Annotated in this window: 74 protein-coding genes, 6 pseudogenes and 1 riboswitch (2 of these 81 cut by a window edge); of the genes and pseudogenes, 50 read left to right on the forward strand and 30 right to left on the reverse strand. The window is 69.6% G+C overall.

Annotated features, from left to right (window positions below; all coding sequences use genetic code 11):
• A protein-coding gene (gene phnA, locus OG322_RS01175) for a phosphonoacetate hydrolase (protein ID WP_241200327.1) crosses the window boundary here: on the reverse strand, positions 1 to 27 show its 5' end (the start). It extends 1,326 nt beyond the left edge of the window; 27 of the gene's 1,353 nt are visible here — the first part of the coding sequence; its start codon is at positions 25 to 27; its stop codon lies off the left edge, out of view.
• A 334-nt stretch (positions 28 to 361) separates the two neighbouring features.
• On the opposite strand from phnA, the gene OG322_RS01180 reads away from it, so the two are divergent.
• Positions 362 to 574, forward strand: coding sequence for an FCD domain-containing protein (locus OG322_RS01180; protein ID WP_260147243.1), 213 nt, complete (start codon positions 362 to 364; stop codon positions 572 to 574).
• A gap of 70 nt (positions 575 to 644) precedes the next feature.
• Here OG322_RS01180 and phnE read toward each other — a convergent pair whose 3' ends face one another.
• The 5 genes from phnE to OG322_RS01205 form a co-directional block, all read right to left on the reverse strand.
• Positions 645 to 1,463 carry a phosphonate ABC transporter, permease protein PhnE gene (phnE, locus tag OG322_RS01185; RefSeq protein ID WP_329305904.1) on the reverse strand — a complete coding sequence of 273 codons (819 nt, stop codon included), beginning with the start codon at positions 1,461 to 1,463 and terminating at the stop codon, positions 645 to 647.
• Positions 1,460 to 2,173 carry a phosphonate ABC transporter ATP-binding protein gene (locus tag OG322_RS01190; protein WP_329305905.1) on the reverse strand — a complete coding sequence of 238 codons (714 nt, stop codon included), beginning with the start codon at positions 2,171 to 2,173 and terminating at the stop codon, positions 1,460 to 1,462. Before OG322_RS01190 ends, phnE begins: the two co-directional genes overlap by 4 nt.
• Positions 2,173 to 3,081 (reverse strand): phosphate/phosphite/phosphonate ABC transporter substrate-binding protein, encoded by a 909-nt coding sequence (locus OG322_RS01195; protein WP_123465069.1) that lies wholly within the window; start codon positions 3,079 to 3,081, stop codon positions 2,173 to 2,175. Before OG322_RS01195 ends, OG322_RS01190 begins: the two co-directional genes overlap by 1 nt.
• Positions 3,082 to 3,287: 206 nt before the next feature.
• Positions 3,288 to 5,462 carry an alkaline phosphatase D family protein gene (locus OG322_RS01200; protein WP_329305906.1) on the reverse strand — a complete coding sequence of 725 codons (2,175 nt, stop codon included), beginning with the start codon at positions 5,460 to 5,462 and terminating at the stop codon, positions 3,288 to 3,290.
• Between the two features lie 234 nt (positions 5,463 to 5,696).
• A complete protein-coding gene (locus tag OG322_RS01205) occupies positions 5,697 to 6,776 on the reverse strand; it encodes a zinc-binding dehydrogenase (protein ID WP_123465065.1) in 1,080 nt (359 codons plus the stop codon).
• Between the two features lie 301 nt (positions 6,777 to 7,077).
• On the opposite strand from OG322_RS01205, the gene OG322_RS01210 reads away from it, so the two are divergent.
• Complete coding sequence (locus OG322_RS01210; protein WP_185095517.1) at positions 7,078 to 7,806, forward strand: GntR family transcriptional regulator; 729 nt, start codon at positions 7,078 to 7,080, stop codon at positions 7,804 to 7,806.
• A gap of 400 nt (positions 7,807 to 8,206) precedes the next feature.
• Here the strand turns inward: OG322_RS01210 and OG322_RS01215 are convergent.
• Positions 8,207 to 8,371, reverse strand: a pseudogene (locus OG322_RS01215) (hypothetical protein); the annotation flags it as partial.
• Between the two features lie 91 nt (positions 8,372 to 8,462).
• Between OG322_RS01215 and OG322_RS01220 the strand changes: the two are divergent.
• Positions 8,463 to 8,876 carry a hypothetical protein gene (locus tag OG322_RS01220; RefSeq protein WP_311316979.1) on the forward strand — a complete coding sequence of 138 codons (414 nt, stop codon included), beginning with the start codon at positions 8,463 to 8,465 and terminating at the stop codon, positions 8,874 to 8,876.
• A gap of 201 nt (positions 8,877 to 9,077) precedes the next feature.
• Here OG322_RS01220 and OG322_RS01225 read toward each other — a convergent pair.
• Positions 9,078 to 9,350, reverse strand: a pseudogene (locus OG322_RS01225) (transposase); the annotation flags it as partial.
• Between the two features lie 64 nt (positions 9,351 to 9,414).
• Here OG322_RS01225 and OG322_RS01230 point away from each other — a divergent pair.
• From OG322_RS01230 to OG322_RS01255, 6 genes are all read left to right on the forward strand, one after another.
• Positions 9,415 to 9,774, forward strand: a complete 360-nt coding sequence (locus tag OG322_RS01230; protein WP_329305907.1) for a hypothetical protein — start codon at positions 9,415 to 9,417, stop codon at positions 9,772 to 9,774.
• Between the two features lie 705 nt (positions 9,775 to 10,479).
• Positions 10,480 to 13,707, forward strand: a complete 3,228-nt coding sequence (locus tag OG322_RS01235) for a glycosyl hydrolase family 95 catalytic domain-containing protein (RefSeq protein ID WP_329305908.1) — start codon at positions 10,480 to 10,482, stop codon at positions 13,705 to 13,707.
• Between the two features lie 571 nt (positions 13,708 to 14,278).
• On the forward strand, positions 14,279 to 16,237 hold the full coding sequence (locus tag OG322_RS01240; protein ID WP_329305909.1) for a hypothetical protein: 1,959 nt from the start codon (positions 14,279 to 14,281) through the stop codon (positions 16,235 to 16,237).
• Between the two features lie 293 nt (positions 16,238 to 16,530).
• Positions 16,531 to 18,501, forward strand: a complete 1,971-nt coding sequence (locus tag OG322_RS01245; protein ID WP_329305910.1) for a right-handed parallel beta-helix repeat-containing protein — start codon at positions 16,531 to 16,533, stop codon at positions 18,499 to 18,501.
• Positions 18,502 to 18,850: 349 nt separating this feature from the next.
• The gene (locus tag OG322_RS01250) at positions 18,851 to 19,009 is read left to right on the forward strand and encodes a hypothetical protein (RefSeq protein WP_185095515.1); all 159 of its coding nucleotides are present in this window, start codon (positions 18,851 to 18,853) and stop codon (positions 19,007 to 19,009) included.
• 177 nt (positions 19,010 to 19,186) lie between these two features.
• Positions 19,187 to 20,215: a hypothetical protein gene (locus OG322_RS01255; protein WP_329305911.1), complete on the forward strand. Its 1,029-nt coding sequence runs from the start codon at positions 19,187 to 19,189 to the stop codon at positions 20,213 to 20,215.
• Between the two features lie 206 nt (positions 20,216 to 20,421).
• On the opposite strand, the gene OG322_RS01260 is transcribed toward OG322_RS01255, so the two are convergent.
• Entirely contained in the window at positions 20,422 to 24,219 is a 3,798-nt protein-coding gene (locus tag OG322_RS01260; RefSeq protein ID WP_329305912.1) for an endo-alpha-N-acetylgalactosaminidase family protein, read from the reverse strand.
• 119 nt (positions 24,220 to 24,338) lie between these two features.
• A pseudogene (locus OG322_RS41460) lies at positions 24,339 to 24,503 on the reverse strand (hypothetical protein); the annotation flags it as partial.
• A gap of 833 nt (positions 24,504 to 25,336) precedes the next feature.
• Between OG322_RS41460 and OG322_RS01265 the strand changes: the two are divergent.
• The 5 genes and pseudogenes from OG322_RS01265 to OG322_RS01285 all read left to right on the forward strand — a co-directional run bounded on the left by OG322_RS01265 (position 25,337) and on the right by OG322_RS01285 (position 29,328).
• Positions 25,337 to 26,038, forward strand: a complete 702-nt coding sequence (locus OG322_RS01265) for a FadR/GntR family transcriptional regulator (RefSeq protein WP_124285832.1) — start codon at positions 25,337 to 25,339, stop codon at positions 26,036 to 26,038.
• A gap of 178 nt (positions 26,039 to 26,216) precedes the next feature.
• Positions 26,217 to 26,489: a hypothetical protein gene (locus tag OG322_RS01270; RefSeq protein ID WP_124285831.1), complete on the forward strand. Its 273-nt coding sequence runs from the start codon at positions 26,217 to 26,219 to the stop codon at positions 26,487 to 26,489.
• A 12-nt stretch (positions 26,490 to 26,501) separates the two neighbouring features.
• Positions 26,502 to 27,536, forward strand: a pseudogene (locus tag OG322_RS01275) (extracellular solute-binding protein); the annotation flags it as partial.
• Between the two features lie 59 nt (positions 27,537 to 27,595).
• The gene (locus tag OG322_RS01280) at positions 27,596 to 28,495 is read left to right on the forward strand and encodes a carbohydrate ABC transporter permease (protein ID WP_124285829.1); all 900 of its coding nucleotides are present in this window, start codon (positions 27,596 to 27,598) and stop codon (positions 28,493 to 28,495) included.
• A complete protein-coding gene (locus OG322_RS01285) occupies positions 28,492 to 29,328 on the forward strand; it encodes a carbohydrate ABC transporter permease (protein WP_329305913.1) in 837 nt (278 codons plus the stop codon). The genes OG322_RS01280 and OG322_RS01285 overlap by 4 nt, the downstream gene beginning before the upstream one ends.
• Positions 29,329 to 29,492: 164 nt before the next feature.
• On the opposite strand, the pseudogene OG322_RS41465 reads toward OG322_RS01285, so the two are convergent.
• From OG322_RS41465 to OG322_RS01295, 3 genes and pseudogenes are all read right to left on the reverse strand, one after another.
• Positions 29,493 to 29,939 (reverse strand): annotated as a pseudogene (locus tag OG322_RS41465) (hypothetical protein); the annotation flags it as partial.
• Positions 29,940 to 30,337: 398 nt separating this feature from the next.
• Positions 30,338 to 31,009, reverse strand: coding sequence for an SGNH/GDSL hydrolase family protein (locus tag OG322_RS01290; RefSeq protein ID WP_260146944.1), 672 nt, complete (start codon positions 31,007 to 31,009; stop codon positions 30,338 to 30,340).
• A gap of 284 nt (positions 31,010 to 31,293) precedes the next feature.
• On the reverse strand, positions 31,294 to 31,902 hold the full coding sequence (locus OG322_RS01295; protein WP_241200421.1) for a GntR family transcriptional regulator: 609 nt from the start codon (positions 31,900 to 31,902) through the stop codon (positions 31,294 to 31,296).
• A 356-nt stretch (positions 31,903 to 32,258) separates the two neighbouring features.
• Here OG322_RS01295 and OG322_RS01300 point away from each other — a divergent pair, with 356 nt between their 5' ends.
• The 11 genes from OG322_RS01300 (at position 32,259) to OG322_RS01350 (ending at position 43,445) form a co-directional block, all read left to right on the forward strand.
• Positions 32,259 to 33,347 (forward strand): sugar ABC transporter substrate-binding protein, encoded by a 1,089-nt coding sequence (locus tag OG322_RS01300; protein WP_123466402.1) that lies wholly within the window; start codon positions 32,259 to 32,261, stop codon positions 33,345 to 33,347.
• 37 nt (positions 33,348 to 33,384) lie between these two features.
• Positions 33,385 to 34,473: a mandelate racemase/muconate lactonizing enzyme family protein gene (locus OG322_RS01305; protein ID WP_123465041.1), complete on the forward strand. Its 1,089-nt coding sequence runs from the start codon at positions 33,385 to 33,387 to the stop codon at positions 34,471 to 34,473.
• Positions 34,470 to 35,546, forward strand: a complete 1,077-nt coding sequence (locus tag OG322_RS01310) for an ABC transporter permease (protein ID WP_123465039.1) — start codon at positions 34,470 to 34,472, stop codon at positions 35,544 to 35,546. The genes OG322_RS01305 and OG322_RS01310 overlap by 4 nt, the downstream gene beginning before the upstream one ends.
• Positions 35,543 to 36,622 carry an ABC transporter permease gene (locus OG322_RS01315; protein ID WP_123465037.1) on the forward strand — a complete coding sequence of 360 codons (1,080 nt, stop codon included), beginning with the start codon at positions 35,543 to 35,545 and terminating at the stop codon, positions 36,620 to 36,622. Before OG322_RS01310 ends, OG322_RS01315 begins: the two co-directional genes overlap by 4 nt.
• Complete coding sequence (locus OG322_RS01320; protein WP_123465035.1) at positions 36,619 to 38,163, forward strand: sugar ABC transporter ATP-binding protein; 1,545 nt, start codon at positions 36,619 to 36,621, stop codon at positions 38,161 to 38,163. Before OG322_RS01315 ends, OG322_RS01320 begins: the two co-directional genes overlap by 4 nt.
• The gene (locus OG322_RS01325) at positions 38,160 to 38,483 is read left to right on the forward strand and encodes an L-rhamnose mutarotase (protein WP_123465033.1); all 324 of its coding nucleotides are present in this window, start codon (positions 38,160 to 38,162) and stop codon (positions 38,481 to 38,483) included. Before OG322_RS01320 ends, OG322_RS01325 begins: the two co-directional genes overlap by 4 nt.
• Before the next feature lie 74 nt (positions 38,484 to 38,557).
• Positions 38,558 to 39,409, forward strand: a complete 852-nt coding sequence (locus OG322_RS01330; RefSeq protein ID WP_123465031.1) for a fumarylacetoacetate hydrolase family protein — start codon at positions 38,558 to 38,560, stop codon at positions 39,407 to 39,409.
• 7 nt (positions 39,410 to 39,416) lie between these two features.
• Positions 39,417 to 40,778, forward strand: a complete 1,362-nt coding sequence (locus OG322_RS01335; protein ID WP_123465029.1) for an enolase C-terminal domain-like protein — start codon at positions 39,417 to 39,419, stop codon at positions 40,776 to 40,778.
• Complete coding sequence (locus OG322_RS01340) at positions 40,775 to 41,530, forward strand: SDR family NAD(P)-dependent oxidoreductase (protein ID WP_306085678.1); 756 nt, start codon at positions 40,775 to 40,777, stop codon at positions 41,528 to 41,530. The genes OG322_RS01335 and OG322_RS01340 overlap by 4 nt, the downstream gene beginning before the upstream one ends.
• A gap of 35 nt (positions 41,531 to 41,565) precedes the next feature.
• Positions 41,566 to 42,558, forward strand: coding sequence for an aldo/keto reductase (locus OG322_RS01345; protein WP_123465025.1), 993 nt, complete (start codon positions 41,566 to 41,568; stop codon positions 42,556 to 42,558).
• Positions 42,555 to 43,445 (forward strand): amidohydrolase family protein, encoded by an 891-nt coding sequence (locus tag OG322_RS01350; RefSeq protein WP_123465023.1) that lies wholly within the window; start codon positions 42,555 to 42,557, stop codon positions 43,443 to 43,445. Before OG322_RS01345 ends, OG322_RS01350 begins: the two co-directional genes overlap by 4 nt.
• On the opposite strand, the gene OG322_RS01355 is transcribed toward OG322_RS01350, so the two are convergent.
• Positions 43,423 to 44,139: a GntR family transcriptional regulator gene (locus OG322_RS01355; RefSeq protein ID WP_123465021.1), complete on the reverse strand. Its 717-nt coding sequence runs from the start codon at positions 44,137 to 44,139 to the stop codon at positions 43,423 to 43,425. The genes OG322_RS01350 and OG322_RS01355 overlap by 23 nt on opposite strands.
• Before the next feature lie 327 nt (positions 44,140 to 44,466).
• Here OG322_RS01355 and OG322_RS01360 point away from each other — a divergent pair, with 327 nt between their 5' ends.
• Entirely contained in the window at positions 44,467 to 47,298 is a 2,832-nt protein-coding gene (locus OG322_RS01360; protein WP_329305914.1) for a glycosyl hydrolase family 95 catalytic domain-containing protein, read from the forward strand.
• Positions 47,299 to 47,381: 83 nt separating this feature from the next.
• Positions 47,382 to 47,837, forward strand: coding sequence for an alpha-L-rhamnosidase C-terminal domain-containing protein (locus OG322_RS41470; RefSeq protein ID WP_443066586.1), 456 nt, complete (start codon positions 47,382 to 47,384; stop codon positions 47,835 to 47,837).
• On the opposite strand, the gene OG322_RS01365 is transcribed toward OG322_RS41470, so the two are convergent.
• A complete protein-coding gene (locus OG322_RS01365) occupies positions 47,769 to 48,749 on the reverse strand; it encodes a glycoside hydrolase family 3 C-terminal domain-containing protein (RefSeq protein WP_329305915.1) in 981 nt (326 codons plus the stop codon). The genes OG322_RS41470 and OG322_RS01365 overlap by 69 nt on opposite strands.
• A 204-nt stretch (positions 48,750 to 48,953) precedes the next feature.
• Between OG322_RS01365 and OG322_RS01370 the strand changes: the two genes are divergently transcribed.
• The 3 genes from OG322_RS01370 to OG322_RS01380 all read left to right on the forward strand — a co-directional run bounded on the left by OG322_RS01370 (position 48,954) and on the right by OG322_RS01380 (position 52,017).
• A complete protein-coding gene (locus OG322_RS01370; RefSeq protein WP_124285820.1) occupies positions 48,954 to 49,607 on the forward strand; it encodes a TetR/AcrR family transcriptional regulator in 654 nt (217 codons plus the stop codon).
• 126 nt (positions 49,608 to 49,733) lie between these two features.
• A complete protein-coding gene (locus tag OG322_RS01375; RefSeq protein WP_123466400.1) occupies positions 49,734 to 50,207 on the forward strand; it encodes a MarR family winged helix-turn-helix transcriptional regulator in 474 nt (157 codons plus the stop codon).
• 217 nt (positions 50,208 to 50,424) lie between these two features.
• Positions 50,425 to 52,017, forward strand: a complete 1,593-nt coding sequence (locus OG322_RS01380; RefSeq protein WP_329305916.1) for an MFS transporter — start codon at positions 50,425 to 50,427, stop codon at positions 52,015 to 52,017.
• 184 nt (positions 52,018 to 52,201) lie between these two features.
• Here OG322_RS01380 and OG322_RS01385 read toward each other — a convergent pair whose 3' ends face one another.
• From OG322_RS01385 to OG322_RS01405, 5 genes are read right to left on the reverse strand one after another with little or no spacing between them, the layout of a single operon-like run.
• Positions 52,202 to 52,969, reverse strand: coding sequence for a FadR/GntR family transcriptional regulator (locus tag OG322_RS01385; protein ID WP_206432434.1), 768 nt, complete (start codon positions 52,967 to 52,969; stop codon positions 52,202 to 52,204).
• Positions 52,970 to 53,028: 59 nt separating this feature from the next.
• Complete coding sequence (locus tag OG322_RS01390) at positions 53,029 to 53,649, reverse strand: bifunctional 4-hydroxy-2-oxoglutarate aldolase/2-dehydro-3-deoxy-phosphogluconate aldolase (RefSeq protein ID WP_123466396.1); 621 nt, start codon at positions 53,647 to 53,649, stop codon at positions 53,029 to 53,031.
• A 49-nt stretch (positions 53,650 to 53,698) separates the two neighbouring features.
• The gene (locus OG322_RS01395; protein ID WP_123465013.1) at positions 53,699 to 54,652 is read right to left on the reverse strand and encodes a sugar kinase; all 954 of its coding nucleotides are present in this window, start codon (positions 54,650 to 54,652) and stop codon (positions 53,699 to 53,701) included.
• Positions 54,649 to 55,593 (reverse strand): dihydrodipicolinate synthase family protein, encoded by a 945-nt coding sequence (locus OG322_RS01400; protein ID WP_329305917.1) that lies wholly within the window; start codon positions 55,591 to 55,593, stop codon positions 54,649 to 54,651. Before OG322_RS01400 ends, OG322_RS01395 begins: the two co-directional genes overlap by 4 nt.
• Before the next feature lie 9 nt (positions 55,594 to 55,602).
• On the reverse strand, positions 55,603 to 57,363 hold the full coding sequence (locus OG322_RS01405; protein WP_329305918.1) for an IlvD/Edd family dehydratase: 1,761 nt from the start codon (positions 57,361 to 57,363) through the stop codon (positions 55,603 to 55,605).
• 415 nt (positions 57,364 to 57,778) lie between these two features.
• Here OG322_RS01405 and OG322_RS01410 point away from each other — a divergent pair, with 415 nt between their 5' ends.
• From OG322_RS01410 to OG322_RS01435, 7 genes are all read left to right on the forward strand, one after another.
• Positions 57,779 to 58,822 carry a substrate-binding domain-containing protein gene (locus OG322_RS01410; RefSeq protein WP_124285815.1) on the forward strand — a complete coding sequence of 348 codons (1,044 nt, stop codon included), beginning with the start codon at positions 57,779 to 57,781 and terminating at the stop codon, positions 58,820 to 58,822.
• A gap of 204 nt (positions 58,823 to 59,026) precedes the next feature.
• The gene (locus OG322_RS01415) at positions 59,027 to 60,535 is read left to right on the forward strand and encodes a sugar ABC transporter ATP-binding protein (protein ID WP_329305919.1); all 1,509 of its coding nucleotides are present in this window, start codon (positions 59,027 to 59,029) and stop codon (positions 60,533 to 60,535) included.
• Positions 60,532 to 61,566 carry an ABC transporter permease gene (locus OG322_RS01420; protein WP_123465002.1) on the forward strand — a complete coding sequence of 345 codons (1,035 nt, stop codon included), beginning with the start codon at positions 60,532 to 60,534 and terminating at the stop codon, positions 61,564 to 61,566. The genes OG322_RS01415 and OG322_RS01420 overlap by 4 nt, the downstream gene beginning before the upstream one ends.
• 112 nt (positions 61,567 to 61,678) lie before the next feature.
• Positions 61,679 to 65,404 (forward strand): glycoside hydrolase family 2 TIM barrel-domain containing protein, encoded by a 3,726-nt coding sequence (locus OG322_RS01425; protein ID WP_123465000.1) that lies wholly within the window; start codon positions 61,679 to 61,681, stop codon positions 65,402 to 65,404.
• Between the two features lie 304 nt (positions 65,405 to 65,708).
• On the forward strand, positions 65,709 to 66,464 hold the full coding sequence (locus OG322_RS01430) for an SDR family NAD(P)-dependent oxidoreductase (RefSeq protein WP_124285814.1): 756 nt from the start codon (positions 65,709 to 65,711) through the stop codon (positions 66,462 to 66,464).
• A gap of 1,152 nt (positions 66,465 to 67,616) precedes the next feature.
• Positions 67,617 to 68,132, forward strand: a complete 516-nt coding sequence (locus tag OG322_RS41475; protein ID WP_443066516.1) for a hypothetical protein — start codon at positions 67,617 to 67,619, stop codon at positions 68,130 to 68,132.
• Entirely contained in the window at positions 68,101 to 69,693 is a 1,593-nt protein-coding gene (locus OG322_RS01435) for an ATP-binding SpoIIE family protein phosphatase (protein WP_443066517.1), read from the forward strand. Before OG322_RS41475 ends, OG322_RS01435 begins: the two co-directional genes overlap by 32 nt.
• A gap of 39 nt (positions 69,694 to 69,732) precedes the next feature.
• Here OG322_RS01435 and OG322_RS01440 read toward each other — a convergent pair whose 3' ends face one another.
• The 4 genes from OG322_RS01440 to OG322_RS01455 all read right to left on the reverse strand — a co-directional run bounded on the left by OG322_RS01440 (position 69,733) and on the right by OG322_RS01455 (position 78,219).
• The gene (locus OG322_RS01440; RefSeq protein ID WP_329305920.1) at positions 69,733 to 70,512 is read right to left on the reverse strand and encodes an ABC transporter permease; all 780 of its coding nucleotides are present in this window, start codon (positions 70,510 to 70,512) and stop codon (positions 69,733 to 69,735) included.
• A gap of 1,089 nt (positions 70,513 to 71,601) precedes the next feature.
• Positions 71,602 to 75,579, reverse strand: coding sequence for a tetratricopeptide repeat protein (locus OG322_RS01445; protein WP_329305921.1), 3,978 nt, complete (start codon positions 75,577 to 75,579; stop codon positions 71,602 to 71,604).
• A complete protein-coding gene (locus OG322_RS01450) occupies positions 75,576 to 76,028 on the reverse strand; it encodes a hypothetical protein (RefSeq protein ID WP_124285811.1) in 453 nt (150 codons plus the stop codon). Before OG322_RS01450 ends, OG322_RS01445 begins: the two co-directional genes overlap by 4 nt.
• A 1,225-nt stretch (positions 76,029 to 77,253) precedes the next feature.
• On the reverse strand, positions 77,254 to 78,219 hold the full coding sequence (locus OG322_RS01455; protein WP_123464990.1) for a pirin family protein: 966 nt from the start codon (positions 78,217 to 78,219) through the stop codon (positions 77,254 to 77,256).
• Positions 78,220 to 78,362: 143 nt separating this feature from the next.
• Between OG322_RS01455 and OG322_RS01460 the strand changes: the two genes are divergently transcribed.
• Together OG322_RS01460 and OG322_RS01465 are read left to right on the forward strand one after the other, a co-directional pair.
• Positions 78,363 to 78,719 (forward strand): tetratricopeptide repeat protein, encoded by a 357-nt coding sequence (locus tag OG322_RS01460; protein ID WP_123464988.1) that lies wholly within the window; start codon positions 78,363 to 78,365, stop codon positions 78,717 to 78,719.
• Between the two features lie 111 nt (positions 78,720 to 78,830).
• On the forward strand, positions 78,831 to 79,340 hold the full coding sequence (locus OG322_RS01465) for a GNAT family N-acetyltransferase (RefSeq protein WP_123464986.1): 510 nt from the start codon (positions 78,831 to 78,833) through the stop codon (positions 79,338 to 79,340).
• An 83-nt stretch (positions 79,341 to 79,423) separates the two neighbouring features.
• On the opposite strand, the gene OG322_RS01470 is transcribed toward OG322_RS01465, so the two are convergent.
• Positions 79,424 to 80,197 (reverse strand): CbtA family protein, encoded by a 774-nt coding sequence (locus tag OG322_RS01470; RefSeq protein ID WP_329305922.1) that lies wholly within the window; start codon positions 80,195 to 80,197, stop codon positions 79,424 to 79,426.
• 29 nt (positions 80,198 to 80,226) lie between these two features.
• The gene (locus OG322_RS01475; protein WP_123464982.1) at positions 80,227 to 80,442 is read right to left on the reverse strand and encodes a CbtB domain-containing protein; all 216 of its coding nucleotides are present in this window, start codon (positions 80,440 to 80,442) and stop codon (positions 80,227 to 80,229) included.
• A gap of 45 nt (positions 80,443 to 80,487) precedes the next feature.
• Positions 80,488 to 80,581: riboswitch (adenosylcobalamin (AdoCbl) riboswitch) on the reverse strand.
• A 123-nt stretch (positions 80,582 to 80,704) separates the two neighbouring features.
• Between OG322_RS01475 and OG322_RS01480 the strand changes: the two genes are divergently transcribed.
• The 5 genes and pseudogenes from OG322_RS01480 (at position 80,705) to OG322_RS01500 (ending at position 106,434) form a co-directional block, all read left to right on the forward strand.
• A complete protein-coding gene (locus OG322_RS01480; RefSeq protein WP_329305923.1) occupies positions 80,705 to 81,289 on the forward strand; it encodes a histidine phosphatase family protein in 585 nt (194 codons plus the stop codon).
• A 194-nt stretch (positions 81,290 to 81,483) separates the two neighbouring features.
• Positions 81,484 to 82,368 (forward strand): annotated as a pseudogene (locus OG322_RS01485) (glycoside hydrolase family 16 protein); the annotation flags it as partial.
• A 1,376-nt stretch (positions 82,369 to 83,744) separates the two neighbouring features.
• Positions 83,745 to 83,963: an MbtH family protein gene (locus OG322_RS01490; RefSeq protein ID WP_123464976.1), complete on the forward strand. Its 219-nt coding sequence runs from the start codon at positions 83,745 to 83,747 to the stop codon at positions 83,961 to 83,963.
• 395 nt (positions 83,964 to 84,358) lie between these two features.
• Positions 84,359 to 98,863, forward strand: a complete 14,505-nt coding sequence (locus OG322_RS01495; RefSeq protein WP_329305924.1) for a non-ribosomal peptide synthetase — start codon at positions 84,359 to 84,361, stop codon at positions 98,861 to 98,863.
• The gene (locus OG322_RS01500) at positions 98,860 to 106,434 is read left to right on the forward strand and encodes a non-ribosomal peptide synthetase (RefSeq protein ID WP_329305925.1); all 7,575 of its coding nucleotides are present in this window, start codon (positions 98,860 to 98,862) and stop codon (positions 106,432 to 106,434) included. The genes OG322_RS01495 and OG322_RS01500 overlap by 4 nt, the downstream gene beginning before the upstream one ends.
• A 190-nt stretch (positions 106,435 to 106,624) precedes the next feature.
• On the opposite strand, the gene OG322_RS01505 is transcribed toward OG322_RS01500, so the two are convergent.
• Complete coding sequence (locus OG322_RS01505; protein ID WP_329305926.1) at positions 106,625 to 108,064, reverse strand: dihydrolipoyl dehydrogenase family protein; 1,440 nt, start codon at positions 108,062 to 108,064, stop codon at positions 106,625 to 106,627.
• 117 nt (positions 108,065 to 108,181) lie between these two features.
• On the opposite strand from OG322_RS01505, the gene trxA reads away from it, so the two are divergent.
• A complete protein-coding gene (gene trxA, locus OG322_RS01510) occupies positions 108,182 to 108,553 on the forward strand; it encodes a thioredoxin (protein ID WP_123464970.1) in 372 nt (123 codons plus the stop codon).
• Positions 108,554 to 108,635: 82 nt separating this feature from the next.
• Here the strand turns inward: trxA and OG322_RS01515 are convergent, their stop codons facing one another.
• Both OG322_RS01515 and OG322_RS01520 read right to left on the reverse strand, forming a co-directional pair.
• Positions 108,636 to 108,977 (reverse strand): hypothetical protein, encoded by a 342-nt coding sequence (locus tag OG322_RS01515; RefSeq protein WP_405698861.1) that lies wholly within the window; start codon positions 108,975 to 108,977, stop codon positions 108,636 to 108,638.
• A gap of 52 nt (positions 108,978 to 109,029) precedes the next feature.
• Positions 109,030 to 110,049 (reverse strand): LacI family DNA-binding transcriptional regulator, encoded by a 1,020-nt coding sequence (locus OG322_RS01520; RefSeq protein ID WP_123464966.1) that lies wholly within the window; start codon positions 110,047 to 110,049, stop codon positions 109,030 to 109,032.
• Positions 110,050 to 110,251: 202 nt separating this feature from the next.
• On the opposite strand from OG322_RS01520, the gene OG322_RS01525 reads away from it, so the two are divergent.
• Positions 110,252 to 110,719, forward strand: coding sequence for a type II toxin-antitoxin system PemK/MazF family toxin (locus OG322_RS01525; RefSeq protein ID WP_123464964.1), 468 nt, complete (start codon positions 110,252 to 110,254; stop codon positions 110,717 to 110,719).
• 112 nt (positions 110,720 to 110,831) lie between these two features.
• Here OG322_RS01525 and OG322_RS01530 read toward each other — a convergent pair whose 3' ends face one another.
• Entirely contained in the window at positions 110,832 to 111,674 is an 843-nt protein-coding gene (locus tag OG322_RS01530; protein ID WP_329305928.1) for a TIGR02452 family protein, read from the reverse strand.
• Between the two features lie 148 nt (positions 111,675 to 111,822).
• Between OG322_RS01530 and egtA the strand changes: the two genes are divergently transcribed.
• The 4 genes in view from egtA to egtD are tightly spaced (each overlapping or abutting the next) and all read left to right on the forward strand, a layout consistent with a single transcriptional unit that may run on beyond the window.
• Complete coding sequence (gene egtA / locus OG322_RS01535; protein ID WP_123464960.1) at positions 111,823 to 113,139, forward strand: ergothioneine biosynthesis glutamate--cysteine ligase EgtA; 1,317 nt, start codon at positions 111,823 to 111,825, stop codon at positions 113,137 to 113,139.
• The gene (gene egtB / locus OG322_RS01540) at positions 113,136 to 114,485 is read left to right on the forward strand and encodes an ergothioneine biosynthesis protein EgtB (protein ID WP_329305929.1); all 1,350 of its coding nucleotides are present in this window, start codon (positions 113,136 to 113,138) and stop codon (positions 114,483 to 114,485) included. The genes egtA and egtB overlap by 4 nt, the downstream gene beginning before the upstream one ends.
• Positions 114,485 to 115,240 (forward strand): ergothioneine biosynthesis protein EgtC, encoded by a 756-nt coding sequence (gene egtC, locus OG322_RS01545; RefSeq protein WP_329305930.1) that lies wholly within the window; start codon positions 114,485 to 114,487, stop codon positions 115,238 to 115,240. The genes egtB and egtC overlap by 1 nt, the downstream gene beginning before the upstream one ends.
• Positions 115,237 to 115,343 carry the 5' end (the start) of an L-histidine N(alpha)-methyltransferase gene (gene egtD, locus OG322_RS01550; protein WP_123464953.1) on the forward strand. Its footprint extends 856 nt past the window's final position, so the window shows 107 of its 963 coding nt (coding positions 1-107); its start codon is at positions 115,237 to 115,239; its stop codon lies off the right edge, out of view. Before egtC ends, egtD begins: the two co-directional genes overlap by 4 nt.

Consider the following 115,343-nt stretch of genomic DNA (forward strand, 5'->3'; position numbering starts at 1 on the left):
GTTGACACTGAATGTCCCTGAGGTCACGAGGGGCTCCCTGCTGCATGTAACGTGGCCGAAATCCTGCTGCCCCATGAGCGTGCTGGCAGGAGGCGCCACGAGGAACTCGTCTTTCGGCTATCGCCCCCATAGCCCGAACCCACTGCCCGCCCGGCATCGTTGCCACACACAGGGTGACGTAGCCGTCGCCGCCGTCGGCGATCGTCCACTGGGTGGGCATCGTCGTCCGAGACGCCGCTCCAGACGGCCAGGATCAGGAGTGTGCCGCCGTGCGTGGTGTTGATCGCGTACTGCCCCGAAACCCACGGGCATCAACCGGAATTGCGACGCGCTCGCGGCCGCGTCAAACATCGGCTCCCTGCTGACCGATGGGGTCGAACCCTTCCGCTCACACCTGCGTGCCTTCCGGCTCAGCAGCGTGAGAGCCGCCGAGGATCCGACGCCGGCCGAGCACGAGCGGGTCGTGCGCCGCGTGCCGCGCAGGAAAGCCGACCGCGCCGCCGAGGCCATGACGGAGCATCTCACCCTCAGCCTCATCCTCCGGCGCCAGCTGGCCGGTGAGACCGAAGGCTGAGTCACGTCCCGCCGACTGAACGCTCCGCCCGGGCCGCAGGCTGTCGCCCGCGGCGTGTCGTGGCCGGCGGTCAGGCCAGGCGCTGCCGCACCCATGCCGACAGCCGGTCCACAGCGACGATCAGGACCAGCACGACCAGGATGTGAGTCAGCATCTCGTCGAACTGGAACAGCCTGATCGACTGGTTGATCAGGAAGCCGATGCCTCCCGCGCCGACGAGTCCCAGCACCAGCGAAGCACGCACGTTGACGTCCAGCCGGTACAGCAGCAGTCCGATCAGCTGGGGTGCCACGGTCGGCAGCAGGGCGTGCGCCGCGATCTGGATCCTGCCTGCCCCCGCCGAGCGCAGGGCCTGCACCGGACCGGGGTCGGCGTCCTCCAGCGCCTCCGCCCACAGCTTGCCCATCACACCGACGTTGTGGAGAAGCAACGCAAGTACGCCCGGGAAGGGACCGAGTCCGACAGCGGTGACGAAGATCAGGGCGAAGACGACGTCAGGTACGGCGCGCAGGAACGACAGCAGGGAGCGCGCCACCTGGTAGACCGTCGTCGAGGGGGCGGTCCCGCGCGCCGCGAGCAGTGCCAGGAGCAGCGAGAACGGCACGGACAGGGTCGTGCCGAGCAACCCGATCCACAGGGTGACCAGCGCACCGTTGAGACTGGGTTCCAGGACGTCCCAGCTCAGATCGGGCGGGATCGCGTCACCCAGAAAGTCCACGATGCCTCCCCAGCCCTCGGCCAGCGCTCCGAAGGACATGTCGGTGGTGTTCCACGCGACGACATGAGCGGTGACCACCGCGGCGGTGACCACGGCTCCCACAGCCGTGGCCCGTGGCCGGGCGGGCTTCGGGGGGACGGGAAGCGTTCGTACCTCATTGAGGTCGATCATGAAACGGCCTCCACAACCGCGGCCCGGTAGAGGGCGTCGACGTTCTGGCCGGGTGGCCCGTTCAGGATCACCCGGCCGCTTCGCAGGCCGACCATGCGGTCGGCGTGGCGGGCGGCGAGCGAGGGCTGGTGCAGGACAGCGAGGACGGCCAGGCCCGCGTCGTGGGCGAGCTCGGCCAGCAGCGCGAGTACCTGCTCGGACGCGGCCGGGTCCAGTGCCGACACCGGTTCGTCGGCCAGCAGGACGCGGGGGCGCTGGCACAGGGCACGAGCCACGGCGACGCGCTGCTGCTGGCCGCCGGAGAGGCGGCCCGCGCGGTCGTGCGCCCGGTCGGCGAGACCCACCCGGTCCAGGCAGGCCATCGCCTCCTCCCGCAGTGCGCGTGGGAACAGTGCGGGAACCAGCGAGTGCCTCAGCCACAGCCGGCCGAGGGCGCCGGCGCACACGTTCTCCAGGACGGTGCGCCGGCGCACGAGGTGGATGTGCTGGAAGACCACGGCGGTGTCCAGCGGCGCGGACGGCTTCCCGTCGATGGTCACGCTGCCCGCCGCCATCGGTTCCAGGCCGGCGGCGGCTCGTAGCAGGGTCGACTTGCCGGAGCCGTTGGCCCCGAGTACGGCGAGCAGCTCGCCCCGGGCGACGTCGACGTCCGCCCCGTGCAGCACCTGCCGCTCTCCGTACCGCACGGTGATCCCTGACAGGGCGAGCATCAGACGTCCTTCTCAGTCAGGTTCAGGGCGGCGGCCAGGTCGAACAGCGGCTGGTACGTGGACTTGTCCACGGCGATCAGCGGCGCCGGCGGGTCCACGTCGAGGAGGGCGCCGATCTTGCCGACCTTGTCCGACGGCAGCTTCAGCAGCGCGTCGGTGACGGCCTTCTTGAATTCGGCGTCCAGGCTGCCGCGGACGGTGATCGGGTCGTTCGGGATCGGATCGGAGCCCCACACCTTCCGGAACCCGGACGGGTCGAAAGTACCGGCGGCGGTGGCACTCGCCAGCTGCTGGGAGTTGACCTCGGCCGCGTCGACCGTGCCCTTGGCGAGGGCCAGCAGCGCCTCCGGGTGACCTCCGGCGTAGTTGACCTTGACGTCGTCCTTCTTCAGGCCTGCGTCGAGCATCGCCTGGCGCGGCAGGGCGTCACCCGACGTCGACCCGACGGAAGCCAGCGCGAGGGAGTGGCCCTTGAGATCCCCGACCGACTTGACGGCGGACTCCTTCGGCACCCAGATGCCGGCGGTGTAGCTGGACACCTTTCCCTTGCCGTCACCGAACGAGGCGACTGCCTCGGCCTTGGCCCGCCCACTGGCGAAGACGTAGCCGAGAGGGCCGAACATGGCGATGTCGAGCTTGCCGTTCTCCATGGCGAGGACCTCGGCGGAGTAGTCCTCGGTGACGGTCAGCTCCACCTCGCAGTCCAGGCTTTCGCCGAGGGCGTCGGCGAGGACCTCGGCGGCCGGGGTGAGCTTGGCGGGGTCCTCGAAGGGCTCCACACCGAAGCGGATCCTTCCGCCGGGGCAGGTGGCGGACTCGGCCGCGTCCGAACTGCCGCCGCAGGCGGTCAGGGACAGCGCGGCGACTACGGCGAGCGAGGTGGCAAGGACGACAGGGCGGACGGACACGGTGAACTCCGGGTTCGAGGACAGTACGGGGGAGGGACGCGGTAGGTGCACGGGGGGAGTCGCTCGCCGGGGCGGCTGTGGCCAACGTTTCAGGCACAGCCACCCCGGTCAACACTTGTATCGACAGGTTGCCAACTGTTCATCTGTGAGTCGGCAGTGAGTTGCCCGGCCTCGCGGCCGAGGGCCGGCAGGGACGCAGGCGCGGCTCAGCGGTGGCTGTGTCCGCGCCCCCCGCCGGGGTGCTCCTCGTCCCGGCCGTGGTGGGCGTGTGCAGGACGCCTCGGATAGGAGGTGTGACCGAGTTCGGCCGCGGTACGGGTCACCTCGAAGAGGCGCTCGGCGTCGCGGTTGATCCAGGTCGCCGTGAGGGTCGGCATGTCGAGCGTCGTATCGGCGACCAGCTTGAGGAAGACGTGTGGCTCGACGGCACTGTGCACCAGGTAGGGGCTGGGCACGTTGAGGCTCGGGATGGTGCTGTCGTGCATGGGGCTGACGATGAACTGCCACAGGTCGTAGCCGACACGCGGGCCGTAGCTCAGGGCACGGGAGACGTGGATGTCTCCGCCGATCAGGAAGCAGCCCGGGATCTTCTCCGCGGCGATGAAGTCGTAGATCGCCTCCCGCTCGTAGGAGTAGGTGGCCCAGTCGTCCTTCTCGGCGTTCTGCTTGTCGTCCCAGATCATGCCGGTGGCGATGGCCTTGAACGGTGCCGTGCTCCTGCGGAGCTGCTTGCGGAGCCAGTCCCACTGCACCGTGCCCAGACAGGTCACCTGGGTGCTGTCGGCCCAGCTCGGTGCGGTGCGGCTGAACCAGCGCGGATCCAGCAGGAAGACCTCGATCGGACCCCGGCGGAAGGATGTATAGATACCCTCGCCGTCCGTTCGCTGCTTGAGGATCTTCCCGTCCGCGGTCTGCCCGAAGGAGGGGTTGGCGCGGTAGTTGACGAAGGCGGTGCGGTTCTGGCGTTTGCTCTTGTAGTCGCCGTGGAAGTCGTTGCCCCCGAAGTCGTGGTCGTCCCAGGTGGCCCAGACAGGCATGGAACTGATCATCCGGGAGATCTCCGGCTGCACCAGGAACGTACGGTGCTTCCGGCGGGCCACCTCGAGGTCGGGGCTGTCGACGTACGGGGTGTCGCCTAGCATGACGAAGCTGTCGCAGCCCTCGTCCATGATCGCCGTCCATACGTGGTCGGGGACCGACGGGCCGCACGAGCCCATCCCCATGGTGACCACGGAGGGCTTGTCCGGGTCGGGCGAGGTGGTGAAGGAGCCGGTCATCGGCGCCAACCCGGCCACTTCCTTGACCGGGGTGAGGGCGAACTCGTACGCCGTGTCGGGAGCCAGGCCGCGTAGTTGGGCGATCAGTGTGTTGTCGTTGCCGGGATCGACAGCGGTGGTGACGGTGCGCCAGACCTTGCTCCCTTTCCCTCCCAGCTCCCGGTAGGCACACTTCCAGCGGGAGTAGAGGGAGGGGTCGAGGCCGGGGCGGGCCCAGATCCGGGCGTTGCCGGGTTCGGTGTGTCCCACCATCGGCCCGACCGGCTGCTCGGGCGGCATCGGCGTCGGCACCACGGCGGGCGCCGTCCCGGTGCGCACCGACGCGACGTAGCCGGCCAGCGCGGTGAAGAACGCCTCGCTGTCCGTCACCGCATCGGCCGGCTGCACCACCGCGCCCGCACTGTTGCGGATCTTGTCCACGGTCAGGCTGGTGACGAGGAACCGGCCGGAGCCGAACTGGCCCTCCAGCAGCGCGGGCGGGAACCCGGAGGCGGAGCAGGCCATCAGCACCCGCATCGAACTCCACCACTGAACCGTCTCGTAGCTCACCCGCGGACTGGCGTTCCGGCCGGTGAACAGCCGGCCGTTGCTGACGCGCAGCCCCTTGACGAGCGGGTGACCGGGATCGACCGGGTGGATCGTGTCGTAGTCGGCGTCGCTGCGTACGGCGGACAGGCCGCTCGGCAGATAGGCCACTGCCGCGCCGTACTGGTCGGACTGCGCAAGGTCCAGCACGACGCGGCGGTCGGCAACGAACCTGCGCAGGGAGTCGGCCTGGTCGGCGACGTAGTCGAGATAGTCATCGCTGTTGTTCGTGAACGTACCGAAGGCGATCAGGTCGGCCGGCTGCGGCTGCTCGTCAGCAGGCAGCGTCAGGTCGAGCGGCACGACCTCGAAGCCTGCCTGGCGCAGCAGTTCGGCCAGCCCCAGGGCCTTGGTCCACGGGTCTTCGTACTCCAGGACGGCGGCGCGCAGCGGGGTGGTGTCGTCCGCGGCGCGCGGCGCGCCGCCTGCGGCGAACGCCGGTGCGGCAGCACCGACCGTGAGAGCGGCGGCGACCCCGCCCGTCAGTATCTTCCGTCTGTCCAGACCGTTGTCCGGCATGTGTCTCTCCTTCGGAACGCGGCCCCCGGTCCGCCTTGTGCGGATACGGAGACCGGGCAATGGGGTGCCCCTCTCGGGGCCTGTGCCGCAGACGCTGGCAGAGCGAGCAACCGACGGCAATAGCTTGTATCGACAAGTCATTCGGAGTTCACGCACACCTCGGACGCGCTGCACGATGTTCACCCGCACCGGGGATCACGCGTTCCTCCCCGACGGCCGCAGGTGGGGGCCGGTTCAGCCCAGGCTCGGCAGAACGGCCTGGCGTGGGGCATCCGCTCCCTGGGCGGCCCGCACGGCCGCGCCGAGATCACCCAGCGAATAGGCCCCTTCCACGAGGTCGGCGAAGGGGTGGGCGGCATGACGGGCGGCGAGGAAGGCCACAGCCGTCCGGAGGTCGGCGGGCCGGTAGTTGTGCACACCCGTGACCGTGCGCAGGCCCCGCACCAGCCACTCGGGATCGACGGGGACGGTGTCCGCCGGGGAGACCGAGCCGGCCAGCACGGCGGTCCCGCCGATGTCGAGGGCGGACAGACACGCCCGGACCGCGTCCGTCCGGCCCGACAGCTCCAGGGCGATGTCGACCCGGCCCGGCGGTTCGCTCACGCCCCGCACCCGGGCGGCCCCGAACTGCCCGGCGCGCGCCCGCCGGGCCGGGGACGGATCGACAGCGGTCACACGGGCGCCCCCCAGGGCCGCCATAGCCACCGCCGTCAGACCGAGCATGCCCGCGCCGGTGACCAGCACCTCGCGCCCCTCCAGGGGGCCGGCGGCGGCGATGACGGCGGCCACGGTGGCGGTCGCGCAGGACGCCGGAGCGGCGACCGCATCCGGCAGCCCCTCGGGTACGGCGACGACGGCGGTACCCGGCAGCAGCACGCAGTGCGTGGCGAACCCGCCCGTCAGCGGGGCCCGTTCATCCAGCGGCTCGTGCCCGTACTTGCGCAGCTCCCGGCACTTCTGCGGGTGGCCGCGCCGGCAGCGCGGGCAGGTCCCGCAGGAGGCGGTGACCGACCACACCACCCGCAGCCCCGGAACCACCGGAGTGCCGTCCACACACGACGGCGCCCCCGGCCCCACCGCCAGCACGGTGCCGACCTGTTCGTGCCCCAGCACCGCCGGAACCGGGGACGACCGCTTGCCGTTCACCGTGTGCAGGTCACTGCCGCACACCGTGGCCAGGTCGATGCGCACCAGCACCTCACCCTCGCCGGGCGACCGCGGAGTGGTGGTGGTCACCAGCGTGAACGGCCGGTCGACCCCGTCCCAGCGGGCATAGCGGACGGCGAGAAGTTCGTCGGAAATGGTCCCAGGCATGGCGTCAGCCCAATCCGTCGCGATGACATGAAAGCGAGTAAGTAACCTGTATAGACACCTTCTCGAGGTGGTGGCGAAATTCTGGGTGAACAGAAGATGCAAAGGCTGTTCACCGACGACACCCAGGCGGTCGCACCCGCGCTCCGCGACCGGGCGTACGACCGACCGAACCATGCGCGACAGGCGGGCAGTCCATCCCGATTCACCCAAAGGCGCCGCGAGGTGACAGCGTCGGGAGAGCCCGCACCACCGGCTGAGGCGGGACCGGAGGAACAGGAACGGAACCTGTAGGGTCAAGTGCATGGCCACCCCTCTGCACCGGACGATCGCAGCCGAACTCCGCCATCGGATTCGTTCCGGGAACCTCGCGGTCGGTGGGTCGCTGCCGTCCGAGTCCCAGCTCTGCGAGGAGTTCTCGGCGTCGCGAGGACCGGTCCGGCAGGCCCTCGCCACCCTGCGTGACGAGGGGGTCATCGGCGGCGGGCAGGGCAAACGGGCCGTGGTGCTGGACACCGTTCCCACCCAGCCGTTCGAGTCGTTCCTGTCCTTCACCCGCCGCGCGGAACTGACCGGCTACTCCCCCGGCCAGAAACTGCAGGAGATCGCGCTGCGCCGCCCCGAACCGGAGATCGCCGCGGCCCTCCAGATCAACCCGGACGACCTCGCGGTCCAGCTCGTCAGGCTGCGTCTGCTCGACGGGCGCCCGGCCATGCTGGAGCGCATGACGTACGTCGAGTCGGTGGGCCGTCCATTGATCTCCGCGGACCTGGACGCCGGTTCCATCTACGCCCTGCTCACCGAGCAGGGCGTGGATCTGCACTCGGCCCGCCACACGTTTGACGCCGTCCCCGCCAACACTCTGGACGCGAAACTGCTGGACGTCCCCGAGGGGTTTCCGTTGCTCAGGGAGCGGCGCCTGACGACGGACTCTCAAGGCACCCCCGTCGAATGGTCCGAGGACCGCTACCGCTCGGACACCGCGACCGTGACGGTCACCAACACCCGCAGCTCCCGCACCGCCATGCTCTGAACGAGGCCTCCGTCCCTTCTGCTTTCGCGCCTCGGGCCAACCTGGCAGAGACACCTCCGTCGACGGCCCAGTCGGCACCAGTGCCGAAGCCCGCGGCGTCGGACAGGAGGAACCCCCGACCCGCGCGACGCACGGCTGACAGCCCGGATGCGGGTCCCCGAACAGGACAGGGCCCGCTGGCGCGAAATCCTCGGACCGCCTGAACAGGACACCGACGAAGAAGACCAGCCAAGTGCAGGCGCACCTGTACCGCATCCCCCGCCAAGAACGCCACCTGGTCCTCGGACCCGTCGAACGGCAAAAGACAGTCCACCGCCGCTTCAGGCCTTTCCCGCCCACAGCACGACGCAGGCATGATCGGGCCCGCCCCGAAACCCAAGAACCCGTATGAACCCGCCGCTCAGCGCACACGTCCACGCGGCTTCAGGGGTATATCGGGCAGTGCGGGAGCCGGGAGGGGTGCGCCGTCATAGCCGCGTACGGTGCCGAACCGATCACCCTTCATCCAGTCCTCCCGGGCCTGTGCAATGTCCTCCTGGGTCCTGGCCACGAAGTTCCACCACATACCACGCTTCTGCCGTTTCATCCCAGCTCAGAGGCATGACGCACCATCCGTGGTCAGCAAAAGGTCAGCAAGCGACCCCGGAGACCGAACGATGGCGAACAAGACCCTGGCCCGCGGCATGGGCACCTTCTTCAAGGATTGCGAGCACAGCAGCACCAGGTGGTCCAAGTGCCCTCATGAGTACACGATCAGGTATCGGAACGCCGCCGGAAAGCAGACCGAGGAATCCGGGTTCGCTACCCAGGACAAGGCCATTGAGCGGCTGACCGAGGTCTACACGGCCAAGAAGGCGGCCCCGCGGAGCCAGAAAGCCGAGTTCGAGCAGTATGGTGGCGGGTACCTTGACCTGGAACGCGGACGCCGCCCGGGCCACAACGTCTCGCGGCGTTGCACTGTCCGGCAGGCGCTCAGAGACGCCTCGCGAGCCGGAGGAAGCGCTGAGGGGCCCTACCGCTCTTTTGGAGAGCTCCAAGTATGCCGTGGTGGCCGCTTAACGTTCGGGTGAATCGAGCTCAAGGGCCAACCACCCGCCAGCCGCGTCCCCAACCTCACGGGGCAGTACACCTAGCTCCTCGTGATACTGCCGCCGTTCAGCATTCGGCTCGCCCTCGTCTACGAGCTGCTCGTGATCGCCGGGCGGGCCGCCGCGCTGATGTCCACGGCAGCGTTTTTCGTCAAGCAGTTGTGACCTTGGGCGGTTCGTAGGGGTGCCGTCGCGGCACATGGCAAAGAGGGCGTTGATGCGGCGTTGGGCCAGACAGATGAGCGCTGCGACGTGGTGTTCCCTCGCGTCGCTTCTTGTCGTAGTAGGCGCGTGAAAATCCTAGGTCAGCGAGGCGAACGCTGAGAGGTAGAAGTCACGCTTAAACTGCCGGCCGCCTCGCCTGGAAGGGTGTTCACCACGGATGGACGAGCCGGATCTGGAGGTTGCGGGCGCGAGGCCTGCGTCGGCCGCCAGGTGCCCGGAGGTGGCGAAAGCACTGCCGTCACCGACGTCGCCGAAATAGAGGTCGGCGCACGCACCGGCCCTTCACAGCCTTCGCTTGGCGCAGGGCCTTCGCCACGACTGCGGCGCTGTCGTGCTTGCCTGTCGGGTCGACACCGAACGTCGTGACATCGACGACTGTCTCGGCGGACCGGGCCTGTGCGTGCAGCGGCGCGGCAAGCAGGACGCCTACGGTGGCGGCCAGGAGCGCCATCCACGCCCGGCCGCGAATGCCATCCTGGGCAAGAGTGGTCTGGCACAGACGGGTGCCGGTGGAACGTCGCTGTCCGGCGACATGAAATGGGTCTGCACGAAGATCCCCAATGAAGGCGACAGTCGTGATCATGAAGCGGGGCGTGCAGCGAGCCTGACCAGACTGCGCCTTCATGGAAGCGGCCGTTGGGAAACCGCGACGTGAAGCTGCTTCATCGGCACCCGTCCCGCCCTCCGCGCGGGCCGATGCGGTCCACGCGGAGGCGGATGGGCGTCACGCCACAGGACGCGGCTTGCGCGAGTGCGGGCGGGGCCTTGCCCGTCTGAGGCGAAAGCTGTGACTGCGTGTCAGTGGGGCAGCCCGACAAGGTCTTCGCCGTTGCGACGTTGCTGGATGACGACGGCGGCGGCGAGGAGGGCGCCCTGGGCTACGTTCCGCCAGAAGGTGTTGGCTCCTTCGACGGTGAGGCCGTTCAGGCCCTACGGCAAGCACCGTGCCCTCCACCGACCTTGCGGCCGACGAACCCACGACGGGAGATCAGCTCTGGTCCCGAGATACCTACCTCGACTCCAAAATCAAATAGGAAACCGATGAGGAGATAGTGGGCTACGAGCGGCACCTCGTCAAGCCCCGCAGAGCAGTCCGCCGCCGCGGCCCGTCGGCACGACAGGGGAACGAGGCTGAATCTCCATCGTTAGGCGCTTCGAACCACAGGAAGCGGGCTACACATTGAAGCGGTGACGGAATCGGCTGAGCCGCCAGGTCGACCGACCCCTGAAGGTTCACGTGCATGACTCCCAGAGGCGAGGATGAATCCTATAGGGAAATTGGTCAAAACCATTGACATGATCCGTCCGTGCCGGTGCACTTCTGCACAGTCCTCACCCTCAAAGAAGGAGCCGCACGGCCATGTCCTCTCGTTTCCCTGTCCAGCCTCCCTCCGAGGGCAAAGACGGCATGTCGCGCCGTGGCGTCCTGCGCGCCGCGGCGTGCGGTGGCGCATTGGCCCTGACCCCTCTGGTCACCAATCCGACCTCGGCGTCCGCGGCATCGGGCGGCTCCCGGCCGGTTGCGACGAAGGCGGTGCGGCCCCCCGAGCTCGCCCGCCACTCCCTCTGGTACCGGCTCCCCGCCACGGACTGGCAGTCCCAGGCGCTGCCAATCGGCAATGGCAGGCTCGGCGCCATGCTCTTCGGCCGGCCCGACCACGAACGGATCCAGTTCAACGAGCAGAGTCTGTGGGGCGGAGTCAACGACTACGACAACGCGCTCGCCGGCCAGGGGGACGGTGCCTTCGACACGAGCATGACCGGCTTCGGGTCCTATCGTGCCTTTGGTGACGTCCTGCTCTCCTTCGGTGCCCGGCCGGAGGTCACCTCTCCCGGTGGTCCCTACCGGACTGCCCCGAACCAGGGCTTGGGCAATGCAGTCGACGGCGACCCGCGGACGAAATGGTGCATCGAAGCCCCGCCAAAGGAGGTCATCTGGCAGGCCGCCCTCACCGCACCTGCCTCGGTGTCGGCCTACCGGCTCACGAGCGCCGAAGACGTCCCTGACCGGGACCCTCAGAACTGGACTTTCCAGGGCTCGGCGGACGGAACCGCATGGACCACACTCGACACCCGGTCGCTTCCAAGCCCCTTCGACAGCCGCAACCAGACCAGGGAGTTCACTTGCTCCAACAGTTCGGCCCATACGTTCTACCGCTTCGTCTTCACGCCCCGCCCAGGAGTGAGCCACTTCCAGGTGGCCGAGATCGCCCTTGCCGGGGTCGACCTCGGCGGCCGGCACCTCCTGTACGTCTCCTCACCCTCCGGCCACGCCGACGGCTCCGGACGCGGGCACGACATCTCGCGGAGCATGGACGGGAACGGCTCCACGGTGTGGAGAGCGGCCGACGCAACCGGCGGAGCAGTGTGGCAAGGCGACCTCGAATCAGTTGCGACGGTCACCGGCTACAGCGTGACGGCTGCGCCTGACACCCCGCAAGAGGATCCCGGTTCGCTGACCCTCGAGGGTTGCGCCAACGGTCTGGACTGGACCCCACTCGACGAGCGCGCCCTCCAGCCTGCACTCCAGCGCGGTGAGCGTCGGCAGTTCACCATCGGCAAGCCCGGGGCTTTCACCCGCTACCGTCTGACGCTACGCCCGAAGTCCGGGTCCAAAGCCGTGCGCGTCGCCGATGTCCGTCTCACCGGAACCGAGCTCGACACAGCGCAACTGGGCCCGGTCATCGAGTATCACCGTGCACTCGACCCCGAGTCCGGAATCCACACCACCCGGTTCGGGCCCCCCGGACAGAAGGTCCTGCGGGAGGCCTTCGCCAGCCGGTCCGCCGACCTGCTCGTCCTGCGCTACGAGGCCGAGCGCGCCGGCGCACTCGACTGCGACATCGCACTCACCTCCGCACAGGACGCGCCCGCATCAGTCGATGCCGCAGCGGGGACCGTCCGATTCGGCGGCACCATGGGCAACGGCCTCAAGCATGCCGCCGTCCTCCGGGTGACCGACACCGACGGTTCCGTGACTGCCGCGGGTTCCCAACTGCGGGTTCGGTCGGCGACACGCATGACCCTGCTCCTCGATGCACGCACCGACTACAGACTTGACGCCGCCGCGAAGTGGCGCGGGCCGGACCCCCAGCCCGCCATCACGGCAGCCCTCGCCACCGCCTCCCGACGGTCCTACAAGGCGCTGCGCAAAGCACAACTCGCCGAGGCCGGCGCGGTGGCCTCGCGTGTCTCCGTGAACTGGGGGCGCACCGATGACGGGACCGCCGCACTCCCGACAGACGCGCGGCTTGCCCGTTACGGAGCCGGCAAGTCCGACCCCGGACTCGAGCAGAGCATGTTCGTCCTCGGCCGCTACCTGCTCCACAGCTCATCGAGACCGGGCGGCCTGCCCGCGAACCTCCAAGGGCTCTGGAACGACAGCAACCAGCCGCCGTGGGCATCGGACTATCACACGAACATCAACGTCCAGATGAACTACTGGGGCGCGGAGACGACGAACCTCAGCGAGAGCCACGAGGCACTTGTCGAGTTCGTGCGCCAGGTAGCGGTGCCCAGCCGCGTGGCGACCCGGAACGCGTTCGGCGCCGAAACCCGCGGCTGGACGGCCCGCACGAGCCAGAGCATCTTCGGAGGAAACGCCTGGGAATGGAACACCGTTGCCAGCGCCTGGTACGCGCAGCACCTGTACGAGCACTGGGCCTTCACCCAGGACCTCACGTACCTGCGCGACGTCGCCTATCCGATGATCAAGGAGATCTGCCAATTCTGGGAGGACCGGCTCGTCGAGAACGCGGCCGGTCAGCTCGTGTCCCCCAACGGGTGGTCGCCCGAACACGGTCCACGCGAGGACGGGGTGATGTACGACCAGCAGATCATCTGGGACCTCTTCGGCAACTACCTCGACTCCGCGGCGGTGCTCGACGTCGACCCCGACTACCAGGCCACCGTCGCCACCATGCAGAAGCGGCTCGCACCCAACAAGATCGGCCGGTGGGGCCAGCTCCAGGAATGGCAGACCGACCGCGACGACCCGAATGACATCCACCGCCACACCTCTCACTTGTTCGGGGTGTATCCGGGCCGTCAGATCACGCCCGACACGTCGCCCGAACTCGCGGCAGCAGCGCTCGTCTCGCTCAAGGCGCGGTGCGGCGAGAAGGAAGGCGTCCCGTTCAGCGAGGCCACCGTCACCGGTGACAGCCGGGGATCATGGACCTGGCCCTGGCGGGCCGCGCTGTTCGCGCGTCTCGGAGACGGCGAGCGCGCGCGGTACATGGTCCGGGGTCTCCTGCGGTACAACACGGGGGCGAACCTGTTCTGCAAGATCCCTCCGTTCCAGATGGACGGCAACTTCGGCATCACCGGCGCGATCGCCGAAATGCTCCTGCAGAGCCACGAGAAGGTCATTCACCTCCTGCCGGCGCTCCCGAAGGACTGGGCCGACGGCTCGTTCTCGGGTCTGCGGGCCCGCGGCGGCTACGAGGTCAGCTGCACCTGGCGGAGCGGGCGTGTCACGGACTTCACCATCGTGGCCGACCGGGCGCACAACCGGGACAAGGTTGCCGTCCGCGTCAACAACAAGGTGGTCTGGGTCAAGCCGGTGAAAACCCGCCGCGGCAACTGACCCCGACGCCCTCATGTGCAGGCCCTGTGTCCGTGGACGCCGTCCGACATCCACGGACACAGGGCCTGCCATCCGATGAACGGAGTGGACCTGCCTGCCGGCGAGTGCCACTCACGGCCTCGACCTCTGGCGCACTCTCTCTCTTGAGTCCGTCGTGCGAAATCGACACCGGCCGGGTGCGGTTGCCTGGTGGGAAGGACGGTCGAGGAGGCGACCACGACGCCTCGACTGCGGTGCTGTCGGTGACGTCCACCAGGTGGAAGGTCACACGCGCGGTGCTCTGTTCCAGACCGCCGGAGCTCACGGTGCCTGCGCCCTGGTCCAGGTCGAACGAGGCGAATGCCCGCGCCTTCGCGTGAGTACCACTCGATCGGTCAACCGCCCCTGCCCACTCCTCTGCTATCGCACCCCCACTCGAAGCCGCGGCCTCGGTCGTGCGGCGCTACGGGCACAGCCGCCGCCCCGCCCGCGATGGGCACTTGACAGCCTAGCTGCTATATCGCCAGGCTCCATACTGCGTCACTCCATGCCCGCTTCACGGCCGGTGCCCGACGACCGAAAGTCCGAACAGGTGACCTCACGCTATGTCCTGCGCCTGCAGGTGGATCCCGCCGCCGACCCGGCCGGAGTCGGCGACCGGCTGCTTGCCATGGCGCGCAGTGCGCGCGCCGAGGAGATCTGCGTGTTCCTCTTCGGCATGGAATACAACGACGGTCACGACAGCCTCGACCGGATCGACCACTGGTTGACCGCCACGCGTCCCTGGCGCACCATGCTCCGTGCCGAGGGCATCGCGGTGAGCCTCAACCCCGGCCACACCGTCGGCCACAGCGACTGGGCCCGCTCGTTGGCCCCGGACCAGGCATGGCAACGGATGACCGACCAGTCCGGGAAGACCGCCGCCGCCCAGGTGTGCCCTCTGGACCCTGCATGGCGCGCGTACTACGCCGAGACGCTGTGCCGCTACGCAGCCGAGGACGTCGACGCGGTGTGGATCGAGGACGACATCCGGCTGCACAACCACCGGCCTCTGGACTGGGGGGGCTGCTTCTGCGAACTGCACCTGGCCGAGTTCACGCGCCGCACCGGTATCGCCACCACCCGGGAGGAGCTGGTCGCCGCCTGTACCGCACCGGGCGAACCCCACGCATGGCGTGGTCGGTGGCTGGACTTCTGGGATGCCACGCAGCGCGAGCTGCTCACGTCCTGGCGCGACATCCTGGGGGACCGGCTGGGCCTGATGTCCTCGCGCATCGATCAGCACGCCGCCGAAGGGCGCGACTGGTCGGCGTGGCTCGAACTGCCCGGTCTGCACCGCCCGCACTTCTGGGCCTACTCCGACACGGGAGGCACTGAACTGCCTTACGCCTCAATTCAGTTCGACATGCAGCGCTCGGTGCAGCCGGACGCGGTCCGCATCCTTCCGGAGATCGAGTGCTGGCCGTACGGGCAGTGGAACAAGTCGTTCCGGCAGACCGCCGCGCAGATGTCGCTGGCCCATGTGCTCGGCTGTGACGGGCTGGCGATCAGCCTGTACGACTTCCTCGGCAACCACCCGGACGACGAACCGCGCCGGGCGGGCTTCCTCGCCCAGTGGCGCGACACGTTCGACTGGCTCTCCAAGACGTTCCCCAAGTCCTTGCGGACCGTCGGTATCGGCCTTCCATGGTCACAGGCGACCGGCCGGCGGGTCCACACCGAGACGGCTCGCTGGCAGTCGCTCGTCGTGGAGCAGGCCGGATGGGCCGGCCTGCTCGGCGCCACCGGCCATGCGGTGACCGGTCGCGGCGGCGCTAGGGTCAACGCCCTGTCCGGGGACACCGCCTGGGCCTTCGACGACGCCGAACTGCGCGAGTGGCTGAGCGGCGGGCTCCTGCTGGATTCCGTGGCCGCGCGCATCCTCTTCGAACGGGGTTACGGCCCCTTGATCGGTGTGACCTCTGTCCGCTCCGCGCCCGAGGGGTACGTCCGCGAGGTGTGCACGGACCCCGAGTTCTCGTTGCGGCAGGGATGCCTGATCTCCCTCGACGTGGAGAGCTACGACCGCGCGGATCTCACACACGTGGAACACCTTCCGGAGGCACGCGTGGCGAGCGTCGTGCACGATCAACTCGGGCGTGTGACGGGCCCCGGCCTGATCCTCCACAACAACGACCTCGGCGGCCGCATCGCGGTCGTCCCGTGGCCCGCGCACACGGCGGACCACGTACGGATGAACCCGCAGCGAGCTGTCCAGCTCAGTGCCGTCCTCGACTGGATCTCCGACGCGTCCCATGCACGAGCCACGGGCCATCCCTGGTTGGTGACACAAGCACTCACAGATGAGCGCACTTGGTGCGTGGTCATCTGGAACGCGTCTCCGGATGAGGCGGACGACATCCGGGTCCGGCTTCCCGTCGGCATGCCGGAGCCGGCTACGGCCGTCCAGGTCACCGCGCGCGGCACTCGCATTCCCGTGGGCTGGAGAGATGGCCGTGTCATCCTCGAACAGCCCCTGGGCCAGTGGGAGTACGTGGTGCTGAGCACCTAGAACTGACTGATCTGCCCCACCACGGCATCGGCCGACTCAGCCGGTGTCACCATCGAGGCCTTGGCCGCTGCCGACGGATCTCGCTATTTCCTAGGCCCTCTCCATCAGATACCGGACCTCTACGGGACAGACCCATGTCACGGAGACACATACGTGGAGCCATCCCCGGCGTGGCGCCCAACGCCCTCGTCACGACGCCTCCGGCGGGCAGCGACGGGGAATCCCGCTGCGGCCGGGAATACGTCGCGAGCCCGTACGTACTGGCCACTTCACCGCGAGAGAATCGAGCGTTCATGAGACACCTTCTGAGGCATGGCCTGGCCTTCATGTGTTCCCTCATGCTGGTGGCCGGGGCCTCGTCGGCCGCCACCGCGGCGGGCGGTGAGGGCCGCAGGGTTCATCACGTCGACTGCCGGTCGACCGATGGGCCTGCGAACGGGGCACCCGCCCACCCGTGGCACACTCTGGATCAGGTCAACTCCCTCTCCCTCGGCGCCGGTGACCGGCTTCTGTTCGCTCGCGGCTCACGGTGTACGGGCACGCTGACTCCGCAGGGCGCCGGGCGGCCCGGCCATCCGCTCGTCATCGGCGCATACGGCGAGGGGGCCAAGCCGGTGATCGACGGTGCCGGAGCCCCGGACACCGTCCTGCTCCACAACACCGAGTGGGTGGAGGTCTCCGGCCTGGAGATCACCAACGCGGGGAACCCCGCCCACAACAAACGCGGTGTCCACGTTCTGCTCGACGACTACGGCACCGGCACGCACTACCGGTTGACGGATCTCGACATACACGACGTGCTCGGCGACGACACGAAGCACACCGGCGGCTCGGCGGGCATCCTCTTCTCCGTCACCGGCTCCAAGGTGGAGACGCGGTTCGACGACGTCCGCGTGGAGGGCAACACCCTGCGGACCGTGGACCGGGAGGGCATCTACTTCGCGTCCAGCTGGAACAACCGGCCCGCGATCACCGACTACGACCCGACCGGCCCCCGGTGGCTGGCCGCCACCCGTGTCGTCGTCCGCGGCAACACCCTGGAGGACCTGGGCGGCGACGGCATCGTCATGACCGCCACGGACGGCGCTCTGGTGGAGCGGAACACTGTCCGCGGCTTCCAGCGGCGCTCTGCCGGATACAACGCCGGGATCTGGCCGTGGAACGCCGACCACACCGTTTTCCAGTACAACGACGTTTCCGGCGGTGAGACGACTCGAGACGGTATGGCGTACGACGTGGACGAGGGTTCCTTCGGCACGGTGTTCCAGTACAACTACAGCCACGACAACGTCGGCGGCTTCTTCCTCGTCTGCACTGCAGGCGGCACTCTCGGCGACGCGGTGATCCGCTACAACATCAGCCAGAACGACCGGTTCCGGGGCATAGAAACCTGCTCCGGGTCCTTCGACGACGTGCGCTTCCTCAACAACACGATCTACATCGCCCCCGGCATCTCCCAGACCGTCGTGAACGAGAACACCGCCCAACGACACGACATCGCGTTCCGCAACAACGTGGTCGTGAAGGAAGGAGCAGGCACGGCGACATTCACCCTGCGCTCCGGCGGGGTGACTGTGTCGGACAACGTGCTGCACAACGTCACGGGCGCGCCCGCGAATCCGGGTGGAGGCACATCCGATCCGCTGCTGACAGGCCGGGGCACGGCCACGGGGATCGCAGACGCGGGCACGGCGTACGAACTGCACGTGGACTCCCCCGCACTGGGTGCCGGTGCCGCAATCCCCGACATCGGCGACCGCGACTTCTCCGGAAACCCAGTCCTTCCCGGCACGACCCCCAGTATCGGCGCCTACAACGGGCCAGGTGTCGAAGGCGCGCGTCCCACTCCGGTGGAGGCTCCACCGCTCCCCCCACTGCTCTCCAACGGCGGCTTCGAGAACGAACTCACGGGTTGGGCGACACGCAACGCGGCATCCGTCGCCGAGGCCCACGAAGGAACAGGGGCGGCCCGGCTCACCGCACCCGCCGACGGCTTCGCCACGGCGGAACAGTACGTGACGGGCCTACACCCCGCCACACGCTACGTCCTCTCGGCCTGGATCAGGAACGACGGCGGGTCCACGGCTCTGGGCGCCAAGGGCTTCGGAGGAGTCGCCACTTCCGTCTTGGTCTCGGGCATCAAATGGACGCTCGCCTCAGTGGAGTTCACCACCGGCCCATCCGGCAGTACGGCAACGGTCTTCTGCTACCGGGAGCAGCCCGGCACAGCGGTCTGCGACGGCATGGCCCTGCGCGCACTCTGACTGAGCGAAGCCATCGGCCACCGGCTCCCACCCGGCCGGCAGCGGCCTTCCGGCGTGGGGATACGGGATCCGGCGGATTTCCCGACCGGCGGGACCGGGAGTAGGGCCGTGTTCCAGCGGTGAGGCGGCCGCCCGTCGCCACCACCCATCTCCAGTTCAGAGGCAGCCTCCTACCGGGGTCCCCTGCGGTCATCTCCGGAGTTTCACCCCAAGCTGTGACACTTCGTCATCCATTCAGGAGTCGGGTAGGTTCCGACGCCACAAGTGCCTAATATGAGCTCGTGTGTCCAGAACTTCCCCCATACCCCCCGCACGTACTGGGGCTCGCCGTGCAACGCTGACGGCGCTCATGATTGCGTCGTCGGCCGGTCTCGCGATTACCTCTCTCGGCGCCTCCGGGGCGGTGGCGGCTGAGAAGAAGCATCCGATCACGATTGCGGTCACGACCGATCCGGCACTGCCACTGCCGAATGACAACGGCGCGGCGTATATCGCCGAGGTCAAATAGAGCGTGAGCGCTGCGGCGGAGTTGTGGAGCGACGAGTCCGACGGAAACGTCGAGTTCTCGATCGAGGCCACGCGTTGGGTGCCCGGTCTCGGGACGTGCGACGGCGATCGTGGGCACGCCCGTAGCGAGGTGTCAAAGGCCGTCGGCTTCACCGGCGGTCCTCGTAAGCACCTGATCGTGGCAGTCGGCAACTGCACCGGCGGCTCCGCCACGGGCTCGGTGACCAGCGGTCCCGACAGCGGCGGGGCCATCTACGTACCCGGTCTCGGGAGCGGTGGCACCTACGCCCACGAACTCGGGCACAACCTCGGCTTCGGTCACGCCGGCGTGCTCGTCTGCCCAGATGGCATCGTCGACGGCTCGCTGACGGCTGACTGGGGCGAGAAGGGCACATGCAAGGGCTCGGAGTACGGCGACGCGTGGGACGTCCAGGGGGCAACGCGCTCGTGGATGTTCAAACCGCTCTCCAGCCCGAACCGCATCCGGTTGGGCTGGCTCCCTGCGGATCGCTACGAGGTGGTCAAGGGTGCCGGCGTCAACCAGAAGGTGACGATCCGCTCGCGCGACAACGAGTCGGGCCTCGTCGCTGTACAGGCGACAGATCCGACCACTGGGCGCACGTTCTACGTCGAACTGAGCCAACCGGTCGACCGCGACAAGGGCATCGAAGACCCGGACGGACGCATCACCGAAGCAGAGGGAGCGAAGCTTCGACGCGGCTACGGCGTGCGCATCCTGCGCTACGTCGGCAAGGGGACCTCGGCCATGGTCGTGCCCACCGCTGCCGGCAGCGACGGCGTGCGCAACCTGTACTGGTCGGCCGGTGAGACGTTCGAGACCACCGAGGCCGGGCTGCGCATCGAGATCGTCAGTAACGATGGCGGGCAGGCGACGCTGCGGATCGGAACCACGGCCAACGGCGAAGAACCGCTCCGGGCGCCTGCACCGGCGGTCGCCGGTCTCGACGAGGACACCCCCGCCCACGGCGACGCGGGCGACCCGGCCGACACCGCCACCGCAGACCCCGCACCCGCCGCTGATGCGGCGGCCGAGAAGCCGACCGACACAACGACTGAAGCTTCGACGCCCAACCTCGCCTCGTCGGGTACCGATCTCTCGATCGGCGTCCTCGGGCTCGTGCTGGTCTGCGCCGGTGCCGGCGCCTTCATGATCGGCCGGTCACGCCTCGTGCGCACCCGGCGCTGAGCAAGCTACGCGTGAGGGAACGGCCGCAGAAGACGGTGGGCGGCAGCGTGGATCGCGGCTGCCGGCGGACTGTCTGCGGCCGGGGGTCATGAACGACGGCGTCACGGGTTCGCCACCGCCGCCCAATTGAACCCGGTTAGTTCGCCGAAGCGGGCACCCGGAAGGGCCTCCTCTTGACGTGCGGCTCTGCCGGCTGTGCGCAGTCTTCAGTCCTGGGTGAGGACGTTCAGTTCCGCCGCTCCCGCCCACGGCTGACCGTTGACGGAGCTGAGGGCGACGAGCTTGATGAAGCCGCCGGTGCGTCCGCCGAGCGGGACGATCTGCTCGTCGGCACTGTCGGGCCAGGTGCCCTTGGCGACCGGCGCGCCCCAGTTCTGGCCGTCGGCCGAGACGTAGACCTCGTATCCCTTGATCCGGTCGTTGGTGTGATTCTGGCGCGGCAGGTACCTGAAATCCTTCAGTCGGTGGGCGCCGCCGAGGTCGAGTGTGATGTGGTGCGGGTAGTCCGGGGACGAGGCCGACCAGCCGGTGCCCCACCAGGTGGCGGGGTCGCCGTCGAGGGCGTTGACGGCGGGAGTGTCCTCACCCTCGGTCTCCTGGCTGTCGACATCCACGATCTTGATGCGGTCTTGGGGCAGGTAGTCGGGCGGGACCGTACTGACCTCGACGGCGGCCGCGGTCGAGGTCTTCTTCTCACCCGCGGTGTATGACGCCCGGGCGTTCAGGGTGAATGTGCCGGCGGGGATGCCGGCCTTCGGGGTGACCTTCCAGGTCACCTTGGCAGTGGCGCCGGGGGCGACGGAGTCGAGCGTGGCGGAGGTCTCGGGCCGGGCGGTCCAGCCGTCGGGGACGGTCAGTCCGGTCTCGACGGCGGTGGCCGGCGTCGTCTCGCCGTTGGTGAAGGCCACGTCGACGCTGTTGGCGGCGCCGGGCACGAGCTTGCCGGACTTGGGGTGGACGGCGAGCGTTGCGCAGGAGGTGAGGTCGTCCGTCTCGCCCAGATCGGTCACGGTGAAGTCGTCCATCACAAAGTCGGCTTGGTCGGGGGCGCTTCCGACCTTGCGGATGCCGATGTAGTAGTCGCCGCAGTCTCCTGCGGTGAACTCGTGGTTGTAGCGGGCCGTGGTCCGCTGCTGCCCGAAGGGAATCTGTTGCGTCTCGGTCGTCCCGGCACCGGTCGCGTTGAGCCGGTCGTATCCGGTGGACAGGGCGTACTGGCCGGCGATGGCGTTCTGGTAGTCGAAGGTGACACGGTAGCGGTGGCCGGGCTCGAACCGCACGGTCTGCGGGATCGTCCGGTAGACGAGCTGGGCGCCCTCCTCGTGGGACTTCAGCGAGTGGTTCCCGTCGAGGGTCTGGTCAATGAGCTGTCCGTTCCAGCCCGCTTGGGTGTACGGGGCGTGCTTCTCGGAGCGCACGGTACGGATGTTTCCGGGCTCGGTCTGCACGAACGGGCCCCAGCCCTGTTCGTTGTCCTCGAAGTCCCAGTGGGCGACGGCGCCCGCCTGCTCGGACTTGGTGGTGTTGACCACGCGGACGTCGTCGAGCTTGACGGCAGCGTCGCCCGCCGCGGCGTCGACGGTCAGCTGCGCCGTCCGGGCCGTGGCCTTGAAGCGGACCGTCGTACGCTGGAAATAGGTGCCGCTCTTCTCATCGATTCCGACGGCGTCCTTCGCTGTCGACCGGTCGATCCAGTTCCGCGCACCACCGGCGGTCAGTGTCACCTTGCGGGACTTGCCAGGCTGTACCGCGGTCCAGGCGGATGCGGCGTAGCGCTTGCCCGGGACGAGGTCACGCAGGGTCGTGGTGAGTCGGGTGCCGGTGGCGGAGCCGGGGATGACGGCTTCGTACTGGCCGAGTGCGTTGCGCTGGACGGAGGCGGGTCCGTCGGTCTGCCAGCCCTTGAGGGTGCCCGAGTTGAAGCCGGGGTCGGTGACGTGGGAGCCCTGGCCGAAGTCCGGCCGCTGGGTGGTGTCGTGGTCATTGCGGTAGACGGCGTAAGGCTGGTTCTTGGCCGCGTCGATGGTGATCTTCCCGTTCTGGACGGGGAGCGTGGCGGCTTTGGCCCGGCCCTGGTCGGTCAGCTTGTAGAGGGTGACCGACTTCTCGTTCTTCCACTGCTTCGGGACCGGCCAGGTGCTGGTGCCGCCGGCCGGGTTCCAGTGGTAGGCCTTGGCGCCGCTCCAGGGGAGGAGGTAGGAGTTGCCGTCCTGCACCTTGTCGTCGCCGACGAACACCTGACGGCTGCCGGAAGCGTCGGTGACGCGGACGCCGCCGGTGAGTTGCACCTCGTGGTCGGTCCAGCGGGTGATCTGCTGTTGCTGCAGGAACTTGGCGGGAAGGTTCCGGTTCCAGATGTTGGCGTAGAACGCGTTCCAGTCATTCTGGTTGCCCCAGCCCTCCCACTCCTTGATGTTCGCGGAGCCGAGCAGCGGGTTGTCGATCCAGACGTCCTTCTCGCTGTTGCGGATGAACCGGATGACCTGGGAATTGATGCCGCGGTTGGCATCGCCGCCGTAGCTCGGTTCATTGGCCCAGTGTGACCAGAGGGAGGAGCGTTCCATCTTGTCGCCCCACTCGGTGCCGAGCTGCCAGCCCTGTTTGCGCAGTTCGGTCTGGAGGCGGTCGGACTTCCAGCCGTGGCTGTAGTAGACGTCCATGTAGAGGAACTTGAGGTTGGGGTCGGTCTCGTCCCTGAGCTGCTGGAAGCGCTTGGCTATGTCACCGCTGGTGAGATCGCGGCGCTGATCGATGTAGTACGACTGGCCGAGCCAGTCCCAGCCCTTGGCCTTGGCGTCGACCAGCGTGTCGCTGAAAGCCTTGGCCTCCGGGTACGCCTCGGTGGAATTCACGTGGACGCCGAACGAGGCGCCCCATGCCTTGCCCGCCTTCGCGAGGGCGTTGAGGTCCCCCAGCCCGCCGGCCCGGGTGTTGTAGTTGCCGCCGTAGTCGGGGTGGGCGGAGTCGTGGCCCTCCTGGGCGTAGCCCTTGAGGATGGCGAGCTGGCCGAGGCCGTCGGTGGCCAGCGAGATCCGCTTCACGTTGTCGAGTGTCTTGGTGAAGGGGTTGCTCGCGTAGCTCGCGAAGTTGAAGGGGATGTGGGTGACCACACGGCCGGGGGTGTCCTCGGATCCCTCGGCCCGCACTCCGATCGAGCGAAAGGCGATGGCGCCGTCCTGCCAGTCGACCTCGGCGTCGTCGTTGCGGTCGCCGGTGACGACGACCTTCGCCCAGGGAAGCTCCTCGGTGAACGGTGAGCCCGCGGCGCGGTAGGTCCACTGTCCGCTGGAGATTCCGACCTCGGTCGTCCCGTCGGTCTTGACGGCCTGACGCTTCACGCGGGTGTTCTCGCTGGTGGCCTCGTCCTGCACGGAGTTGGTCTCGATCGCGGCAGCGAGCCGGTCCGTGTTGACGACGGCGTACGCCGAGCCCTGCGGGGACGCGTCGGCGGGTGTGTCCTGGGTGACGGCGGTGAAGGTGTCGCCCTTGCCGTTCTTGTCGGGGTCGACGCGGGCGGCGGTGACGTGCGCGCCGGGCTGGTCCCCGCGTACGGAGAGGAGGTTGTGGCCCGGGATGTCGATGGTGTGGACGCGGAAGTCGGCGGTGTCGGTGATCTTGTCGATCCGGAAGGTGACCTGGGAACCCTCGACCGCGATCTCCGCGTCGATCCGGACGCCGTCGAGGTCGGGGAAGGCCAGCTGGTAGCGGACCGTGGCACCGTCGACGCTCGCGCGGCCCGTGGCCCGGTGCGGCATGCCGTTCAGTACCACAGTGTCCAGGTGCGTGGCCCGACCTCCGAGGACGGCGCCGTTCGTCCGGTCGGTGTAGTCGACGATGTAGGGGAACTGCGCTCCGGTGCGCACTCGTAGGCCTGCGGATTCGATGACCAGTGGGGTATCCGCCGAATCCGTTGCCTCGGTCGTCGCGTGCGCCTGCCCCATGACGGCGGGCGACACGGTCAGCACCGCCGCCAGAAGCAGGCCTGCTCGTGAGTATCGTTGCATGAGTACTACTTAGCAGTTAAGCAGCTATGTCCACTAGATCTCGCACACTTCAAGTTCGAGCGGCACTCGGTGACAACTGGCGGCTGAGCCAGTTGTCTTCGGCGTGCACGATCACCAATTCACAGCCAGGCCTTGTTGGTGGCAGCCGTCACCCGCCGGCGCACTGGGGCATCCGAGAGGTGGCGCCGAGCTGAGCAGTTCGGATCGCGGCCGACTTCGCGAAAGGCGATGTAGGTAGCGTTCTTGCGTGAGCCCGCGCGCAGGCGCCGCAGCCGGAGGGCGGAGGAGACGGCGCCTTACCGTACGGAGATGGCCACCCGCATCGGGTATGGCAACTGGGACTCGATCAGTTCTAAGCCGATGACGCTGCGGCCGCCCTCGCTGAAGAGGGTGTCAATGTGGACGTGTTCGGCCTGCTTGGTGGGCCGGTTGGCCCGCGCTGGTCTTCGACACCCTGCAGGAGTGCACGACACTGGCCGACGACCCGGACCTCGAGGCGCACCGCCGACACCGTCCTGGCCGTCCGTGGCATGGGGCCGTGCGCCTGTCGCGCCATGCCCGAAGCGGGCAATCTGCCACTCCCCCGCAAGGCCCTGGAAGTCGACGTCAACGAGACGTCGGCCTGGCTGCGCCCGCCGAAGCCCCTTCTGGGCCGCCCGTCTCCACAGCCGGTCGTGCTGGCCTGCGGCCGCTGGAACGGCTCGCCGCCGACGCCGGAAGCGCCACGGAGATCATGGCTGCGCTGGAGGCAGGGCCGGAACGCTGAAGCTGTTCCCCGCCCGCGTTCACGCCGGCCGTGCTGCGCGTTCCGCTGCAGGCGCCCCGGGCGCCAGTGGTTCCCACCGGCGGCATCAGCGTGGCTTCCGCACCCAAGCGGATCACCGCCGTTGCGGAGGAAAGGGGGAGGCGCCCTCACGTCGAACTCCGAAGGGGCACCCTGCGTGGCGTCCTCGCGTCGGTCGACGCCTCATGCCGGCACGACGGTGGGACGGCGAGGACGGCGGGCATCCGAGGTCGCTTCAGCGAGGGACCACGATCGAGGGCACTGCACCGGAGCAGGTCGAACGCCCGGCAGTAGGCTGATGCCGCCCAGCAGCATCCTCGAAGGAGTCCCGACGTGGCAGTGCGCCGCACCACGCTGTTCGATCAGGTCGCAAGCGAGATCATCACGCTGATCGAGGAGTCCGACCTGAAGCCCGGCGACGAGATCCCGCCGGAGGGCGAACTGGCTGCCCGGTTCGGGGTGAACAGGCTCGCGGTCCGTGAGGCGATCCGGGCCCTGGCCGCGCGGGAGATCCTCGTCTCCAGCCAGGGCCGGCGGGCTCGCGTGAATGTGCCGACCGCACGCGTTTTCGGTCAGATCCTGGGGTTCCGGCTGCGCCAGCAGTCGCTGCGCTTCGAGGATGTGCTGGACGCCCGTGGCGCGGTCGAAGGGGCCATGGCCTCGCGCGCGGCGGTGCGTGTGGGTGCGGGAGCGGCGTCCACGGACGCTGCCACCGCACTGCTGGAGAAGATGGAGGAGGCGGTCGACGACCGCGACCGCTTCGTGGCGCTCGACCTCGCGTTCCACCACGAGATCGCCAGGACGGCCGACAACGGCATCCTGGAGCTCGTTTTGGAGTCCCTCGGTGATGTCCTGACCGAACACCGGCTGGCCAGTTACGACGGCCGTTCCCTCCATGGCGAGAGCCAGCAGGACACGATCACTGCCCACCGCGCAATCCTGGACGCCATCACTGCGGGCGATCCCGAGGGGGCTGTCGCAGCCATGGCGGCACACCTGACGGAGACGGGTGAGGACTTGGAGATCACGCCGTAACGACGCCCTCGCAAGGGCCGGATTCACGGCTTCGCGCAGGCGGTTGGCACGCCCCCGCGAGGCCTCATCCATATCGAATGAACGAGTCATCCCACCCCACCCGAGCATGTTGACAGCTTAGCTGCTAAGCGGCCAATGTGCAGACCACTCGGAGCTGTCCTACTTCAGGGGATGTCGCATGACCAGACGCTTCACCCAGCACGCCGGAGTCGCCGTTGGACTCGTGCTCACTGCCATCGCCCTCACCTCCTGCGGCTCTGGCGGCAGCAGCGAGACCTCCAAGGACAAGGCAGACGGCTCGTCCGTGACGGTGGACTTCTGGGGCTGGGCCCACGGGTACGCCGAGGCGGTCGAGGCCTACAACGCTTCCCACCCCGACGCCAAGGTCACCTTCACCACCACGCCGCCCGGCTCCAAGGGCGGGTACACGAAGATGTTCTCCGCGGTGTAGGCCGGCAACGGACCGTGTCTCGCGCAGATCGGCTACGAGTCACTCCCGAGCTTCATGGTCGAAGGCGCACTGATGGACGTCGCCAAGTACACGGGCGACACCAAATCGCAGTTCGTCGACTGGTCCTGGAACCAAGTCAGGCTCGGCAACGCCGTGTACGGCGTCCCTCTCGACACCGGTCCGATGGCCATGTACTACCGCAAGGACATCTTCGACAAGCACAAGATCCCGGTACCGGCGACCTGGGAAGCGTTCCGCGGCGCCGCCGAGAAGCTCCACAAGGCCGACCCGACGGCGTATGTCGCCAACCTGGCGCCCGGCCCCGACTACAACCTTGCTGGTCTGTCCTGGCAGAACGGTGGGAAGTGGTTCTCGATCGAGGGCGATGCCTGGAAGGTCGACATCGACGGCCCGAAGACCCGGAAGGTCGTGTCGTACTGGCAGGACCTCGCCGACCGCGGGCTCGTCATCAAGGACGAGGCGTTCGGCCCCAAGTTCTTCAAGAACCTCCAGGACGGCAAGGTGGCGACGTGGGTCTCCGCCGTCTGGGCCTCCCCCATTATCCAGGAGAACGCCAAGGCCTCGGCCGGCAAGTGGGCGGTCGCACCCATGCCGCAGTGGACGCCGGGCGGCAAGTCCTACGGCAACGAGGGCGGTTCCAGCACGGCGGTCCTGAAGGGCTGCAAGAACCCGGAGAAGGCGCTGCAGTTCGCCACGTGGCTCGCCACCACGCCGGAGAGCCTGAAGATCCTCATCCCCAAGACCGGTATCTACCCGGCGTCCAAGGCGGGACTTGAAATGCCGGAGGTGAACAAGGCGGAGCCGTTCTTCGGCGGTCAGGAGATCTACGACGTGTTCCGTGAGTCCGCAGCCGGGACCGATACCTCGTGGCAGTGGGGTCCGACCACCACCCAGATGACGGCCGATCTGAACGACTCCTTCGGCAAGGCCCTCACCAGCGGCGGAAGCCTCGGTGACGCTCTGGGCCAGACCCAGAAGAAGACTGTCGCCGGGCTCGAGGCCAAGGGCCTCACCGTCACTGAATAGTCCCCCGCGGGCGGCGCGGATCCTCCCGCGCCGCCCCTCGTGCTGCCTCAAGGAGTGGTGTGAGCCCGGCTAAGGCCCCACACAGGAGAGGCGCGACAGCCGTACTGCTGCTGCCCTTCCTTGCGTTCTTCACCCTCGTCTACCTCGTGCCGATCGGGTACGCGGCCTATCAAAGTCTCTTCCGCACCCAGCGCTCCGGCCTCGGCCTCGCCCCACCGACGACCGTCTTCAGCGGAATCGACAACTACCTCAAGGTCCTGAGCGACAGCGCCTTCCTCACCGGAGTAGGCCGCGTCCTGCTCTCCGGTGCGGTGCAGGTACCGCTGATGCTCGGTTTCGCCCTGCTCCTCGCGCTGCTGCTGGACAGCGGAGCCGCGAGATTTGCCAAGTTCTTCCGTCTGGCCTACTTCCTGCCCTACGCCATCCCCGGAGTCATCGCGGCCATCCTCTGGTCGTTCCAGTACGTGAAGGGCATCAGCCCGCTCCTCGACGGCCTGGCTGCACTGGGCATCGACGCCCCGCTCCTCAAGCCCGGCTGGGTCCTCGCCTCGATCGGCAACATCGTGACCTGGTCCTGGACCGGCTACAACATGCTGGTTCTCTACACCGCGCTGCGGGCGATACCCAAGGAGCTCTACCAGGCCGCCCAGCTCGACGGCTGCGGTGACCTGCGCATCGCCTGGCACATCAAGATCCCGTTGGTGCGGCCCGCACTGATCATGACCGGCGTCTTCTCGATCATCGGCACTCTCCAGCTCTTCAACGAGCCGTCAGTGCTGAAGCCGGTCGCGGCCGGTTCGATCGACACCGGCTACACCCCGAGCATGCTGGCCTACCAGGCAGCCTTCGGCGCGAACGACTACAACATCGCGGCCACCATCGCGGTCGTCCTCGCCCTCACCACGGCAGTGCTCTCCTTCACCTTCCTCAAGCTTTCACAGCGAGGTACGACATCGTGATCCCTCGCCGCCATCAGGTCCTGACCACGGCCCTGCTGTCCGTGGTCGCCTGCTACTTCCTGCTGCCCGTGTGGTGGCTGATCGTCTCGGCCGGCAAGTCCAGCTCGGACCTCTTCGCCACCAACGGCCTGCTCCCGGCAGACGATTTTGCCCTCGCGGACAACGTGCGGGCCGTCTTCACCTGGGACCACGGCATCTTCGCCGACTGGATGGTCCATTCGCTGCTGTACGCGGTGCTCGGCGCCGCCGCCGCCACGCTGCTCTCCGGCGGGGCGGGATACGTCCTGGCGAAGTACGCCTTCCGGGGCCGCGAAGTCGTCTTCTCCGTGATCATCGCGGCGGTACTCGTCCCTATTCCGCTGCTCACGCTGCCGCTCTATCTGGTTTTCGCCGAGCTGCACCTCACCGACACCGTGTGGTCGGTGCTGATACCCAGCGCGGTCAGCCCGTTCGGCGTGTACCTCGCGCGGATCTATGCGGCGGACTCGGTACCCAACGAGATCCTGGAGGCCGCCCGCGTGGACGGCGCGGGCGAGCTGCGCATCTTCTTCCAGATCGTCACCCGGCTCATGTCCCCCGGCCTGGTGACCGTGTTCCTCTTCCAGTTCGTGGCGATCTGGAACAACTTCTTCTTGCCACTTGTGATGCTGTCCGACCACCACAAGTGGCCGGCCATCCTGGGCCTCTTCTACTGGAACAGCCAGCCACTGCAGCTCTACTACAACATCACCATCACCGGCGCGCTGATATCTGTGCTCCCGCTGGTCCTCGCGTTCCTGACCCTGCAGCGCTACTGGCGCTCGGGACTGAGCGCGGGCAGCGGCAAGCTGTAACCCCTCGGCACGGCCGAGGGAGCGGTGGGTCAGCGACGGCGGCGGGCGCCACGTAGTGGCTGCGGGTTCCCCGAGCGGAACCGTGGCCACAGCCTCGGGCAGCAGCGAACGTCGGATTCCGGGATCGCAACACGTGGTCTCGTTGATGAGGCAGGCGCTCGGCTGGGACTCCCAGTCGAGCGCGTTTTACTTGGTCGGCCGTTGAGTTGGGCGGCGACAGCATCGAGGTGCTCGCGCGCGTGGACGGACGGGTCGGTGCCCTTGCGGAAGTACTGGCGGAGCAGTCCTGGTGTCGACTAGACCGGGCCGTCCGTGGCGAGGGTGAAACTGCGGTGGGCGGCCAACTCTGCGCTTTGGCCCCAGGCCAGGGACCGCTTCCAGTGTTGCGAAAGCCTCTGCGGGGAACCGTCTGTGCAGAGCGTGACAGATCTGTTCCGCGCTCCACCGCTCCTCGAGGCCCGCCTGGACGGCGTCCGGCAGTTCGAGGTTCTGACTGATCTTCCGCGGTTTCGGTCGTGGCCTATGGCCAGCGGCCCGGGCCTGGGCGGCGAACGGCCATCATGCCACTGCTTGTGGGTGCGGCGCCGGATCTCCCGGACGTCGCTCTCCGGCAGATGACGCGAGCGCACTTCCACAGCGACGGCTGCGGGCACCCGGTTCCTGGAGAACGGGTGCCCGCTTGGTGCAGACGCGTTCCGGATCGGCGCTTGGCGTCGCCCGGGGGCCGCCAGCGGCCGTAGCAGGTGGGGCCCCACCTGCTAATTGCGCCACTCACGTCCAGTGCGCTCGTTCACACCGACCGCAGCGGATACTTCCTTGATGTATCCGCCTTCACCAGCCGGAAGTAGTCCACCCGCTCACCATGGAGCTTCCTGGGCCCTGTGCCGAACGAACCTTGCCGAGCTCGAAGCCCATCCCCCTTGAGTTGAGGTGATGCGACGATCTCTGGATCCACGAACTGCTCCCTGGGACTGCGGCTTGCCCGCGGAGCAGTGAGCCGATCCGTGCCTCAGTTCCTCAGCAGATGGAGGTCGACCGCGTCGGCCATCGCCTTCATGCCTGCGTCGTTGGGGTGCAGACGATCACCTGAGTCATAGGCCGGATTGAGTGCGGCCGGGCGAGCGGGGTCGCGCGTGGCCTGGTCGAAATCGACGACGCCGTCGAAAGCGCCTTCGGTACGGATCCACGTGTTGACGCTCTGTCGGATCGCCTCGGCCGCAGGCGTGTTGTAACCCCCGTACGCGTTGCCCTCGTTGGGCATCAGGGTCGCACCGATGATCCGGACGCCGACCGCGTGTGCCTCGTCGATCAGGGCAAGGTACCCATCGATGAGGTGCTGGGCCGTGAGTGGAGCACCGTTAGGGTCGGCCCCGCTGCCGATGTCGTTGATGCCTTCGAAAAGGATCACGTACTTGACGCCGGGCTGGTCGAGGGCGTCACTGCGAAAGCGCTTCAGGGCGCTGACGCCCTGCCAGAGGTTGGGAACATCGGTGAGGACACGGTTCCCGCCGATACCTGCGTCGACCACGCTCAGTTTCTGCCCACCCGGCTCGGCGCCCAGTCGGCGTCCGAGAAAGTCGGGCCACCGGCTGTACGTTCCCCTGGAGGAGGCGTAGCCGTCCGTGATCGAGTCACCGAAGGCAACGACAACACCCTCAGCCGTCGGCGACACGATGTCCATTCCCGCCCAGGTAGTACCACGACGTCCTGGTGGTAGCGAACGCGGCCGGGCCGGATGACAGCCTTTGGGGCCCGACCACTGCGGCTGTGGCCGTAGTGGCCTCCGCCGGCGTGGCGAGAGCTAAGAGCGCGCCGACGGACGTCCCGGCGCGGAGCACGCTGCGACGCGTCAACCCGCTGGCACCGACAGTCGGAGGCTGGGAATGGACCCGGGCACGGAGGCGCAGGCGAACACGTTCGGCCTCAACTAATCCGGTGGCGGGTGCCGCTCCGGCAGCGTGCGGTTCAGGCGCCGCCCTCGTACCGGTGGAGATGTCGCCCGAGGCTGAGCTCCAGATGCTCGCGCATGGCCTCTTCCGCCCTTTCGGGGTTGCGCCGGAGCACCGCTCGCAGGATCCGGCTGTGCTCTACGGCCGTGGCGGGGCTGCCGCCCGTGACCGGACTGAGCCGGAAGAGGTGGAGGTGCGTATGCAGCCGCTCCACCGCGGCAGCGAGCAGCGTGCGCCCCGAGGCGGAGGCGAGCGCGTCGTGGAAGCGTTGGTCCAGAACGGCGAAGCGGCCGTATACGGCGAAACTGTGGCCCTGGTCGGGCAGGCCCTGCATCTCCTCCACCAGACTCTCGATCCGGTCGAACACGGCGTCGTCGGCCTGCTCCGCGGCCAGAGCCGCGGCCCGCGGCTCCAGAAGGAGCCGCATTTCGAAGAGTTCCTCCACGTCCCGGCGGTCCAACAGCTCGGTGGCACGGTAGCCCGCCAGTGACCGCTTGAGGACCAGGCCGTCCGCCTCAAGGCGGGCCAGCGCCTCGCGCACAGGGGTAGGTGAGACGCCGAGCGATCGGGACAGCGCCTCAATGCCGACGCGGGCACCCGGCTGGATCACGTGGTCCATCACCATCGCCTTGACGGCCTCGTAGACGCTGTCGCCCAGCACCTCGCGCTTCACCGTAACGTCGGCGCGCCGCTCGGTGGCGGCGAGCGGGACGGACTCCGACCCTTCGATGTTGTTTACCGGCATAGCATCACTCTCTTCCCCCAGGCTCCAAGAATCCTATGCGATTCAACAGGACCCGATCCCGGAAGGCCACACGACACCAGGTCGGGATCCCGCTCGACGCAGGGTAGGCGGGCAGCTCACAACGGAATGAACCCACCTCGCCCGAAATAGCCGATGCGCAGGCCTTGACGCGGCGATCCCCTCTCCCGCACGATCTCGGCAACGGAATCCTATCTGATTCAACTGAGGCAATGATCATGATCCTTCGTAGATCCGCAGTGTCCGCCGTCGCCACCGTCGCCCTCCTGGCCCTCGCGTCGACGGCATGCACCGTGAAGTCCTCCGACGACACCGGGCCGGCCGACACCGCAACCGCCAAGACAGGCAAGGGAAGCGCCGAACTCGCCGACGGTTCCGGCACCAAGATCGCCCTCGTACCGGGTGGCGCCCACCCGTACTTCCAGCCGTGGAAGCAGGCGGGCGCGGATGCCAAGAAGACGCTGAAGCTGGGCGACGTCACGCTCGACGAGACCGCCGAGTGGGACCAGCAGAAGCAGAACAACCTGCTGTCGACCCTGGCCGCACGCGGTTACAACGCCTTCGGCGTCTTCGGGGTGTCCCCCACCGACATCAACACCACCTTCGCTGACCTCAAGTCCCAGGGTTTCGCGGTGGCCTCCCTGGGCTCATGCCCCGCCGGCGGCAAGAACGAGGCCGATTTCTGCCTCTCCACCGATGTGGAACTCGCCGCTTACAAGGCGGCCAAGGCCACCATCGAGGCGATGGGCGGCAAGGGCACGCTCGTTCACCTGACGGGCAACAACGTCGACGCCAACACGCAGCTGCGGATCAAGGGCGTGGAGAAGGCGGTGAAGGAGTCCGGCGGCAAGGTCGACCTGCTGCAGAACATCACCGATATCGACAAGGACCTCCAGACCGCACAGAAGGCCGTTTCCGACCTGCTCGCGACCAAGGGCTCGCGGATCCAGGGCATCGTCTCGACCGCGTACAACCCGGCGGTTGCCGCCGCTGAGGCGGTCCAGGAGACCGGCTCGAAGGCCAAGGTCGTGGCCATCGACGACGACGCCAAGATCCTCTCCTCGATCAAGAACGGATCGGTGAGCGCCACGGTCGTACAGAACCCGGTGGGTCAGGCCGAGATCGGATCCTGGGCGCTCGCGCTCCTGCAGACCAAGCAGTGCACGATGAAGCAGCCGGGCCAGATCGCCGACTCGGGTTCCTTCGTCGTCACGAAGGAGAACGTCGGCACCTACGACGAGGCACGCAAGGCCAAGACGGCGGAGCTGAAGAAGCAGTTCGCCGACGAGTACCTCTCCTGCGGCTGACCGGCCCGGCACAACGACAGAAAGTCAGCACACGCGCATGACCATGATCACGAAAGCGTCGGCCCTGCTGGCCGACATCGCGGTGGAGACCGACCGCACCGACGCCGTGCAGTCGTTCGTCAAACAGGAGACGATCCTTGTCACCCTGACGACGACGGACGGCATCGAGGGAACTGGCTACGCCTACACGATCGGCACCGGCGGTACATCCGTCCTGGCGCTACTGCGCGACCATTTGCTGCCCCTCCTCGCCGGGAAGGACGCGCGCAACGTGGAGGGGCTCTGGCAGGAGCTGTTCGGCCTGACCCGCGCCACCACCACGGGCGCCATCACTTCGCTCGCGCTCGCCGCGATCGACACCGCCCTGTGGGATCTGCGCTGCAAGCGCTCCGGCGAGCCGCTGTGGCGGCTGGCAGGCGGTCACCGCCGGGAGATCCCGGTGTACGACACCGAGGGTGGCTGGCTCCACCTCGGCACCGACGAGCTGGTCGAATCGGCCCTCGCCGCGAAGCAGGCGCAATTCGCGGGCGTCAAGATCAAGGTCGGCAAGCCACACCCGGCTGAGGACGCAGAGCGCCTGCGTGCCGTACGCGAGGCAGTGGGACCGTACCTGCACATCATGACCGACGCGAACCAGTCGCAGTCGCTGTCCTCCGCCGTGCAGCTGGCCGCCGCCCTCGAACCGTACGACCCTTACTGGCTCGAGGAACCCATGCCCGCGGACGACATCAGCGGCCACGCCCGGCTCGCTCGCTCGACGCGGATACCGATCGCGGTGGGCGAGTCGATGTACTCGCCCATGCAGTTCCGCACCTATCTGGAGACGGGCGCGGCCTCCGTCGTACAGGTCGACGTGGCCAGGGTCGGCGGGATCACACCCTGGCTGAAGGTGGCCCACCTGGCCGAGACATTCAACGTCAAGGTCTGCCCGCACTTCTTGATGGAGCTGCACGTCAGTCTCGTCGGCGCCGTCTCCAACGGCGCGTACGTGGAGTACATCCCGCAGCTGCGCGCGGTCACCCGCACCGAGATGACCGTGCGGGACGGTCTGGCCGTCGCTCCGGACGAGCCGGGCATCGGGATCGACTGGGACATGGACGCCATCGACCGGAGGAGGGTGTCATGAAGACTGTCGTCGCTCCGCCCGACAGCGAGACGGACCGCCCCACCGACGGTGCCCGGCCGGCGCACCGGCTGCCGTTCTGGGTCAACCAGCGGCTCGGACTCGTCGTCCTCATCATCGCGCTCGCCGCTCTGTTCGGTGTTCTGCGGCCGGCGTTCTTCGACGAGCGGCTGGTGCTCTTCCCGCTCATGAGGGACATCTCGACGCTGACAGTGGTGGCACTGGCGCAGATGGTCGTGCTGTCCATTGGGCACATGAACCTCGCCGTCGGGCGCATGGCCGCCTTCGGCGCGTTCTTCGCCGGCTTCGGCTATGACCGGCTCGGCCTGTCGCTGCCGCTCGGCCTGGTGGTGTGTCTGGTGGCGGGCTGTGCGATCGGCGCGCTGACCGGCTGGATCATCGCCCGCACGGGGGTGAACTCCTTCGTCGTGACCCTGGCCATGGACTTCGCCCTGCTGGGACTCGTCTCTCTGCTCTACTCGGCCTTCACGGAGAACGCCGCGTTCACCACCCGTCCCGACGGGCTCACGGAACTGCGTTCCTCCTCCCTTGCCGACGTCTGTCTCGGACAGGTATGCGGCTCCGCGGCCGTCCCGCAGATCATCCAGTTCACCCTCATCGCCCTCGTCGGCCTCGGCTTCCTCTACTCCCGTACCCGGATGGGACGCGAGCTGCTGCTCACCGGCGCCAACCCGAGTGCCGCCGAGCTGTCCGGCATCCCCACCGGCCGCAGGATCGTGCTCGCGCACGCACTGTCGGGCCTGCTCGCCGCACTGGCCGGCTTCATGGCCGCCGTCGGCACGGGAACGTTCCGCGCATCCATCGGCGAGGACTTCATGCTCCCTTCGTTCCTAGGCTCGGTCCTGGGCGGGACTCTGCTCACCGGCGGCGTCGTCTCCGTCGTCGGTGCTCTGCTCGGCACCTCGCTGGTCGGTGTGATCCGCAAGGGTCTGGACCTGCTCGGCGTCGGTCTCGAAAGCCTCAACATCTACCTCGGGTGCGTCCTGCTCCTGGCCCTGTCCGCCGACCGGGTACGCACCGTCGTGTCCTACCGCAAGGTGGTGCGTTCCACATGACCCCGCTCCAGGACCGGAAGGCGGCGGCCCGGTCCGCACTGCACCGCTTCTCGCGCTCCACGACGACGACCCTGCTGGGTGTGGTGATCGTCGGCTACGTCGCCCTCGGAGTCTCGTCGTCCGGCACCTTCTTCGAGGGGCCCTCCCTCCGTACGTTCCTGCAGTACCTCGCCACACCGGTCCTCATCGGGCTGGCCCAGATGGTTGCCCTGAGTGTGGGGCAGCTCAACCTCGCGGTCGGGGCGCTCGGCGGGTTCAGCGCCTGTCTGATGGGCGTCCTGATGGTCGACGCCGGTGTCCCGGCCGGGCTCGCCGTTCTGATCGGTGTCCTGGGCGCGACGCTGATCGGTCTGATCACCGGTTTGTTCATCGTCGCCACACGTATCAACGGCTTCATCGTGACGCTCGGCACCATGACCATCCTGCTGGGTGCGCAGTACCGGCTCTCCGGCACCCGCACCATCGACGGGTACTCCGCCACGCTGCGCGACTTCGGCCGTGCCGCCCCGCTGAACATCCCGCTCGTCTTCGTCACGGCCCTGGTCTCGGCCGGTCTCCTCGCTGCCTTCATGTACCGCACGGTGGCGGGGCGGCGGCTGCTGGCCGCCGGCGGGAACCCGCTCGCCGCCAAGTTGTCGGGCATCTCCACCGACCGGCAGATCGTGCTCGCGCACACCCTGTCCGGGCTGCTGATCGGCATCGCCGCCCTGACCGCCACGGCCTCGCTGCCCGGGGTCAACCGCAGTGTCGGCGGAGACTGGCTGCTGCCCAGTTTCGCGGCGCCCATCATCGGCGGCGTGGCGTTGACCGGCGGCTCCGTCGCCGTGCTCGGGACCGTGCTCGCCGCCTTCGTCATGCGTCTGATCGATACCGCGCGGGCTCAGTTCTCCCTCGACCCGAGCTGGGTCAACTTCCTCATCGGGGTCGTCGTTCTCGGCACCGTCGTCGGCGGTCGCATCCACCAGAGTCACCTCGCCAAGAAGGTCGTGTCACCGGGCGGCACACCCCCGCCGACACCTCCCGAGGAAACACCCCGGCCGACGGCCGTACCGACGCCGACGGGAGAGGCACGATGAGCGAAGTCCTGCTGGAATGCGATCAGATCGTCAAGGTTTTCCCTGGTGTCCGCGCCCTCGACGGCGTCGGTCTGCGGCTCGCCGCAGGCTCCGTGCACGCCCTGCTCGGCGAGAACGGGGCGGGGAAGTCCACCCTCATCAAAGTGATCACCGGCGTGCACGCGCCCGACGACGGCCGGCTGCTCCGGGCCGGCCAGGAGATCCACCTGCGCTCCCCCTTGGACGCCATGCGCGCCGGCATCGGCGTCGTCCACCAGGAACGCAATCTGATCCCCGGGTTCTCCGTGGCCGAGAACATCACCCTGCAGAACCCGCCCTCGCGCCGTGGCCTGGTCGACCGGGAAGCCATGACGGCGCCGGCCCGGCGCTGCCTGGCCGAACTCGGCCTCGATATCGATCCGGACCAATTGGTGTCCGAACTCTCGGTTGCACAACAGCAGTTGGTGGAGATCGCCAAGGCGCTCCACACCGACAGCAAGGTCCTCCTGCTCGACGAGCCGACCGCCTCCCTCTCCCCGCAGGAAGCCGAGAGTCTCTTCGACGTCGTCCGGCGGCTCACCGAGCGCGGCACGTGCGTGGTGTTCGTCAGCCACAAACTGGACGAAGTCTTCTCCGTCTGCGACACCGTCACCGTGCTGCGCGACGGCCTGTCCGTGCTCGAATCGGCGCCGCTCTCGGAGCACACCCAGGACGACATCGTGACTCTGATGGTCGGACGCGCCCACGCGGTGACGGCGATGTCGCCGCGCCCCGTGGACACATCCGCGGCTCCCGCCCTCTCCCTCACAGGCCTCTCGACGGCCTCGGGGCACCGTGACATCTCGCTCGACGTGCGACCCGGCGAGATCGTCGGGCTGTACGGTCTGGTCGGCGCGGGGCGCAGTGAACTGGTCAAGGCGGTGCTCGGTCTGGAGCGCGTCACGGGCGGTGAGATCCGCGTGCACGGAGAGCCCGCGAAGATCGGCTCCCCGCGGCAGGCACTGCACGAGTACGGCATCGGCTACCTCACCGAGAACCGCAAGGAGGAGGGCGTCTTCCTGGAGCAGCCCATCCTCCGCAACATCACCGTGACGGTGTGGCGGAAGCTGGCGAAAGCCCTCGGGTACGTCCCCGCCCGCCGGGAACGCGAGACCGCCGAGGAACTCGTCGAGCGCCTCGGCATCAAGATCTCCGGTCTCGCACAGAACGCCGGTGAGCTGTCGGGCGGCAACCAGCAGAAGGTCAGTCTGTCGAAGTGGCTGGCGGCCGACACCCGGCTGCTGGTCGTCGACGAGCCGACCGTCGGCGTGGACGTTCGGACCAAGCACGCCTTCCACGAGCTGATCTGGGAGCTTGCGCGCGGCGGACTGCCGATCCTGCTGATCAGCAGCGACCTGGCCGAGATGGTGACCCTGGCCGACCGGGTCGTCGTGATGGCCGACCACCGCATCCGCGGCGAGGTGGCCAACGACCACGACTACGGCCGGATGAGCGGTCGCATCATCCGCATCATCCACGACCGACCGGTCTCCGCCACCTCCCTGAAGGACCCGACCACGTGAGGCGTGTCACGCAGGTCATTGGCCTGCGCCCCGAGAAGGCCGAGGAGTACCGGGAGCTGCATCGTGCCGTCCCCGAGCCCGTGCTCGACCGGCTGCGGCGTTCCCACATCGCCAACTACTCGATCCACCTGCTCGGCGACCGGCTATTCAGTTACTTCGAGTACCACGGCGACGACCTGGACGCCGACCTCGCCCTGATGGCCGACGACCCCGCCACCCAGGAATGGTGGCGGCTCACCGCCCCCTGCCAGTCGCCCGTGGCGGAAGCCGCACCCGGCACGTGGTGGGCGTCGGCGGAGCAGGTCTTCCTCATGGAGTAGGCCGCCGGCCCTGGTCCCCCGCACACCCGAACCATCCAGCGGCGCCGGCGCGCCGCTCCCGCAAGGAGAACCACGTGAAACTGATGCGCCTCGGCGCGCCCGGCGCCGAGCGCCCGGCCGTCCTCACCGACGACGGACGCACCTACGACCTCACCGGCCGGACCGGCGACATCGACGGGTCGTTCCTCGCCTCCGACGGAGTCGAGCGAGTCGCAGCGGCCCTGCAGGCCGGCTCACTTCCCGTCCTGGACACCACGGGACTACGCATAGGCGCGCCGATCGCCCGTCCAGGAAAGGTCGTGTGCATCGGCCTCAACTACCGCGACCACGCCGAGGAGACCGGGGCCGCCATACCGCCGCGCCCGGTGGTGTTCATGAAGGACCCGGGCACCGTCGTCGGCCCGAACGACACCGTGCTCGTCCCCCGCGGGTCCGAGAAGACCGACTGGGAAGTCGAGCTCGCGGTCGTCATCGGCCGCCGCGCCCGCTACCTGGACGGGCCCACCGACGCCGCGGGCGTGATCGCGGGCTTCGCGATCAGCAATGACGTCTCCGAGCGCGCCTTCCAGCTCGAACAGTCCCCGCAGTGGGACCTCGGCAAGTCGTGCGAAACGTTCAACCCGCTCGGCCCCTGGCTGGTGACCGCCGACGAGATCCCCGACCCGCAGGCCCTCGGCCTGCGCCTGAACGTCAACGGCGTCCCCCGGCAGGACGGCACCACCAAGAACATGATCTTCCCGGTCGCCCACATCATCTGGTACCTGAGCCAGTACATGGTCCTGGAGCCGGGCGACGTCATCAACACCGGAACACCGGCCGGCGTGGCCCTCGGACTCCCGGGAACCCCGTATCTGCGGGCCGGCGACACGGTCGAGCTCGGTATCGACGGGCTCGGCAGCCAGCGACAGACCTTCCAGAACGCGTGAGGCCGGCATGAACACCCACGACAAGCACGACGGCGGCATTGCACGCGTCACCGATGTCGACGTGATCGACATCCGCTTTCCCACCTCGCGGGAGCTCGACGGCTCCGACGCGATGAACCCCGACCCCGACTACTCGGCTGCGTACGTGATCCTGCGGACCGACGCGCTCGACGGCCTGGAGGGCCACGCCTTCACCTTTACCATCGGCCGCGGCAACGAGGTGCAGGCAGCGGCCATCGCCGCGCTCCGCGACCACGTCGTCGGTCTGCCGGTCGACGCGTTGTGCGCCGACCCCGGTTCGGTCAGCCGCGCCCTGAACGGCGACAGCCAGCTCCGCTGGCTCGGGCCGGAGAAGGGCGTGATGCACATGGCGATCGGCGCTGTCGTCAACGCCGTGTGGGACCTGGCCGCCAAGCGGGCCGACAAGCCGTTGTGGAAGCTGCTCGCCGACGCCACACCGGAATGGCTCGCGGACCAGGTCGACTACCGCTACATCGAGGATGCCCTCAGCCGTGAGGAGGCCGTGACCCTCCTCACCCGCGGCAAGGAGGGAGCCTGGGCGCGCGAGGAGCATCTCGTGGCCCAGGGCTACCCGGCGTACACCACGTCCCCCGGCTGGCTGGGCTACTCCGACGAGAAGCTGGTCCGGCTCGCCCGCCAGGCGGTCGCCGACGGCTTCACCCAGATCAAGTTGAAGGTCGGCGCGGACCTGGCCGATGACGTGCGCCGGCTGCGTACGGCTCGCGAGGCGGTCGGCCCGGACATCCGCATCGCGGTCGACGCCAACCAGCGCTGGAACGTGACCGAGGCGATCGACTGGACCAACGCCCTCGCCGCCGACGCCCCGTACTGGATCGAGGAGCCCACCAGCCCGGACGACATTCTCGGGCACGCGGCGATACGCAAGGGCGTCACCCCTGTCAAGGTCGCCACCGGCGAGCACGTCCAGAACCGGATCGTGTTCAAGCAGTTGTTGCAGGCCGGTGCGATCGACATCCTCCAGATCGACGCGGCCCGGGTCGGCGGCGTCAACGAGAACCTGGCGATCCTGCTGCTGGCGATGCGGTACGGCGTCCCCGTCTGTCCGCACGCCGGCGGCGTCGGCCTGTGCGAACTGGTTCGCCATCTGTCCATGTTCGACTTCGTCGCGCTGTCCGGGACCACCGAGGACCGGGTGATCGAGTACGTGGACCACCTGCACGAGCACTTCAAGGACCCTGCGATCATCGCGAACGGCCACTACACGGCTCCCCTGACGCCTGGCTTCTCTTCGGAGATGCACGCCGGATCGCTCGCAACATACCGCTACCCGGACGGCGCCTTCTGGGCGGCCGACCTTGCCGCACAGGAGAAGGAGACGAACCGATGAGCGAACTGTCCGGCCTCAGGGCCCTGGTGACCGGCGGTGCCTCCGGCATCGGAAGGGCCACCGCAGACCTGCTGTCCGCCCGCGGTGCCGCCGTCGCCGTTGTGGACCTCGACCCGTCCGCGGTGGACAAGCCCCTGCTCGGGTACACCGCCGACGTGAGCGACGACGCGTCCGTGCGGGCCGCCGTTGCCGCCGCCGCCGACGACCTCGGAGGCATCGACATCCTGATCAACAACGCGGGCATCGGCGCGGCGGGCACCGTGGAGGACAACGACGACGCGCAGTGGCACCGGGTGTTCGACGTGAATGTCCTGGGCATCGTGCGCACGACCCGCGCGGCCCTCCCCCACCTGCGTGCTTCCGCGCACGGCTCCGTCGTCAACACCTGCTCCATCGCGGCCACGGCCGGGCTTCCGCAGCGCGCCCTCTACAGCGCCAGCAAGGGAGCGGTCCTGTCGCTGACGCTCGCCATGGCAGCGGACCACGTCCGCGAGGGAATCCGCGTCAACTGCGTGAACCCCGGCACGGCCGACACCCCGTGGGTGGGCCGCCTGCTCGACCGGGCCGCCGACCCGGACGCCGAGCGGGCGGCACTCAACGCCCGCCAGCCCATGGGCCGTCTGGTCACCGCCGAGGAAGTCGCCGCCGCCATCGTGTACCTGGCGAGCCCCACCGCCGCCTCCGTCACGGGCACCGCGCTCGCGGTGGACGGCGGGATGCAGGGCCTGCGACTGCGGCCGGAGGGTCAATGACGAGCGCATCGGGCGACAGCGGAGCAGGGCCGGTGATGAGCGCCCGCACCCTCGGCCGCAGCGGTGTCTCCGTCACGTCGCTCGGGTTCGGCGGCGCCGCTGTCGCCGGTCTCTTCGAGGACGTGGGCGAGGAGGCGGCGGCAGCGGCCGTGGACGCTGCCTGGGAAGCGGGCATCCGCTACTTCGACACCGCCCCGCATTACGGGCTCGGTGTCTCCGAGCGCCGCATGGGAGCGGCCCTGCGGTCCAGACCCAGAGACAGCTTCACTTTGTCCACCAAGGTCGGCAGGGTGCTCGATCCGCACGACGGCGGCGGGGACGACCGGGCCAACGGCTTCGCCATTGCGGCCACGCACCGTCGCCGCTGGGACTTCAGCGCCGACGGCGTGCGCCGCTCGCTGGAGGACAGCCTCACCCGGCTCGGGCTCGACCGCGTCGACCTGGTACTCCTCCACGACCCCGACGACCACGAGGAACAGGCCTTCAAGGAGGCATATCCGGCGCTGGAGGAGCTGCGGGCGCAGGGAGTCGTCCGGGCGATCGGCGTCGGTATGAACCAGACGCGGATGCTGACACGTTTCGTCACGGACACGGACATCGATGCCGTGCTGTGCGCCGGAAGGTACACGCTGCTGGAGCAGGGCGCGCTGGACTCGCTGCTGCCCGCGGCGGCGAGGACAGGCAAGAGCGTGATCATCGGTGGTGTGTTCAACTCCGGTCTGCTGGCGAACCCGGCTCCGGACGCCACGTACGACTACGCCACCGCCCCCGACGCACTGGTGCGGCGGGCGCTTCGGATACGCGACGTCACCGAGGCCCACGGGGTGCCGCTGCGTGCCGCGGCACTCCGCTTCCCCTTCGGGCATCCGGCGGTCGGTTCCGTCCTGCTCGGGGCTCGGTCGGCCGAGCAGGTCCGTGACGCGGTCGAGCAGTTCCACCGTTTCCTGCCCGACACCGTGTGGGAGGGCCTGCGGGCACAGGACCTGCTGACGGCCGGCGTACCGGTGCCCAGGAGGAGTGAAACATGACCATCATTGATGCCCACCACCATCTGTGGGACCTGGACGTACGCGACCAGGAGTGGATCGAGGGCCCTGAACTGGCCCCGCTGCGGCGCTCGTTCCTCCACCACGACCTGGAAGCGGAGGCCCGGGAGGCCGGGGTGTCGGCCACGGTGCTCGTGCAGACCGTCACCGTGGTCGAGGAGACACCCGAGTTCCTGACCCTGGCCGCGGCCAGTGACCTGATCGGCGCGGTCGTCGGCTGGACCGATCTCACCTCGCCGGGCATCGCCGACGAACTCGCCCGGCTGCGCTCACTGCCGGGCGGCGGATTCCTGCGGGGCATCCGCCATCAGGTACAAGGGGAGGCGGACCCGGACTGGCTGACGCGGCCGGAGGTGCTGCGGGGACTGCGCGCGGTCGCGGCGGCCGGACTGGTGTACGACCTCCTGGTCCTGCCGCACCAGTTGCCGGCGGCGACACGGGCGGCAGCGGCAGTCCCCGGTCTCACCTTCGTCCTCGACCACCTGGGCAAGCCCCCGATCGCCTCGGGCGAACTGGAGCCGTGGGCCGGGCGGGTACGCGAGCTGGCCGCGCTGCCGAACACGGTGTGCAAGCTCTCCGGGATGGCGACCGAGGCCGACTGGCGATCGTGGACCGTCCGGGACCTCAGGCCGTACGCCGACACCGTGCAGGACGCCTTCGGACCCCGGCGGCTCATGTTCGGCTCCGACTGGCCGGTGAGCACGCTGGCGGCGAGCTACGGCGAGGTCGTGGATTTCACCGGGGAGATACTCAACGCGCTCGCCCCCGTCGAGCGGGACGAGGTATGGGCCGGGACCGCGCGGCGGGTCTACCGGCTGACGCCCGTCGCGGCGCCGGCCCAGCCGGTCACTTCTCCCCGAACCGGCTGAGCTGGCGCTCCAGACTGTGGGCCAGATGGTCCGTCATCGCCTGTGCGGCCCGCTCGGCACTGCGCCGCAGTATCGCTCGGACGACCCGCTCGTGCTCAGCCAGAGTCGGGTCGTCCTCGGCGGGAAGGCTGCTGAGGCGGAAGATATGGAGATGTGCGTGGAGCCGCTCGACCGCGTCCCGAAGCAGGGGGCGACGGGCGCCGACCGCGACCGCGTCGTGGAAGCGCTGGTCGAGGGCTGCGAAGTCACGGTAGGACGCATACGGTCCGGCCGGGCTGGGGTGGACCTCCATGTCCTCCTGGATGGCCTCGATGGCGTCAAGCTGTGCCTCGTCGGCATGCAGGGCCGCTAGCGCCGCGGCCTGCGGCTCCAGGAGGAGCCGCATCTCGAACAGTTCCTCAATCCCTTGCCGGGTGAGGAGTTCAGTCGCCCGGTATCCGGAGAGGGAACGCTTGACCACGAGACCGTCGGACTCCAGGCGGGCCAGCGCCTCGCGGACCGGGGTCGGTGAAACGTCGAGCCTGCGGGACAAGGCTTCGATGCCGACACGGGCGCCCGGAGCGATCTCATGGTCCATGACCATGGCCTTGATGTCCTCGTAGACGCTGTCGGACAGTGGCTGGCGGACCGGCGCCGTGGCGGGACCGGGCCCCCCGGCCCGGTCGTCGAAGACAGGTGAGTCATTCGTCGGCATCCAGATCCCCTCACTCCACTACACGTGCGACCACCAGCAGCTTAGCGAGGCGGGAACGAGCTGCCCCGGACACTGCCTCTTGCCCGGAGCCGGAGTTCCGTTCCCGCCATCGCACCCACTGCGGTCCGGCCACCCCTCCCTGGAATCCCATAGGAAACAGGCATGGATGACCGCTATTCATTGGAGACATTTTGCCTTTTTAGGACAGAGTAATCTTTTCTCCTATATGAAATGGCGTCGGATCTCTTGACATGCCTCCTGGATGCCGCTGCACTGCTGCTGTGCCGCCGAGTCCGGCCCGCCCCCCATCGAAGGAGCCGCACACCCATGTCCGATCACTCCCTCACACCTCCCCCCGCCGAGGGCGGAATGTCACGCCGCGGAGTGCTTCGAGCGGCGGCCTCAGTGGGCGCCCTGTTCGCGCTCTCCTCGCTGCCTGAGTTCACGTCGGCTGCCACCGCCGTTACGCGCCCCGACACTCAGTCGCTGGTCCCGGACGCGGAGACGATCAGGCTCTGGTACACGCGCCCCGGCGCGGAAAGCAAGATCATCGAGGAGGGCCTGCCCATCGGCAACGGCCGGCTGGGCGCCCTGGTCACAGGAGACCCGTCCCGTGACGTCCTGATCCTCTCGGACGCGACCCTGTGGACCGGTCACGCGAACGCTACCTTGCAGTCGGACGGGCAGTTCCCCTACGAGGCATCCAACTTCGGCACGTTCGGGATGCTCGCCAAGGCGTACCTCGACATACCCGCCCACGCCACATCCGCGATCAGCGGATACCGCCGCAGCCTCGACATGAGCAACGGCCTGGTGACCGGCGAGTACCAGGCCGGCGGGGTCACCTACCGGCGCGAGGTGTTCTCCAGCCATCCCGACGACGTGATCGTGGTGCGTCTGACCCAGAGCGGTGGCGGGAGCTATACCGGGTCGATGACGCTGGCCGGAACCCGCGGCGAGACCGTGACGTCGAACGCGAGCGCCGCCGAAGTGTCGTTCGACGCGACGCTGCCCAACACACTCAAGTACGCCACCGCAGTACGGGCCGCCGGCAAGGGCGGCACCGTCTCCGCGACTGGCGCGAAGGTGACATTCAGCAACTGCACCGAGGTCGTACTGGTCCTCTCCGGTGGCACGAACTACAAGGCGGACGCATCCGTTCAGTACAAGGACGCCACGCTGGTGCCGCTCACCGTCGCGCGCACCAAGGCTTCGCAGGCCGCCGCCGTGGCCGGCTCGACGCTGGTCGCCACTCACGTGGCCGACTACCAGCGACTCGACCAGCGGATGACAGTGAACCTGGGGGCCTCCAGCGCCGCCCAGCGGGCGCTGGACACACCGGCCCGGCTCGCCGCAAGGGCCGCCACCGGCTCCGCCCCCGACCCCGAACTCGAAGCCTCCTACCTTCAGTTCGGCCGCTACCTGACGATCACCGGTTCACGCGGCAGCCTCCCGACCAACCTCCAGGGCCTGTGGGTCGACAGCAACCAGCCACCGTGGTTCAGCGACTACCACACCGACATCAACGTCCAGATGAACTACTGGCTGCCCGACCGTGTCGGCCTGCCCGAGTGCTTCGACGCCTTCACCGACTACTGCGTGGCCCAGCTGCCTGGCTGGCAGGCGACGACCACCGCCCTTTTCCAGGACTCCCGCAACCGTTTCCGCAACACGTCCGGCAAGGTCGCCGGCTGGACGATGGCCATCACCGCCAACATCTGGGGCGGCAACGGCTGGTGGTGGCACCCCGCCGGCAACGCCTGGATGTGCAACTCGCTCTTCGAGCACTACGAGTACACCCTGGACGACACCCACCTCGCCAAGATCTACCCCCTACTCAAGGGCGCCTGCGAATTCTGGGAGTCCCGGCTCATCACCATGACCGTGGCGGGACGTGAGGTCCTGGTCGATGACCACGACTGGTCTCCCGAGCACGGCCCGGAGAACGCCCGTGGCATCACATACGCCCAGGAACTGGTCTGGCAGCTGTTCGCCAACTACCGCACCGCCGCTGCCAAGCTCGGCAAGGACGCCTCGTACGCCTCCACGGTCGCCGGCCTCCAGAGCAAGCTCTACATGCCCGCGGTCAGTACCACGAGCGGCTGGCTGGAGGAGTGGATGAGCGACGACAACCTGGGCGAGACCACCCACCGCCACCTCTCCGCCCATGTGGGTCTCTTCCCGGGTGACCGCATCAACCTCCAGGACTCCCCCGACTCGCTCATCAGAGGTGCCACCAAGCTGCTGGAGGCGCGGGGCCTTGCGAGCTACGGCTGGGCGAGTGCCTGGCGGGCCATGTGCTGGGCACGGCTGAAGCATGCCGACAAGGCGTACGACCTCATGCTCTCCGTACTGAACCCGTCGGGCACCGCCGACGCCGGCACCGCGATCAACATGTTCGACATGTACCGCTACGGAGGCGGCTACATCTTCCAGATCGACGGCAACTACGGCACACCGGTCGCGATGGTCGAGATGCTGGCGCAGTCCCGGCCCGGACGCGTGGAGCTGCTGCCCGCGCTGCCCGAGGCATGGGCGGCGGAAGGATCGGTCACCGGCTTGGGCCTCCGCGGCGGGCTTAGCCTGAACATGAGCTGGAAGTCCGGGAAGGTCATCAGCGCCACCGTGCGCGGTGCGGCCGGTCGGTCCACCACGATCGTCTACGGCGACTGGAGCCAGCAGGTCACGATCCCCTCCACCGGGTCGGTGACGGTCACGCCGCCCGCACAGTACACCGTCTTCCAACTGGTCAACCGCCAGTCGGGACGGGCGATGGACATCGCGAACGCGTCGATGGCCGCAGGCACCGGGGCCGTTCAGTACACACCGAGTTCTGCGGCGAACCAGCAGTTCCGGTTCACCCCGGTCGGCGGCGGTGTGTACGAGATCTACACGACACACGCCACCACCCCGCTGGCGCTGGGCATCAGCGGCGGAGGGTCGGCCGACGGCGCGAAGCTCATCCAGTGGCAATCGCTGCACGACACGAACATGCAGTGGAAGATCACCGACACCGGTGACGGCCATGTCGTCCTCACCTGCCTCCGCAGCGGCAAGGTGCTGGGTGTGACCGGCGGCTCGGCGTCCAACGGCGCGACGATCGAGCAGCAGACCGCCAACGGCGGCACCGGCCAGCAGTGGCGGCGCGTCGGTAAGTGAGCCCGGCACGTCCGATGTAGCCCATCCCGGCGTGAGGGACGCCCAGCGAGAGCAGGGCGCCCCTCACGCCAAGCCGACACGCACTGCGCACAGGACGGGCTCGCGCAGCTGACTTCGGCCCGGCCCTCGCCGAGCCGGGGTACCGCTGCCTGCGTATCGCTCCCACTCCCCGGGCTGGCGCATGCGCGCAGCGAGCTGCTTACCCGTACGGAAGGGCGAGCGTGGAGTGGGCCGTCACGGACGGCGTACTGACCGTCTCGGCCCTCGTGCCACCGAACACGACCAACGAAGTGGCACTGCCGGACGGCCCCCGGCCGGACGTGGGCCCGGGCCTGCCCGGTGGGTGGCGCCCTGCCCTTCGCGCAGCCCGTGGCGCTGACGGCGGTGGAGAATGGCGCTGGCCGGCCTGCACCGCCGGCGGGCTCGTCACGGAGGCCGGCAGTGACGCCGCTCCGCCTGCCACTCAAGGGCTACAGAGTCAGACCTGCCCCGTGCGGGAACAGCGGGTTCTCCGTGTCATCGGGCACGTCGGGACGTGAAGCCCTGACAGCCTCCATGGATCGGGGAAGCTCGAAGGGCAGCCGTCCTTCCGGCCTCGTCCGGCCGAAGACCACGTCCAGCAACGCGGCGTCGTCGGCGCCGTAGTCGGCGACCAGGGCGGCCGCCCGCTCCGCGATCTCCGGGATGACCGCGGCCCGCTCCAGGTTGACGCAGACGACGGTCGGCACCCTTTCCAGCAGATCGAGGATCGGCTCGAGCTCTTCGGGCGTGAACTCCAGCGTGCCCGAGTGGAAGAACGACTCGAACCTGTTGGTGCGCTGCTCGTACGGGGTGCTCAGGCGCAGCACCGCGAGGTCCGCCTGACCGGGATCGGTCACCACCTCGGCGTATTCCATGGCCACGTCCGCCGTCACGTTCTCCACGTACAGCTTGGGGCGGCCCGCCACCGGCAGCCTCCCGCCGGAGTTGGTCAGGACGGTCAGCGAGCGGCGCTGCGCGCGGGCGCCGGCCTCGACGAAGTCGGCACGACCGACTGTCTCGTCGGCCAGGTCCGCGTCGACGTACGGGGCGTCGAAGAGGCCGAGGACGAACTTCTCGCGCAGGAGGCGGCGCAGCGACTGGTCGAGTCGGGTCTCGGGAACGAGGCCCGACTCGACCAGCTCGATGATCAGGTCCGTACGGTCCTCGCCGCCGAACTGGTCGCAGCCCGCGTCCAGGACGCGCGCCGCGCGCTGGAGCTCGGTCAGCGATTCCAGGCCCCAGGCCCGCGCCTGGTGCGTCTCGCCGAAGATCTCGGCGTCGCTGATCAGGCCCCAGTCCGTGCAGACTATGCCGTCGAAGCCGAGCTTTTCCCGCAACAGCCCTTGTACGACGCCCTTGTTGACACCGAATCCGACCTCTTCCCAGTCGGTGCCGATGGGCTGCCGTAGTAGGGCATCATCTGCGCGCACCCGGCGGAGATGGCCGCCTTGAACGGCTCCAGGTGCAGATCGCGCATGCCACCGGGGTAGACCTGTTCCTTGCCCCAGGGGAAGTGCGGGTCCTCGCCGTCCTTCTGCGGGCCTCCGCCAGGGAAGTGCTTGACCATGGCGGACACGGAGTGCTTGCCGAGCCGCTCGCCGAGCGCCCGACCTGCGCCGATTACAGTGATCCGCATGGATCGGAACCAGGGCCGGAACCCCCGCACGAACGGAACGAGAGGGAGCTACGCGGTCGGCGACGAACGGCGCGCGAGGATCCTGGACGCCGCCGTCACGCACTTCGCCCGGTGGGGCTTCAACGCCTCCTCGATGGCCCGCATCGCCAAGGACGTCGGCATCACCCAGGGCGGCCTGCTGCACCATTTCCGGTCCAAGGAGGACCTGCTCGTCTCCGTCCTGGAACACAGCGACGAGCAGGACGTCGAACGCTTCTTCTCCCGGAATCCGGGCAACGCGACAGAGGCCTTCACGGCGATTCTGGACCTGGCCGAATACAATGCCGGGCGGCCTGGCCGCACCAAGATGTTCAACGTTCTCGCCGGCGAGGCGGGGGAACCGGCCCACCCCGCCCACGGCTACTTCGAGCGCCGCTACCGCACGGTCATCGACAAGATCACCGCAGTCCTTCAGCGTGACATGGCTGACGGCGCAGTAGAGCCCGGCACCGACTGCGAGGCCGCCGCCACCGAACTCGTCGCCGTCATGGACGGGCTGCAACTCCAGTGGGCACTCGCACCGAAGACGTACGACATGACGGGCCGGCTGCACCTCTACGCCGACCGGCTGCTGCGCTCGATCACCGTCGACGGCTCAGGAATGCCAGCCTGACCTCGCCCGGCGGCCACGGACCACGGTCCCGCACCGGGCATCGGCCTCGCCTGAAGTGACAGTCCCGCCGTGACCGAGAGTTAGATATCTTGACATAGCTATCTCTGGATACTTAGAGTCGTGGTCATGCCCCGCCCCAGCAGGTTCGTACAGGACGTCGACCACGTAGCCGCCGAGCTCGTGTCGTGCCTGCCCGCGCTGGCCCGGGCCGTGGAGCGGCAGATCGGTCCACACGTCGAGCACCCCAAACCGTCCGAGGCGCAGATCGCCCTGCTCCGTCACGTCGAGGCCAACGACGGAGCGACGGTGCGCAGGGCGGCCGAAGCGCTGCTGATGAAGCCGAACAACGTGAGCGCGCTGGTGACCCAACTGACCGAGCAGGGCCTGCTGGAGCGCCGGCCGGACCCTGCCGACAAGCGCATCGCTCACCTGCACCTCACCTCGACCTCGCGGCAGCAGCTCACCGAGGTCCAGAAGCTGATGAGCGGCCTGGTCGCCGGGGCTCTCCAGACCATGACCGAAGGTGAACTGGACGCTCTCGGCTCGGCACTGGGCGCGCTGCACGCGCTCAACGACCGCCTGCATCCCCTCAGTCACTGACACGCGCAGCCGGCGCCCCGGACTCTCCGGGCTGTCGCGCCCGTAGTCGTACGAGTCGCACGGGCCATTTCCGCGTGCCGACGGGATGAAACCTCTCCCCCACCGCGTCCGGCCTTCCTCAGGCCCCGGATGCCGCTTCGTCATGCGCGGACGCCTGGCCCCGTCCGCGCATGACACCCGACACACACCCGATATCTCACGAAGGACAGACACCTTCATGCCCTCCGACGTCCTGAACTCCCCGGCTCCGCCTGCGCGTCCGGTCCACGAGGAGCAGCCGCGCGGCCGCCGCGCGAACCCGTGGCTGACCCTCGTCGCCGTCGCCTTCGGCCTCTTCATGGTCGGCCTCGACGGCTCGGTCGTCTCGATCGCCAACCCGGAGATCGGCCGGGACCTCAACGCCTCCACGGCCGACCTCCAGTGGGTCACCAACAGCTACCTGCTCGCCCTCGCCGCCGCACTGATCCTCGGCGGCAAGCTCGGCGACCGTTTCGGCCGCCGCACCTTCTATCTCGTAGGAGTCGCGGGATTCACCGTCGCCTCCGTGGCCATCGGCCTCTCCGGATCCATCGAAGGAGTCATCGCGTTCCGCGCGCTCCAGGGCTTCTTCGGCGCACTGCTGATGCCCAACACCCTGGGCATGCTGCGCGCCGTCTTCCCACCGAAGAAGTTCGGCATGGCGGTCGGCATCTGGGCCATGGTGTCCTCCGTCTCCACCGCGCTCGGTCCAATCGTGGGCGGCCTGCTCGTCGAGCACGTCAACTGGGAGTCGGTCTTCTACATCAACGCGCCCATCGGCGTCCTCGCGCTCGTCTTCAGCATCATCGTGCTGCCGCAGAGCAGGAACACCAGCGCCACAGATGAGAAGTTCGACATCCCGGGCGTCGTCCTGCTGGCGCTCGGCCTTCTCGCGGTTGTCTTCGGCGTCGTCAAGGGCGAGACCTGGGGCTGGACTTCGGCCGGCACGCTGGGGACCATCATCGCCGGCGTGCTGATCCTGCTGCTGTTCGGCCGGTACGAGACACGAATCGCGCACCCACTGCTGCCCATGCGTCTGTTCCGGAACCCGGCGCTGACCATCGGCACCGTCATCACCGCGCTGAACTTCTTCGTCCTGCTCGGCATGATCTTCTTCGTGATGCTGTACCTGCAGAACGTACGGGGCTTCACCCCTGTCCAGGCCGGTGTCCGCACCCTGCCGCTGAGCCTCGCTTCGGTCGTGGCATCACCCCTGGGCGCCGCGCTCACCCAGAAGTTCGGCCCCCGGCTCACGATGCCGCTGGGCATGGCCCTCCAGGCAGCAGCCTGCTTCGCGATGCTCGGATGGGGTGCGGACTCGTCCTACACCGCGATGTGGCCCCCGTTCATCGCGCTCGGCCTGGGTGTCGGCATGGTGATGGCGTCGTCCTCCGATGCGATCGTCGGGAACGCACCGGTCAAGGACGGCGGGGTCGCAGGCGGCCTTCAGGCGACGGCGCTGCAGATAGGCGGCGCGCTGGGCACGTCCGTCCTGGTCTCCCTGATCAGCAGCCGCGTCGGCTCGACGCTGACCGGCGAGCTGACCTCGTCCGGGGTACCCGCCGATGTGGCCCACGGGCTGAGCGAGGCGAAGGACGCCGTGGCGATGGGCGTCGCGCCGGTCTCCGACGGGATGCCGGCGCAGCTCAGCTCCGCGGTCGTCGAGGGAAGCCACCAGGCGTTCATGAACGGCGTCCACACCGCCGTGCTCGTCTCGGGCCTGCTATGCCTGCTGGGTGCCCTGCTCGCCGTGGTCGGTGTACGGCGCAGCCCCGAGGCGATCGGTCACTGAGACCGAGCGGCCCGGCCGGGTGACGCAGCAGGGAGACAGGCCCCCTCGCGCCCGGCCGAGCGTGCTGTCTCCGCTGCCGGAGACGAAGCCCACCCGCCCGGCCAATGACCGCCCTCGCAGTTCTTCCCACCCAGGCCTTCCCGCTCACGATCGATGTCTTCTCGCCCGGGGTCGGCCCCCGGCATCACACCGGATGCCCGCGCCCCGGGCCCTGGCCCTGCTTTCCCGGACCCTGTTCCGCGGCATCTCCAGCTGGGAATGCCAACAGTTGTTCCACCTCACGGTGAGCGCAGTCGACGATCGCGCGAACGCACCGGGCGGCGTCTTCCGGGCGTCCGCCGGAGATGGCCTCGGCCGCCTCCGTATGGCGGCGCACCGCGTCAGCGTCCACGCGGTCCGGCATCAGCGGAAGGTCACGACGGGCGACGAGAAGCTCCTCTGTGACCTCGGAGAGCTGGGCGAACATGCCGTTTCCGGACGCGTTCAGCAGCGCCCGGTGAAAGGCCAAGTCTGCCGCTATGAAGCCCTGGATGTCATCGCTATGGGCGACGCTCTCCATCTCGCGGGCGAGTTCGACGAGCGTATTCCGGGTGTCGGGCGAAGCGCTCACTGCCGCGAGGGCAGCGGCGGAGGGTTCCACGGCGGCCCGCAGCTCCGCGAGTTCGCGCAACTGGGTGCTACGAAACGGGGATGCCAATCGCCATCGGATGACCTGGGGGTCGTAAAGGTTCCACTCGGCCATCGGCCGGACGGTGATCCCCACGCGGGGCCGACTGGTGACGACCCGCTTCGACTCCAGGACCCTGACTGCCTCGCGTGCCACCGTGCGAGAGACTCCGTACCGCTCTTGTACGTCCTCGAGACGGATCACCTCACCCGCACGCATCTCATCCGAGGCGAGGGATTCACCGATCCGCCTGACCACCTGACCGTGTAGTCCGTGCAGTTCCACGCCACTCCTTGTCACACTCTCAAACACCCGGTTCGTGCCAATTCTGCCGTCCGGCGGTGTCAACAAGCCTCAGCGAGTCTGCGCAGGAGGTCACTCACCCGTTCACCGGCGCTGCGGACGCCCCCCGATGTCAGGGCCGACCCCATCCCGCAGGCCACCGCGCCAGCGGCTATCCAATCCGGCGCGTTCTCGCTTGTCACACCGCCCGTCGGCAGCACGGGTGCCTGGGGAAGTGCGGCACGGACGTCACGCAGCCAGGCAGGTGAGACCGTCGACGCCGGGAAGAGCTTGAGCGCGTCAGCCCCCTCCTCCAGGGCACGCACCATCTCGGTCGGGGTGGAGACGCCCGGAAACACCGGGACACCGTATCGGTGACCCGTCCGGATGACTTCCGGGTGGAGGCTCGGTGACACGAGGAAGCGGGCACCCGCTTCGACGGCCGCACGCGCCGCAGCCGCGTCAATGACAGTGCCCGCGCCGAGCAGCGCGTCCGGGCGGGTCTCGGCGAGCCGGGCCAGCGCGGTGAGGGCGCGTGGCGTGGTGAGGGCGATCTCCACGGCGTGCAGCCCAGCGTCCAGCACTGCGTCCGCCGCGGCGACGGCCTCCTTCGGCCCTGCCGTGCGGATGATGCCGAACACTCGCTGTGCGGTGACGGCCTGGACGGTCTCCCATCGGTACATGGCGTTCATGCTCTCCTGCTCGTGAAGTGGCGCGCCGGGGTGGGCGGCGTCAGCGGATGACGGTTTCAGCGTTGGTGCCGGTGAAGGCGGCCAGGGCGCGGTCGAGACCGACGCGGTCAGGCATTCCGTCCGTGTCGGTCGGACACTGGACGACCAGCGCCGCGACAGCGGCGGCCTGGCGCAGGCACTGGCCGGTGTCGGAGGCGTGCAGCAGCCCGGAGAGGAACCCTGCGGCGAAGGCGTCCCCCGCGCCCACCGGGTCGGCGACCGGCACGGGGAAGGCGGGCTGGTGGCAGGCTTCTGCCGTGCGGGTGAGACAGGTGGCCGACTTGTCCCGGTGCTTGACGACGAGCGTTCCGAGGCCCGTCTCGAGCAGGGAGGCCGGGTGCGGTACACCCAGCAGCTCCAATTCGTCCTCGCCTGCCAGCACCACGTCCGCGTGGGCCAGGAGAGGGCCGACGACCTCGCGCCAGCGGTCGGGTGAGCCGAGCTTGTGGCGGATGTTCGGATCGAACGAGACCGTCGCACCGGCGGCTCGCGCCAGTTCGACGAGGCGCAAGGTGGCCCGGTGCGCCGAATCCGACAGCATTGGGGTGATGCCGGTGATGTGGACGAGTCGCGCCCCCTCGAACATGCGGGACTCCAGTTCGTCCGGGGACATCCGGGAGGCGGCTGAGCCCGTACGCAGATACTGCACGTCGATGGCGCGCGCCGGATGGCTGTCGCGCATGAGGACTCCGGTCGGAGCCTCGGGGTCCGTTATGGCGTACGAGCTGTCCACGCCTTGCGCACGGAGCTGTGCAAGCACGGCCCGCCCTGCCGGATCGTCACCGACGCGACCGAGCCACCGGACGGTGTGTCCGAGCCGGGCAAGGCCCGCCGCCACATTGCTCTCGGCGCCCGCGACGGAACGCCGGAACGCGAGCGCGTGTTCCAGCGGGACCCCCGGTTCGGCCAGCAGGAGGAGCATGGCCTCTCCGCACACGACGACTTCGGCGCTCATCGGGCCAGCTCCGGCACCTGGGGGGCGAACTCGGCGCAGAAGCGGTCGATCATCTTCAACTCTTCCTCGTCGAGCCGGTACCCCGGGGCCCGGCAGTGCGCAGACGCAATCCAGCCACGGCGCACGGAGATCTCCTTCTCCACGGCGATGATGAGCTCCACGCTCTGCATCCAGTACGAGAGGTAGGGCAGCATCCGGGTGTGCAGGGCGACGGCCTCGGCCTCGTCGCCGCACTGCCAGTGCTCCCAGAGTTCGACGTACAACTCGGTGAAGGAGCAACCGGGCTGGACGCCGACCGCCCCGCGGCGCAGGGCGTCCGGCAGTTGCAGACCGGCGTAGCCGATCAGTGAGGGCAGCGGACGGGGACCGGCGGCCAGAGCCGCGATCAGCCGGCCCGGCGGGGCGGACTCGACCTTGACCCAGCGCAGATTGGGGTGCTCGGCGGCCAGCCGGTGCAGGGTGGGTGCGTCCAGCGCCGTTCCGGTCTGTGCCGGGGCGTACTGCACCACAACGGGCAGTGGATCGACGGCGGTGAGTACCTCGCGCAGATGGGCCGAGACGGCGTCCTTGGAGGGCGCGAGGAAGTGGGGCGGGAGCAGGTTGATGGCGTCGGCACCGAGTTCGGCGGCCCGGAGCGCTTGGCGGACCGCGGCCCGGGTGGCGTGGTCCGGGACGGAGACGATGGCGGCGACATCCTGGCGGTTCCGGGTCTGCTGGAGCAGCAGTCCGGTGAGCAGTTCCCGCTCTTCGGGGTCGAGTTTGTGGAACTCGCTCGCGAAACCGGGGAACATCAGCGAGCTCACCCCTGTCGCAAGTACCCGGTCCACCACCGTGGTGAATCCGTCGGGGTCGAGCTCTCCGTCGTCGTGGAACGGAACCTCCAGTACGGGCGAGACTCCTCGGACCAGTGTGTCGAGGTCCTTGTGTACGGGTGTGGCCATGTCGGTTCCTCAGAAGGCTTGTCGGGGCGGGGGCGAGTCGGTCGCGCCGACGAGGAAGTCGAGGTCGGCGCCGGTGTCGGCCTGCGTGACGTGTTCGGTGTAGAGATAGGTCCAGCCACGGGTGACCGGCGGTTTCGGCGGCTGCCACGCGGAGCGCCGAAGGTCCATCTCGGTCTCGTCGATCAGCACGTCGAGCCGTCGGCCGGGCACGTCAAGTCTGACCTGGTCTCCGGTGCGGACGAACGCCAGCGGACCGCCGACAGCCGCCTCCGGTGCCACATGCAGCACGCACGTTCCGAAGGCCGTTCCGGACATGCGGGCATCGGATACGCGGACCATGTCCCTGATCCCGGCGTCGAGCAGCTTCTTCGGCAGTGGCAGGTTGCCCACCTCGGGCATGCCCGGATATCCGCGGGGGCCTGTGTTGCGCACGATGAGCACCGTCTCGGCGGAGACGTCGAGCGTGGAGTCCTCGGCGACGGCGAGGTAGTCCTCGATGGAGTCGAAGACGAGGGCGGGGCCTGTGTGGTCCAGCAGGTGCGGCGCGGCGGCCGACAGCTTGATGACGGCACCGTCCGGGGCGAGGCTGCCGCGCACCACGGCGGTCCCTCGTCCTGCGGGCAGCACCGGGTTGTCGAAGGCCCGGATGACCTCACGGTCGTACACCTGCGCACCCTGGCAATTGGCTGTCAGGGAACGGCCGGTGACCGTCACCGTGTCCTGGTGCAGGGCGTCCCGAAGGTCGTTGACGAGCGCCGGCAGCCCTCCGGCGTAGGCGAACTCCTCCATCAGGAACCGCCCGGAGGGCATCAGGTCGATGAGCAGCGGAAGTTCGGCGCCCAGGCGGTCGAAGTCGTCGAGTTCCAGGGGTACGCCCAGTCGGCCGGCCAGGGCGAGCAGGTGCACCACCGCGTTGGTGGACCCGCCGATCGCCGCGTTGATCCGGACGGCGTTCTCGAAGGCTGCTCGCGTCATAATGCGCCGGGGGGTGAGGTCGCTTCCCGCGAGTGCCACGGCACGTGCGCCGGTCTCTTCGGCCAGTGTGCCGCGCCGGGCGTCCACGGCCGGCAGCCCGGAGCCGCCTGGCAGCATCATGCCCAGGGCCTCCGCCAGGCAGGCCATGGTGGACGCCGTACCCATGGTCATGCAGTGACCCGCGGAGCGGTTCAGGGACGACTCGAACTCGGTGAACTCCTCCTGCGTGATCGTCCCCGCGCGCAGCTCTTCCGTCATCCGCCAGATGTCCGTGCCGGAACCCACGTGTCGGCCCTTGAACCGGCCGTTGAGCATGGGGCCGCCGGTGAGGACGATGGCGGGCACACCGGCGCTGGCGGCACCCATCAGCGCGGCGGGCGTGGTCTTGTCGCACCCGGTGAGCAATACGACGGCGTCGATCGGATTGGCCCGGATCTGTTCTTCGATCTCCATGGCCGCCAGGTTGCGGTAGAGCATCGACGTCGGCCGCAGGAAGGGTTCGCCGAGAGACATGGCAGGAAATTCCAGGGGGAAGCCGCCCGCCTGCAGCACTCCACGCTTCACGGCGTCGGCGAGGATCTGCAAATGGCCGTTGCACGGGGTCAGTTCGGAGAACGTGTTGCAGATGCCGATGACCGGGCGGCCGTCGAAGTTGTGGCCCCCCCGCCCCATGGCTCGCAGGTGGTGACGGGCGATGAAACCGTTCTTGCCGCCGTCACCGAACCAGGCACGGCTCCGGAGTGGCTCTCGAGGTGTGACGGGAACTGCGGCTGACGGTGTCTCTCGCTCTGCCATGTATGAGCCTCCGATGGGGTACGGCCACGCGGTTCCGACCGCTTGAGACCGGGCTGTGACCGTGCAGGGGCTTGCCCTGCCGACGGATTTAATGATGCTATCAAATGACGATAGCGCCTCGGGGGCCGCGCGAGGCTGTCGCTGAAGCGGAGGTTCAACCCGTGGTACGTAAGGCGCCGGTGCGGCTCGTCCGCCTCCTGACCTTTGGCGTACCGCCTGTCGCGATCTTCGGAACCCGTCCGTCGGACACCAGCGGACCGGCCCCCGCCCATCCACACACCGATGTACGAAGCCCGGCGCCCTCCGCGCAACGGGCGAGCACACCGACGTGACCCGGAACCACCGGATCAGTCCTCACCACACGGCCCCGACAGCACGATGCGCGGCGGTCACTGCCAGCTCGAAGGAGCTCCTCATGAACTCTTCGTTCCATCGGAACATCGCCGTGGCCACCGGCCTGCTGCTCACTCTCGGTCTCGCCACGGCGTGTTCGTCGGGCAAGGAGTCCTCCGGCGGCGACGCGGTCGACAAGAAGGTCGACGGCAAGATCTCCCTCACCTACCTGCAGAAGCAGGGCGACCAGGAGTACTTCATCGGCGAGGCGGCCGGCGCCAAGGCGAAGGCCAAGGAGCTCGGCATCGACCTCAAGGTGGTCAACCTGGGCAACGACGCCAACAAGACCGTCAGTGAGGTCCAGTCCGCCGTCGCACAGAAGACGAGCGGCATCATCATCGTCGTCCCCGACCCGGCTGTGGGACCTCAGGTCGTCCAGACGGCGAAGGACGGGAAGGTCGCCCTGCTCACCTCCGACGACCAGATCTGCACCACGGGGCCCGACCCCGCCGCCTGCGGCAAGGACGACCTGGTCCCCCGCATCGGTTTCAGCGGTGCGCAGATGGGCGGGGAGGTCGGCAAGCGAGCCGCCGCCGAGTTCGGGAAGGCCGGCTGGAAGGCCGCGGACACCCGTGTCATCTCGGCATGGAAGCAGGACGTCACCGTGTGCGGTGACCGGGTCAACGCGGCCAAGAAGACGTTCGACGCCGCGGTGCCCGGCGTGAAGACCATCAACGTGCCCACCGACAACACCCCGACCGGCGCCCAGGACAAGATCGCCGCGACGATCACCGCGAACTCCAAGGTCAAGAACTGGGTCGTCTGGGGCTGCAACGACGAGAACGCCATGGGCGGGGTCACCGCGCTGCAGAACGCCGGCATCGGCCCCGATCACGTCATCGGCGTCGGGCTCGGCGCCTACCTTGCCTGCAAGGAATGGCAGACCGACAAGAAGAGCGGCATGAAGGCCGCCCTCTTCATCAACGGCAAGGACGTCGGCGCCCTGGCCGTCCAGACCATGTACGACAAGCTCAAGAACGGCAAGAACTTCCCGCAGGAGGCCTTCGCTCCCACCACGATGGTCGACCACTCCTCCTGGAAGACCGCCGGTCTCACCTGCGGCTGACCCGTCCGGGCCCGCGGCCGGCCCCCCTTCCGGCCGCGGGCCGACGACAGCTCCGTCGTACCGGTCCCCTTTCCATGAACACTTTGCGCGCCATGCCTTCGAGGTGAACGACATATGACCAGAGCCTCCCATTCGCCCGCCGGCCCAGACCCTTCCGAAGGACAGATTGAAGAAGCGTCGCCGCCTTCCCCGTCGCCGGGCATCGTGGACGTCACCAAACGGTTCGGGGCGGTACAGGCCCTTGGCGGGGTCACGCTCGACTTCCCCCGCGGGCAGGTCACCGCGCTGATGGGTGAGAACGGCGCGGGAAAGTCGACCCTGCTCAAGATCCTCACCGGTGACCACCAGCCCACCCAGGGGCACATCGTCCTGGGTGGCGAGCGCGTGGTGCTCGACTCCCCGGCCAAGGCACGCACGGCAGGCATCCGGATCATTCCGCAGGAACCGGAGATCATCCCGCACATCTCGGTCGCCGAGAACGTCTACGCCGGCGCCCTGCCGCGCAAGTCCGGCCGGCGATTCGACCGGGCCGAGCTCCGCCGCCGCATCGACGCGGACTTGGCCCGGCTGGGCTTCGCCGATGTACTGGACCCGAACCTCCTGGGTTCACAGCTGACCCCGGCCCAACGTCAGCTGGTCGAGATCATGCGCGCCCTCACCGGCAGTACCGTGGCGACACTGATCGCGTTCGACGAACCCACCTCCTCCCTCGCCGAGCACGAGGTGGACGCCCTGTTCGCCCTGATCCGGCGACTGCGGAACCAAGGCATCGCCATCGTCTACGTCTCGCACCGCATGCAGGAGATCTTCCAGCTCGCCGACCGCATCGCCGTGCTGCGCGATGGCAGCCTGGTCGGTGTCCAGCAGGCCGACACGACGAACGAAGCAGAGCTCGTACGCCTCATGGTGGGCCGCGACCTGTCCACCATGTTCGTCCGACAGCGGGTCGCCACCGACCGCCTCGTTCTCGACGTCAAGAACCTCACCACCGACGACGTGTACGACATCTCGCTCCAGGTCCACGCCGGCGAAGTCGTCGGCCTGGCCGGTCTCATCGGAGCAGGACGCTCCGAACTCGCCCTCGCGCTGGCCGGCGACCAGCCCGTCCGCAGCGGCACCGCCGCCCTCGACGGGGTCCCGCTGCCCAGCGGCCGCCCCGGCGCGGTGATCCGGGCCGGCCTCGGACTCGCCCCCGAGGAGCGCAAGGCACAGGCGCTCTTCCTGCAGCAGTCCGTCCGGGCCAACATCTCCCAGGTAGTCCTCGACCGGCTACGGCGCTCCCGCTTCGTACGCCGCACCGCCGAACGAGAGCTCGCCCAGCACTACACCGACCGGCTCCGGGTCCGCACCCCCTCGATCGACCACGAAGTGCGCAAACTCTCCGGCGGAAACCAGCAGAAGGTCGTCCTCGCCCGCTGGCTCGCCCGCAAACCCAAGGTCCTCATCCTCGACGAGCCGACCCGAGGCATCGACGTCGGCGCCAAGGCCGAGATCTACCAGATCATCGCCGACCTCGCCGCCGACGGTGTGGCCGTCCTCGTCATCTCCTCGGAGCTCCCCGAACTCCTCGGTCTCGCGGACCGGGTGGTGGTCATGCAGCAAGGACGCGTCACCGGCGAACTCAGCCACGACGAAGCCACCGAAGAATCCATCCTCGCCCTCGCGATGGCGCACGACATCATCGACGCCAGCACTCCCGGAGCCACTTCATGACCCTCACCAGCTCTCCCTCCCCGGCCGTCAAGGGACAGCCGGACCGTCCCGCCGCCTTCCGGCCGAAGCTGTTGTCCCGCATCAGCGGGCAAAACATCAGCCTCGTCGGCGCACTGATCCTCGTGCTCGTGCTGTTCGGGGTGCTCAACGACAACTACCTGAGCCTGTCCAACATGCAGGTGATCGCGGAGGCGGCGACCATCACCGGTCTGCTCGCGATCGTGCAGACGGTCGTGATCATCTGCGGCGGCCTCGACATCTCCGTCGGCTCGCAGGCCGGTGTGGCCTCCGTGGTCAGCGCCATGGTCTTCACCAGCACCGGCACCAACGCCTTCCTCGGCATGGCAGCCGCTGTCGGAGTCGGCGTGCTCATCGGCGCCCTCAACGGCCTGATCATCGTCTACGGCCGGGTGAACCCCACCATCGCCACCCTCGCCGGCCTCGCCGCCTACAAAGGCCTCGCCCAACTCCTGTCCGACGGACGCGCCCAGGGCTACGTCCTCAACAACGACGTCTTCATCTTCCTCGGCCGCGGAAAGATCGCCGGACTCCCCGTCATGGTCTGGATCCTCATCGTCGTCGCCGTGGCCGTCCACATCCTGCTCCGCTACACCGACATCGGCCGCAACATCTACGCCATCGGCGGAAACGACACAGCCGCCCGCCTCGCCGGCATCAACATCAACAAGTACCTGGTCTTCGTCTACGCCCTCATCGGCATCGTCGCCGCCATCGCCGGCATCCTCCTCACCGCCCGCACCGGATCCGGCCAGCCCACCTCCGGCAGCGAAGGCCTCGAACTCAAAGCCATCACCGCCGCCGCACTCGGCGGCGCCGCCCTCAAGGGCGGCAAGGGCGGCATCGGCGGCACCCTCCTCGCCGTCGCCCTCCTCGGCGCCCTGGAGAACGGCCTCACCGTCCAGGGCATCAACTCCTTCTGGCAGAACGTCGCCCAGGGCGCCCTCCTCGTCATAGCCGTCGTGATCCAGCAGCGACGCAGCGGCGAACGCGCTGTCGGACTACCCAACTGATGCACCCGGGCCAGGTCCCACGCGGCCCGGAAAGGAAGGAGCGCCTTTCACCGAACCACGTGCCCACACTGATCTCCATACATAGCAGCTTAGTTGTCAAGAAGGGTTTGACGTGACGTTCTCGCACAGCAGCACGCCTTCGGAACACACCGGCCCCGCCGCAAAGGCAGGAGGGTTCAGCCGCCGCGGTGTGCTGAAGAGCCTGGCAGCAGCGGGATTCCTCGCCGTAGCAGGTGATGTCTTCCTCGCCGCACCCGCCCATGCCGCCACCGCTCCGCCCGTGATCCCGCCCCTTCCCGAGACGGTCTCCGGGGTAAGCAACCCGCGCGTTCCCGTCACCTCCGGATGGCGCTGGACATCCAGCCCTCCGGCATCGTTCTGGACATCCGGCACCGACACCTCCTCGTGGCACCCGCTCGACGTACCCGGCGAACCGGCCCTGCAGAACCAGTCCGTCCCCTCGGACACCGAATGCGCGTACGCGGTCGAGGTCACCGTTCCGGCGGATTTCGCGGGCAAGCGCGTCATGCTCCGCTTCGACGGCGTCTACAGCTATGCCCGGCTGTGGGTCAACGGCACTGCCGTACGCACCCACGACGGCGGCTTCACCACCTGGTACGCCGACATCACCTCCCTGGTGACACCGGGCCGCGCGGCCGTCGTCACCCTCGGCGTCACCGACCGGCCGACCAGCATCGCCGGCCAGTCCAACTACGCGCACCACATCATCGGCGGCATCCTGCGCGATGTCACCCTGGTCGCCCTGCCGGCTTCCCACCTCACGAGGCTGCACGCCGACACGACCTTCGACAGCGCGTACCGGGACGCCACGCTCACCGTGACGGCGGCCGCCTCGTTCCAGACGGGCCAGAGCGGAACCGCCACGCTCACCCTCACCGACCCCGAGGGCCGGACAGTCGCGATCACGCCGTCGAAGATCGACCTGACCGGCACGGATCCGCAGCAACAGGCCGTGATCCCGGTCAAGGCTCCCCTCAAATGGGACGCGGAACGCCCCCACCTCTACACCCTGACGGCTGAGTTCACCGCCGGGGGCGTGACCCAGACGGTGACCCGGAAGGTCGGGTTCCGTCAGGTCAAGGTCGAGGGAAACAAGTTGGTGGTCAACGGCAGCCCCGTACATCTGCTGGGCGTCTGTCACCACAGCATCACGGAGAAGCAGGGCCGTTCGACCAGCCCGGCCATGGAGGAGCAGGCCGCCCGGCTCTACAAGGAGGCGAACTGCAACTACATCCGCACCTCGCACTACCCGCCGACACCCGCGCTGCTCGACTGGGCCGACCGTCTCGGACTCTACGTCGAGGTCGAGGCGCCCGTCTGCTTCCAGCAGAGCACCGTCGACGACCCTGCCTACACCGAGCAGTACATGACGCAGTTCGCCGAGATGATCGAACGCGACCGCAGCCACCCCTGCGTGATCGAGTGGTCCGTCGGCAACGAGAGCGGTATGGGCCGCAACTTCGCCTCGGAGAACACCTACGCACACGAGACGGACCCGTCACGTCCCACGGTCTTCGAGGACATGGGCCAGAGCAACGGCGGCAATCAGACCGACATCTACAGCGGTCACTACCCCAACCTCCAGAACGCCAACGGAAACGCCAAACAGCCCATCCAGTACGGCGAGTTCGCCCATGTGCCGTGCTACAACGTGGGGACCCTGAAGGAAGACCCCGGGGTGCGCGACTTCTGGGGCCACAGCATCGCGAAGCTGGCGGACAAGTTCCGCACCACGGACGGAGTCGTGGGCGGCGCCATCTGGGCGGCCATCGACGAGGTGTTCCACCTGGCCAACGGGCCTGTGGGGTACGGCGAGTGGGGCATCATCGACCTGTGGCGCCGCCGCAAGCCCGAATTCTGGCTCACGCAGAAGGCCTTCTCACCGGTCCAGATCGCGGACGGTGTCCTCACCGGTATGACGCCGGGCGGGGCGATACGGGTACCCGTCAAGAACTGGCACGACCACAGCAACCTCGGCGAGCTGAAGGTCGGCTGGCAGATCGGCGACAGGTCGGGCACCCTCCAGGGCGTCGATGTCGCTCCCCGGCAGAGCGGCACCCTGACCGTCCCGGGCGGCGCCTGGTCGCCGGGCGACACCCTGCGACTCACCTTCCGGCGTGGCACGGCGCTCATCGACGAGTACCGGCTGTGGCTGAACACCCGGGCAACGCCGTCCTTCCCCAGCGACAGCGGCAGGGCGCCCGCCGTGAGCGAGACCGCGGACACGATCACCGTCTCGGGTACCGACGCCCCGTTCACGCTGGTGTTCGACAAGCGCACCGCACGGCTCGTCGAAGCGACCGCCGACGGCAAGGTGATCCTGACGAGTGGCCCGGACCTGGTGATCTCCCGTGCTGTTCCCGGCCAGTGGGCGGGAACAGCGGCGAGCGTGGCCACGACCGACGGCAAGGTGACCGTCACCCTGAAGGGGCACTTCGGCACCATCGACACCACCATGACGGTGGCCGTGAGCCCCCGCGGACTGCTGACCACGACCTACACGCTCGCCAATCCCGGCTCCGGCCAGATGAGCGACGTCGGCGTACGGTACGTCCTCGCCGACGGGACGGACACCCTGAGCTGGCAGCGGGACGCCCAGTGGACGGCGTACCCCGACGACCACATCGGCCGGGCCTCCGGCACCGCGACCCGGAACCGGGCCTCCGGCGCCGACGGATACCGTACGAAGCCGGACTGGTCGTGGTCCCAGGACACTCACAGCTACTTCCTGTTCGGCAAGGACAGCGCCGCACACTGGACCAATGACTTCCGCAGCGCCAAGGCGAACGTCAGGGTCGCCAAGGCCACCACGGGCGCGGCAGGACCGGGTGTACAGGTCGAGTCGGACGGCACCCACTCGGTCAGGCTGGCGCCGATGGAGCCGGCACTGATCGACGACGCATCCCCGGACATCGTCTACACGGGCTCCTGGACCCACGCGGACACGAGCTCGGGTTACACCGCCGGAGACCTGTTCGGCACGGAATCCTTCACAGACGCGGCGGGAGCGGCGGCGGAGCTGTCGTTCACGGGCACCGGCGTCGGCCTGTACTCCGCCCGGGCGGACAACCTCGGCATCGTGAAGATCTCGGTGGACGGCAAGCCCGCGGAAACGGTCGACCTCTACGGACCGGGGAAGGCTCCGGCCCAGCTCGTCTTCCGGAGCGCATCGCTGGCGTACGGCCGGCACACCGTCAAGGTGGAGTGCACCGGCACCAAGAACGCCTCGTCGAAGGGGGCCTTCGCGCTCATCGACGCGTTCCAGGTGGTGGACCCGGTCATCGACGACGCGTCTGAGCAGGTCATCTACTCGGGGTCATGGACGCACGCGGACTCGACCGAGTCGTGGACGGCCGGCGATCTCGGGCGCACCGAATCCTTCAGCAGAACCTCAGGTGACACGGCCACCGTCAGGTTCTGGGGCACAGGCATGCGCGTCATCTGCGCCAAGGGCCCGAACGAGGGAATCGCCGAGATCTCCGTCGACGGCGGGACCACCACCGAGGTGGACCTCTACGCATCGGGAAAGCGGTACCAGCAACGAGTTTTCGAACGCACTGGCCTGACCGAGGGCGAGCACATCGTCAGCGTGCGGGTGACCGGCCGCAAGAACTCCTCCGCGACGGACTCCCATGTGGTCCTCGACGCGTTCGAGACGCTGACGGGCGACGCGTTCCCGCGCCGGGCTCCCGGGGTCGCTCTGATCGTCAGCGCCCGGATCAACTACCCCGACCTGGCCTGGGGGAACTACATCGATCCTGCGATCACGCTGCCTGCCGGCTGGAGCGGCACGGCGCGGGTGCGACTGCTGCCCTGACAGCGGTCGGCTTCGCACCACAGACCGGGACAGCCGTTCGGGCCGCAGCACACTCCGAGGCCATGACCGCCCACTGTGCGGTGGGCGGTCATGGCCTCGGCCGCAGGGTCCACAGGGGTCCCGGCCGTGGTGGCGCTCCCCGCAAGGACCATCATCGACTTAGCAGCTTAACTGCTAAATTAACCTCGTTCGCCTTCGCCGTGAACGACGGAGCCGGCAGCTGCGACAGGAGCCAGTCTGCCCGGGACGCTCCGATACCCACCTCGACAGCATCCCGCCCTCCGCGCGGGACGGAGGGACCGACATGACTGACCTGACGAACGAAGTAGTACTGGTCACGGGGGCCGCCCGCGGCATCGGTGCCGCCGTCGCCACCATGGCGGCTGCCGCCGGTGCACGAGTGGGAGTGCTGGATATCGACGGCGAGGGCGCCCGGGAGACCGCGCGCCGTATCGGTCCGGCAGCGGGCTGGGCGGCGTGCGACATCACCTGCGAGGACCAGGTTCGCGATGCGGTGGCCACCCTGCGCGAGGACCTCGGTGCGCCGACGGGGCTGGTCAACAACGCGGGACGGAATTCCTACGCGGACGTGGTCTCGATGACCACCCAGCAGTGGGACGAGGTGTTCGGGGTCGACCTCAAGGGAGCCTGGCTCATGGCCCGGGCCGTCCTGCCCGACATGACGGCCCGGGGACGCGGCTCGATCGTGAACATCGCCTCGATGCACGCCACGATGACCTGCCCCGGCATGTTCCCCTACGCATCGGCCAAGGCCGGGCTGGTGGGCCTGACCCGCAGCATGGCACTTGAGGTGGGGCCACAGGGCGTCCGGGTCAACGCGGTCAGCCCCGGCTACATCGAGACGGACCTGCTGGCCGAGTACTTCGACCAGGAACAGCCGCACGTACGCCAGGAAGCGGTGGCCAAACACATCCTCGGCCGCCTCGGCACCCCCGACCAGGTCGCCTCCGTGGTCACCTTCCTCCTGTCCGATGCCGCGGGATTCGTGACCGGCGCGGACTGGGCCGTCGACGGAGGAGTGTCCGCGCGGTTCGCCTGAGGCACGGAACGGGTGTGGACGCGCGCTGCCCCCGAGATCCGCAGGCTACCGGCCCACGTGGCCGCGAGAGCCGATGACATCGGCGGCCCACTGGGGGATCCAGGGTGGTGCGAGCGTGCGACGTACCTGCTGGTCTTCGGCAAGACCTATCCGCACTTTCACGCGCTAATCACGGCGTGGGGCGCGGACGTTCCCGAAGCGCGGCGCCTACCAGTGCCCCCTACCGTAGGCGCACGCCAGGTCTACGCCTACTGCCCACGGCGTACGGCGCTCTTTTCAGATGGGTGGGAGCTTCCATCTGTCCACAACAAGCGCCGACGGATGGCGTGTTGCCGCTCGGACGGCCAAACCCACCGCTGGATGCCGTACGGGACTGACCCCGGGGGCGCGCCAGCGAAGGCGGTGAGCCAGTACACCTCCAGAAATCTGCTCCGCCTCCGCCGGTCCGGCTCGCGGCACGCGACGGCCCCGGTACGCCGAAGCTGTCCCGGGACCGTCATCAGCTCCTCGCGGCCGGGCGCCTGGTGTTGCCTACACGCCGGCCGACTGATCCTTGCGCCGATGGAGGAGGACCTGCGGCTAGGATCGGCCGCCCGCCGAACGGTGAAGCGTGGCCTTGAGCCCCGGGACCCGCTCACCGATTCTTCCGGGTTCTCGGTCAGCGGTGCATCTTTCGGTATTGCAACCTCCTTCACTTCTCGATAGCGCTGCCGCCTTCCTCATGTTCGCGCCTCTCGCGCTCGGAGAACCACGACGGCTGCGCCCCGTTCCGGCCCGATCGGCTGACGATGAACCCAGCCCATCTACCAGGGCAGATCCCAGACAGAGGGCGTGAGCCGGAAAGGTCCCCCGCGTTCACTGCTGCCGCTCGTACTCATCACTCCCGTGTGAATGCTGGTGCCTGCCGGCGTCCAGGCGCACCCGGTCGAGGCCGACCATCCGGGCGATGCGGTCGCCGTCCGGTTCCTGTGCCTGCCGGAGGCCGCCGTGACCCCGTCGTGAGGTAGTGGCGCGCCCAGGGCGCGGTTGGCAGCTCTGCGGACTGTCCTCGGTGATGCTGGGCGGATGGTCGAGCAAGCGTCTCCGCGGCGGGTCCGAGCCAAGCATCGCAGCCGGTTCCCCAACCTGATGCCACGGAGTGTCGCAGGGCAGGTGTTCCTGCTGCAGGTGGTCGTCGCAGTCCTGCTCATCGCTGCCACCATCGTGGTACTCGTCGTCCAGTCCCAGCACAACGCCACAGCCGAGGCGCGGGACAGGTCGCTCTCCGTAGCCGTGGCGTTCCGGGACGCACCGGGCACTGCTGCGGCGATGCAGTCGGCCCACCCGACTCGGGTCCTGCAGCCCAGTTCGGAGAAGATGCGCGAGGATGCTCACGTCGGCTATGTGGTGGCGTTCGACCCGAAGGGCATCCGCTGGTCTCACCCCGACCCGAGCCGGATCGGTGGTCATGTCACCGGTGGCTTCGGGCCCGCGCTCACGGGCAAGCCCTTCCAGGAGACGTTCGACAGCGCCCTGGGGCGGGCCGTCGACACGACGGTCGCGGTCTTCGATGCCAGGGGCCGGGTCGCCGGTCTGATCTCGGTGGGGATCTACGTCAAGAGCGTGAACGAGATGGTCGCGCACCAACTAAGTCACCGTGGAGTTACTGGACCCCGTACTGCGCGGTGAGGAACCCACAGGAGCGAACTCCGACATGCGCCGCACCGCGATCGCCGGGATCCGGGGCGATCACCCCCTGTACCCGGTGGGGGAGATGCTGCACTTCCCCGACGGCAGTACCGCGGCGCTCGGTGTGGCGGCCGGCCGGGCCGTGCTCGCCGCCGATCTCTCGGCCTCCGAGGGCTGGATCGCCGTGGATCAGCCACGGGCGCGTGCGGTCCTGGACTACGGCATCCACTCCTTGATCTCCGCCCCGCTGCAGGCACGCGGTGTGGTGCTGGGGAGCGTCGACTTCTGGCGCAAGGACAAGGGCCCCTTCGAGCCCGAGGAACTATCCGTTGCCGAGGAACTGGCAGCCCGGGCGGGTGTGGCCATCGACAACGCGCGCCGCTTCACCCGCGAGCACACCATGGCCGTCACACTCCAGCGCAGCCTGCTGCCCCGCTCCCTGCCCACGCATTCCGCCCTTGAGGTGGCCCATCGCTACCTCCCGGCTCAGCCGGGCGTGGGTGGGGACTGGTACGACATCATCCCGCTGCCCGGAGCACGGGTCGCGCTGGTGGTCGGTGATGTCGTCGGCCATGGCCTCCACGCCGCCGCCACCATGGGGCGACTGCGCACCGCGGTGCACAACTTCTCCGCCCTGGACCTGTCCCCCGACGAACTCCTCGCCCACCTCGACGCCCTCGTCAGCCGCCTCGACGCCGAGGGGGACAGCGACGTAGAGATCTCTGGCGCCACCTGCCTCTACGCCATCTACGACCCGGTCACCGGGCGCTGCACCCTGTCCAGGGCCGGCCACCCGGGCCCGGCCCTGGTGCTGCCGGACGGCACCGTCACCTACCCGGAGATCTCCGGATCGCCGCCGCTCGGCATCAACGAGGGCCTGCCGGTGGAGACCACCGATCTCGTACTGCCCGAAGGAAGCAGGCTGGTCCTGTTCACCGATGGGCTGGTCGAGCGGCGAAGCCGCGACATCGACGCCGGGCTGGAGGTCCTGCGTGCCACTCTGGCTCGGCCCGGCGACCTCGGCCCCGAGGCAACCTGCCAGTCGGTCCTGAACGCCCTGCTGACCGACCGGCCCACCGACGATGTGGCCCTGCTCGTCGCCCGCACCCGCCTCATGGACCCCAGCCGCGTCGCCGACTGGGATGTCCCCGGCGACCCGACCGCTGTCTCCAGAATCCGTGCGGAAGCAGCTCGGGTGCTGAACGGGTGGGGATTGGCAGACGCCACGTACACGACGGAACTCATCGTCAGTGAGCTGGTCACCAACGCAATCCGTTACGGCTCCCCACCGATCAAGCTCCGACTTCTGCACGACGACGACACCCTGATCTGCGAAGTCGCAGACGGCAGCAGCACCGCCCCGCACGTACGCCAGGCTGCCTTCACCGATGAGGGCGGCCGCGGCCTGTTCATCATCGCCCGGCTCGCGCACCGCTGGGGCACACGCTACACAGCACGCGGCAAAGTCATCTGGGCCGAGCAGTCCCTCGGCACCGAGGTACCCCACGACACCCTCAACGGCGAAGCCCTGCTCGACCAGTGGACGGACGAAGAGTGGTGAACGTCGGCGGGTCGGTGACGCCGTAGTCGTGACTCGGCGTCAGGGACGGCGACCGGTCTGCGGGGCGGGAGGACGAACCCTGGATGCGAGACCTCCGCTCAGCAGGATCACGGCCGCACAGCCGGCCGCCCAGGCCGAGAGCGCCCGCAACGGGCCACCGGCACCCGCGCCATGGAAATAGGCGATCGAGCGTACGGCATCCACACCCGCGCCGGGCGGCAATGACGGGCCCACAGCGCGCCAGAACGTGGGCAGCAACTCGGTGGGATAGACCCCACCCGAGCTCGGCACGCCGAGAACGACCACGAGCAGGAGCGCCAGACCGATTCCTAGCGCTCCGGCCAATTCGTACAGGGCGAAAGTCAGGGCTCCGACCGCCAGAACCAGCAAGGATCCGAGGGCCCACAGTGCCCAGAATTCACCCGGTACCGCGTTCAGCAGAGTCCTGGCCACCAGCGAACCGAGCAGTCCGGCAACAACGGAGTACGTCAGCAGCACGCCCGTGGTGACCGATGCACGTGATCCTGCGGGACGGCGCCCGGCACCCCATGCCTGCACCGACCCACACAGGATGCCGCCAAAACACCACCCCACAACGAGCGAGAAGGAGGAGAGAAGACGCTTGTCACCCGGCGCAATCGGCACCACGTCCTGGACACGAACCGTGCGGCCCTGGCGCCTTTCGGACACGATGACGTGCGTGGCAAGTTCCTTGGCCAGCAACGGGCCCGCACCACCGGCAACCAGCAACAGGTCCTCGTTGCCGGATCGGGAAAGGACGAGCGCACCGTCCACCTGACAACTGTGGATCTGGTCCACGGCAGCAGCCTCATCGGTCACCCGAAGCGGGTTTACCGGTTCCCCAGGGAGCAACGCAAGCTGGTAGAAGGCGTCGTCGGCGATCTGCGTCGTGGGAACCGTAATGGCGAGGGGAATCCGGTGAGGGACGGGATCGCGGAACGCGCCGATGCACGAAAGGACAAACGCCGTCGGGTGCGGCTCTACACCCACCCCCGCCAGGCCGGATTCAGACTGACCGCCTGACCGATCTTCACTTCAGAAGAGCCGCACCCTTCGGATTTCGCGTCGGCGTGCCCGGAATGAGCGTGCGCGTCTCGACCCGAGGGGTACGAACATCCATCGGGCCGAGGATCGCCAGGGTGAATGTGGGCGGCGGGCGGACCACACTCTCATCTGGGATGGGTCCCCTCTACGCCTCCAGCGCACTGGGCAGCGGGCACCGCCGGACCAGCACGAGTCGCACCACACGCTCCGGTTCACGTCCGCGGGCTTCCGCGCCTTCGGGCGCGCAGCTGGAACGGGCTCGCCGGCAGGCCGAGCGGGCTCAGCAGGAGGTGGAATCCGAAGCGGCTCCCTTCCGTCGGCGCCGCCCCCGCGCGCCGGCGGGAACACCAGCGGGCATGGTGCCACGGACACCGCCGCCGGTGCCGCCGCCGGTGTGCGCGCCAGGAACTCACCGCCTTGTGGGCACCGGGCTGCCAGAATGACAAAGTATCGAACATGCGAGCCAGTGACGGGTGTGCGTTCGCTGCATTCGGTCTGAACCGGCCCGTCGTCTCGCACGCCGGTGAGGGGCAGAGCGAAGGCGCGGACGTGGCGGGTCAGGATGGCCCAGCTTCGGGCAGACAGTGTGATGGCAGCGAATTGGCAATTCCCGGAGTCAACCGGCCCGGGGAGGGCTTGTCGGGACCGGTTCGCCGGCTCGGGCGGAGGAACCGGCACGGCGCCGGGCACCCCGGATCGCTTCTCCTTGGGTTTCCCCCCGTCCTGGGAGCTGTGGCGCGCCTGCCCTCGTGACCAGTGAGGAGCTGCGGATCGGACGGGAGGGGACGCCGCGGGGCGCGGGTCCGTTCACGGTCGCAGAGTCAGCCCGGCCGTACTGCGGGGTCAGTCGCCCGAGGAGCGCTCCGCGAGGGCGAGGGCGAGGGTGAACAGGTGCTGCAGGTGGGTGTTGCCGGTGCGGCGGGCCTCGATTTCCGCGCTGTGAAGGTGCCCGGTCGCGGCGAGGCGCAGGTCGGTCAGGGGGCGCTGGAGGACCGCGCCGGCGTGGTCGAGGTCGTACACGCGGCTGTGCCAGTCGAAATCGCGACGTTGGACGGGCTCGCCGACGGCCAGTTGTCCCGCGTAGGCGACGTACCGGCCGTCGGGGGAGGTGGTGATGAGGTTGAGGTGCTCGGTGCCCGTGAGGGCGGGTGGGGCCGGCCGCGGGGCGAGGGTATCGGGGTCGAGGAAGTGGACACGTCCTTCGCCGGGGGCCTTGCCACCGACAACGTCCCACTCCGGTACGGAGAACAGGTGCTCCATGCGCGGCGTGGCCCGTTCGACATGGGGCCGCATGTGCGATCCGCCGAGCTGCCAGAGGGTCAGCCCGCCTTCCTGGCCGGAGGTGAGCAGTTGGTTGCGGCCGACGAATGTCAGGTCGGTGATCGCGTCAGGCTGTACCGGTCCTCCGATGGCCAGGGCGCCGCCGAGGAGCGCGTCGGCGGCGACCAGGACGTAGCCGTCGCAGAGCACCAGCCTGGTCCCCTCGGGGTCCACGGCGATCAGGGTGCCGTTGGAGAGTCCCCAGGCACTGAGGTCGACCTGCCGAAGGGCATCCGGCGAGGCAGAGCCGAGGCCCTCGTCGACCAGGGCGACGGGAAAAAGGTGCAGGCCGGCTACGTAGCCGAAGAGCATCGTGGCCCCCCTGGCGCCGGCCATCGTGGCCGCTCGCGCAAGGATAGTGGTGCCCTGACCGGTGTGGCGGACGAGTTCGTACGTCCTGCCATGGCCGGGTGACCTGAAGGCGATGACGGTCGAGGCGTCGACGCAGGTGATCGAACTGTGATCGGGCGGGCCGGTGTGCAAGGTGCTCCGGGTGCCGGTGCGCAGGTCGAGGGTCTCGATCGTCTCCTGGTAGCCGTCGGCGGTCGTGGCGACCGCCAGGGCGTCGCTGCCGTGGGCGAAGGAGATGAAGTCCTCGTTGAAAAGGTCCAGCTCGGCCGGGAGCCGGGTGCTCGCGCCCGCGGAGGCATCGGCAATCAGAGTGGCGGTGCGGCGGGCGGGGAGTGAGCGGAGGGCCTCCAGCAGCGCACGGTCGACCGCGTCGGCAGGGTGCCAGCGGCGCACGGGGATGCGGTGGGCAAGCCGGGCGGCGTCGGTCAGCGAGCAACGGCAGACGGCCTCCCAGTACGTCGGCCAGTCCTGTCGGCGGGCGAACTGGTCGGCTACGCGGAGGAGGTTGTCGCGGGTGGCCGACAGCTCGGTGGCGCGGTCCCAGCCCGACACTTCGACCGTGGTGCCGGGCTGCAGCACGCGGTCCTTGAGGTGAACCCGTGGTGAGCGCGCACTGGCCTCGGGGTCCTGGGGTAGTCCGGCGGCCCGCAGGGCGTCGTTCTGGTTGTGCAGGGCGCCGACCAGGTCCCTCTCGTGCTCGTCGGGGTTCGCTGCGGCGAGCTGCCTCCAGAGCCCGACGGACTCCGCGCCGGCAGCCAGGGCCTCGTCGTGGGTGCCGACGGCCGTGAGGCTCCTGCAGAGCAGGCCGAGCGCGCCGGCGAGATGCTGCCGGTACGTCAGAGAGTTGTCGCCGGCTAAGCGGCGGTAGAGGCCAACGCACTCCGTGATGGCGGCGACAGCCTCCTCGTGGCGTGCGGCGTCGACGAGTTCGCTGCGGAGGTTGAGCAGGGCGAGGGCGAGGTCGTGCCGGTAGCGTATGGGGTCGGCGTCGGCCAGTTCGCGCCAGATCCGGACGGCTTCAAAGGACGTCTCGGTGCCGTCACCGGGCGTGGGGGCGGGGCCTCCCGCCTCGGCGCCGGACGGAGGCCGCTCGACGATGGTGTCGGTGTCGGCCGCGCTCCGTAGGGTCAGGGCCGCGGCGTTGGTCAGGGCGATGGCGAGGCCGGCCCGGAAGCGCGGGTCGTCGGCCTCCCGTCGGCGGTAATGCTCGATCGCCTCCTGGTTGGCCCGGTACGCCTCGGTCCACCGCCCTGCGCGTTCCAGGTGCGTGGCAAGGTTGGCCAGAGCGGTCGCGAGGTCGAGGTCGTACCGCGGCCGGTCCAGCCCGTGGAGGCGACAGAAGATCCCCACCACCCGTTCCTGGGCGGCCACGGCCTCGGTCCCCCGCCCGGTCTTCACGAGCAGGTTGGCGTAGTTGGTCAGGGACTTCCCGACGTCGACCTCGTAGATCTCCGGCTGCTCGACGGCCAGGCGTTCGAAGGCACTGACCGCCCGCAGCACGACGCGGACCGCTTCCTCCTGGCGGCCGAGCAGGCTGAGGTCGTTGCCGTGGTTGACCAGGACACCCGCCATCGCTCCGGGGCCGTCGGCCACGTCGAGCAGCAGTTCCAGCAGGCGGACCCGCAGGACGGCGGCGGCCACCTCCAGGTCGGCCGGGGTCGGGCGGGGCAACCGGTTGAGCACCTTGCCCAGCAACTCGTCAGGGATGGAGAGGAGGTTGGCTAGGGCGAGCAGGGCGGGCGCGCCGGCGGCCACGGCCAGGTCCGGATTCTCGTCCAGCAGCGGGAACAAGCAGCGTGGACCGACGTGTGGCCAGCGTTCGGCCGCCGCGGCGAGCATGGTGACGGCCCGGGTGGGCAGGTCGTCGTGGCGGGTGGTCACCGCGGCGTTCTCCGGGGCCCAGTGCTGCGCCGGGTACGCGGCGCGGTGGCCGGGCAGGGTCAGGGCGACGAAGTCCTCGGCGAGCCGGTCGGGGTAGAGCGGTTCGAGGACGGTGGCCCGCACGGGATCGGGTGGCGGGTAGCAGATCGCGTGGTCGGCGAGGACCTCGGCGGTGGGGCGCCCCAGAGACAGTGCGTTGAGGAGTGCGGTCCCGGAATCGGGGGACCGGGGGCCGCTGAGGGCTGCGCTGAAGACGGCCCGGTTCATCGTGGCGGGCGGAGTGGCGATCCGGCCGTGGTGCCTCTCCCGGTACAGACGTGCCCAGTTGAGCTGTTCCCGGTCCAGCAGGTAGAGGGCCAGTCTGGCGGTGCCCGGCAGGGCGGGTACGGCGGCCGGGTCGAAGGTGGCCGGGGGAACGGGCGCGGGCGGGGTACGGCCAGTGGCGTGCGCGTCGACTGCGACCAGGGCGGCCATGTGGACGGCCAGCACCAGACCGAACTCGGGGTGGCCCAGGTCGGCCGGGCCGTTGCGCGGCGGTGGGACCCCGTACCGAGCGGCGAAGCCGTTCAGGGCGGCCCGGTACATGGTGTGACGTCCTTCGGGCTCCGCGGCGGTGTCCCTGCTGGGACTGTCGGGGCCGTTCGCGACGAGCGGTGGCAACAGCTGCTGAGAGAACGAGACCTGCTCGTTCACCAGCGAGGCCCGTAACGCCGGCCAGATGTCCGTACTGCGGGCGATCAGCAGGATCCGCACTGGGAGATCGGTGCGGTGCAGCAACGCGTTGCTGAACAGCCAGGTCAGCGAGGACAGCGGCCACCGGTCGGCGTAGTCGACCAAGAGAAGCAGTCCGGCGGTGCCGTCCGGGCGCAGGTCCTGGCTGCCGGGCGGCGGCAGGACACCGCCCGGGCCCTCGACCGCCGCGGCCACCGTCCACCCGAGCTCAGCCATCTGGGCCGCGAGCTCGTGCGCCATCCGCGTCTTGCCCTGCCCGCCGGGCCCGTGCAGCCACCGGGCGGCCCGGCCTCGCTCCTGGGTGCACCACTCGCGCAGCTCCCGCAGTTCCTGCTCGCGGCCGGTGAACCCGACCACGGCGAACCGGGCGTTGAGCATCCGGCTCGGCTGCTCGCGCAGCCACTCGTCGTCGAGCGCGGGCGGCGGCCGCCACAGCTCCAGCACGTACAGCGGCGTGCCGTCCCCGAAGACGTGGATATCGGCGCCGATCACCCCGTACGCGAACCCGCCAGTGGCGGTGACGTACTGGGAACTCAAGCGCGCTCACTCCGCTCCTGATGGACAATCACGTTGCCACCCTGAGAGGCGAACACCTGTGCGTGATCGTGGGCGACGACGTGCATCACCCACTGCTGCTCCTCCTCGGGCAACGAACGCCGCATCCGCTCGGTGAGGTCGCTCAGCTCGCCCGCGAGTTCCGGGTGCTCGCGCAGCAGCTCCTGCACCCTCAGCTGCCAGGCCGGCAGCAGGCTGCGCCGGGCCGCCGCCGTGTCGTCGGCCCGCGCCACGAGGGCGGCGTCGCCGTCCAGCTGCGCCGCGACCAGTGCGATCCGGCCGTCCGCGGCGGGGACGGCCTCCGTCCCGCCCTCCTCCGGTGCCGTGCCGCCAACGGGCTGCGCCGCAGTGCCGTCCCGCGAGCTTGTGCTGGAACGCCCAAAGAGCCCCAGTACACCAGTCCGGGTGGCCTGCCAGGCATCCGTAGCCATGGCCCCGACGAGAGCTGCCGATCCCGCGGTGGCCAGCGCCACTAGTGATTCCGCCAGCATTCCCCCGCCGTTCCGCCGCATCCGTCCTTTCATGTCTATGCTGCCACCAATCGCGTTGCAGCGCACCATAGTTGGGGACTCCGGCGGCCCGTCGTGCTGTCAGGACTCATTGAGCTGCGCTTCACCACCTGCACGTACGAGCAGCTGCGGTCGGCGTCCTGCCCTCCCCAGTACTGCGCGATCGCTGAAACAGTTGAACGTCGGGTCACCGCTGCAACGCGGGGATATGGCTCGTCAGGGAGTGCGGTCGAGTTGAGCGCCGTCGAGACAGAGAAGGTGCCAGCTGTAGCTGGCTGGCAGCCTATGGCCACGAAGGTATTCGTTCGCCCTATGACGGGGTGCCCGTGCCGTCAGAATCGGTCGCCCCGTCTCCGCCAGTCCAGCAGCCGCACGGCGGGGCTCCGCGAGGATGGACCAGGCGGGTCCTCTTCTACTCACGGAACCGGCGGCGCGGCCCATCTCCACCGCGACGCCAGACGCCCCGCCGCGACACGGCCGTACCCCCGTCGGCACCTGCCGACGGGGGTACGCATCTCTCACGTCGCTCTCACCAACACCGCGGACGCTCCTGGATCACAGCGACGTGACCTGCACTTACGTGCCTTCCCTGGACCACCCTGGACCGCACAAGACACGATTTACAACCTGTGCCAGGTGGGACCGTCAGCTCGGAGCCGCCAACTCAACACAGCAACGTTCCCAGGGCCTGAATTGATCAAGATCGAGACAAGTTCGATCCATCACTCCCGGCTGGGTCTCCACGGTCACCGTGTTCACAGTCCGTGAGTTGCTGCCGTTGAGCCACCAGCACACGACGCATTCGCTGGCCGTGGACAGCTCCTCTTGCTGTGGCAGCCCACAGCGGCTTGACCGGACCGCAGCGCCACCATTCGTCGGCCAGACCGTTCACCCGAGGGGCATCCCGGAGCCCGGTCGCCTCAACCGACAGCCGAATCGACCTGACACCCAATCAGGAAAGTCAGCATTAAGTCAGCATCCGTCCTGGCACACAAGGTCAGACGCGGGCACAGATGGGAACGCCGGTCCAGCGGAAGGCCTTCCTCTGAGGCACTCTCAGCCGCTTCCAGACCTCCCCCGCCCACAGCAACGACGCAGGCATGATCGGGCACACCTCGAAAGCCACGAACCCGTAAGAACCCGCAGCTCAGCGCACACGTCCACGCGGCTTCAGGGGCACAGCGGGCAGTGCGGGAGCAGGGAGCGGCGCACCGCCATAGCCACGTACGGTGCCGAACCGTTCACCATTCATCCAGTCCTCGCGGGCCTGCGTGATATCACCTTGGGTTCTGGCCACGAAGTTCCACCACATGACGATCTCCTCCTCGAAGGGCTCACCGCCCACGAGCATCAGGCCGGCGTCCGATTCCGCGCGCAGCGGGAGTTCCGTGCGGCCGCAGCCGAGGTAGAGCATCGAGCCCGGCAGGACGGGTACGCCGTCGACCTCGGCCTCGCCGGACATCGACAGCACCGCGTACTCGAAGTCGGGGTCGAGCGGGAGGCGCGCCTCGGCTCCCCGGCTCAGGGCCAGGTCCGCGCCGACGATCGGGGTGTACGCGGTGCCGGGCGAGGTCGCGCCGTCGAGGTCTCCGAGGATCACGGTGGCGGTGAGGCCCGGGGCGGTGACCGTCGGCAGGTCGGAGTGGTGCTGGAAGTGCGGCTCGACGTCGCGGTGGGCGTCCGGGAGCGCAACCCAGAGCTGAGCGCCGTGCAGCAGCGCGGCGTGCGACCTGGGGCTCTCCTCGGAGTGGCTGATCGCCCGGCCCGAGGTCATCAGGCCGAGTTCGTACGGGCGGATCGTCGCCAGGCTGCCGAGGCTGTCGCGGTGCAGGACCTCGCCCTCGTGCAGCCAGCTGACCGTCTGCAGGCCCATGTGGGGATGGGGTGGCACCTGCATGCCGGGCTCGTCGGTGATGTCGTCGGGGCCGTAATGATCGACGAAGGCCCACGCACCGACCATGCGGCGGCCCAGATTGGGCAGCAGTCTGCGCACTTCGGTGGACTCCCCGAGCTTCACCCGGCGCGGGGTGAGGAGTTCACGTACCGGTTCGGCGACGACGAAGCCGCGCCCTCCACAGACGGAGGGCGCGGCCTGGCGATCGAGATTGCTCATGGCGCTCAACCTATTCCCGTGCGGGTCGGGGCGGGCGTCGCCCACGCCGAAAATTTAGTGGAATGTTAAACCATATCTTGGTGTTGTGGCGATTGGACGCGTACGGGACCGGCCCGGCGGCGTACCTCGACCGAAGAGGACGGATGAGCGACACCTACTACGAGTTCGGTACCGCCGCCGAGCGGTGGGAGCGCGCACAGTTCTTCTTCGGGGCGAAGGAGTACATGGTCGCCGCCCGGATTCTGGGCGGGCTCGTCGAGGAGGCGCCCGAGCAGGTCGCGCCGCGGTTGCTGCTGGCCAGGGCCTACTACCACTCGGCGCGGCTCGGCCGGGCCGAGACGGAGCTGCGCGCGGTGCTGGAGCTCGATCCCGTCGAGTACTACGCACGGCTGATGCTCGGCCGCACACTGGAGCGGCAGGGGCGCCGGACGGAGGCGGCCACGCACCTGCGGGTGGCGGCCGCGCTGTCCGGGGACTTCACCCCGACCGGCGGCGCGTAGCCGCAGGCCCCGGGAAACGCCGGAGGCCGGTGAACCATTGGGTACGGGCGGGCCGCGGCCGGAGGATATCCGGGTGCGGCCCGTTCCTGGCGCGTGATAGTCAGCTGAGTCATGACTGTTCTCGGCACGCCACGCCTCCTGCTCCGCCCGATAAGCGTCTCCGATGCCGAGCACGTGGTGGAGGGCCTGCCGCCGGACGGCGTCCGCTGGGCAGCCGGGTACCCCTCCCCGGGCGAGCGGGCGGCGGCCGCGCGCTTCCTCAACACCTGTGCGGACACCGGGGATCCGAGCCCGTTCGGCTCCTACGAGATACAGCTCGGCGAGGACGGGCCGGTGATCGGCGGGATAGGGTTCCACGGCGTACCCGACGGGGACGGGCACGTCACGATCGGTTATGGACTCGTGCCGTCGGTCCAGGGCATGGGGTACGCCTCCGAGGCGCTCCGCGCGCTGCTGCGGTTCGCCCGCGCCCGGGGCGTCGCCTGCGTGCACGGGGACGCCGACCTCGACAACCTCGCGTCCCAGCGCGTCATGACGGCCGCGGGCATGCGTCTGGTGAGGCAGGACTCGCTCCTGAAGCACTACCGGATGGACTGGGACGACGCGGTGCGGCAGGAGTGAGGCGGGGCCGGAGACGGCTGAACCCGCCGGGATCGCACCCTGCGGGTTCAGCCGTACTCCGGCCCGGACCGTGTCCGCGTCGGTCAGCCTGCGGCGGTGGCGGCTCGTTTCGCCGTTCCGCTGCCGGCCGTGACCGCCCCGGCCCTCGGCACCAGCAGCCGTTCGGTGAGGTAGCCGAAGACCAGGCCGAAGGTGGTCCAGAGCGTGAACTGGACCGCGAGCGTGGCCAGCCGGAACTGCCACAGCAGGGTGGCCGGGAAGTCCTTTCCGACCTCGTTGAACGAGGGCAGGAAGGCGTACGCGAGGCCGATCAGCAGCACATAGCCGGCCGCTGCGGTGATCGTCGCGTTCCAGGCACCCGTGCGGGGAGCCAGCCGCTTGCCGAGGATGACGGCGACGACGGCCAGCAGCACGCTGAGAGCGACCATCAGGAAGAACAGCGCGGTGCGTTTGCCGATGGTGTCGGGGTTGCCGACCGCCGGCGGATTCGCCGGGTACTTCAGGAACGGCACGACGTACACGGCCAGCAGGGCAGCTCCCGCGATCAGCGCCGCCGTGGCCCGCGGGCCGAACCGGCCCATCCGGCCGAGCGCGTAGCAGAAGACGAGTGCGGCGATGCCGCCGATGGCCACTCCGAAGACGAGTACGCCGGTGGCGAGGCCCGCGGTGGACTGCACGGTGCGGCTGACGAGTTCCTCGCCGCCGCCGTGGTCGTGGCTGTGCGCCTCTTCGAGGGCGATGGCCGCGTCCACGCGGGACTCACCGAGGCAGTAGGCGACGATCAGCGCGAGCGCGCCCGCGACGAGGCCGGCCAGCATGCCGCGGACCAGTAGAGCTCTGACAGATATGGAGTTCATGAGGGATTCCCCTGGATCAGCCCGGTGGGTCAGTGGCAGGGGAAACCGAGCAGGTGACGGCCGTCGTGGACCCACTCGTGCACGCCCGCGCCCGAGATGACGGAGGTGGCGCCCTGCTCGGCGCCGACGAAGTAGAGCAGGATCAGCATGACGACGCCGAAGAAGACCGCCCAAGGGGCAATGGCCTTGAGCGAGATGGGGGTGATGGCGGGTGCGCCGGTGGCGGGGGCAGCAGTCTGTGCCATGGCAGAACCTCCTGTGGGAACACGCGTCCCGATCGTGGTGCCTGAGACGAAGGTGCTGGGTCTGACTTACCGCACAGGTACGGGTTCACAGTGGCGCGACCGTGCCGGATTCTCACCGGACTTCCGTCACACCCTCGTCATGTCGTCGCGACCATACCGTCTGGGCGCGGGCGCCGCCATGGCGCCACCCGGGGCACCCCGGGGCCCGGATGCCGTGGTGTGCTTGACCAAGTGGGCACAGTTCAGGGAGTTGAGAGCGGTAATGACGGTACGGGTGATGTTGATCTCACCGGCGATGAACGCCGCGCTGCGCGAGGCCCGGTTCGCCGGCGACGCACCACTTGACGACTCCGGGCTCCGGCAGGCCCGGGCAGCCGCGGACGCGGTGTCGGCCGCGGGCAGGCGCCTGCGGGGACCGTCCCTGCGCTGCGCCACCACCGCGGACGCGCTGGGACTCCGGTGCCATCCCGAACACGCCCTGCGGGACTGGGAGATGGGCCGCTGGTCCGGCGCGCGGCTCACCGAGGTGAGCGCGGACGAGCCGGATCGGGTGGCGGCCTGGCTGGCGGATCCGTCCGCCGCTCCGCACGGGGGTGAGTCGCTGCTGGAGCTGTGCGCCCGAGTGGGCGCATGGCTCGACTCCTTGCGCGGGAGTGACGACGGCCCGGTGCTGGGGGTGGCCGAGCCTGCCGTGATCCGCGCCGCGGCCGTCCACGCACTGGACCTGCCGCCGCAGGCCTTCTGGCGGCTGGACGTGGCCCCGCTGACGGTCACGGAGCTCAGCGGCAGGTCGGGGCGGTGGAACCTGCGCTGCGGCCGGCCGCTCGCGGCGGAGCCGGAGACCTGACGAACGGACCGAGGGGCTGTGGGTTCGGTGTGTGCAAGAACTGTGGTCCGTACGGAGCCTTGACACGGTCTTGGTTCACTTCTTAAATCACGTAGTGAACTAAGGCCTCAACTCCCCCACGTGGCCGCCATGGCCCCACTTGTCATATGCATGGCGAGTCGCTTTTCCTCCGTCCTGTACGGAAAGGAAATTCCATGAGTTCCCCCCACCTGACCAGGCGCCTCCTGGTCTCGGCACTTTCGGTGCTCGCCCTCGTCTCGGCCACCTCCGGCTTCGCCTCCGGCGCCCCCGCACCGTCTCCCGCAGCGCAGGGATCCGTCACGGCCCAGGCGCCCGCCGCCGCGACGTTCACCGACGACTTCGACGGCGCCGCCGGTTCCGCCGTGGACGGCGGCAAGTGGCAGACCGAGACCGGTGACAACGTCAACAACCATGAGCGGCAGTACTACACGGCGGGCAGCAGCAATGCCGCGCTGGACGGTCAGGGCCATCTGGTCATCACCGCGCGCAAGGAGAACCCGAACAACTACCAGTGCTGGTACGGCACCTGCCAGTACACCTCCGCCCGGCTGAACACCTCGGGCAAGTTCACCCAGACCTACGGCCACGTCGAGGCCCGGATGAAGATCCCGCGCGGCCAGGGCATGTGGCCCGCCTTCTGGATGCTCGGTGACAACATCGGACAGGTCGGCTGGCCCAACTCCGGCGAGATCGACATCATGGAGAACGTCGGCTTCGAACCCTCCACCGTCCACGGCACCCTGCACGGCCCCGGCTACTCAGGCTCCGCGGGCATCGGCGCCGGATACACCCTCCCCGGCGGCCAGGCCTTCGCCGACGCCTTCCACACCTTCGCCATCGACTGGGCACCCGACTCCGTCACCTGGTCCGTCGACGGCAACGTCTACCAGCACCGCACCCCCGCCGACACCGGCGGCAACACCTGGGCCTTCAACAAACCCTTCTTCCTCATCCTCAACCTCGCCGTCGGCGGCTACTGGCCCGGCGACCCCGACAACAACACCACCTTCCCCCAGCAACTCGTCGTCGACCACGTACGCGTCACCACCAGCGACAGCCAGCCCCCGGCCTGAACGCCGCATGGTCCCGCCGGGCAGTCGGCCCGGCGGGACCATGCTGCCGACAAGAGATGCGGACGGGCTGGGCCGGGTCCCGGCCCGTCCATGAGCGCTACGCCCCCCGGTACGCCTCCAGCAGCCGCCGTGAAAGATAGACGTTACGAAGCCGTCAGCGCTGGATCAACCGGCTTGGAACAGGCCGTCCACGGCAGTACCAGCACCAGCGAACACGGGGGGGCGCCCAACTCGACCGTTCACCATCGGCCTGCGGGGCCCCTACTTCTTCGGTCAAGGGAATCGGGGCTGCGTCGAACCCTGGGGTCGGGCGGCATGACGGTGCGGCTGATCCCCAGTCGTAGTGGCGGTCGCCCTTGAGGCCGTGGCCGGTGCGCATCCGCATCCAGGAGCGGGCCGGGACGCAGCCGGCCAGGGCGGTAGTGGTGAAGCCTCCGCCTTTGGTGTCCAGGCGGTGATCGGAGCGTACGGCCAGGGCATAGTCGAAGCCGGGCGCTCGGGCCCCGGCCCTCCAGATCAAGCGGCGGTGCGCCGACCGCAAGACCGGCAAGACCACGGTCAACGCCGTCACCAGCCTGACAGCCGAGCAAGCCGCCGCCCAGCTCGCCCGGTTCGTCCGCGACCGCCGGAGGATCGAGGCCCCGCACCACGTCCGCGACACCACCTTCGCCGAGGACGCCTCACAGCTGCGGACCGGCGATGCGCCCCGCGCGATGGCCACCTGGCGCAACCTCGCCATCGGAGCCCTCCGGGCAGCCGGGGTGAAGAACATTGCAGCCGGCCTCCGCCCCCACGCCCGCGATCCACACCGCCCCTCGCACTCCTCGGCCTCGGATGATCACGAACCGGACGTCACGCGACTACGCCGAAGCCCTGAGAGGCGGGGCGCTTGACCGGCGCGTGGGGGCGCAGCGCGATCTGTCTATGTCGCAGAGTCTGCGGGCGTACGCCGGCGGCTATCCGGATTTGCGCGGGTCGAATTAAGCGATACGCGCACAATAGGGGCACGGGGGTGGCCGAATATCTTCGTTGAGGGGGGGGTGGCATATGTCTCGAGCGACCCGCTTCCTGGATGCCCCATTGCGTACTCGCAAGCAATCGGCCGGATTAGCATCTTCGGTCATCAAGCGTCCTCTATTGTGATTGCGGTTGGGCGGGCGAATCCGGGGAAAACCTGGTGAGCTCGTCCGCTCGACGGCGATACTTCAAGGCCTGGCGCATTGCCGTCACATGTGACCGGGAGTGCACCGCGAGGGGTGGGTAACTCGGTGGTGTGGGCGCAGAATTCATTTGCGCCAGCATGCCTGAAGATCGCTGATGAACATGTCGTGGAAAGTGTGAGAACAAGTCAGGGGGCGGTAGTGAACAATCCTTTTGATGACGAGTCGGGGCGCTTCGTGACGCTGGTGAATGGTGAGGGGCAGTACTCACTGTGGCCGGCGCATATCGATATCCCGGGCGGCTGGAGCGTGGGAGGGCCGGAGGGGTCGCGCCAGGAGTGCCTGGATGCGATCGAGGCCGCATGGACGGACATGCGGCCCACCAGTCTGGTGCGGGAGATGGAGTCCGGCGCCGGATAGAGGTCTCCGCGCCGTCGAGGGTGTTGCGTGCCCTCAGTGGGCGGGTTCCACCAGTCCTATCTGATCGATTCTGCTCACATGCGAGCAGAATCGATCAGATAGGACTGGTGGTCGGTCATGTCGCGTCCCTGAATTATCATTCCACTCTCATATGGCTGTCTTGAATCATCGGCGGACTGCCGCGTGGTTCGTCTCTGACTCGTGAAGACAGCGAAGCGTCTTGCCGGTGGCCTGAGTCGGCAAGGATTCCGGCGGCGCCTGATGCCGTGGGTGCCGCGATGAACCTCCGCGATTTCAGCGGCCGGTTGTCGGCGGTGGGTGCTGTAGCGCCGCGCCCGGCTTCTGCCTGCCTTCTTCGTCCCCCCGAAAAACTCTCCCCAAAGGTGTGATTCGGCATGCGTGAAAACGGCTCCATCTCCTCGCACACGGTTCCCGATGAATCCTTTGGGATTACTGAGGCTCAACAGGGAGTCTGGTACGGACAACTGGTCGATCCGGACAGTCCGAAATACAACATCGGGGAGTGCTTCGAGATTCGTGGGGGCCTCGACGAGGGGTTGTTCGCCGCAGCGCTGGACCGGGCCGTCGCTCTGTGTGACAGCCTCAACGTGGAGTTCGTCGTCCGGGACGAGACCGTCCGTCAGCATGTCGTCCGTCGCCCCCCGGCCGGAACCAGCCGGCTCCGCGTGGTCGACCTGTCCCACGCCGAGGATCCCGTCGGGGAGGCCGAGCGCTACCTGGCCGACGACATGGCCGTCGTCCACCGGCTCGACGCCCCGCACCACCACTTCGCGTTGCTGCGTCTCGGTAACCGACTGCACTACTGGTACGTGCGCTTCCACCACATAGTCGTTGATGGCCTCGGTGGTGCAGTCTTCGCCCGGAACGTGGCCGACCTCTACGGGCGTGCTGTGCGCGGCGAGAACCTCGCCGAAGCCGAGCTTCCCGCCGCGCCCCTTTGCGATCTCGTCGCCGACGAGACGGCGTACCGCGGCTCGGACCGGTACGAGGCCGACCGTGCCTACTGGACCGGCCGGTTCGCGGACCTGGTCACCGACCGCGGGCCGGATTCGACCGGTGCCGGGGGCGGAGCGGACGCGCACGGTGGCCGGCCACTTATCCGCCGACGCACCGACGCTCATCCGCCGGCGGTCCTCGATGGGCCGGACGCCCAGCTGCACACCGGAGAGACGATGACCGTCGCCGTCTTCGACAGTCTGCGTCGGCTCGCCTCCGCCAACCGCACCACCTGGAGCGCCGTCCTGGTCAGCGCGGTCGCCGCGTACATCGGCCGGGTCACCGGAATGCAGGAAGTCACCGTGGGCCTCGCGTCCAACGGCCGGCACGGCGGACTGCGGCACGTCGTCGGCATGACCGCCAACATTCTGCCGCTGCGCCTGACCGTCGCCGCCGACATGACAGTCGGCACTCTCGTCCGCGCCGTCGCCGCCGAAATGCGCGGCGCCCTGAGGCACCGCCGATTCTCCCGTGAACAACTCGCCCGTGAACTGAACGTGGCCGACGACGCGGCCCGTCTCACCGCTGTCGTCGTCAACATCATGGGCTACGACTACGACCTCGACTTCGCCGGCAGCCCCGGCGCCTCCCGCGTGCTGTCCATCGGACCGGTCGACGACCTGTCTCTCTTCGTCGCCGACCGGGCCGAGGGGAAAGAGCCGCTGATCGGATTCGACGCCAACCCTGAGCTGTACCGTCCCGAGGACGTGCGGCTGCACCAGCAGGCTGTCGTCTCCTTCTTGTCGGCTCTGGCCGATGCGGATGCCGATACCCGCCTGTGCGACCTGCCGCTCCTCGACGAGACCACCGCCACCTCCCTGCGCGCGCAGGGGCGTGGCACCGCCCTGTCGGTGGAAGGCGAGGCCGCGAGCCTGCCGGAGGCGTTCGGCGCACAGGCACGCCGGACGCCGGATGCCCCGGCGGTGGTGGACGGCGCCGACACGCTCTCGTACCGGGAGCTGGCACAGACTGCGAAGGGCCTGGCGAGTGCCCTGGCGGGCTGGGGCGTCGGCGCCGAGGACGGCATCGGCGTCCTCGTGGGTCGTTCGGCGGCCGTGGTGTCCGTCACACTCGGCGCCGTCGGTGCGGGAGCGGCGTACGTGCCGATGGACGCTGCCTGGCCGGCCGAACGGCTCGCCCGCGTTGCCGAGGCCGCCCACGTTCGTGCCCTGGTGGTGGACGAGGCCACCGCCGATCACTCCTGGGTGCAGGAGACGGCCGCCGACCTGCCGATGATCGTCGTCGACGCTCTCGGCGGAATCTTACGTGGCGCTCCGCCACGACCGGGCCCGCTGCCCCGTCTGACCCGCGGCGACCGACTCGCCTACGTGATGTTCACCTCCGGCTCCACCGGCCTGCCCAAGGGCGTCGGCGTCACCCATGCCGATGTTCTCGCGCTGGCGGCCGACAGCACCTGGAAGGACGGCGTGTGCGACGCGGTACTGCTTCACTCCGCCTACGTCTTCGACGCCTCCACGTTCGAGATCTGGGTGCCGCTGCTGAACGGCGGCTGTGTGGTTGTCGCACCCAGCGGTGTCGTGGAGGCACGGGTGCTGCACGACATGGTGAACCGGCACGGTGTCACCGCGCTCTTCCTGACGACGGCGCTGTTCAACGTGGTGGCAGAGGCGGACCCGACGGCGTTCGCCGGGCTGCGCATGGTCGCCGCGGGTGGTGAGGCCGCAACCCCGGACCTCATGCAGCGGGTGGCCGCCGCGGCGCCCGCGACGCTCGTCCTGCATGTGTACGGCCCCACGGAGACCACGACCTTTACCGCCCGCCACCCGGTCGACGCCGGCGCCGCGGGCGTGCCGCCCGTCGGCCGGGCCCTCGACGGGATGAGCCTGTACGTGCTGGACGACTCCCTCGGCATGGTGCCGGCCGGAGTGGTGGGGGAACTGTACGTGAGCGGTCACGGCGTCGCCCGCGGCTACCAGGGGAGCCCCGCGCCGACCGCCACCCGGTTCGTCGCCGACCCGTACGACACACGCGGTGGCCGCATGTACCGCACCGGCGACCTCGTGCGCTGGACCGCGAGCGGCGACATCGAGTACTTCGGGCGCGCGGACGGGCAGATCAAACTCCGCGGGTTCCGCATCGAACCGGCCGAGACCGAGAGCGTCCTGCTCACCGACCCGGATGTGCACGGCGCCTGCGTCGCCGTCCGTGAGGACATACCCGGAGACCGCCGGCTCGTGGCCTATGTCGTGCCCGCCCCCGGCGCCAGGCCGGACAGCTCCGCCCTGGCGCGCCGTGTCGGGCGGGCCTTGCCCGCCTACATGGTGCCCTCCGCGTTCGTCACCCTTGACGCGCTGCCCCTCAACGCCAACGGCAAGGTCGATCGCCCCGCCCTGCCCGCCCCTCGCGCCGTCGCCGGCACGGGCCGCGCACCGCGCACCGCCCACGAGGAGGTCCTGGCCGGCCTGTTCGCCGACATCCTGGGCGTGACCGCAGTCGGGGTCGACGACAACTTCTTCTCCCTGGGCGGCCACTCTCTTCTCGCCACCCGCCTCACCGGCCGGGTGCGGACCGCCCTGGGTGCCGAACTCGGCCTGGGCACGCTCTTCGATCACCCCACGGTCGCCTCCCTGGCCGCGGTCCTGGACTCCGCCGCGTCGGCCCGGCCCGCCCTCTCCCCGCAGCCACGGCCCGAAGCGGTACCTCTGTCCTTCGCGCAGCAGCGCCTCTGGTTCCTCAACCGGGTGGAGGGCGCCGGTGACATCTACAACATTCCGCTCGTCCTCGAACTCGACGGTCCTCTGGACTCGGACGCCCTGCGCGGTGCCCTGCGCGACGTCGTCGCGCGCCACGAGAGCCTGCGCACCGTCTTCGCCGAACACGACGGCATCGCACGGCAAGAAGTCCTTGACGCGGACGCTGCCGCATCGCTGGTCCCTCTTGTCGTCGAGCACTCCCCGGCCGAGGAATCCGCCGACGCCTGGGCCGACGAAACGCTGCACCGCCTGACCGTCAGGCCCTTCGACCTCAGGTCCGACGCCGCCGTCCGCGCCCATCTGCTCCGCCTGGGCCCCGCCCGCCACATCCTGGTCCTCGTTCTCCACCATGTCGTCGCCGACGGCTGGTCCCTCGCCCCGCTCTGCCGTGACCTGGGCACTGCCTACCGCGCCAGGAGCGAGCGGACGGGCACGCCCGACTGGGCCCCGCTGCGCGTGCAGTATGCCGACTACGCCCTCTGGCAGCGCCGGCTGCTCGGCGACGACGGCGACCCGGACAGCCTGGCCGCATCCCAACTCGACTTCTGGAGGGGCGCGCTGCACGGCGTTCCCGAACTGCTTGAGCTGCCTCTCGACCGTCCCCGCCCAGCCGTACCCAGCCATCGCGGCGCCGCCGTGCCCTTCGAACTGCCCGCTCCCGCGCATGCCGCACTCATCCGGTTCGCCCGAGCCGCCGGCTGCACGCCCTTCATGGTGCTCCAGGCCGCTCTCGCCGTGACGCTGCAGGCGCATGGCGCGGGCTCCGACATCCCGCTGGGGACCGCGGTGGCCGGACGTACCGAGGAGGCCCTCGACGATCTGGTCGGGTTCTTCGTCAACACGGTCGTTCTGCGTGCTGACCTGTCCGGGGACCCGTCCTTCCACGAACTCCTGGATCGCGTGGTCAAGTTGGACATCGCCGCCCTCAGCCATGGCGACATACCGTTCGAGCGGATCGTGGAGGCCCTCAACCCCGAGCGGTCCGGCGACCACCACCCGCTCTTCCAGACCATGCTGGTCCTTCAGAACCAGGAGCGAGTGGGCCTCGATCTGCCGGGTGTCACCGTCCATGACAGATCCCGGCACCGCGGAGGCAGCAAGTTCGATCTGACGTTCTCGCTCACCGAAGTCACCGAAGCCGCAGAGAGACCGGCCGGGAGACCCGCCGAGGATTCCGGACCCGGCGTACCCACCGACCCGGCGGGCGGCGCCGCTGCGGACACCCGGTACGGTGCCGGAGGCATCGGCGGTTACCTGGAATACGCCACCGACCTCTTCGACCCCGCCACCGCCCGCGCCCTGTGCGCCCGTTTCGCCCGTGTCGTTACCCTGGCCGTGGCCGAACCAGGCCGGGCCATCAGCGACCTGGACCCGCTGTCCCCGCAGGAGCGGGAGCGTCTTCTGGTCCAGGGGAGCGGCGCGAAGCAGCCGCTGCCCGCCCGATCCGCCCCCGAAGAGGTCCGGGAGCAGGCCGTGCGCACTCCCTACGCCGTAGCCGTGCGCGACGCGGACACCCGCCTCACCTACGCCGAACTCGACGCCCGCGCCGATGTCCTGGCCCACGTCCTGCGTGAGCGCGGCGCGGGCCGCGAGAGCAGGGTGGCCATTGCCGTACCACCGTCCGTGGACACCGTCGTCGCTATGCTGGCCGTGCTGCGGGCCGGCGCCGCCTATGTGCCCGTCGACCCGCAGTATCCGCCCGCCCGTATCCGTCACATGCTCGACGACGCCCGCCCCGTCCTGCTGCTCACCACCAGGGACGTCCACGCGCGACTGCCCGCCTGCGGTATTCCGTGGCTTGCCCTCGACGACCGGACTGCTCAGCCCGCCCGTCCCACCGGGCCCCTTCCGGACCCACCCCGTCCGGCAGACCCCGCGTACGTCATCTACACCTCGGGCTCCACCGGCCGCCCCAAGGGTGTGGTCGTGTCGCACGGCGCCCTGGCCAATCACATGGCCTGGATGGCGCGGCACCTGACGATCACTTCGGACGACCGGGTCCTGGCCCGTACCTCCTTCAGCTTCGACGCCTCTGTGTGGGAGTTGTGGCTCCCGCTGATGAACGGCGCCGAAGTCTGTGTGCTGCCGCACGGAGCCAACATGGAACCCCGCACCCTGGTCTCCTGGATGAGCCGGTTCGATGTCACCGTCGCCCAGTTCGTGCCCTCCCACCTGACCCTCGTTCTCACGGAGGCGGCACACGCCGCACCGCTCCCCGGCCTGCGCACCGTGCTGTGCGGGGGCGAGCCGCTGCCGCGCGCCCTCGCCGACGACGTCGCCGAGCTGTGGCGGGCCGAAGTGCACAACCTCTACGGGCCGACCGAGGCGACCATCGACGCGACCGTCCACCGCGTGACCGGCCAGGAGAGCAGCGGGCAGGCGAAGGGCACGCTGTACGGGACCGTGCCGATCGGCCGCCCCGTCGACACGATGCGCGCCTACGTCCTCGACAGCCGGCTGCGTCCCGTACCACCCGGTGTCGCCGGTGAGCTGTACCTGTCGGGTCCCAACCTCGCCCGCGGATACCTGGACCGTCCGGCCCTGACCGCCGTACGGTTCGTCGCCGATCCGTTCGACGGCGCGGGCGCCCGGATGTACCGCACGGGCGACCTCGTGCGGTGGAACGGCCACGGTCTGCTCGACTACGTGGCACGCGCCGACGACCAGGTCAAACTCCGTGGATTCCGGATCGAGTTGGGCGAGATCGAGGCCGCACTCCTGGCCTGCCCCGGCGTCACGGCCGCCTGCGCCGTGATCCATGAGGACATGGCCGGCGGGCGCAGCCTCGTCGCCTATGCCGTCACCGGCGACCCGGCCCTGCGCCCCGTCATCCTGCGTGATGCCCTCGCCGAGAGCCTGCCCCACTACACGGTGCCCAGCGCCGTCGTCATCCTGGACGACCTTCCGCTCCTGCCCAACGGCAAGGTGGACCGGCGGGCCCTGCCGGAGCCGTCGGCGGTGCCCGGCCCGGCCGACGGAGCGGGGCAGCACACCCTCCAGGAGGGCCTGCTCGCCGGAATCTTCGCCGACGTCCTGCAGCGGCCCCTCGTGAACCCGCATGACAGCTTCTTCGACCTCGGCGGGCACTCGCTCCTCGCCATGCGGGTCGTGAGCCGCGTCCGGGCCGTCCTGGGCGCCGAGATCGCCGTCCGCACCCTCTTCGAGCACCCGACCGTCGCGGGCCTGGCCCGCGTCCTCGACCTGCGGGGCCGCGCCCACCCCCCGGTGGTGCGCGCCGCACAGCGGCCCGATCCGCTGCCGCTGTCCTTCGCCCAGCAGCGCCTGTGGTTCCTGAACCGGCTCGAAGGTCCCAGCTCTGCCTACAACATCCCGCTCGTCCTCGAACTCGACGGCGCCCTGGACACGGACGCTCTGCGCGCCGCCCTGCGCGACGTCGTCGATCGGCATGAGTCGCTGCGCACCCTGTTCCCCGAACGCGACGGCGTGCCGCACCAAGTGGTTCTTCCGGCCGACGCGGTGGCACCTCGCCTGCCTGTCTTGAGCACGGCCCCCGCTGACCTGGAGGCGGCCGTCCTGGCCGCCGTGCGTGAACCGTTCGACGTCGTCACGGACCCGCCACTGCGGGCCCTGCTGCTGCGCTCCGCACCCGGGCACCACGTCCTGGTCCTCGTCCTGCACCACATCGCGGGCGACGGCTGGTCCCTCGCCCCGCTCGCCCGTCACCTCGGCGAGGCCTACGAGGCCCGTCTCTCGGGCCGGGAGCCCGAACCCATGGCCGGCACTCCGCTCCAGTACGCCGACTACACCCTCTGGCAACACGCAGCCCTGGGCGACGGCATCGCACCGCAGAGCGTCCTGCGCCGGCAGCTCGACCACTGGCACACCGCCCTCGCGGGCCTTCCCGGGCTGATCGACCTGCCACTGGACCGCCCGCGCCCGGCTGCCACCGATCCGAGGGGAGCCGTCCACACCTTCGACGTACCGCCTTCTCTGTACGCTCAGCTCCTGCGCCTGGCACACGAGTCCGGCAGCAGTCTGTTCATGGTGCTCCAGGCGGCGGTGGCCACTCTGCTGCACCGCCACGGCGCGGGCGACGACATCCCGCTCGGCTCGCCCGTCGCGGGCCGCACGGACGAGGCGCTCGAGGACCTGGTCGGCTTCTTCGTCAACACGCTCGTCCTGCGCACGGACCTGTCCGGCAACCCGACCTTCCTCGAACTGCTCCAACGGGTAAGGGAGTTCGACCTGTCCGCATATGGGCACCAGGATGTTCCCTTCGAGCGCCTCGTCGAGAGCCTCAACCCCGTCCGGGCGCGTAACCACCATCCGCTGTTCCAGACCATGCTGGTCCTCCAGAACCAGGCGACTGCCCGCCCCGACCTGCCCGGCCTCACGGTCGTGGACCGGCTCGTCCACAACGGCCTGAGCAAGTTCGACCTCACCTTCGCCTTCAACGAGGAGCCGGGCGCGGCAGGCCTCACCGCCGGAATCGAGTACGCCACCGCCCTCTTCGACCGCTCCACCGTCGCAGCACTCTCGGACCGCCTGATCCGGCTCCTGGAGCGCGCGGCCGCCGAGCCCGCTCTGCCCGTCGCGAGCTACGACCTCCTGACGCGGAGCGAGCACGCCCGTGTCACCCACTGGGGAACCGGCCGCGGCCTGCCCGCCTCCGACGCCGCCACCCTGCCCGCCCTCTTCGCGGCTCAGGCGCACCGCACACCGGACGCAGTGGCCGTCGCCGGCGATGACACGACCCTCACGTACGCCGAACTCGACCGGATCTCCGCAGACCTCGCCCGCGCGCTGGCAGGCCTCGGCAGCGCCCCGGAGTCAGCGATCGGCGTAATGCTCACCCGGTCGCCGGCCGTGGTGTCGGTGTCGCTCGGCGCGGTCCGCGCGGTCGGAGCCTACGTCCCGTTGGACGCGCGCTGGCCCGGGGAGCGGCTCGAACAGGTCGCCGGGGTGGCGGCCGTGCGCGTCCTCGTCGTCGACGAGGACGCCTTCGCCTCCCCGTGGGTGGCCGCAATGGCCCAGCGGGTACCGGTCGTCGTCGTGGACCGGGTCGGCCGGATCCTGCGGGGCGCACCGGAGCAGCCGGGCCGCCCGGCTGCCGTGCCGGGCCCCGGAACTCTCGCCTACGTGATGTTCACCTCCGGCTCGACCGGTCTGCCCAAGGGTGTCGGGGTCACGCACGCCGACGTGGTGGCGCTGACGGCCGACTCGGCCTGGCAGGGCGGCGCCGCCGATGCGGTGCTGATGCACTCGGCCTATGTCTTCGACGCCTCCACGTTCGAGATCTGGGCCCCGCTGCTGCGTGGCGGCAGGGTCGTGGTCGCACCGCAGGGCGTCCTGGAGGCCGCTGTCCTCGGCGATGCCGTCCGTGAGCACGGCGTGACCGCCGTCTTCCTGACGACGGCCCTGTTCAACGTGATCGCCGAGACCGATCCAGGCGCCTTCGCCGGCCTCCGGCTCGTGTGCGCCGGGGGTGAACTGGCCTCCCCGGACGCGATGCAGCGAGTGGCCGGGACAGCGCCAGGCGTGCGCGTCCTCCATGTGTACGGACCCACCGAGACGACCACCTTCGCTACCCGCTATGACGTGGCAGCCGACCTGCCGTCGGGCCCGCCGCCCATCGGACGGGCCCTGGACGGCCTGCGCAGTTACGTGCTCGACGGCTCCCTGGGCCCGGTCCCGCCGGGCGTGGTGGGCGAGCTGTACCTCGCCGGCCACGGCGTGGCGCGCGGATACATCGGGCTTCCGGGCCTGACGGCCGCACGCTTCGTGGCCGACCCGTTCGACGCCGGGGGCGGGCGCATGTATCGCACCGGAGACCTCGTCCGGTGGACCCGTGACGGGCAGATCGCCTACGTCGCCCGCGCGGACAATCAGGTGAAGCTGCGCGGTTACCGTATCGAGCTCGGCGAGATCGAAGGTGTGCTGGCTTGCTGCGAAGGTGTCGCCGACTCCTTCGCCCTCGTCCGCGAGGATGCGCCCGGTGACCGGCGGCTCGTGGCGTACGTGGTGCCCGCCACCGGGGCGCGTCCCGAATCCGCCGATCTCGCCCGGGCTGTCGGCCGGTCCCTGCCCGCCTACATGGTGCCCTCCGCGTTCGTCCTGATCGAGGCGCTTCCGCTCACCGTCAACGGCAAGGTGGACCAGCGCGCCCTGCCGGTGCCCGCGCACCATGCTCCGGGCCGCGGGCGTGCCGCCCGAACCGCGCGTGAGGAGATCCTCTGCGCACTCTTCGCTGACGTGCTCGGCCTGGACGCGGCGGGCGCGGACGACGACTTCTTCGCCCTGGGCGGCCATTCCCTGCTCGCTACCCGGCTCGCCGCACGCATCCGGACCGCGCTCGCCGTGGAGGTCCAGGTCAGGGCCGTCTTCGAGCACCCCACTCCCACCGCCCTCGCCGCCGCTCTGCACGGCGCAGAAGAAGCCAGGGCCCCGCTGGAGCGGGCCCTGCGGCGGCCCGATCCGCTGCCGCTGTCCTTTGCCCAGCAGCGCCTGTGGTTCCTCAACCGGTTCGAAGGGCCCAGCGCCACGTACAACGTGCCGATGGTGCTCCGCCTGGACGGCCCGCTCGACGCGGACGCCCTGCAGAGCGCCCTGGCGGACGTCGTCGAACGCCACGAGAGTCTGCGTACCGTCTTTCCCGAGACCGACGGCGTGGCGCGCCAATTGGTCCTCGACGCCAGTGGCGCCGACCTCGACCTGACGCCGCGCGACACCGACCCCGCCCGCCTGGACGAAGTCCTTGCCACCGAGGTCGCGCACACCTTCGACGTGAGTGCCGACCTGCCCGTACGGGCCAGGCTGCTGCGGCTCGGCGCCGAGACCCACGTTCTCGTCCTGCTCGTTCACCACATCGCGGGCGACGGCTGGTCCCTCGCCCCGCTCGCCCGCGACCTCGGCGACGCCTACCGGGCACGCGCCGAGGGCGAGGAACCCTCCTGGACGGAACCCGTCGTCCAGTACGCCGACTACACCCTGTGGCAGCGCGCCCTGCTCGGAGCCGACAACGACCCCACCAGCCAGGCCGCCCGCCAGCTGGACTTCTGGCGCACCGCGCTCGCCGACGCCCCCGCCCTGCTCTCCCTGCCGTACGACCGGCCGCGCCCCGCCGTCACCGCGTACCGCGGCGACGCGTTCGCCTTCCCCGTCGACGCGGACACCCACCGGGCACTCGCGGATCTCGCCCGAGCCCGCGGATGCAGCCTCTTCATGGTGCTCCAGGCGGCCCTGTCGGTGCTCCTGTCCCGGCACGGCGCCGGTGAGGACATCCCGCTCGGCACGGCCGTCGCCGGACGCACCGACGAAGCCCTCGACGACCTGGTCGGCTTCTTCGTCAACACCCTCGTCCTGCGCACCGACCTGTCCGGAGACCCCACCTTCGAAGAGGTGATAGACCGGGTACGCGAGTTCGACCTGGCCGCCTACGCCCACCAGGACGTGCCGTTCGAGCGGCTGGTGGACGCCCTGAGCCCGGTACGGGCGCAGAACCACCACCCGCTGTTCCAGACCATGCTCGTCCTCCAGAACCAGGCGGACACCACCGTCGGCCTCCGCGGTCTCACGGTCACGGAACAGCCCGTGCACACCGGGATCAGCAAGTTCGACCTGACCTTCACCTTCACCGAGTCACGCGACGGCGCGGGCCGGCCCGCCGGCCTCGGCGGAGTCCTGGAGTTCTCCACCGAACTGTTCGCCCGCACCACCGCGCACGCCCTGGCCGCACGCCTCACCCGCCTGCTGGCCGTGCTCGCCGCCGACCCCGGCCGGCGTGTCCACTCAGCCGGCGTTCTGGATGCGGCGGAGCAGAGGAGCCTGGAGCGGGCCGCGCACGGCCCGCTCCGGGCCACGGCGGCGCGCACGGCATCCGAGGCGTTTCGCGCACAGTCCGCCAGAACCCCCGAGGCGATCGCCGTACGGGATGGATCACACGGGCTCACATTCGGTGAACTGGACGCGCTCTCCGACGACTTGGCGCACCATCTGTACGAGCGGGGCATCGGACGCGGCGACCTCGTCGCCCTCGCACTGGAGGGCACCGCCGACCAGGCCGTCGCGATGCTGGCGGTGGTCAAGGCGGGGGCCGCCTACCTGCCGGTCGACTTCGAATACCCCGAGGCCCGGATCACCTACATGCTCGACGACGCCCGCCCGGCGCTGCTCCTCACCCACAGCACCCTCAGCGCCGCGCGGAACATCCCCACCGTGGCCTGCCTCGCACTCGACGACCGGGCCGCGTGGTCCACCGGGCGCGCGGCACCGTCCACCGCCGCGCCGCACCCCCTGGACGCCGCGTACGTCATCTACACCTCGGGTTCCACCGGCCGCCCCAAGGGCGTCGTCGTCACCCACGCGTCCCTGGTCAACCACATGGCGTGGATGGCCGGCCACCTCGGCCTCACCGACGAGGACCGTGTCCTGGCACGTACCTCGCCGAGCTTCGACGCCTCGGTCTGGGAGACCTGGCTGCCGCTGCTGCACGGCGGCTCGACCTGCCCCGTGCCGCCCGCGCTCAACCACGACCCGGCCCGACTGGTGGCCCGCATCCGCGAAGCGGGCGCGACCCTGGTGCAGTTCGTGCCCTCGCACCTCTCGCTCCTCCTCACCGAGACCGGACCCCACGAGGCGCCCGCGAGCCTGCGGGCCGTCCTGTGCGGCGGTGAACCCCTGCCCCGGTCCCTGGCGGCGCGCGCGGGGCAGGCCTGGCGGGTCGAGGTGCACAACCTGTACGGACCCACCGAGACGACGATCGACGCCACGGCCCATCGTCACTGCGGCGGGGAGGCGGACACCGTCTCAGGGGAGGGGGGAGTGCCGCTCGGCCGCCCCGTCGACAACACCCGCGCCTACGTCCTTGACGCCGGGCTCCGGCCGGTTCCGCCGGGCGTCACCGGCGAACTCCACATCGCGGGCGACGGCCTCGCGCGCGGCTACCTGAGGCGCCCTGGCCTGACAGCCGCGCGATTCGTAGCCGATCCGTACGGCCCCGCAGGCAGCCGTATGTACCGCACGGGCGACCTCGTCCGACGGGATGTCGACGGCCTGCTCACCTATGTCTCCCGCGCCGACGACCAGGTCAAGCTGCACGGCTTCCGTATCGAACTCGGCGAGATCGAGGCCGCTCTCACCGCGCTCGACGGCATCACCGCCGCCTGCGCAGCTGTTCGCGAGGACCGGCCGGGTAAGCGGCGCCTGGTTGCCTACATCGTTCCCGACAGGCGCGCCGCACGCCCGGCCGACAGCGAACTGCGCACCCGGCTGACATCGGCCCTGCCGTCGTACATGGTGCCGGCCGTCTTCGTCACCCTCGACGCGCTGCCACTCCATCCCAACGGCAAAACCGACCGCAGCGCCCTGCCCGTCCCCGAGCGCCCCGCCGCCACCAGGCCGGGCGGGCAGCCGCGCACCGCACAGGAACGCGTCCTGTGCGACGTGTTCGCCTCGGTCCTGCGCAGCCCGGCCGTCCGCACGGATGACGACTTCTTCGCGCTCGGCGGCGACAGCATCCTCTCCATCCAACTCGTCAGCCGGGTCCGCGAGGCCGGGCTCGGAATCACCCCGCGCGACGTCTTCGTCCACCGCACCCCCGAGGCCATCGCGGCCGTCGCCACCGCACTCGGCCAAAACGCCACCGCACCGGCCGAACAACGCACCGGCGAGATGCCGCCGACGCCCATTGCCGCCTGGCTCCTGGAGCGGCCCGGCAGCACGGACGGCTACAACCAGTCCGGGGTGCTGCGCACGCCCGCGGGCGCCGACGGAGACAGGCTCGTCGCCGCCCTCCAACTGCTCATCGACCACCACGACATGCTCCGTCTGCGGGTCAGCGGCCCGGCCGGCGGCGAACCCGTCCTCGAAGCCCTGCCGCCCGGCGCCGTGCAGGCCCGCCGCCACTTCACCCGTGTCGACATCGCCGGCCTCGACGTGGAAGCCGCCCGCGCCGCCGTCACCGAGGCGGGCGAACAGGCGCGCGGCCGTCTGCGGCCCACGCACGGGAACGTGATCGAGGCCGTCTGGTGCGATGCCGGTCGGCACGCCCGCGGGCGCCTGCTGCTCGTGGTGCACCACCTGGCCGTCGACGCGGTCTCCTGGCGCGTCCTCGCGACCGACCTGGCCAGCACGTGGCACATGGTCACGGAAGCCGCGGACCGGGGTGAGCGCCCCGCCTCAGCCACAGCGCTGCCCTCCGCCACCACGCCCTACAGGACGTGGGCGCACCTTCTCTCGTCCCAGGCGCGCGGCGCCGCACGGGAAGCCGAACTCCCTCAGTGGCAGAGCGTGCTGAGCACGCCGGATCCACAGCTGGGATACCGGCCGCTCGACCCTCACCTGGACACCGCCGACGGGACCCGCACCCTGGTCACCCACCTGCCCGCCACCTGGGCGAAGTCCCTGCTCACCACCGCCCCCGGCGCCTTCCACGCCGGAGTGGACGACGTCCTGCTCACCGGCCTGGCCCTCGCCGTCTGCTCCTGGCGGGCAAAACGGGCCACCCGCCTCGGCGGGCCCCGGCCGGAAGGCACCGCCGTCCTCCTCGACCTGGAGAGCCACGGCCGCGAGCAGATCTCCGAGCGCCTCGACCTCTCCCGTACGGTCGGCTGGTTCACCAGCCTCTACCCGGTTCGGCTCGATCCCGGACCTCTCGACGCCCGAGACCCCGGACGCTTTGACGCCGGCATCGTCGAACGCGCCGTCAAACGCGTCAAGGAGCAGCTTCGGACCCTGCCCGACCACGGTGTCGGCTATGGAATGCTGCGCCACCTCAACCCGGCGACGCGCTCCCGGCTGGCCACTGCGGCCCAGCCCCAGATCGGCTTCAACTACCTGGGACGGTACGCCGCTTCGCAGGAACCGGCGGACAACACCGAAGGCGCCGACTGGGACGTCCTGCTCGACGGCGGCGGGCCACGAAGCCAGGACCCGGACATGCCCGTGCACCACGTCATCGACATCAACGCGCACACCGAGGACCTGCCCGACGGCCCACGCCTGGTGACCCGCTGGACCTGGCCCAGCGACCTTCTCAAGGAGGAGGACGTGGGCGCCCTGTCCGAGGCGTTCGTCCGCGCGCTGCGCACCATCGCGGAGCACGTGCAACGCCCCGACGCGGGCGGCTACACGCCGTCCGACCTTCCCCTGGTCTCGCTCAACCAGGCACAGATCGACCGACTGCAGAACAAGTGGGGTGGCCGCAAGTGACCGGGTTCCAACTCGAAGACGTACTGCCGTTGACGCCGCTTCAGGCCGGCATGCACTTCCACGCCCTGTACGACTCCCACGCCGTCGACGTCTACACCGCACAGTTCGTCTTCGAACTCGAAGGCCCCGTCGCGGTTCCCGCCCTGCGCGCCGCCATCGGCAGCCTGCTGCGCCGGCACGCCAACCTGCGAGTCGGGTTCCTCCACGAGGATCTGGACGAGGCTGTACAGGCTGTCGCCGCCGAGGTTGCCGTGCCGCTGGAGGAACTGGACCTGACCGCTGCGCAGAGCACCGGCACGACTGAGGAACGCCTCACGGACTTCCTCGCCGCCGACCGCACCCGCCGTTTCGACCTGACCACTCCGCCGCTGATGAGGTTCACCCTGCTGCGTACCGCGCCAGAGCGCCACCGTCTCGTGTTGACGAGCCATCACATCCTTTTCGACGGCTGGTCGATGCCCCTCCTCGTGCGGGAACTGTTCGAGCTGTACGCGTCGCAGGGCGACGACAGTGCCCTGCCGCGCGTCACCCCCTATCGCACCTACCTCCTCTGGCTGGCGCAACAGGACCGAACCGCCGCTCTGGAGGCCTGGTCCACCGCCCTGGCCGGCATTGAGGCCCCCACCTTGCTCGCCGGGCCCGGCAAAACGGGTGCGCCCGCCTCAGCTGAACTGCCCGAATCGCTCCTCCTCGACCTGGACACCGCCACGACACACCGGCTTCGCGAGACGGCCCGCGCCCACCGGCTCACTCTCAACACCCTGGTCCAGGGTGCATGGGGCCTTGTCCTCGGGCACCTCACCGGACGCCTCGACGTCGTGTTCGGCGCCACCGTGTCCGGTCGCCCGCCGGAGATTCCCGGCATCGAGTCGATGGTCGGCCTGTTCATCAACACCGTGCCGGTACGGCTGCGCCCGGCACCCGGCGAATCCCTGGCCGCACTTCTGACCCGGCTTCAGGACGAACAGGGACGTCTCCTCGGCAGCCAGCACCTGGGCCTGACCGAGATTCAGGGTCTCACTGGCCTCGACGAACTCTTCGACACCCTGACCGTGTTCGAGAACTACCCGATGGACGACGAGGCCCTGCGCACCGCGCAACAGGGACTGCCCGGTCTGGCCGTCACCGGATTCAGCGGAACGGACGCGGCCCACTACCCCCTCACCCTCACCATCGCGCCGGGTGACGCTCTGAGGATCACCTTCGGATACCGGGCCGCCGTCCTGGACCGCGAAGAGGTGGCCCGCACAGTCGCCCGTATGCGACACCTGCTGACGGCGATGGCACAGGGACTCGACCGCCCCGCCGACGCCGTTCCCCTCCTCCTGGACAGCGAGCGCGAGATGCTGCTCGCCCAGGGAACCGGCTCCGAACTCCGCTGCGAAACACGGGAACTGAGTATCCCGGACACCCTGGCCGTACGCGCCGCCCGGCACCCGGACGTCGTGGCCGTGTCCGGGGCGGGCGAGCAACTGACCTATCGGCAGCTCCGCGATCTCTCGGACGGTCTGGCCGGCGCCCTGACCGGGCTCGGGACCGGATTCGAGGACACCGTCGGCATCCTCGTGGCCCGCTCGACCGCCACGGTCACCTCCTCCCTGGGAGTCCTGCGCGCAGGTGCCGTCTATGTGCCGCTCGACCCGCGCTGGCCCACCGAACGGCTCAACCGTGTGGCCGAGGTGGCCGCCCTGCGCGTCCTGATCGTCGACGTGAGCACTCGCACACACCCCTGGGTACGTCAACTGGACCCGGCCGTAACCGTGCTGACCGTAGACGCCGCAGGCACCGTCCGGCAGGGAGGCCCGGACACCCCGGGTGCCCTGCCGGCTGTCACGGGCGGCACCCGGCTCGCGTACATGATGTTCACCTCCGGATCCACCGGACTGCCCAAGGGGGTCGGCGTCACTCACGCCGACGTGACAGCACTCGGGGCCGACAGGAACTGGAGCGACGGCGCGGCCGACGCCGTTCTGATGCACTCGGCGTACGTCTTCGACGCCTCCACCTTCGAGATCTGGGCCCCTCTCCTCAACGGGGGCCGTGTCGTCGTGGCGCCCGAGGACACGCTCCAGCCCGCCGTGCTCCGGGACCTCATAGCCCGGCACGGCGTGACCGCGGCGTTCCTGACGACCGCCCTGTTCAACGTATGGGCCGAAACCGACACAGACTCCCTCGGCCTGCTGCGCCTGGTCGCCACCGGAGGCGAGGCCGCCGCACCCGGAGTCCTGCAACGCATCGCCACCGCCCACCCGGACCTTGTCGTCCTCCACGTCTACGGGCCCACCGAGACCACCACCTTCGCCACCGCCCACCACGTGCGCCCCGATGCCGCCCCCGGCGGCGCGGCCCCGATCGGCCGACCGCTCGACGGCATGCGCGCCTACGTCCTGGACGCGGCGATGCGCCCCGTGCCGCCGGGCGCCGAAGGGGAGTTGTACGTCGCGGGCGCCGGCGTCGCCCGCGGATACCTGGGGCGGCCCGGCCTCACCGCCACCCGGTTCGTCGCCGATCCGTTCGCCGGCACCGGCGCACGCATGTACCGCACCGGCGACCTGGTGCGCTGGGGCATCGACGGCACGCTGCACTACATGGCCCGGGCGGACCAGCAGATCAAACTGCGCGGCCACCGCATCGAACCCGCCGAGATCGAGACAGTGCTCCGCGCCGACCCGTCCGTGAGCACCGCCTGCGTACTGGTCCGCGAGGACCTGCCCGGCGACCGGAACCTCATCGCCTACGTCGTCCCCGCCCCCGGACACACCCCAGAACCAGGGCCGCTCGCCGCATACGTCGCACTCCACCTGCCCGCCTACATGGTGCCGGCCGTCATCCAACCGGTCGACGCGCTGCCACTGACCCCCAACGGCAAGCTCGACCGGGCCGCCCTGCCCGCACCCGCCGCCCCGCCCGGCACAACAGGCCGGACGCCACGCGGCGGCCTTGAGGAAATCCTTGCCGGACTGTTCGCCGACGTGCTCGGCATCCCACGCGTCGGCGTCGACGACAGCTTCTTCGCCCTGGGCGGCCATTCCCTGCTCGCCACCCGGCTCGTGGGCCGCGTGCGCACCGCCCTGGACACCGAGACCGAGATCCGCACCCTCTTCGAGAACCCCACCGTCGCCGGACTCGCCGCCGCCCTGGAGAAAGACAGCCGCCCCGCCCGCCCCGCCCTCGTCCCGCAGGAGCGCCCCGCCACGCTCCCGCTGTCGTACGCCCAGCAGCGCCTGTGGTTCCTCCACCGGCTCGAAGGCCCCTCCGCCACCTACAACATTCCCTTCGCCGTACGCATCGACGGGCCGCTCGACACGGACGCCCTGCACCGGGCTCTGAGTGACGTCGTCCGCCGGCACGCAGCCCTGCGCACCGTCTTCCCCGAGCACGACCACGGGCCGTATCAGCACATCACGGCCCCGGACGATGTCCACCTCCCGCTCGCGCCGGAAGCCATCGATGAGGACAAGACCGCCGACCGGATCAGAGCCGCTGTGGCCGAGCCGATCGACATCGAGCACCGCCTCCCGCTCAGGGCCACCCTGCTGCGCCTGGCCGACGACGCCCACATCCTGGTGCTCGTGATCCATCACATCGCCGCCGACGGCTCGTCCCTGGCGCCGCTCGCACATGACCTGCGCGCCGCCTACCACGCCCGGGTCCGCGCAGAGGACCCCGCGCTGACCGCACTGGCCGTCGACTACGCCGACCACACTCTCTGGCAGCGCCGCCTGCTCGGTGACGAGCACGACCCCGAAAGCGTCATCTCACATCAACTCGCTTACTGGAAAGACGCGTTGAACGGCCTCCCGGAAGTCGTCGAACTGCCGTGGGACCGGCCCCGCCCAGCCGTGCCCCGGCACACGGGAGCCACTTACGACTTCGCCGTCGACCGCACCACCTCGCAGCAGCTCACCGACCTGGCCCGCACCAGCGGATGCAGCGTGTTCATGGTTCTCCAGGCAGCCCTGTCGACCGTACTGTCCCGGCACGGCGCCGGCGACGACATCCCGCTCGGCACGGCCGTCGCCGGGCGCACCGACGAGGCGGCCTCGGACCTCGTGGGCTTCTTCGTGAACACGCTCGTGCTGCGCACGGACCTGACAGGCGACCCGACGTTTCGCGAACTCCTCTCCCGTGTGAGGGAGTTCGACCTATCCGCCTACGCGCACCAGGACGTTCCCTTCGAGCGTCTGGTGGAACTGCTCAACCCCACGCGCTCGCAGAGCCACCATCCGCTCTTCCAGACCATGCTCATCCTTCAGAACCACACCCCTGCCGCCGCCGTCGACCTGTCCGGCCTCACGGTCAGCAGCGTGCCGATCGAGGCCCGGGTCAGCAAGTTCGACCTGTCGTTCACCTTCACCGAGACCTACGACGACAACGGCACCCCCAGCGGCATGCTGGCCACCGCCGACTACGCAACGGAACTCTTCGACGCGACAACGGTCCACGCCCTTGCCGACCGGCTGGTTCTGCTTCTCGACGCCGTCAGCGCAGACCCGGATCGCCCGCTGCACACGTACGACGTGCTCACACCCGCCGAGCGCACCCGCCTCACCACCTGGGGGACCGGGCCCGTCGAGGAACTGCCCGAGTCGACGCTCCCCGAGCTCTTCGAGCAGTGGGTACGGCGCACCCCCAAGGCCCCGGCGGTCCGCGACGCGGACACCACCCTCACCTACGACGAACTCGACGCCCGCGCAGCCGCCCTCGCCGACCACCTCACCGCACAGGGCATCGGCCCCGAAGACCGGGTGGCCGTCGCCCTGCCCCGCACGCACCGACTCGTCGTGGCCCTGCTCGCCGTCCTCAAGACGGGGGCGGCATACGTACCCCTCGACCCCGACTACCCGGCCCAGCGCCTGTCCTACATGCTCGAAGACGCCACCCCGCGTCTGCTGCTCACCACCCCCGCCATCCACCGCCGCCTCCCCACCTCCCCTGTGCCGCACCACTACGCCGACCAGCCCGGAGACAGCTCCATATCGGTGGCGCACCCCGCTGTCCGCACCGGCCCCGCTCCGTCCCCGGACCCAGCACACCCGGCGTACGTCATCTACACGTCGGGTTCCACCGGCCGCCCGAAGGGCGTCGTGGTCACCCACCGGGGCGTCGGCGCCATGGCCAGGACCCAGAGCGAACGGCTACGCGTCACCCCGGACAGCCGCGTGCTGCACATGGCGTCCGTCAGCTTCGATGCCGCGTTCTGGGAACTGTGCATGGGTCTGCTCTCCGGGGCCTGCCTGGAGATCGACGAACGCGAGGCCCTGCTGCCCGGCCTCACCCTCGCCGCTCTGGTCCGCGAGCGGGGCGTCACCCACCTCACCCTGCCACCTGCCGCACTCGCGGTGATGCCGCCCGGCTCGCTGCCCGCCGGCACCACGATGGTCCTCGCCGGCGAGGCGTGCCCGCCGGCCCTCGTCCACGCCTGGGCGCGGGACCGGTTCCTCGTCAATGCGTACGGCCCGACGGAAACCACCGTCTGCGCCACCATGAGCGCCTTTCAGTACGCGGCCGGTCCACTCGCCCCTGACCGCACGGTGTCCATCGGCACCCCCGTCAACGGCACCCGGGTCCATGTCCTGGACGACCGGCTTGAAGCCGTGCCGCCCGGCGTGGTCGGTGAGCTGTACGTGTCCGGTGACGGAGTCGCCCGCGGTTACCACGGCCGGCCCGCTCTGACCGCCTCCCGTTTCCTGGCCGATCCGTTCGACCGCGAGGGGGGCCGCATGTACCGCACCGGCGACCTGGTGCGCTGGACGACGGACGGAGAACTCGTCTACGTCTCCCGAGTCGACGATCAGGTCAAACTCCGTGGATTCCGCATCGAACTCGGAGAGATCGAAGCGGCGCTCACTGCCCTGCCCGGCGTGGCCGCAGCCTGCGCCGCCGTCCGGGAGGACCGCCCCGGCGACCGGCGCCTGGTCGTGTACACCGTGCCAACGGCCGGTGCGCCGGGACCGGACGAGGCCGAGGTGCGCGCGCACCTGGCCGCGACCCTGCCCGACCACATGATCCCCGCCGCCCACGTCAGTCTCGGGGCCCTGCCCGTCACCCCCAACGGCAAGACGGACCGGCGTGCTCTGCCCGCGCCCCACCACGCAGCACCGGCAGGAGGCCGTAAGCCCGGCACCGCGCGCGAACGCGCCCTGTGCGAGGTGTTCGCCGAGACGCTCGGTGTGCCCGAGGTAGGTGTCACGGACGACTTCTTCACCCTGGGCGGCCACTCCCTGCTGGCTGTGACCCTGGCCCGGAGGATCGGGGAACGGTGCGGGCGACGCCCCTCCCTGCGGGCCCTGTTCGCGGCGCCCACCGTCGAGGGCATCGACCGGTTGCTGGGACGCGAGGCTGGGGAAGAACGACAGAAGGAACCGGCCCGCCCGGACCTCGCCGCCGAGGTCCGGCTGGCATCGGACATCTCCAGGACGGGACATGAAGCCACGGCCCCCGCTCGCAGGCCCCTGCGCCCCTCCGCCCGCCCTCTTCTGACCGGCGCCTCCGGCTTCCTCGGTGCCTTCCTCCTGCGCGACCTCATCGAGACGACCGGCGGCCCCGTCGACTGCCTCATACGGGCCGAGGACGACCACAGCGCGGCACACCGGCTGCGGGCCAACCTGGAGCACTACGGCCTGTGGCGCCCCCGGTACGCGGAGCTGATCCGCCCCCTCCCGGGCGACCTCGCCGCCCCGGGCCTCGGGCTCTCTCCCGGGGACCGCACCGCCCTGGTCCGCCGCCTCGGCCCGGTCCTGCACAACGGCGCACGCGTGAACTTCGCAGCCGCATACGGTGATCTGCGCGCCCCCAACGTGGCCGGCACCGAGGAACTGCTGCGACTGCTCGCCGACTCGGCCTCACCCGGGATGCATTACATCTCGACCACGGGTGTGTACGCCCCGGCCCCCGGCCTCCGCCCCGTCACGATCACGGAGTCGACCCCCACCGGCCCCTCTCCCGCCCTGCCGGACGGGTACGCACAGAGCAAGTGGGTCGCTGAGCAACTCATCGGCCTGGCCCGTGAACGCGGGCTGCCGGTGACCGTCCACCGGCCCGGCCGTATCAGCGGCGACACCGCCACCGGCGCTTGTCAGGACCACGACCTGCTCTGGCAGCTCGTCAAGGGCTGCCTCCAAGCAAGCGCGGTCCCGGACCTGCCCCACGGGTCGACGGACTGGGTTCCCGTGGACTACGTCAGTGCGGCGGTCGTGGCACTCTCCCTATCCGGCCGGACCGGTGCGGAGACGTACCACCTCACCAACCCGGATGCGCCGGGGCTGGACCGCGTCTTCGAAGCGGCCGCCCGCCTCGGGCACGAGCTTCGAACCGTTCCCACGGCCCAGTGGCAGGCCCGCGTGGCGGCGCAACCCGACAACGCGGCTCAGCTGTTCCTCGGCGATGAAACACGGACCCGGCCCGAGACAACGGACCGGCGCCGCTTCGACTCCCGACGGACGGCCGCCGCCGCAGCGGCCGTGGGCGTCCGTCAGCCGCCATTGACCGACGAGATCCTGATCCGCTATCTGACGTACTTCCACACATCAGGCTTCCTGCCTGCTCCGGGGGTGTCGGCCACGTCTTAGCCTGCACCAGCACCTCTTGCGCCGCCCAGGACGCGCTCTGGCGTCTCGACGTCCCATCCGCCACCGGACAGTTCGCAGACTGTCAATCCCCTGGAAGCGTAGAGACCTTCCTTACGTGTCCGCGCCGCCCGGACCGACACCCGAGCGGCGCGTCACGACAGGGCGAACGTTGCCCAGCCCGGCACTGGCTTCAACCGCGGTACGTCTCCAGGAGCCGCAGCCAGATCTCACTGATCGTCGGGTAGGCGGGGACCGCGTGCCAGAGCCGTTCGATCGGGACTTCGGCCGCGACCGCGATCGTCGCCGAGTGCAGCAGCTCGCCGATGCCGGGGCCCACGAAGGTGACGCCGAGCAGGATCTCCCGGTCGAGGTCGACGATCATGCGGGCTCGGCCCCGGTATCCGTCCGCGTACAGGCCGGCCCCCGCCACCGCTCCGAGGTCGTAATCGACGGCCCGGACCCGGTGGCCGGCCCGCTCCGCCTCGGCGAGGGTGAGGCCGACCGAGGCGGCCTCCGGGTCGGTGAAGACGACCTGGGGAACGGCGGCGTGATCGGCGGTGGCCGCGTGGGCACCCCAGCGGTCGGTCTCCAGCAGCGGGACACCCTGGGCACGGGCGGCGATCGCGGCTCCGGCGATGCGGGCCTGGTACTTGCCCTGATGGGTCAGGAGCGCCCGGTGGTTGACGTCACCGACGGCATAGAGCCAGCCGGTGCCCTCGACCCGGCAGCTGTCGTCCACGGTGAGCCAGGACCCGGGCTTCAGGTGCACCGTCTCCAGTCCCAGGTCGTCGGTGCGCGGGGCGCGGCCGGTGGCGAAGAGGATCTCGTCGGCCTCGATGCTCTCGCCGCTGTCGAGTCCGACGGTGACCGGTCCAACCGGGGCCTGGCGCCGTACGGAGGCGGCCGAGACGCCGAACCGGATATCGGCTCCGGCGCCGGTCAGCGCCTCCGCAACCAGCTCACCGGCGAACGGTTCCATCCGGGGCAGCAGCCCCGTGCCGCGGACCAGCATGGTGACCTCGGCACCCAGGGCGCCCCACACGGTGGCCATCTCCACACCGACCACTCCCCCGCCGACGACGACGAGCCGACGGGGCACCTCCTTCGCGCTGGTCGCCTCACGGCTGGTCCACACAAAGGCGTCGGCGACTCCGGGCAAATCGGGTACCACGGCCCGGCTGCCGGTGCACACGGCGACGGCGTGCCGGGCGGTGAGCCGGCGTTCCGTGCCGTCGGGTCCCGTGACGGAGACCGCCTTCGTACCGGTCAGCCGGCCGACGCCCCGGTAGATGTCCGCGCCGATGCTCTCCAGCCAGGCCACCTGTCCGTCGTCCTTCCAGTGCGAGGCGTGCGCGTCCCGGTGTGCGAGGACGGCCGCGGTGTCCAGCGGGCCCTGTACTGATCCGCTGAGGCCGGGCACGCGGCGGGCGTCGGCGCGGGCGACGACCGGGCGCAGCAGGGCCTTGCTCGGCATGCAGGCCCAGTACGAACACTCACCGCCGATGAGCTCGGACTCCACGATCGCGGTGCTCAGGCCGGCGGACCGGGCCCGGTCCGCCACGTTCTCACCCACCGGACCTGCACCGATGACCACGACGTCGTACTCGACGGGCTCCACAGCATGTGTCATGAGGACCATCTTGGTCGTGGGTGTGCGCGGCGGCCACATGGGCAGGCGGAATAGTGCAAGCACAGGCACCGTTGTCCGGGGACACGTCCGCTCGGGCACAGGAAGAGGTAGCAGAGCATGAGCACCGTAGAGCTCACCAAGGAAAACTTCGATCAGGTCGTCAGCGAGAACGAGTTCGTCCTGATCGACTTCTGGGCTTCCTGGTGCGGCCCGTGTCGGCAGTTCGCTCCGGTCTACGACTCGGCGTCCGAGCGTCACGCAGACCTGGTCTTCGCCAAGGTCGACACGGAGGCGCAGCAGGAGCTGGCCGCGGCCTTCGAGATCCGGTCGATCCCGACGCTCATGATCGTCCGCGACAACGTGGCGGTCTTCTCGCAGCCGGGCGCGCTGCCCGAGGCCGCGCTGGAGGACGTCATCGGCCAGGCCCGGAAGCTGGACATGGATGAGGTCCGCAAGTCCATCGAGGACGAGCAGAAGGACCAGAAGTAGGCACCTCGCGGACGCCTGAGGAACGGGTCGGGGTCCGGCCGTCGACGGCCGGACCCCGACCCGTTCGCTTCTTCCGGCGGCTTCACCCGTCGGCGTTCTCCTGCGCGGCGTTGTCCTGCGCACCGCTCTGCGCGCCGCGCTTCTGCGCGATCCGGACCGAGAGTCCGTAGTCGAGTTCCGAGCCGTCGACCAGCAGGGCCTCGACGGTGTGCGTCGACGGGTCGATGTCCGCCACCATGCCGTCGCCGGAGTAGCGGGGGTAACCCGACTCGCCGGTCTCCCCGGTCGCGTCCACGATCGCCGACCGGATGGTGTTGCCGGGGCCCCCGGTGCCGGGGGCCGAACCCTTGGCGTCAGAACCCTTGGTGTCGGTGAACGCGGGGACCAGCAGGATCTCGTAACTCTGCGGATGGCTCATGGTCATGACGCTAGGCAAGGGATGTCCGCCGCGCACGTTGCCGCGCTGGCGGGCCGGCTCAGCTCGATTCCCGGTGGACGGCCCGCGCACTCAGCAGGTCGTGCCGCTCGGGTTCCCTCCCGGGGTGCCGCACCAGACGGTCGACCAGATCGGCGAGCGGCTGCACCGTGTCCAGTTCCATGCGTACGCTGCTGAGCCTGGGCCTCAGCAGCCTCCCCAGCATCAGATCGTCCGCGCCCACCACCGCGGTTTCGCCGGGGACCGTGATGCCCGTGTCCTGCAGCGCCCGCATCAGGAGCATCGCGTAGACGTCGTCGTAGGCGAAGACGGCGTCCAGGTCGAGCAAGCGCCAGCGGGCGGCGAGCGCGGTGGCCGATTCCTCGTCGTGGCGCAGCGGCAGCGGTTCGATCCGGGCCGTGCCGGCGGCGGCCTGCCGGGCGCCGGCGAGCCTGGGTTCGGCGAACAGCGCCAGGCCGGGTTCCTCGGGCATCACGACGCCGATCCGGCGCCGGCCGCGCTCCAGCAGATGCCGGACCGCACAGTCGCCGACTTTGCGCTGGTCCATGATCAGGGCGTGCGCGCCCGCCACCGGCCGCGGTCCGAGCGTGATCACCGCCTTGGCGCCGGAGCGCCGGAGCACGGCTGTTCCCTGCGGGGCGAGGGGGACGGAGCCGGGCACGATGACGGCGGCGGGCCGGAGCTCGGCCCAGGCGCGGGCCGCGTCGTCGGCGTCGAGTCCCAGGGAGCCGTACTGGACCACGGTGTAGTCGAGGCGGCGCAGTCCGGATTCCAGCTCGTGCAGGAAGCGGTGGTGCAGTTGGCCGGAGGGGAAGTTCCCGGTGGGCAGCAGCACCATGCGGGAGTGTCCGGCGCGCAGGCTCCGGGCGGCCGCGTGCGGTACGTAGCCGAGTTCGGCGGCCGCCTCCCGCACCCGGCGGCGGGTGGGATCACTGATCCGTACGGCCGCGTTGTTGTTCAGTACGTACGACACGGTGGCCCGGGAGACCCTGGCGAGCCGCGCCACATCGGCGCTGGTCGGGACGGGGCCTTCGGCGGGCTGCTCGGGTAACTGACTCATGGCGTCGGGCAGTCTTACAGACCCGTTCGGTCCGGGTGCGCTCCGGCCCCCGTACCCGTGGTGCGAACCTCAGGCCGAGGTTCGCACCGGGGCGGACGGCCCCGCCCGGTCCGTCCGGGTACCGGCTGGTCGGACGCCGTTCGGCGGCCCGTTTCGCGGACCCGCTCCACGCGAGGGGCCGTGCAGGTTCTACGGTGTTGCGATGACCATCCAGCACCGCAGCGACATCAATGACAGCTCGGCCGACTTCCCCGGCCGCAGCGGTCCCGGCGCCACTTCCCAGGCCGACCCGCACGACGTGGGCCCGGTCCGCGCCTCCTACGCCCCCGACCGGGACGGCGACCCCGACCCCGGCGAAATCGTCTGGACGTGGGTGCCGTTCGAGGAGAACGACGGGCATGGCAAGGACCGCCCGGTCCTCGTCGTGGCACGTGAGGGGGCGGGCACACTGCTCGCCGTACAGCTCTCCAGCAAGCAGCACGACCAGGACCGCGAGTGGGTGGCGCTGGGCGCCGGCCCCTGGGACAGCTCGGGGCGCCCGTCCTGGGTCGATCTGGACCGGGTGCTGCGGGTGCACGAGGACGGGATGCGTCGTGAGGCGTGTGCCCTGGACCGGGACAGGTTCGACCTGGTCGCCGGGCGGCTGCGGGAGCTCTACGGCTGGAAGTGAGGCCTCTGCGGCCCGTCACGTCCATGGGCACCCCCGTGCGGCCGTGACGGGCCGCGGACCCGAACGGCGCAGGCCGGCCATGCCGGATGACGTCGAAGCCTATGGCTCAACATCAGCGTGAGGGTTGGGCCGTAATCTCGAACACACGACCGAAAATAGCCCTGGTGGGTGATTGGCCGGCGCGGTCGAGGATGCCGAGGACTACCTGTTCGAAGTGGCCCGCGAACCGGCCGCCGTCGGTGAGCAGGGTGCGGAACACGCCCGCCACCTCGGCCGGATCATTCTGGAACACGCCGCAGCCCCAGGCGCCCAGCACCAGCCTGCGGTATCCGCGCACTGCCGCGACCTCCAGCACCCGTTCGGCCCGCGAGGCGAGCGCGGCGGGGATGAGGTGCGCCGACCCGGGAGCAGTGCGGCGGATCACCCCGGCGTTGGGGGCGGGCGAGGTCAGGAATCCCGCCGTGTACGGGGTTTCGAGCAACCGGCCGCGGTCGTCGCGGAAGACCGGCACGCCCGGTGAGTGAATGACCCGGTCGGTGTAGAAGGCGCTGCGTTCGGCGCGGTGGTGGGCGTAGTACTCCGGGGCCCTGCGCAGCGTGGCGTACAGCGCGGAGCCGCGGCAGAGGGCCTCCTCCTGCGCCTGCGCCCCGTTGAGGTATCCGCCCCCGGGGTTGCGGGCGGAGGCGTAGTTCAGGACGGCGACCTTGCCCGGCCGCTCGCCGGTCATCCGGGCGGCCGCCTGCAGGCTGCTCTCGCCGGTGACCTCGATGACCGGTGTGCGGTCACGGTCCAGCGACGCCACCGGCACCGGCTCGGGGCCGTACAGCCTGGTCCCCGAGAGGGCGGCTTTCAGCGCCCGTTCGATGCTCACTTCTCGCCCTTGCGGCGTGCGGTAGAAACCCGCCTCGACAATGGACTCGGTCTCGCGCGCGATACCGCGCAGCCGGGCGCTCACCGCCCCTCCCCCTTATGGTGCATACGGGGCATGATCGACGCTCCCACGGCTTGGACACAACCGAATTTCCGACGCGCGGGGGCACTCTTGTGTGAACTCGCGGCAGGGGTTTGGGTAGAACCCGACGCACCGGAAAAGGAGGCCCGGCATGTCACCCGACACACCCGGCGGCCACGGTCCGCCCGGTCACCCCCCGCCCCTCGGCGAGGTCGAGGCGGAGGACCTACTGCGCGGCATCTGCTTCAAGACGGGGCCGCCGCGCATCGTGGGGGTCGAGCTCGAATGGCTCCTGCACGATCGCGACCACCCGCGCAGTCCCGTCCAGCACAACCGTCTCGAAGCGGCCGCAACGGCCGTCCGGGCGCTGTCCCTGAACGCCGCGGTCACCTTCGAACCCGGCGGCCAGCTGGAGCTCAGCTCGCGCCCCGCCGATTCCCTCATGGCGTGCGTCAATGACACCGCCGACGACCTCGTCGCCGTACGTGCCGCGCTCGGCCGGCTGGGTCTCACTCCGGTCGGAATCGGCGTCGATCCCTGGCAATCGCCGCGCAGACTGCTGCGCGAACCCCGCTACGAGGCCATGGAGACCGCCCTCGACCGGTGGGGACCGTCCGGCCGCGCCATGATGTGCACGACCGCGTCCGTCCAGGTCTGTCTGGACGCAGGTGCGGAGGAGCCCGGTCCGCTCGGCTACGGGCGGCGCTGGCAGCTGGCTCATCTGCTGGGTGCGGTGCTGGTGGCGGCGTTCGCGAACTCGCCCTTCCAGCAGGGCAGGCCGACGCCGTGGCAATCGACGCGTCAGTCCCTGTGGACCGACCTCGACCCGCTGCGTACGCTCGCCCCCGCCGGTCAGCTGCCGCCCCGCGACGCCTGGGCCTCGTACGTCCTGGACACGCCGGTCATGTGTATCCGCGGCGACGCCGGGCCTTGGTCAGTGCCGGAGGGGCTCAGCCTGCGGGACTGGATCCGGTCCGGGGTGCCGCGGCGCCCGGTCCGGGCCGATCTCGACTACCACATCACCACGCTGTTCCCGCCGGTCCGTCCGCGCGGACACCTGGAGCTGCGCATGATCGACGCGCAGTCCGGTGACGACGGGTGGCTCGTGCCGCTCGCGGTCACCACTGCCCTGTTCGACGACCCGGAGGCCGCGGAGACCGTGTACCGCACCGTCAAACCACTGGCCGAGACCGCGGGGCCCCTGGCCGCTCCGCGCAATCCGCTCTGGCTCGCTGCCGCCCGTGACGGACTGGCCGACCCCGAACTGCGGGTGGCGGCCACCGCCTGCTTCGAGCTGGCCCTGGAGGCGCTGCCCCGGATGGGCGCGACCCAGGCGGTGCAGGACGCGGTGGCGGGCTTCCACGACCGATACGTCGCACGGGGCCGATGCCCTGCCGACGATCTCCGGGCGCTGCTCGCGCCGGACCGGACGGATGGCCGGTACGACCCGGAGGGGACCCTCTCATGACCGACTCCCCCACACCTTCGCCCGCCGGACCGCAGAGCGCGGACACCCAGGACGCCGAGGTGCTCCGTGAGCGCGCCCTCGCCGCGCTCCTCGCCGCGCGTGAGCGCACCACGCTCCTCACCGACAGCGTGGACGACCATGAACTCACCGCTCAGCACTCGCCGTTGATGTCGCCACTGGTCTGGGACCTCGCACACATCGGCAATCAGGAAGAGCTGTGGCTGCTGCGCGACGTCGGCGGGCGGGAGGCGATGCGACCGGACATCGACGGACTGTACGACGCCTTCGAGCATCCCCGGGCCTCCCGCCCCTCCCTGCCGCTGCTGGCTCCCGCCGAGGCCCGTTCGTACGCGGCCGAGGTGCGCGGCCGGGCCCTGGACGTGCTCGGTTCCACACCGCTCGGCGGCCGCCCGCTGCTGCGGTCCGGCTTCGCCTTCGGGATGATCGCGCAGCACGAACAGCAGCACGACGAGACCATGCTGATCACTCATCAGCTGCGGACGGGGCCGGCCGCGCTCAGCGCACCGGAGCCGCCCGGGGCCACCGACGCGGCCGCGCTTCCCGCCGAAGTGCTGGTTCCTGGCGGCCCGTTCACGATGGGCACCTCGACCGAGCCATGGGCTCTCGACAACGAACGTCCGGCGCACCGGCGCGAGGTGCCCGGGTTCCTCGTCGACACCGCCCCGGTAACCTGCGCCGCGTACCAGGCGTTCATCGAGGACGGCGGCTACACCGAGCAGCGGTGGTGGGCACCCGAGGGATGGGCGATGGTTCGTGAGCACGAGCTGAAGGCGCCGCTGTTCTGGCACCGGGACGCCGGTCAGTGGCTGCGCCGCCGCTTCGGCGTGACCGAGCCGGTACCGGCGGACGAGCCCGTGCTGCACGTCAGCTGGTACGAGGCGGACGCGTACGCCCGCTGGGCCGGACGCAGGCTTCCCACCGAGGCCGAATGGGAGAAGGCGGCCCGCCACGACCCCGGCGCCGGGCGCTCCCGGCGCTATCCGTGGGGCGACGAGGACCCGACGCCGGAGCGCGCCAATCTGGGCCAGCGCCATCTGCGGCCCGCCCCCGCCGGGGCGTACGCCGCCGGCCGGTCCCCGTCCGGCGCGGGGCAGTTGATCGGCGACGTGTGGGAGTGGACGTCGAGCGACTTCCTGCCCTATCCGGGATTCGCGCCGTTCCCGTACCGCGAGTACTCGGAGGTGTTCTTCGGCCCCGGGCACAAGGTGCTGCGCGGTGGGTCGTTCGCGGTGGACGCGGTGGCCTGCCGGGGTACGTTCCGCAACTGGGACCTGCCGGTCCGGCGGCAGATCTTCTCGGGGTTCCGCACCGCGAGGGATGTCTGATGTGCCGTCATATCGCCTACCTGGGGCCGCCGGTGCCCCTGGGTGAGGTGCTGACGCAACCCGCGCACTGTCTGGTGCGCCAGTCCTGGGAGCCGCGCCGGCAGCGGTACGGGACGGTCAACGCGGACGGCTTCGGCGTCGGCTGGTACGCGGACGGGGACCCGGTCCCCGGACGCTACCGCCGGCCGGGGCCCGTCTGGGGCGACCGGACCTTCGCCGATCTGGCCAGAGTGGTGCGCAGCCATGCCCTGCTCGCGGCGGTCCGGGATGCCACGGAGTTCGATCCGGACGGCGAGGCCGCGGCGGCGCCGTTCGCCGAGGGCGGGGTGCTGTTCAGCCACAACGGCGTGGTGAAGGGCTGGCCCGGATCGATGGCACCACTCGCGGCGACGCTGCCCGCGGCCGAACTGCTCAGGCTCACCGCCCGCTGCGACTCGGCGCTGATCTGGGCCCTGGTGCGGCACCGGCTCGCGGCGGGCGACCCGCTCCCGCAGGCCGTCGCCGACACCGTGCTGGAGATCGCCGAGGCGGCGCCCGGGTCCCGGCTCAACCTGCTGCTCACCGACGGCAGCACCATCGTGGCGACGGCCTGGGGCGACACCCTGTGGCAGCTGTCCGAGCCCGGCCGGCACGCGGTCGTGGCCTCGGAGCCCTACGACGACGATCCGCGCTGGCGCGAGGTCCCCGACCGCACCCTGCTGACGGCGACCCGCGCCGACGTTCTGCTGACCCCGCTCAAGGAGCCCACCGAGTGAGTCCTTTTCTGCTGACCCGCACCCTGCCGGTGGACGCGACGGACGCGGCGCTGCGCGCCGATGTGCTGAACGGTCTGACCCGGCAGCCGAAGACGCTGCCGCC

This window comes from Streptomyces sp. NBC_01260 (assembly GCF_036226405.1).
GTDB lineage: Bacteria > Actinomycetota > Actinomycetes > Streptomycetales > Streptomycetaceae > Streptomyces > Streptomyces laculatispora.

Coding starts and splice junctions, on each gene's coding strand:
- OG322_RS01305 (WP_123465041.1), top strand. CDS start 33,385: ATGACCATGATCACGAAAGCGTCGGCCCTGCTGGCCGACATCGCGGTG.
- OG322_RS01405 (WP_329305918.1), bottom strand. CDS start 57,363: ATGGCAGAGCGAGAGACACCGTCAGCCGCAGTTCCCGTCACACCTCGA.
- OG322_RS01190 (WP_329305905.1), bottom strand. CDS start 2,173: ATGCTCGCCCTGTCAGGGATCACCGTGCGGTACGGAGAGCGGCAGGTG.
- OG322_RS01465 (WP_123464986.1), top strand. CDS start 78,831: ATGACTGTTCTCGGCACGCCACGCCTCCTGCTCCGCCCGATAAGCGTC.
- OG322_RS01200 (WP_329305906.1), bottom strand. CDS start 5,462: ATGCCGGACAACGGTCTGGACAGACGGAAGATACTGACGGGCGGGGTC.
- egtA (WP_123464960.1), top strand. CDS start 111,823: ATGTCACCCGACACACCCGGCGGCCACGGTCCGCCCGGTCACCCCCCG.
- OG322_RS01360 (WP_329305914.1), top strand. CDS start 44,467: ATGTCCGATCACTCCCTCACACCTCCCCCCGCCGAGGGCGGAATGTCA.
- OG322_RS01390 (WP_123466396.1), bottom strand. CDS start 53,649: ATGTACCGATGGGAGACCGTCCAGGCCGTCACCGCACAGCGAGTGTTC.
- OG322_RS01455 (WP_123464990.1), bottom strand. CDS start 78,219: ATGAGCAATCTCGATCGCCAGGCCGCGCCCTCCGTCTGTGGAGGGCGC.
- OG322_RS01520 (WP_123464966.1), bottom strand. CDS start 110,049: ATGAGTCAGTTACCCGAGCAGCCCGCCGAAGGCCCCGTCCCGACCAGC.
- trxA (WP_123464970.1), top strand. CDS start 108,182: ATGAGCACCGTAGAGCTCACCAAGGAAAACTTCGATCAGGTCGTCAGC.
- OG322_RS01460 (WP_123464988.1), top strand. CDS start 78,363: ATGAGCGACACCTACTACGAGTTCGGTACCGCCGCCGAGCGGTGGGAG.
- OG322_RS01450 (WP_124285811.1), bottom strand. CDS start 76,028: ATGGCTACGGATGCCTGGCAGGCCACCCGGACTGGTGTACTGGGGCTC.
- OG322_RS01220 (WP_311316979.1), top strand. CDS start 8,463: ATGGCGAACAAGACCCTGGCCCGCGGCATGGGCACCTTCTTCAAGGAT.
- OG322_RS01395 (WP_123465013.1), bottom strand. CDS start 54,652: ATGAGCGCCGAAGTCGTCGTGTGCGGAGAGGCCATGCTCCTCCTGCTG.
- egtC (WP_329305930.1), top strand. CDS start 114,485: ATGTGCCGTCATATCGCCTACCTGGGGCCGCCGGTGCCCCTGGGTGAG.
- OG322_RS01380 (WP_329305916.1), top strand. CDS start 50,425: ATGCCCTCCGACGTCCTGAACTCCCCGGCTCCGCCTGCGCGTCCGGTC.
- egtB (WP_329305929.1), top strand. CDS start 113,136: ATGACCGACTCCCCCACACCTTCGCCCGCCGGACCGCAGAGCGCGGAC.
- OG322_RS01350 (WP_123465023.1), top strand. CDS start 42,555: ATGACCATCATTGATGCCCACCACCATCTGTGGGACCTGGACGTACGC.
- OG322_RS01290 (WP_260146944.1), bottom strand. CDS start 31,009: ATGGACATCGTGTCGCCGACGGCTGAGGGTGTTGTCGTTGCCTTCGGT.
- OG322_RS01210 (WP_185095517.1), top strand. CDS start 7,078: ATGGCCACCCCTCTGCACCGGACGATCGCAGCCGAACTCCGCCATCGG.
- OG322_RS01340 (WP_306085678.1), top strand. CDS start 40,775: ATGAGCGAACTGTCCGGCCTCAGGGCCCTGGTGACCGGCGGTGCCTCC.
- OG322_RS01495 (WP_329305924.1), top strand. CDS start 84,359: ATGCGTGAAAACGGCTCCATCTCCTCGCACACGGTTCCCGATGAATCC.
- OG322_RS01515 (WP_405698861.1), bottom strand. CDS start 108,977: ATGACCATGAGCCATCCGCAGAGTTACGAGATCCTGCTGGTCCCCGCG.
- OG322_RS01295 (WP_241200421.1), bottom strand. CDS start 31,902: ATGGTGATGGACCACGTGATCCAGCCGGGTGCCCGCGTCGGCATTGAG.
- OG322_RS01430 (WP_124285814.1), top strand. CDS start 65,709: ATGACTGACCTGACGAACGAAGTAGTACTGGTCACGGGGGCCGCCCGC.
- OG322_RS01355 (WP_123465021.1), bottom strand. CDS start 44,139: ATGCCGACGAATGACTCACCTGTCTTCGACGACCGGGCCGGGGGGCCC.
- OG322_RS01375 (WP_123466400.1), top strand. CDS start 49,734: ATGCCCCGCCCCAGCAGGTTCGTACAGGACGTCGACCACGTAGCCGCC.
- phnE (WP_329305904.1), bottom strand. CDS start 1,463: ATGATCGACCTCAATGAGGTACGAACGCTTCCCGTCCCCCCGAAGCCC.
- OG322_RS01370 (WP_124285820.1), top strand. CDS start 48,954: ATGGATCGGAACCAGGGCCGGAACCCCCGCACGAACGGAACGAGAGGG.
- OG322_RS01420 (WP_123465002.1), top strand. CDS start 60,532: ATGACCCTCACCAGCTCTCCCTCCCCGGCCGTCAAGGGACAGCCGGAC.
- OG322_RS01470 (WP_329305922.1), bottom strand. CDS start 80,197: ATGAACTCCATATCTGTCAGAGCTCTACTGGTCCGCGGCATGCTGGCC.
- OG322_RS01245 (WP_329305910.1), top strand. CDS start 16,531: ATGAGACACCTTCTGAGGCATGGCCTGGCCTTCATGTGTTCCCTCATG.
- OG322_RS01525 (WP_123464964.1), top strand. CDS start 110,252: ATGACCATCCAGCACCGCAGCGACATCAATGACAGCTCGGCCGACTTC.
- OG322_RS01235 (WP_329305908.1), top strand. CDS start 10,480: ATGTCCTCTCGTTTCCCTGTCCAGCCTCCCTCCGAGGGCAAAGACGGC.
- OG322_RS01250 (WP_185095515.1), top strand. CDS start 18,851: ATGATTGCGTCGTCGGCCGGTCTCGCGATTACCTCTCTCGGCGCCTCC.
- OG322_RS01310 (WP_123465039.1), top strand. CDS start 34,470: ATGAAGACTGTCGTCGCTCCGCCCGACAGCGAGACGGACCGCCCCACC.
- OG322_RS01270 (WP_124285831.1), top strand. CDS start 26,217: ATGACCAGACGCTTCACCCAGCACGCCGGAGTCGCCGTTGGACTCGTG.
- OG322_RS01335 (WP_123465029.1), top strand. CDS start 39,417: ATGAACACCCACGACAAGCACGACGGCGGCATTGCACGCGTCACCGAT.
- OG322_RS01400 (WP_329305917.1), bottom strand. CDS start 55,593: ATGGCCACACCCGTACACAAGGACCTCGACACACTGGTCCGAGGAGTC.
- OG322_RS01260 (WP_329305912.1), bottom strand. CDS start 24,219: ATGCAACGATACTCACGAGCAGGCCTGCTTCTGGCGGCGGTGCTGACC.
- OG322_RS01505 (WP_329305926.1), bottom strand. CDS start 108,064: ATGACACATGCTGTGGAGCCCGTCGAGTACGACGTCGTGGTCATCGGT.
- OG322_RS01320 (WP_123465035.1), top strand. CDS start 36,619: ATGAGCGAAGTCCTGCTGGAATGCGATCAGATCGTCAAGGTTTTCCCT.
- OG322_RS01475 (WP_123464982.1), bottom strand. CDS start 80,442: ATGGCACAGACTGCTGCCCCCGCCACCGGCGCACCCGCCATCACCCCC.
- OG322_RS01410 (WP_124285815.1), top strand. CDS start 57,779: ATGAACTCTTCGTTCCATCGGAACATCGCCGTGGCCACCGGCCTGCTG.
- OG322_RS01300 (WP_123466402.1), top strand. CDS start 32,259: ATGATCCTTCGTAGATCCGCAGTGTCCGCCGTCGCCACCGTCGCCCTC.
- OG322_RS01480 (WP_329305923.1), top strand. CDS start 80,705: ATGACGGTACGGGTGATGTTGATCTCACCGGCGATGAACGCCGCGCTG.
- OG322_RS01345 (WP_123465025.1), top strand. CDS start 41,566: ATGAGCGCCCGCACCCTCGGCCGCAGCGGTGTCTCCGTCACGTCGCTC.
- OG322_RS01205 (WP_123465065.1), bottom strand. CDS start 6,776: ATGCCTGGGACCATTTCCGACGAACTTCTCGCCGTCCGCTATGCCCGC.
- OG322_RS01315 (WP_123465037.1), top strand. CDS start 35,543: ATGACCCCGCTCCAGGACCGGAAGGCGGCGGCCCGGTCCGCACTGCAC.